Below are 115,343 nucleotides of genomic sequence, written 5' to 3'. Positions count from 1 at the left end.
TACCTACTTCTTCGGCGCGGCATCCTGGGGCTGCTGCCCACCGGCTTGCTGCACGCGCACTTGAGTCCCGGGACGGGCTTTGATGATACCTTCACTGATGATGCGCTCCCCACCCTTGAGGCCGGAACCCACCAGATATTGATCTCCCACAGCCACAGTCACAGTGATGGGAATGGCGTAGACTTTGTCGTCCTTGTCCAGCCCCATGACCACGGTACCCTTCTGGGTCACGATAACGCACTTTTGCGGAATAAGAATGGCGTTCTTGAGGATGTCGCCTTCCACAAACAGGCGCACATACTGCCCGGGCATAATCTGCCCGTCGGCATTGGGAAACACCGCGCGGGCCTTGATAACGCCCGTGGTGGGCTGCACCTGGCTATCGATAAAGGTCACTTCGCCTTCCGTGCCGTACATGGTGCCGTCCAGCAGGCGCAACCTGGCCTTGTAGCGGTTGTCCTTCGGGAACACCAGGATGCCCGAGGCTGCAAGCTGCTGGCGCAGCATGCGGTCAGGGGCGGCAATGGAAAAGTCAATGTACATGGGGTCTGTCTGGTTCACATAGGTAAGCAGCGAGTTGTTGCTCACCAGGTTACCGGGGGTGTAGTTTTCCTTGCTGCTGTAGCCGGAAACAGGAGCCACCACCTGGCAGTAATCCAGATTGATCTTGGCCTGACGCAGGGATGCCTTGGCGCTGTCATACGCGGCCAAGGCAGAATCGCGGTCTTTCTGCGAAACGGCGTTCTTTTCGTACAGAGGGCGAATGCGCTTCCATTCACGTTCCGCGTTCACGTACTGGGCCTGCGCCTGCTGTACCTGGGCTTCGTACTGGTCGCGTTCAAGCTGGAACATCTGCTGTCCGGCCTTTACGAAATCGCCTTCGTTATACAGACGCTTTTCAATAATACCCTGAACGCGGGCGCGCACTTCAACAGCGCGTGAACCTGAGGCCTGCGCCTGGAACTGGCTGGGCCAGGAGGCATCGGCAACGGTTACTTCAACAGCCGACACCGGCAAGCGCATGTCGGGCTGTCCTTTTTTGTCGCTCTCGCAGGCGACAAGGGCAAGGCAAAGCCCCAATACAACTGAAATTTTTGCAATAGATCTGATACTCATGAATAACTCCATATGGCGTGGCGCACGGCGCTCAAAACACGCACGGCGTAACGGCGGTGGCTTAATTTTCCACCGAGACGGGTCATCGCTAAACGTCGTTCCTGGGGGGGATCAGCATGAAAGATTTGGCGCGAACAAGCGCCTCATGACGCGTTGGGGGCGTCATACGGCCCCAGCCTGATAAACTCATCGACAATTGCAGTAAACCACCCCTTTAAAAAGCACAGTTCACGCCAAAAAGCAATGTATCGGGCGGGTGGGCAGCCAAATGTTGATGGTGATTATTCTTTGTAATTTCAAGTAGTTACGATATCGGGGTATTTTTTTATAACATACTGAAATTACTAGCTATTTTTTTAGAAAAATTCTCCATCAGAATCAGGGGTTTCACTCTTCTCAAAGTACTCCCTGATGTGTCTGGCATTGGCGCTTGCGCTGTCCAGAAAGACCACCCACCATACGGTATCCTTGAACAGCTCCATGCGCTTGAACTTGTGACGCTCGTCAGTCATGCGCAGCACTGTTATCTCAAGCTGCTTCTCTGCGCCATTTTCGCCCATAAAGACAATCCGCAGGCCAGCACGCAGCATGACGCGCAGGTCTGCCGGGGAATACTGGGTAAGTATTCTGCCTGCCACGTCGGTGGCCTTGAGGAAACTGGTGGCCTGGGCGGATGAAATACCCACCTTGCGCACATCGCCGTTGATCAACAGTTCCACACGCTTGATGTTGGCCAGATTGATACGGCTGCGGTTGATGACCTTGCCGTCGCGCAGCACACGGTAATAACACGCCCCGATTTCCTCAGAAACGCCCATAACAACGGTGGCGCTTACATCAGGATAAAAAACGCCAATGCTGGCCGTCATGCCGGAGGCCCTGGCAATATCGCCCTTCTCCTCTGCGATGCAGCGCAGATGGCGCGCAGTACGCATCCTGGCATTTATATAAATGCCTACAAGCAGGAGGAACAGCAGGGCGACAATTGTAAGGGTCATGCAAAGCGCCTTGGAGGGTAAGGGATGAAGTATCTGCGCACTCGGCAATCCGGCAGCAGGCAACTGCGCGGTGGAGCGGCGCACATTCGCCTTTCAGGGCCAGTTAGCACCTGAAAGACGCCAACAGAAGGCAAAAGCCTGCCTGCCCGCATTTCGCGGCAAGAATTTTCAAAAAAATTCTTGCCAAGCAGCTAACTCATTTCATTGTCAGCTGCTCTAGTCGTCAAACCGCAGGCGCATCAGGGTTCCGGCACGGGCGGCCAGCAGTTCGGCCACGATGGAAACTGCAATCTGCTGCGGGGTTTCCGCCTCTATAGAAAGGCCAATGGGGCAGCATACGGCAGCCAGTTCCGCATCCGGCACACCCTGCTTGCGCAAAGCGGCATAGACCTGTTCGCGCTTGGTTCTGCTGCCGATCATCCCCACATACTGGGCATGACTTGTCAGGGCCTGAGCCAAGGCCTCACGGTCAAAACTGTGCCCGCGCGTGATAATGGCCACAAAATGTCTGCGCCCGATGTCGCAGGTCTGCACAAGATTTTCGTAGCCCGGCAAAACCCGGCAATGGCGGGCCATGGGGAAGCGCCCCGCATTGGAAAACTCTTCGCGGTCATCGACCACATCCACCACAAAGCCGCAAGAATGGGCCAGCCGCGCAACTTCCAGCGACACGTGCCCGCCGCCGCACAGCAGGAGCACAGGTGGCGCATCCAGAGGTTCCACGTAAAAGATGCGTCCGTCCACGTCTACCAGGCCAGGGCGGCCCTTGCGCGTCTCAAGCTGGGAGTTTACCGCGTCCAGCCCCAGGGTCACGCCTTCGGGCTGAACGGCATGCTCCGGCAAGGCGTCCACAAACAGCCGCCGCTGCGGGGTTTCCGCCTCGCCATGCAGCGAAACGCCGTCCTGGCGCAGTTCAACCAGCCATGCGCCCCGACCGCCCAGCCGCAGCACCTCTGCCGCAAGGGCGAACATTTCAGCCTGACGTGGTGCGAGCACCTCGCACAGTACTTCCATACCGCCGCCGCAGATCATGTCGCTGTTGGGCGTAAAGCCGCTCATGTCGCACGAAACACGCGCAGAAAGGCCGCTTGCAAGGCTGTTGCGGGCCGCTTCCATGGCGCGGGCTTCAAGCAGGCCGCCGCCCACTGTTCCTTCAAATCCGTTGCGCGTCTGAAGGGCGCGGGTTCCGGCTTCGCGCGGGGCAGAGCCTGTGCGGCTCACCACAGTCACAAGCACCAGAGGTTCGCCCCCCGTCAGCAGGGCCGCGGCGCGGGCTTCAAGCGTGTCTTCCCACGGGGTTGTCACCAGAGATTCCGGCGTGCCCTTGGGGCCTTCGCCGTTTGAAGGCAACAGAGAGGCCTCGTTTTTCTTACCCATCTCCATCCTCCTTCACATAGCCGCACCCTTTGACAGGGCAGATGACCTTTGCGCCATCGCGGCTTTTCTTTTCAATCAGATAGGGCGAATTGCACCGTGGGCAGGGGCCGGGCACGGGTTTGTCCCACAGGGCAAAATCACACTGCGGGTACTGGTCGCATGAATAGAATATCTTGCCGCGCTTGGTGCTTTTTTCAACCAGCGAGCCCTTGCCGCAACGCGGGCAAGGCACCCCGGTGGAAAGCGGAGCCGCGTACTTGCAATCGGGATAGCCCGTGCAGGCAATGAAGCTGCTGCCCGTGCGGGACTTCTTGATCACCAGGTCTTTGCCGCACTGCGGGCAGTCCCCCACCTTTTCATACTGGGGTTTTTCCTGGGCCACGGCTTCCACGGTGCCGTCTTCCGTGCGTTCAAAATTGCTGGTGTAGCGGCATTCCGGATAGCCCGAACAGGCCAGAAAAGCCCCGGCCTTGCCAAACTTGATGAGCAGATCCTTGCCGCACTCCGGGCAGGGCAGGTTCGCGGGCATGCCCCCCTTGAGGCTCTTCATATTTTTGGACGCAGCCGCCAGCGTGGGATTGAAATCTTCCGAAAAACGCCGCAGCAGTTCGACCCACTGTTCCTGACCTTCGGCCACCTTGTCCAGGTTTTCTTCCATCTGAGCGGTGAAACCCACGTCCATGAGCTTGCCGAAATGCTCCACAAGCTGGGTGCATACCACGCGCCCAAGGTCGGTGGGCACAAAATGGCGTTCCTTCAGGCTCACGTATTCCCTGTCCTGAAGGGTGGAAATAATGGCCGCATAGGTTGAAGGACGCCCGATGCCCAGTTCTTCCAGCTCGCGCACAAGGCTTGCTTCGCTGAAGCGGGCCGGGGGCTGGGTGAACTTCTGTTCCTTGTCGAGCTTTTCGAGCGTGAGCGTCTGCCCAGCGGTCAGGGGCGGCAGCTCAGCGTCCGCCTCATCCTTGCCGCGCGGCATGGCCGCCAGAAAACCGGGGAACAACAGGCGCTCGCCCTTGGCTTTCCACTGCGTATGCGCGCAGGCAATACTGGCCGTGGTGTCGTGAAAGCGCGCCCCGGCCATCTGCGAGGCCACAAAGCGCGACCAGATGAGCCGATAAAGATTGTACTGCTCCGGCGGCAGGTGAGTTTTCACCTCATCTGGCGTGATGGCCACGTCAACAGGGCGGATGGCTTCATGCGCGTCCTGCGCGCCGCCCTTGGCCTTGTAGACCCTGGCCCGCTTGGGCAGATATTCCTTGCCAAAACTGCCTTCAATAAAGGCCTTGGCCGCATCGCGGGCTTCATCGGCAATGCGTGTGGAGTCGGTACGCATGTAAGTGATGAGGGCCGTAAGCCCCCTGTCGCCCAGTTCAACGCCTTCGTACAGACGCTGGGCAATATTCATGGTGCGCTTGGCCGTGTACGAGAGGCGCTGGTTGGCAGCCTGCTGCAAGGTTGAGGTAATGAAAGGCGGCTGCGGAGCGCGTTCGCGCTCTTTTTCTTCCACGCTTTCCACCACAAAGGGCTTGCCCGCCATGGCGTCTTCAATATCCTTGGCCTGGGCCGCATTGCTGACCACAGCCTTTTTGCCGCCCACCTTGGCAAGCTCGGCCTTGAAGGGCGGCGGAACGTCCGCAGCCAGCAGAGCCTTGAACAGCCAGTATTCTTCGGGCTTGAAGACCTCGCGGGCCTCCTCGCGCTCAACGATGAGGCGCAGGGCCACTGACTGCACACGCCCGGCAGAAATACCGCGCTTGATGGACTTCCACAGCAGGGGCGAAATTTTGTAGCCCACCAGACGGTCCAGCACACGGCGGGCCTGCTGGGCGTCAAAAAGATGCCCGTTGAGCTCGCGCGGATGCGCCAGGGCTTCTTTCACCGCCTTGGCCGTGATCTCGTTGAACTGGATACGTTTGATGTCCTTGGCTTTGTCGCGGATAAGCTCCGCTACATGCCAGGCAATGGCCTCTCCCTCACGGTCGGGGTCGGGCGCAAGATATACGGTATCGGCTTTGGAAGCGGCAGCGCGGAGTTCGCTGACCACATTCTTTTTATTGTCTATAACCTCGTAGTGCGGCGCAAAGTCGTTGGCTTCGTCCACACCAAGCGAGCTGGACGGCAGGTCGCGCACATGGCCAACACTGGCCTGCACCATGTACTGCGGCCCCAGAAACTTCTTGATGGTCTTCACCTTGGCGGGTGATTCCACAATGATAAGCTGTTTGCCCATGCTGCCCCTCGGTTATCTCGTGCTTGCCGGCAAAAGACGCGCGGCCCTGTTAACGCTCACGCCATCGCGTGGCTGCCGCCCGCACCCTGCACCGTCACTTATATGGTTGCCAGCGCGGCGTTTTCGCGCAATTTTTCTTACGTGCAATCGCAACGCAACACGCCCTCGCAACGATTATTTTTCGTTGCCAAAATCCATTGCAGCGCCATAACGCCCCGTTGGCGGCCATGCGCGACACAACCAATAGCGTCAAGTACGAAGCATTTGTCAAGTCCCGACCTGTCTCAGTGCCATGCGCCAACACCGCTTACCCTGGGGCCAACCGTGCCAAACTGGACAGCAAGGCCAATCTGCGCTATTTATGATAGTGTCGTTCAAAATTGCAAGGAAGCATATGCCAATCTGTTTTCTGCCACGTAACTTTGCCGCTGTTCTGTGCCTGCTGACCCTGCTTGCTTTTGGCGCGGGTTGCGCCACGCATCAGGAGCAGCCGGGCACCCCACCTGCCGCAGATTCCGAAGCGCAGCCAAGCAGAGATGCAGACGTTTCTGATGCGCCGCTGCAAAGTGTGCAGGTGCGCAAAGGGCAGACCGTGCACGTGACAGTGAGCGGCGGCGACGCCTCGTTTAACGCCGACTTTGAATCCATGCTCACGAGTTATTTACAGAGCGAAAAAGATCTGACCCCCGCCGATTCGGCGCAAAAGGCAGACCTGCTCATACGCGTGAAGGTGGAGGACATCTACCCTCTGGGTTCGCGCAACGCGCCTGTGAGCGCAGGACATGCCCTGGGTTCAACCGCCACCGGAGCCATGCTGGGCGTGCTGCTTGGCGGCACAACCGGCGGCAGAAGCGGGGCAGCCTGGGGGGCAGGTGCCGGAGCGGCCCTTGGCCTGGGCGTGGCCCTGCTGGACAGTTCCGGCAAAAGCAAAATATGGGGAATGAAAGCTCTTGTAGGCGTGGGCCGCAACGGACGGGAACCGTCAGATGCGGACATGCACCGCACCACGGTGCGCGCTGAAGGAGCCAACATGGGCAAGGAGGAAATCCTGCCCGCCCTAGAGGACACATTAAGCCGAAAAATTCTCGAGTCGCTGCGCTCCTGATTTCGCGCCAACGCTATCCGCATTCCGGCCCTCGCCCGGCGAGGCTGGTCGCAAATACTATCTCCCCCCCCCGAATACAACTCAGATCCGCGCCTTTTTGGCGGCGGCATCTCAAAGGAGCCGTATGTCCTTTATCCGTTATATTCTGATGCTGTGCCTGGCATTTGCCTCCCTGTGCGGGTGCGTGCGCCAACCGGCGGACGCCGCACGTGTGGAAGTGCTGCGCCAGGGCCAGATTGAGGAGCCGGAAGCCGATGTGAACATCCATCCGGCGGTTTATGTCAACGTGCGCGACAATACCAACAAGATTTTCGGCCTGCGCACCCAGGTGGAAACATGGCTGCAACGCAAGGGCTACACGGTAGTGCCAAACCCCAGCGAGGCTGGCTACATTCTTCAGATTGTAGTGCTCGCTGCCGGAACAACCGCACCGGAAACCGCCCGTCAGGTGGTGACTGCCGGGTATGACGCCCCCTCGCAACTGAGCGGCAAGGGCGGCACCGCCATGGTGGCGGATGTATTGCTGGTGCAGCGCCATGTCCCCAGCACTCAGGGTTCCCGCCGCACAAACCTCAAAAACATTGGCAAACGCAATGCCGTTGGCAGCAGCCAGATGCGCATTGCCCTGCTCGTCCATCAGGAATTCAAGACGGGCGCGGGCATGCCCCCGGTCTTTGCCGAAACCCTTGCCAAGGAACTGGCGACTTCCGTTCACCGCGCCAACACCGAAGAAGCACCAACCCAACCCGCCAAGCAGTAGCTGCTTCCGCGCGGAAGGCCCGGCCTGACTCCCACCCCATTGTCTTTCCCAAGGGCAACCGACAGAGTCGGTTGCCCTTGTTATTGACGGCGGCCCGGACTGGTTCCTGCGCCAGCGTCAGCATTCCGGCGCAGGCCCGATCCGCAAAATATAACCTGTCGTTTTACCCGCGCATATCCAGAGTTGGCACTGTACTTGCTTTTTCCTCAACGCGGAGCCTCAGCCCCGCAGGAGGAACACATGGCACTTTCCAATTTTCTGATCCGCCCCCCATCTGATGCACAAAAGGCCCAGGCGGGAGCTCCACGCCGCACTGCGCCTGCGCAGGCCGGAAACCCCGCGTCCTTTGCCAACATCATGAGCGGCCAGACCACCAATGCGGAAAACGCCAGCACTGCCGAAACGCAGCGCACAGGCATGGCCCTGGCCGGGAACATGGGGCAGCAGGGCATGGTACTGGCAGGGCGCTCGCCAAGCGATCTTGCCCGCACGCAGGTATTCAGCAAGGCAGAAACCGACATGCGGCAGACCAAGGCCATTGACAGCCTCATGCAAACAGTATCCGGCGGCAACTCCACCCTTGATCTTGCCCGCAGCATGGGTACTGCCCGGCATCTGCGCTCCATGACCAGCGCCATGGACAACCGCGTCAAGGGGCTCAGCATGGGCGATTTTGTCCATTCGCGCACCCAGCCCCAGGCTCAGGCCCGCACCAAGGCCTCGCATAAGGTCGAGGACATGGAGCTCGGTCAGCTTTCAGCCCGCTTTGAGTCTGGCAGCGACGGCATTGCCGCCGTGGGCTATGACCGCAACGGCGGCACCTCCTACGGTAAGTATCAGGTATCGTCACGCGCGGGCAGCCTGAAGGATTTTCTGGATTTTCTGGATACAGAAGCGCCTGATCTTTCCAAGCGCCTGCGTTCCTCCGGCCCCGGCAATACCGGCAGCCGCAAGGGCGCCATGCCCGACACCTGGCGCGCCATCGCCAGCGAACAGCCGCAGCGTTTTGAGGATCTTCAGGAGGCCTTTGTGCGTCAGAGCCATTACAAACCCGCACTGGATTCCATTGCGCAACGCATCGGGCTGAACCCCGACAAGGTTTCCACAGCCATGCGCGAGGTTATCTGGAGCACATCCGTGCAGCACGGCCCTGCGGGCGCGGCCCGCATTTTCGAGCGGGCGCACGCCATGAGCGGCAAACCGACCGATGCGGCCTATGAACGCAACCTCATCAACAACGTGTACAACATACGCGTGGGGCAGTTTGGATCTTCCGACAGCAATATTCAGGCAGCCGTGGCCAACCGCTTCAAGCAGGAAAAGGCCCTGGCCCTGAACCTTCTGAACGGCGGCAAAACCTCGGCGCTGGCATAAGGCGGCCAAGCAATGGAGACCACCAGCTCTGCGGCTGACCGCTCAGGCACCACACTGGTCATCAACCTGACGCGATTTGGCGACCTTCTGCAATGCCAGCCCCTCATTGAGGATCTGCATCGTCAGGGCCAGACTGTACATCTGGTGTGTCTGGACAATTTCTCCAGCGCCCAGCCCCTGCTGCGCCATGTGGAGCGCACCTGGCCCCTGCCCGGCGCGCGGCTCATGGCCGACATGGACAAGGATTGGCGCATTGCAACGGCCCTTCTGCTGGAATTTGCCCGCGCCGTCAGGAGCGAAGCCAGGCCCGGCTGCGTTGTCAACCTGACTACCACCCTGCCTGCGCGGCTGCTCACAGGCCTGCTGGCTGGCGGGCAGGCGGACGGGCAGGCCGAAATTCGCGGTTTCTGCCTTGACGCGCACGGTTTTGGGCAGAACAGGGGCATCTGGTCCACATTCCTGAACAGCGGCGCTACAAACCGTCTAAGCGCTCCCTTCAATATTGCGGATATGTTCCGCATGGTTGGCGCGCCGCACACACCAGCAGCCGCAGCCGTGCAGACTCGCCAAGGGCTGGCCGATCCGCCGCAGGATGCCCAGGATGCGGCGGATGCCCTGCTTGCCGGGGCTCCGCCAGAGACATGCGGTTTTGTGGCCATGCAGTTGGGCGCAAGTGAAGCACGGCGGCAGTGGCCCGCACATTTTTTTGCCGAGGTGGGCGACCGGCTGTGGCGCGAGCGTAAGCTCTGCCCGGTGCTGCTTGGCTCACCTGCCGAACGCCCGCTGGCCGAGGCCTATGCACAGGCTGCCCAAAGCCATTGGGTGGATGCCGTGGGCAAGACCAATCTTACCCAACTGGCGGCTTTGCTGCGCCGGTCAAAATTGTTGTTTACCAACGATACCGGCACCATGCATCTAGCTGCTGGCCTTGGGGTGCCCTGCCTGGCCATATTCCTTGCCACGGCCCAGCCCTGCGACACCGGCCCCTATCTGCCCGGATGCTGCTGCCTGGAACCTGCCCTGCCCTGCCATCCCTGCCCCTTTGGCCGCCCCTGCCCCAATAATCTGGCGTGTGTGACGCATGTCAGCCCCCGGAGCGTGGAATCCCTCGCCCTGTCGTGGCTTGACGCTGGCCGCTGGGATGCCGCCCCACTCGACCTTGTGGGGCACGAGGCCCGCGTATGGCTGACGGAGCAGGACGACAAGGGATTTATGACCGTGCGCTGCCTTACGAGGCACGCCGCCGAAGATCGCAGCCTATGGCTTGCGCAGCAGCGGATTTTCTGGCGTCAGATACTTGACGAACTGGACGATGCCGCCCGGCCCGCAGCTGTGGAGCAACAGAGCGCAGACACCTGTCTGTCTGAAGAAAATGCCCCTTCAGCATCTGCGCACGGCACAGCACATGTGGACGGCCCGGCTGCCGCGTTTTCTGCCGGATTTGCGCAACGCATGGCGGCATCGCTGGAGCAGGCCGCACAACTTTTTGAAATGCTTACGCAACAAGGGCAACTGCTGGGCAGGAGCCCCAAGGCAGGGCAATTGTTTTTGCGTAATTGCGAACGCCTGCAAACGGTTCTTGATGCCTGCCCCGAGCTGCGCTCATTGGGAGCCTTCTGGCGTGAACTGCGCCAGGAACGCGGCGACCGGCTGGACGACCTGCTGGAGCTTACTGCCCAGCTTGGCGCGCATTTCGTTATCTGGCGCCATAAATTTACCGATGGCACGTCATTTGCTTAAATATACTCAGAACACATTACGGTAAAATCTTCCCTGTGGGGAGAGGAGGGAACTGGAATGATAATCATAGACGGCTCACAAAGCGAAAAAAGTATTTCTACCTTTGCCAACCTTGAAGAACTGCTCAAGGATGTCATGCAGGAAGACCAGATGGTCAACCGCGTGGTAACGGACGTTCTGGTAAACAACGAAGCGTTTTCCGAGATCTATCCGCATCAGGCCGAAGACATCGCCTGCTCCGAAATTTCTTCCATTGAGGTGCGCTCCGTGCCCATGGCTGAAATGGCTGTGGATATGTCCGCCGAATTGGGCAAGGTTGCCCAGATGATGGCCCACGGCTCGCGCGAAGTGGCCCGGTTATTCCGCGCCGCCTCTGACACGGACGCCCTGGAACTTTTTCAGGATCTGCTGGACGTGACCCGCGACTTCATGGGCATGCTGGGCGAACTGCGCACCAACTACACGGATGGCGCTCTGCCCGATTTTGCCGAAAAAACCGAAAAATTTTCCAGCTTGCTTTCTGAAATGGGCGACGTGCTGGAAAACGAAGACTGGATTCTTCTGGCAGACCTGCTTGAATATGAATTCATCCCGCTGTGCGACGATTGGCGCGCCACCAGCGAGATTCTGCACAAGCAGGTTGCCGAACACATGGCCCAATAGGCCTCAGGAGCTTGCATGAATCAGGGAGTATGCCTTCTTGATGAAGCGCTGAACCTTGCCCGCCTGGAAATGGCGGCACTGGAGGACGGCGCATACGACAGGGCGGTCGAGCTTGCCGAAAGGCGGGGCGAAGTGACCAGCATGGCTTGGCACATGCTGGAAGACAGCCAGGCCGACCAGTACAAAACTCACCTGATTGAACTGGCCCGTGTGCAGGATCAACTGACGGAACTTGCCACCAGGGCGCACAGCGAAATCAGGTCGCAGCTGCAACGCTCACGCCTCGAAAGTCGCCGCATGCGCGGCTACCACAGGGCAGTGGGCCAGGCGCTGCAATAGCACACCATGCGTTCTGAATCATAGATGGCGGCATACGCAACAGCGTGTGCCGCCACTTTTTTTGGGGCTGGCCCGCTCCAGGTGTAGAGTGTCAACACGTTGCTCACCCTTCCCTTCACTCGGTTTGTTGTTGTCTGGTAACTCCAGCTTTACCGATTTAGGGAGGGTGAACAACGTGTTGGAACATTACATCTAGGGGCTGTTTCTAAATAAAAGATTTTGCGCCGAGGACAAGGAAAACAGTGTTTTTTACGACAGGAGTGGACTCGCTTTAGCCGTTGCGACGCAGGAAGCTACGGATAAAGACAGCAGCGCTTTTTGTCCATGACTGGAGTAAAAAATGCTGGATGACGCAGTGATCGGCCAAAAGAATTATTTAGAAACAGGCCCTACCCCACCATGCCTTCACGCATGGCCTTGCGCACATCTTCCACTCTGGTGCGTATGTCGGGCGCGCCGACCAGTTCGCTCACAAGCGAGCAGCAGCGCGCACCGTGTCGCGCGACTTCCGCAATGTTATGCCGCTTGATGCCGCCAATGGCCACAAAGGGCAAATCCCCATTGCGGGCAACCCAGTCCAGATACTCGTACCCAACGGGATCAACCACGTCTTCCTTGGTGTTGGTGGCAAAGATCGGCCCCACGCCGATGTAGTCCGCGCCAAGGCTGCGGGCTTCCCGGGCCTGTTCCGGCAGATGGGTGGAAAGGCCGACGATCATTTCCGGCCCCACAAGGCTGCGCACGTCGGGGACAGGCAAATCCTCCTGCCCCACATGCACGCCGTCGGCCTGCACCAGCATGGCGATATCCACGTGGTCGTTGACGATAAAGCAGGCTCCGGCCTCCTTGGTCAGCCGCCGCAACAGGCGGCATTCCTCCAGCATGGCACCGGATTTCAGCTTTTTTTCGCGATATTGCAAAATGCGCACACCCGCCCCCATAAGGGCGGAAACAACTTCTTCAAGCGGCCTTCCCAGTGAAAGACCGGCATCCGTGATGGCATAAATATCCGTTTCTCCAGGCAGGATTCTGGGCATATGAGGCTCCTTGGCGGCTATTTTCTGAACGCCGCAACAATGCGGCGAAAACAACTGTGTACAAAGCGGGCAGGATGAAAGGACGTGTGCGAAAGCTCCGCTGGCAACTGAAATCCTTCGGATGAAAAATCCCCGGGACTTCGCAGGGGAAAGACAGCCCGAATGCCGTCATGCCCTTCTGCCGGGGCGCTGCCCCAGGCCTGGCGGCGGCACAAGGCCGCACCCAGAGGCACATCCTGCGGCGCAAGGCCCAATACGGCATACAGCGCTTCGTCCAGCGCCACGGCTGAGGCGCTGGCCCCGACCACGCCCAGTGCATAAGGGCTGCCGTTGCTCGGCCCTGTAACGTGCATGGCCGTAACGCCGTCCGCAACTGCGGCAACAGGGGGCAAGGCCGCCCATAGCGCGGCAAGGCAGTCGGCAAAAAACAGGGGGTCGCGCCCCTCGCGGGCGTGGGCAAAAGCCTTGTGCAGGCCGCGCACGCAACCAAAACAGTTTTTGACGGAGAGCGTCACCAGCATCTGCGCATGGGCCTTGACCCGGGGAACCGACACAATAAAATCGCTCTCAAGCGCCAGACGCGCCACATGAAAGCGCGATCCGCCCGCCTGCAAACCAGCCTTTTGCGCCGCTTCTCCCTCGAGGGGCAGAGGCACCGGCTCCGCAGGGCCGATCTCTTCAACTTCAAGGCCCAGAGGGCGCAAAGCCGCCTCAAGCCCCACAGCCCGGGCCACGGAGGCCGCACGCCCAAAACCCGGCGAATCCGCCACACGCACTCGCGCCCCGTGATCCATAAGCCAGGCGCATACGGCGGCCACAACCTGCGGCGAAGCGCAAGCCAGGGGTTTTGCCAGCAAAAGGTTGGGCTTTACCAGTACGCGCGCACCGGGGCGCAAGGGGCAAAGCTCCGTCAGGCGGGCAGCGTCCATGACGCCGCCCACAGCCCTGCCCAAGCCGGGATCATGGTAATCCTCTTGCTGCAACAAGGCCACGGGCAATGAAGCCGGGGCGGCGACAGGGCTGTTTTCCAGCCCGGCAGGCGGGATATTGATGCCGTTTTCCATGCCCGGACTATGCCGCCCGTCCGGCACCTTGTAAAGACCGCGGCCTTTTCAAACGGCCTTTCTTGACGTATGGAAGGGCATCCACCTTCAGGGACAACCGACTGTAATCTGAGGATTCCATGCACGCACCCAAATTGCTGATAACCGCCCTTTTATTGACCCTGTGCTGTGCCCTGGCCTCTCCCGCCGTATTTGCGGCGGAACCGACCCCCGCCGCCAAACAGGATTCCCCCAAGGCAGACACTGCCAAGCCTGATACTGCCAAACCCGATGCCGCCAAACAGGACGCCCCCAAGGGCGACAAGGCTGACAAAGCAGACAAAGCAGACAAAGCAGACAAACCTGACAAGGCCGACAAGCCCGCCGCCAAGACTGACGCCAAAACCGATGCAAAAGCTGATGCAAAAGCAGACGCCAAGGCTGACGCAAAAGCCGATGCCAAGGCCGACGCAAAAGCCGACCCAAAGGCTGGCGACAAGGCTGAGGGCAAGGTTGACACCAACGAAGAACCCGCCATCGCCACCCTGCCCCTGCGCGATCCCTGGGAAATGGTCTGGAGCGGGCAAAAGGCCATGCTCGATGAAATCACCCAGAAGGCCACGGCCATGGGTGATACCTTTGCCCAGCGGTCAACCAATCTGAGCCAGAAGGTTCAGCCCTTTATGGAAGAAGCGCGGCGCCTGCTGGTGCTGCTCAATACGTATAAAAACTGGCCCAACCCTGTTGAAGCTGTCAGCCGTCGCATCACGGCCACGGTGCTTGATCTGCGCAAGGTGCTTGACCCTGTGCTGGCTGCGCGCACCGAAGCCCAGGCCCTGCTGGAACGCGTGGGCTATCTGGCCGACAGCATGCCTGAAGACCTGCACGATGGCAGTCTTAGCCCTGAAATGCAGGAATACGGCAAAACGTTGGCGCTCACCCGGCTGCGCCTTACAGCCGTGCTGGCGCAGTACGACTCGGCCCTTGCCCCTGCTCTGGCGCTTATCAAACGGCTGGAAAAAATGCAGGAAGAGATCAACGCCCAGATCCCCCTGCTATGGAAGAACTATTATCTGCAAAGCCCGGTGCCCTGGCTCAGCCCCGATGCATGGGCCGCCTTTGGGCGGCAGATGCACTATTCCGTTCAGGGCATGATCCTGCGTCTGCCTGTGGAAGTTCCTGTCACGCTTGAGCGCTGGGGCACGGCGGTGCTGCGCTTTATCCTCGGCCTGCTGCTTACCGGCGTGCTCACCGTGTTGCTGTACCGCCGCTGGGCCGCGCAGGACAAGGACGAAAACAGCACCCTGCGGCATGTTTTCCGCGTCAGTCTGCCCTGGCTGTGCGTGGGGCTGGCATTTCTTGGCAGTTCCATGTCCGCATCCGGCGAGTTCTTCCGACTGTTTCTGGCCCTGGGCAACTTGTGCCTCATTGTGGCCCAGATACATCTGGCATGGGACCTGCGCCTGCTGAAATACCCCGAGGTGCCGCGCCAAAAGCCGCCCTTCTGGATACTTATCCAGCCAACGCTGTGTTCATACGTACTGCTTTATCTGCCGCTGACCAAGCCTCTGGTGCTGGTTATCTGGCTGTGCATCGTCATCATTTCCATCGTGCGGCAGCACCTCAGGCCCAAGCTTGATCTTGGCCCCATGCATGTGGAAACCAGCGTGCTTGAATGCGAACCCATTGTGCTGTGGATATGCCTTGTGCTGACCCTGGCCGGGCTGCACATCTACAGCATGGTGCTGTACCTGCTCTTTGTTTCCTGCTCGCTGGCCCTGCAACTCTGCATGGGCGGCATGTCTCTTGTCAGCAGCCTCAACGACAAGCTGCCTCAGGAAGGCGTACGCGCAGCCCTTGCTCACCTTGCCGTGGCGCTCTCCGCCCCTGTGGTGCTGGTTGCGGCCTTTGTGGGGGTTTCGCAGTGGGTTGGCACATTGCCCGGCGGCATGTACCTGCTCCAGCATTATGTTCTGCGCGGCGTCAATGTGGGCGCAACGCAGTTCAATGTTGTGCACCTGTTGCTTATCATCACCATGTTCTACCTCACGCGCACGGCCGTTGCCATGGGTTCGCGCTTTCTGGCGCGACTGCCCAAACAGGGGCTGGCTATCGACGCCACGCTCATTCCTCCCATGCAGACGGCCTTTACCTATGCGCTGTGGTGCTGCTTCGGCCTGTTCGCCCTGCGCGCCGTAGGCATGGAACTGAGCAACCTTGCCATGGTAGCCGGTGGTCTTTCTGTCGGTATCGGTTTCGGCATGCAGACCATCGTCAATAACTTCCTGTCGGGTCTGATACTGATCTTCAGCCGCACCCTCCAGGCGGGCGATGTGGTGGAAGTGGGCGGCACTCAGGGCCGCGTGCGCAAAATCAGCGTGCGCGCTACCATGGTGGAAACCTTTGACAATGCCCTGATCATTGTCCCCAACTCGGAATTTGTGGCCAGCCGCCTTATCAACTGGACGCGCAACAGCCGCACCGTGCGCAGGGAAATCAAGGTCGGCGTGGCCTATGGCTCCGATGCCAATGCGGTGATGAAAATCCTGCTGGCCACGGCCAACGCCAACAGCAACGTGCTCAAATATCCCCCGCCGAGCGTGGCCTTTGCGGATTTTGGGGCCAGCACACTTGATTTCAGCCTGAAGTTCTGGGTGCGGGATTATGACGTATCTGTTTCCACAGCTTCGGACATCCGCGTGGAAATCGAACGCGAATTCCGCGAACAGAGCATTGAAATCGCCTTCCCGCAGCTTGATGTGAACATCAAGGAACTGCCGCCGCGCACAAGGGCGCTTCAACCGCCGACAAAGACGCGCGCAAGCAAAAGACGCGCGCCGCGCCGTCCGCGCAAGGTGCTACCTGCCGGTGCCAAGGGCAAGCCGGACGCCAAAAATGCGCCAGCCGCAGCCCCCGATGACGGGGACGATGACGAGAACACCAACTAAGCGCCTACCGCGCGAATGATCGCCGCAGCAATGCCCGGTTATCACGCGGGCATTGCGGGCGGACCTTGCAAAACAAGGAAACACGCTCTTGCAGCCCAGTTTTAACCGGCGCATCCGCGCCCGAACCACAGGAGAACACCATGATCAACCGCGCTGATGCTCTGGAATGCTTTGAAAAGGAACTTTTTGGCGGGCCGGGCGCCATCCACTTTACCAAGATAGTCAATGAGAACGGGCTGGCTGGCAAAGGCCGCCTCTTCAACATCGGCACTCTCAAGCCCGGCTGTGCCGTGGGCAACCACAAGCACAACGGCGAAATCGAGATATACTATATCCTTGAAGGCGAAGGCATGTACAACGACAACGGCGTTGAAGCCCCCGTCAAAGCCGGCGACGTGACCGTGTGCAACGATGGTGAAAGCCACGCCCTGCTCAATACCGGCTCCACGGATCTCAAGATGGTGGCGCTGATTCTGTTTACCAAGTAAGCAAGCCGCCCCTGATATGAAATAGACGAGGCCCCTCACTGAGGGGCCTCGTCTGTTTTAGCATGTCTGCAATTACCCGCTAATATTGAATATAGGCCACATGGGTCTGGAGGTATTCCATGAGGCCGTGCTTGCCGTCCGCGCCGCCAATGCCCGACTTGCGCCAGCCGGCGTGGAAGCCCTGCATGGCCTCGAAGTTTTCGCGGTTCACGTAGGTCTCGCCAAACTTCAGGCGGTTCACCGCTTCCATGGCCGTGGATACGTTGGTGGTGTAGATGGAGGACGTCAGGCCGTAGTCGCAGTCGTTGGCAAGGGCCAGGGCTTCATCCAGATCATGGAAGGTCATCATGGGCAGCACAGGGCCAAACACTTCGTTACGCACGATTTCCATGTCCTGGCGGCAGTTGCGCAGCAAGGTGGGCGTATAGAAGTAGCCGGAATCGCGGTCTGCGGGCGCGCCGCCGACAACGGCTTCCGCGCCGTCCGCTTCCGCGCGCTTGACCATGCCGCTGATCTTTTCAAGATGCTCGGCGCTGATCTGGCTGCACATGTCAGGTGCCGGATCGTCAAAAGGATTGCCCAGCCGCACGGCGGCAAAGGCAGCCGCCAGTTTTTCGGCGAACATGTCGGCCACGCTTTCGTGCACATAGAGGCGTTCCGCGCAGTTGCACACCTGCCCGCTGAAGACCGTGCGCGAGGCCGTAACGGCCTTGACCGCCAGATCCATATCCGCATCGGCGCAGACAATGGCCGGGGCTTTGCCGCCCAGTTCCAGCGAAACCTTGATGATGTTCTGCGCGCCAGCGGCAATGATGCGCTGTCCGGCCTCCACGCTGCCTGTCAGGCTGACCATGTCGGTCATGGAGCTGGAAGAAAGGGCCTCACCCAGGGTGCTGCCGCCGCCCGTGACAAAGTTTACCACGCCAGCGGGCAGATCCAGTTCCGTAAGCAGGCTGGCAAAATGCATGACCGTGGCCGGGGCGATACTGCTGGGTTTGATAACCGTGGTGCAGCCCACCAGCAGCGAGGGGGCGACCTTGCGCGCCATGACAAAGAAGGGGAAGTTCCACGGGCAGATGCCCACCACAACGCCAATGGGCTTGCGGTACAGTAGTATGTTTTCGCGCGGGCGGTCGCTCTGGATGATCTCGCCCTCGTAGATGCGCGCCCATCCGGCATAGTAGTCAAAATACTCGGCGGTGAGGTCGATTTCTACTTGGGCCAGGGGGTGGGTTTTGGCCTGTTCCTCGGCGAGGATGCGGCCAAGTTCCAGCCGGTGCTTGCGGATAAGATCCGCCATTTTTTTAAGGTATCCGGCGCGGGCCACCGCCGGAAGCGCCGCCCAGGCATCCTGTGCCCTGTGCGCGGCTGCAAGCGCCGCCAGCCCGTCCTCACGCCCGCCGTTGGGCGTCTGGGCCATTATTTTGCCTGTGGAGGGGTTCTCCACTTCAATCATTGCAAAGCCTGTAGGGGAAACCAATTTGCCGTTGATGAATTGTTGGTATGTACGCATGGTTGCTCCTTGGTTTGGGCAAGCATAGGCACACATGGCAGCAAAGGTAAAGATACTCCCTTTTTTACGTATTCAGCAAAGGCGCATGGCCGCAAGGCGGGGCCAGCCGTGCAACGGCTCCCTCACCCTGCGGCCATACGCAACAGACGCCACACAGGCGCTACGCTGTACGCGATCCTACATATGTGAAATCACGGCCAATGCACCGTCCATAAAGTGCTGGTCGACATCCTCGATGGCGCCCTTGTCACAGGCTTGCGCTAGGGCAGGGTCAATGGGCAGGCGGGCAAGCACCTTCAGGCCGTAACGCTGGGCCACGGCGTCAATGTGACTCTCGCCAAATATTTTGTATTCCTTGTTGTTATCCGGGCACTTGAAATACGAGTAGTTCTCCACCAGCCCAAGGATGGGAATATCCATCTGGCGCGCCATATCAATGGCTTTCTGCACGATCATGCTCACCAGTTCCTGCGGCGAGGTCACAACCACAATACCGTCCACCGGCAGGGACTGGAACACGGTCAGCGGCACATCGCCTGTTCCTGGAGGCATGTCCACAAACATGTAGTCCACATCGCGCCAGACCACGTCCGACCAGAACTGCTTGACCGCGCCGGCAATGATGGGTCCCCGCCAGAGCACGGCATCGGAATCGCCGGGCAGCAGCAGGTTCATGGACATGATGTCCACCCCACCCTTGCTGCGCTCGGGCACAAGGCCGTCGCCCTCAACATGGGCCTTGCCCGTCAGTCCAAACACGCGGGGGATGGAGGGGCCGGTGATGTCCGCATCCAGAATGGCGCAGTGTTTGCCCTGCCGGGTAAGGGCTACCGCCAGCAGGGATGTGACCAGCGACTTGCCCACGCCGCCCTTGCCGCTGACAATGCCTATAACCTTGCCAACACGGCTTTTGGGGTGCGTTTTGACGCGAAAATCCACCTGCGCCTCCTGCCCCTCGCTACGCTCGTTGCACTGCTCACCGCAGGAACCGCACTGATGATTGCAATCACTCATGGTTCATTGTCCTCTCGGAATGGTTTGCTTTCAGAAGCATTTTTTCAGGCAAATTAGCTTTGTCTGATTTTTTATTATTGACATATGTCAAAAACACACATACTTCTATTTATGACATATGTCAATAACGGCAACATTAGGAGGGTAACATGCCTCGTTTCGATCACACAGGGCCGGAGGGCAATGATTCGCGCACAGGGCGCGGTATGGGCAGATGCGGCGGCAAGGCTGCCAACGCGGCAGGTCGCGGCATGGGCGCAGTGCCTGACGCAGGTCAGACCGCAGATCAGGGAATGGATGCAAGCCAGAATATGGGCATGGGCCAAGGCCGCTGCTGCTGCCGCCACGGGCAACGACATGGCAACCGGGGCGGCAACTGCGCCGCAAACAGTCAGGAAGCTGGCCAGAGCATGGGCCGTGGCGAAGGGTGCGGTATGGGTCGCGGTAGGCAACAGGGCAACGGCCCCGCAGCAGGCCCTGCGGCAGGCAGTGACGCAGCGGGCAATAACGGCTAAAGTGCCCGCATATGAATGAGCACGACCGCCCGGCCAGTGTGCGCATCCTGTGCGCGCCATTGCCGGACGGCCCCCAAGAGGATTACATGCCAAGACCAAAAAAATGGCGCAAAGTCTGCTGCCTGCCGGAAAACCGCAACTTTGGGCCGCTGCCGGGTTTTGGGCAGAGCGCCCCGCAGGTGCAGCAGGAAGTCATCATGACCGTGGACGAATATGAGGCCGTGCGCCTCATTGATCTTGAGGGCATGAATCAGGAGGCTTGCGCTGAAAAAATGCGCATTGCCCGCACCACCGTGCAGAGCATCTATGCGGAAGCGCGCAAAAAACTGGCCGACTCGCTGGTGAACGGCAAGCTGCTGCGCATAGAAGGCGGAGATTATGAACTGTGCGACGGGCACGGCACACGCTGCGGCGTGGGCGGCTGCCACAGACGGCGCGGCGGTTTTGGGCAGTAGGGCAAAAAACCAGCTCACCGGGGCCGCTCTGACGCAACAATCCGCAGATGAACGCCCCGCCCGCAGGTACGTCAAAAATACAGCGCCCGCAGGATCACGCACGGCACCTGCCGCAACGCAGTATTATCCTACGGGCGTATCAGCAAAAAAAATCATGATTCTTCGTTCTTGCACACGTCCACCCACACGCCGCCCGTGACCCGCTCCAGTTCCGCCAGAGTGAGCCTGGCGGCATTGTTGGGCGCGCCCGCAGCCGGGTACACAGGATCGTAGCGCCTGAGGCTTTCGTCCAGATACACGGCAACGCCCTCGGGCAGGGCAAAGGGGCAGACGCCGCCCATGGGATGCCCCACCTGGGCCTCCAGATCTTCAGGCTTGATAAAACGGGCCTTGGCGTGAAAAGCGTCCTTGAACTTGCGGTTGTCCAGACGGGCCGTGCCCATGACCACCAGCACCATCGGCGCATCGTTGACGCTGATGGAAAGGCTCTTGGCAATGCGCCCCGGCTCGCAGCCGATGGCTTGAGCCGCCAGATCAACTGTGGCGCTTGAAACTTCAAACTCCCGGTATGCCTCTTCAAGACCGTGACGGGCCAAAAACTCCCGCACTGCATCAACGCGCATTTCTTTCCCTTATTTTTGCTGCAACGCCAGCCTTTTGCCGCGCGCCGCAGGCATTATCAGCGGCGCACCACAAGGGCAATGCCCGCCAGCACCAACACCAGCCCAAGCATTCTGCGCCAGTCAAAAGGAATTGTATTGAGGCCGAACCAGCCGTTGTGGTCAATAATGGCCGCCATAACAAGGTTGCCAAAAATCATGGCGACCAGCGTAGCCAGCACGCCAATACGCGGCGCGGCCATGGTTGTGCTCACAACCATGAACGCGCCCAGCACCCCTCCAGCCCACTGCCAGACAGGAGTTTCAATTACGCGGAACACATTGCCCCGCCCCATCAGCAGCACGGGGACAGCCAGAAAAACCGCGCCTATGGCAAAGGAAATAAGCCCGCTTTCCAGCAGCCCCACCGTACGGCTCAAGGCTGCGTTAATGGGCGGTTGCAGGGCCACAATGCAGCCCGCAAATACCACCAGCGCAATGTAGTACATGCCGCCTCCCTGCTCAGGCCGTTTCCTCCGCCGAAGCCGCCTCGCGCAAAAAAGGCGTGTGCGTAACAGCCATGAGTATACCCTCTGGGCTGAGGAATCTGGTGACGGTCTGCCCCCAGGGTTCTTCCTTCAGCCGGAGGAGCAGCTCATAGCCGTTCTGCTCAAGAATGCGCGTGGCAGAAACAATATCTTCCACATCAAGCTCAAGCCAGGATTGCGGCACAGGCAGGCGCTCCGGCCAGACCTCCTCGCCAAAGCAGGAGAGCGCGGCCTTTTCCAGCGGCCAGAGGGCGAAATGTTTTACGCCCTCCAGACACTGGGAATGCCAATAGCCTTCGTAACCTTCTTCATGGCGCAGGGGCAGGCCCAGCACCTTTCTGTACAGCTTGCCGCTTGCGTCAGGGTCGGCCACCACCGGGCCAAAACCAGCCACAAACAGAACCCGTATACCCTCTGGAAGCTTGTTCTGCATGGTTTACCCCCGGGGTACAGCCCGTTTAAATTGTCTGCCGCAAGGGCCGGCCTGCCGCTTAAGCCAGAATGCCTGCGGGCAGTGGGCCAAACACGGATTCATACCGCTGCCGGAAGACTTCCGGTGAATACTCGTGTTCCTGCGTGCCCATTTTTTCAAGGCAGAAGCTGGCGCTCACCGAGCCGATCTTGGCGGCTTCAGGCATGGAAAGCCCGTGCAGCAGGCCCTTGAGCAGGCCCGCGCGGTGCGCGTCGCCCGCGCCGGTGGGGTCGAGAATCTGACGGGGAGGTACAGCGGGAATGCGCGTTTCCGTGCCGTCCGCGCCGCGCACAAGCGCGCCGTCGGCGCCGAGCGTGGTCACAAGCCACAGGGTGCGGCCTACCAGTTCGTCCTCGCTCTTGCCCGTGGCCTTGCAGATCATGTTCAGTTCGTAGTCGTTGGTGATGCAGGCAAAGGAGCCTTCAATGGCCGCCAGCAGATCGTTGCCGGTAAGCACGGGCAACTGCTGGCCGGGGTCGAAAATATAGGGAACGCCCTTTTCGCGGTAAAATCCCGGCAGGCGGCGCATGTCCTCCACATTGCCGGGGGAGATAATGGCAATGTCCTTATCACCATCAATGGCGGGGAAGCTGTAATCGGCAGGGAGGCTCATGGCGCCGGGGTAAAAACCGGTGATCTGGTTGCTGTTGAGGTCGGTGGTGATGTAGCACAGGGCGGTAAAGATTTCTTCCGCCCGGCGGATACCTTCCAGAGGCAGCCCCATATTTTCCAGCACAATGGCGTAAGGGCCAAAGTCGCGCCCAGCGGCGGCAACGATGGTGGGCTTTTCGCCAAGCAGGGCCAGAGAATAGGCAATATTGCCCGCGCAACCGCCGCGCCGTTCATCCATGCCGTCCACCATGAAGCTCACGTTGATCATGTGCAGTTTGTCCATCAGGATGTGATCCTGAAAACTGCCGGGGAAGGTCATGATGCGGTCAAAAGCCAGTGATCCTGAAACATAGATGGACATAGTTTCCTCTTGATGACGTGACGGATGAAAGTTGGTCAGGCCGTGGGCGGCAGACTGTTTTCTGTAATCCAGCGCAAAAAAGGCTGATGGCCGTCTGCAATGGGCATGGCGACCACACAGGGGACTTCATAGCTGTGCAGGGCGCGCGCCTTTGCCATAAAATCCGGCAATGCGGCCTCGCTCACCTGGGCTACAAGCAGGCATTCCCCGGCTTCGTGTACCTCGCCCTTCCAGCGGTAAACCGACTGCGCGCCGGGCACCATGTTGACCCCGGCGGCCAGACGCAGACGCACCAGCTCGCGCGCGAGCGTCAGCGCCTCCTCCTGGGTGGGCGTGGTCATATAGACCAGAAAAACCTTGCTGTTTTCCTCGTGTTCCATATAGGCATGCTACACGTAGCCGAAAAAAAAACAAACCCTAGCCACGGGTGCAATATGCATCCAAACGGGGCAAGGGATTGCATCACGACGGATTGCGCCACGCACCAGTGCCCTTGCTTGCGGGCATGCGCTCCCTGTGGCATAAAGAGACATGAGCGTAAAATCATCCCCACAGGCAACGGCCCGGAACGTTCTTGCCGCCCTGCAAAAACGCTATCCACACCCGCGCACCCATCTGGACGCCCAAAATGCATGGGAACTGCTGGTAGCCACAGTGCTGGCCGCACAGTGCACAGATGCCAGGGTGAATACCGTTACGCCGGAGCTGTTCCGCCGCTGGCCCACCCCTGCCGCCCTGGCCGAGGCCCAGCTGGAAGAACTGGAAAGCGTCATCCGGCCCACAGGATTTTTTCACAGCAAGGCCAAAAACCTGCTGGGGGCAGCGCGGCGTGTGCGTGATGTTTTTGACGGGCAAATCCCCAAAAGCATTGAAGACCTCGTCACCATCCCCGGCGTTGCCCGCAAAACAGCCAATGTGGTGCTGTTTGGCGCATACGGCATCAACGAGGGGCTTGCTGTTGATACGCATGTAAAACGCATTGCCTACCGCCTGGGGCTGACGGACGAAACCGATCCCATACCTATTGAGCGCGACCTCATGAAACTTTTTCCGCGCGAGGAATGGGGCGATGTGAACCACCGCATGGTCTGGTTTGGGCGCGAAGTGTGCGATGCGCGCAAACCCCTGTGCGACACATGCGAAATGCTGAGCTTCTGCCCCCGGCGCGAACCGCCCAAGGCCGCCAAGCCCGCGAAGGGGCGCAAATAGGTTTTTGAACATAGGCCTTAAGGGAATACATATCCTGCCGATACATCTCAACAGCGGTTCCCGTAAACGGAGCACACGATATCGGTGGAAAGCCACGCCTTCCGCAGCACAGGATGGAAAGCCATGTCGCAAAACAGCTTGCTGAACGTTAGCAATAACGAACTTGAAATTATTGAATTTATCATTGATGAAAAGCAGCCGGACGGCAAGGTCTACAGCGGGCATTACGGCATCAACGTTGCCAAGGTGCTTGAAATCATCCGCCTGCCCAATATCACCAGTGTGCCCAGCAAGTGCGACCCTTCAGTACTTGGCACGTTCAATCTGCGCGGCAGGGTGCTGCCCATATTGAACCTTGCCGCATGGCTGGGCAAAGAAATGGCCACGGAAGAAAACACCAAGGTCATTGTCACCGAATTCAGCGGCGTGCAGGCGGCGTTTATGGTCTCCTCCGTCACCAGCATCCACCGCATGACCTGGGATCGCATTGAGCCGCCGAACCAGTACGTGCAGACATATTCGCGCGAAAGCATCACGGGCGTTCTGCGTATTCAGGATCGCGTACTTTTTATTCTGGACATGGAAAAAATCCTCGCCAGCCTCGACAGCACCCTGGACATGTCGCAGGTTGAGGTGGACACCTCTCCCGTGGAAGGTGCCGGTCAGTTCCACCTGCTGGTGGCTGACGATTCAAGCTCGCTGCGCAACGTCATGCAGTCATCGCTGGAAAAATCCGGTTTTCAGGTCACGGCTGTGGGCAGCGGGCGCGCCGCTTGGGATTTTTTGATGCACACCCGTGAGGAAGCCCAGGCCAAGGGCAAGGAACTTACGGATGTGGTGCATCTGGTTATTTCCGACATTGAAATGCCGGAAATGGACGGGCACATGCTCACGGCAAAAATCCGTGAAACCCCCGGCCTCAGCACACTGCCCATCATCCTGTTCTCCTCGCTCATCACCGATGCGCTGTATGAAAAGGGCGTAAAGGTTGGGGCAGACAGGCAGGTTTCCAAGCCTGACCTCCCCGGCTTGAACAAGATCATACGCGAAGTTATTTCCGAAAAACTGAACAAATAAAGGGCCGGAGCAACCTTGCTCCAATCAGCTCACGGTCAGATTTGCCAGCGCCGCAGAAACATATCCTGCGGCGCTTTTTATATAAATGATGTCTATGCCCTGTGCACCGAGGCAAAACTCCGTTCAATACCCTTGCTATAGTGGATGCTCGGATATCCAAACAGCACGACCACGCCCTCGCGGCTTTTGCAGCGGATGCCATGCCGTTTGCGAAAACGCGCAGCGCTGCCGCCCCACTGCAACAAAGGGTGGATGGAACCTATCATGCAGGTGCCAAGGCCCAGAGCCTCGCCCGCCAGCATGGCAAGGGATGCGGCCACCAGCGGATCCGCGGGGTCTGCCCAGGGCGAACCGTAAAAATACATGGTCAGGGGCGCGTCATAGGTGACGATATTTTTCCCCGCATCCATTGAAGACGTGAACGCCGCCAGCGCAGGCCGCACAAAATTGCGGAACAGCCCGTCATTGGCCTTGCCCCAGAATGGGCGCATGAGCGCAAGAAACCATGGGGCAGTGAGCCAGCCAAGGGTTTTGAGGTGTGCGCAAAAATCACTGGTGAAGGCGCGGTTTTTCTCCCTGCTGTCCAGCACAAGCACATTGACGTCTGAAGGTGGTACGCCCATGGGCGCGGTGCGAGCTGCGTCAAGGATGCGGTCAACCAGCCCGGGCTCCACCTCGGCGGGCATAAATTCGCGCACACTTCTACGCCGCCGCAACAGGGCGTAATACGCATCAAAACTCGCGGCGCTGCTCCTGGGCGGCAAGGGAAACACATCGTCCGGCCCCAACGCCCGACCCCGCACGGTTATGGCCCCGACGGGGCAAACAGCCATGCAATGACCGCAACCCACGCAGCCAAAAAGAGGTTGGGGGGCACGACTGGCCTTGCCGCCTTCAAGCCGCAGGCCAAAATCCTTGCACACGGCAACGCACTGGCCACAGCCAGTGCAGAGTGCGGTTTCAATGCAGACAGTGGCCGCGCTTTGCGTGCGCGATGTGGGAATGGCCATAATATCCCCTTGCAGCAGTGATAGTAGGTGCGTCACAGTAGTACCCAGGACAGAACGCATCAAGCAAACCATACCGGGAACCGTTCGATGCTGGTATCGTGTGACACCCATTTCAGGCTTGCCGCTCCAATCAATTCGCTCTCCTGTCCTTGGGCGTCACAAGCGTGACGAAATACTTGGCAACCTTTTTGCAAAACTTAATATATGGATGTTTATAATTACGATCCGGCCAGTGTGCTCAGCCTGCTGCTCACCATGATGCGCGTAAGTATCGTCATGTTCATGCTGCCCGTATTTTCCACCAACAACATCCCCACGCAGGTCAAGGCGGCCATAACCATTGTTTTTTGCCTGGGCGTATGGCCGCACCTCACGCTCCCAGCCGCCGCATTGCCTGCGCATCCCTTTGACGTGGCACTCATGATGCTGGGAGAGATGGTGCTGGGTCTGGTGCTTGGCATGGCCGTCAATTTTCTGTTTATGGGCATTCAGGCGGGCGGTGAGCTGCTGGGCTTTCAGATGGGCTTTACCATGATCAACTTTGCCGATCCGCTCACCGGCAACCAGACAGGCGTCACGGCATTTTTTCTGTGGATGGTGTCCCTGCTCGTTTTTCTTAGTCTTGACGGGCATCTGTATATGATCAAGGGATTTGCGGCCTCATTTGACCTGGTGCCGCCGGGAGGTTTGTTTATCGGGCCCGTGGTGCTGCGTCAGGTCCTGTATCTGGCGTCGCAGATGTTTGTGCTGGCCTTGCAGATCGCAGCCCCGGTCATGGTGGCCCTGTTCATGGTTGAAGTGTCGCTGGGCCTCATGGCCCGCACCTCGCCGCAGATACCCATTATGGAATTTGGTTTCCCCATCAAGGTGATGGTGGGCTTTTTCTTTCTGGGGCTGCTCATGGTCATCATGTCTGACCGCATCGCATCCTTTGTGCAGGGGCTGGACGGCCTGTTCATCAACCTGCTGCGGTCCATGAGTCCCTTGTACCAGTAAGTCCCTGACAAAATCCAAAACAAGTCGCCCGGCTTCTCCTGTCGCTCCTATCCCAAAACACTGCCAGTGCAGAAGGCCCCATTGACGCAGCCATCCCCCTCCAGCAGTTCAGGCGGCATGCAGGCTACTTCTGTTTTCTGAAAAGAAAGCAACCGCAGCCGTACTTCTGTTGCTGCGCTTCCGCTTCTGAGGCATGCGCAATGAATTCTCCCCTGTCGGTGACAAGGGCAAATTCCTCAAGACACAGGGAGCCAAAGGCCTCTAACACCGCGCTGTATGTGTAGATACGGTGGGCGTTGTAGTGAATTTTTGCCACCCCGCCTATGGGAACAACAAAGAGCAGACGCCCCCCCTTGCCAAGAACACGCACCAGTTCGCGCATGGCTGTAATATCCCCCTGCGGGGAAAAAGGATCGCCGTAGCGCTCAAGGCCAATATGCTCCACAACGTGCATGCACGACAGTGAATCCACACTTTCGTCAGCAAAGGGGAGGCTGGTAAGGTCGGCCCGCTTGCAGCGCAGGTTGCCAAGAGTAAGGGGGGCGGGACGATAGTCGTAAAACGTGATGGGCACAAAGGCCGACGCGATAGACACAAAATAGAGGCTCGAAGAAATGTCTATATGGCTTGCAGGCCGCGTGCGTGCAAGAACGCGTGCCGCCCATGCCGTATGGTAGATATAATGGGCGTCAAAGGGGGTTGTGCCCTGCGCATCATTCAGACAGGGGTGCAGATCTTCCTTGCGGCAGAGGAAACGCCCGTCATCTTGCAGCTGCTCCGCCACTTCCAGAAACCGCAGAAGAAACCGTTCTTTCAGCGCCATTTCTTCACTTTTCACATATCCCCCAGTATCGCTGATCGTTGCCGCAAAAAATGCAAAAAACAGGGTGCGCGCCCGTTATTCTACCGGGCACATATGCCAGCCTTCCACTCGCATGCATTCTCCCGGGATGGGGCTTTTACCGCCACGCCACTTGCTGGGCATGATGACGGTTTTATTCTCCGCCCGCTGCGAAAGCCAGGCCCCCCACCAGCTCAGCGAAGAATTTGAGATGATGAAGTGTTTACACTGCGTCATCAAAAAGAGATCCCCGGCGACATTGTCGTTGTCGTTGGCATCCACGTAAACAAAATCGTAGGGAAGACCGGCGAAGGCTTTTTTTGTCCACTCCATGCCGTTGGAGAAAACAAAAAACGTTGGCTTTGGCTGCACCGCCGCTGCCAAAATTTTGAAGGCGCGTTCAAAATACCGTGTGGTAAGCACCTCATGCATTGAGCCAATGTAGTCGCCGCGGCGTACGTGCACGGCTACCGGCATCGGCGCGGCATGTATGGTTTGCAGCATGGCCTGGTTGCTCTCTTCCACTGCCGGCGCAAACACGTAGGCCTCGCGGATTTCTTTTTCCGCACTGGTTACATACTGCGCATTGACATAATAGCCGCCGAGGTAGGTGGGCTGTTTTAAGGCAAGGATATCAGGATCAAAATTGCAAATGCTGTCGGGATAGTGATTGAGAGCTATATGAAAGAACAGGCGTTCGTTTTCAGAAGGAAAGCGCAGATTGATATTGGTAAAAACCCGGTTAAGGATAAAAAACCTGTTTTCGACCCCGCGTATATCTTTGCCGTAATGGCGAAACCAGGACAAATCGTGTTTTACCGTAAAGGAACTGTGTTTCCCCACAGCCAACGAAAGGGCGTATTGCCACATTTGACTGCCCAGGCCGCCATCCACCTTCACAAGCGCCGTACGCTGGATAGCGGCTACATCGATCGAAAAAGACATTGCGGCTCCTTTATGCGCAATCACCGTGAGTTGCAGGGATGGGCATGGATGCGGTCAAAAAAAGAGCTATTGGGCCTGCCATACCGACAGGTCGCCTTCCTCAAACGGTGCCGGTCTGCAAGCGGTTCTGCACAGGCCTACCGGTTGTCAAACTGATGCCGCTGCACGCATAGAGCCACTTCTGCAAAGGATACTGGCGTCTTGCGCTCCAGAATGACGGCGGTATCGGCCTGCTCAACCACGTCAAAATACTCAAGCAGCACATGATAATACTCACGGGGCGTAAAATCGTGCACCATGATCAGCGGTGTTTTCTCCCCGGTGCGCAGCAGTAGCTGCAAGGCGCAGGCAACCCTGAACCTTCCGTCCACAAGCACAAAATCCAGACTTGAGGCGTCAACGGCATCCCATATGACCTGATGGTAGTTAAGCCACGCCACGTCAGGCTCATGCGACAGAGGAAATCCCCATTCGCCCGTAGCCCCTATCTCTACATGAAAGGGGCACCAGCGCCGCGCCTTGGCCCATTCCCGCAGAGTGCTGTTGCCCAGCAGCATGCGGTTTATCCACTCTCTGTCAGATTCAACGCTGATCAGCTGGCGTACGCCTTTTTCTGCAAAAAAGGCCGAGCTTCCGCCGGCCCCAAATTCGAGAATGCAGCCATCCGGCGTATATTTGTCCATGAGGGCCACTTCGGCTTCGCTCATCTGGGGCTGCAAGCTTTCCTGGGGAGGAAGAGTGGTATCCATCATTACCTCATTGCGCACGGTTGCGGCAGGCGTCATGCCTTGTTCTGGCCCGTGAGGTCCATCGGTGCGGCCCTGTCATTGCTGACAATTCCACTTTTGCAGCCGCCACAGGTGGGGCTGCGCCAGATGCGGACTGCGCTGCATGGCGGCTGCAAGCCGGTCATACAACAGGGCATTGAACATATCAGGCGAAAAAAGTTTTCTGGTTGCGTTGGCCATGCGCAGGGTGACAGCCCAATCCACAAGCCCAGACATATCTTCAGCGGTTTCAACGGGGACACCGCCATGCAGATGGCGGTGATGCATCATCAGGCGGTTGCCAGGCGCAACACCCAGCGCCTGGAATACCTGCATCTGCGCCCTGAAGGCATACTGCGCCTGCTCGGTACTGCGGGCCGTGGAAATCTGCGCGTCATGCCTGCGATAAAACCCGAGCACATCATCCACATTGGCAAAAGCCATCTGCGGATGACGCAGAAATATCCTGAGGTAAAGCTCGTAATCAAGAGCGCAGACCATTTTTTCAGAATACTGTATGCCGAGGCGGGAAAAAAGATCCCCGTCAAAGGTCACAAAAGGATGCGCCATCGGCGCTTTGAAGAGCAAGTTGGCCTTGATGCTTTCTGAATCAAGAGGCAGCCTGAAAAGCCCGCCCTCACCGGATGGCAGAAAGGCCACAAAATGGCACCCACAGATACCAATATCGGGGTTTGCCTGCATGAGCTGAAGCTGCTTTTCCAGGCGCTGCGGAGCGCAGATGTCGTCCGCGTCCATGTGCGCCCAGTACCGCCCCCGGCACTGGGACATAAGCCGGTTGAGACTGCGCGCGATGCCCTGCCCCTCTGTATTGCGCAAAACCCGCACTCGCGGGTCCTGCACGCCCATCATGACGTCGTAGGTTTTGTCGGTGGAGCCGTCATCCAGCATGAGCAATTCAAAATCATCAACTGTCTGGTCGAGCATGGAGCGCATGGCCTGCTCCACATACTCCTGCACATTGCGGCCTGCCGCAAAAAAAGACACCAGCGGTCTGCTGCTATGGCTCGGGCATGGCGCGCCCGCGACATCCTCGCCCTGTAGATCCGGCATTATCCCCCCCTGAAAAGACGCAAGGCCGCAAAGGCACTCTTTTCCACCTTCCCTTGCGTGCAATCTCAATACCAGCGCGGATGCGCAAGCTTGCTGCTTCAGAAGAAGCGCACGCTTCAGGCAACCCCGGGCTCAGACGCGTCAGTGCACGGGGCGGGAAGGCAGCCTGGGGGTAACATACGCCTATTCTGCGCCACGAGGGTATCCGGCAGTAAAAATCCGGATACCCTCGCCGCTCAAATCAACTCAGGCACTCGTGGCAAAACTGCCCGTTGCGCGAGGTTTTGACTATAAAACGCCTGTTACCCCATAGCCCGTTGCAGTCGGGCAAGGGTTTCCTGCTTGCCCACAAGTATGATGCGAGGGGCGAGCCGCACATAATGCCGGGTCCCTGCGGGCAAAAAGGCTGCCCAATTCATTGGCTTGCCTTGCTCGCAAGTCATACCGCACGCGGGCGAAGTTTTTCCCGCGGCTACGAATCGCACCCTATTCCTTGATCTGCACGTGTTCTTCCCCGATGGGGCTGAACCGTTCCTTGTCATACTCCCCGGCGTAGGGGCCCTGCTTCACTTCCACGATTTCGGACTCTTCCAGCATCACAAAGCCATGTCCGCCGTGAGCCAGCAGCACTATGTCGCCGGGTAGGAGCACGTGGCTTTCAAGGTATTCTCTGGTGCTGGGTTCATACAGATCGAGCCGAACCTTGCCCGTCCTGATGATGAGCACTTCCTGCGTCCATTCAATGGTGCGCGGCACTGCGTTGTGATCGTGCGGCGGGATGACATAGCCCTTGGGCCGGTTCATGTACCCAAGCTGCTGGGAGAAGGTATCCGGCGTAAAAAAACGGATGCCCTCGTCCTTAAAGTCGGCCCGCAGGATCATGGCAAGAAGCTGCCCATTGCGCGAGATTTCGATCATGCAATTTTCCTTTGCGCGCTGTACCAGCTAACCCATAGCCCGTTGCAGTCGGGCAAGGGTTTCCTGCTTGCCCAGAAAGGCCATGATTTCATTGAGGTGCGAGCCGCCCATAAAGCCCATGAGAGCCGTGCGCAGAGGCGGGGCCACTTCCTTGAACTTCAGCCCGTTGTCGGCAACATAGGCGTTGAGCGCGGCCTCGAGAGCTCCAGCGGTAAAAGGTTCGCACGCGGCAAAAACAGCCGAGAGGGCCTGCAAGTGCGCCTTGCCCGCATCGGTAAAATGCTTGGCCTTGTCCTTTTCCACATAGCTGAGTTCTGCGGCAGGCACCACCAGCGGACGGAAGGCCTCGCCCAGCGCCTTGAGGTTGTTGGCCCGCTCGCGGAACATGACGCACAATGGCTCAAGCTTTTCTTGCGGCAATGTGCCGAGCCCGGCCTCTTCCACAAAAGGTGCAACCAGCGCCGCCAGTTCTGGCAGGGGCAGCTCACGCATGAAATGGGCGTTGCACCATTCCAGCTTGGCCGGGTCAAAGGCCGCAGCGGCAGGGTTCAGGTTGGTGCCGTCAAAATATTCGATCAACTCTTCCTTGGTGAACAGCTCCTGATTGCCGTGCGACCAGCCAAGCCGCACCAGATAGTTCACCAGAGCCTGAGGCAAGAGGCCGTCCTGCTGATACTCAATGACAGCCCGCGCGCCGTGGCGCTTGGAGAGCTTTTGCCGATCCGGGCCAAGGATCATGGGCACATGCCCAAAGCGGGGCACGGGCAGACCCAGAGCTTCATAAATAAGAATCTGGCGCGGCGTGTTGGAAACGTGGTCGTCGCCGCGAACAACATGGGTGATGCCCATTTCGTAGTCGTCCACCACCACGGCCATATTGTAGGTGGGCATGCCGTCTGCGCGGCGGATAACCATGTCGTCCAGTTCGGTGACATCCACGGCTATCTTGCCCTTCACCAGATCGTCAAAAACCACCTTGCCCGCCACAGGCGCCTTGAGGCGCACGCAGTGCCCCTCGCCGGGGCCGATGTTCCGTTCGCGGCAGCGTCCGTTATAGCGCGGCTTCAGGCCGTTCTGACGGGCTTCTTCGCGCATGGCTTCCACTTCTTCCGGCGTGCAGGAGCACCAGTAGGCGTGGCCTGTTTCCAGCAGCTTGTCCACATAGCGGTTGTACACGTCGGCCCGCTGGGTCTGGTAGGTCAGCTCGCCGTCCCAGTCCAGCCCAAGCCAGCGCATGGAGGCTAAGATGGAATCGGTATATTCCTGCTTGGAGCGCAGCAAATCAGTGTCTTCAATGCGCAGATGAAAACGTCCGCCGGAGTGGCGGGCCAGAAGCCAGCAAAAAATGGCGGTACGTGCACCGCCTATGTGCAGATGCCCTGTCGGGCTGGGTGCAAATCGGGTTACCACTTGAGTCATGTTGCTTTCCTTGAAACTGGCGTTGGGGGGAAGGTCGCGCATGGGCGGCTGAGTGTCAAGGGCCGCTGCGCAAGTGAAGGCGGCTTTGCCGCGTCCGGCAAGCCTGCTGCCGTCCGCAGAGCATCAGACATTTCTACTCTGCCGGGTTGCGGCTGAAAAGTTTGAGCGTGCGCCGAAGATCGGCAAGGTTAACGGGCTTGGTCAGGTGCGCGTCCATGCCTTCCTGCATGCTGCGTTCCGCATCGCCTCGCATGGCATAGGCCGTCATGGCGATAATGGGCACGGTTTTCGCCTCCGGCAGGTTACTGGCCCTGATGGCGCGCGTCGCGGAATAGCCGTCCATAACCGGCATCTGCACATCCATGAGGACAATATCAATCTCCGCGCTCCGCTGGTTCCAGATTTCCACGGCCTCCTGCCCGTTGACGGCAGAAATGCAGGTTATGCCCATGTCTTCCAGCAGCACTTCCATGATCTCGCGGTTAATATCGCCGTCTTCGGCCAAAAGAACCCGCAGGCCCTTAAGCGATGCGGCTTCGTCCCCGCTGCTTTCTTCTGCCTGCTCCTGCGCGCAGTCCTGGCTGCAAATGGCAAAGGGCAGTTCCACACGAAAAACGCTCCCCTGACCCGGCTCGCTCTGCACGGAAATGCTCCCGCCCATGAGGGCGATCAGGCGGCGGCATAAGGAGAGGCCAAGCCCCGTGCCGCCAAATCTGCGGGTGATGGACGTATCCGCCTGCGAAAAAGGCGTAAATGCGCGGGCCAGTTCATCGGGCGACATGCCAATGCCTTCATCGCTCACAAGAAAGGCCAGCCGCGCCTTGCCGTCACTTTGTTCCAGCAGCTCCACGGCCAGACGCACCGTGCCGCGCTCGGAAAATTTCAGGGCGTTGCCGCCCAGATTCAGCAGGATCTGCCGCAGGCGCAGGGCATCACCGGAGAGGATTTCCGGGACGCGAGGGTCCATGTGACTCTCAAGACTGAAATCCTTGAGCTTGTGCCCAACCTTGGGCCGCAGCAGGGACATGACCGACTCAAGTTCCTTGCGCGGCTCAAAAGGCAGATTTTCAAGCTCCAGATGGTTGGCCTCAATTTTTGAAAAATCCAGCAAATCGTTGATGATATCCAGCAGAGATTCACAGGTTGCATGGATTTTTTCCACATAATCCCGCTGCTGGGGATTCAGGGGGGTGTTGAGCACCAGATGCGCCATGCCCATGATGCCGTTCATGGGGGTGCGTATCTCGTGGCTCATGTTGGCCAGAAAAATGCTCTTGGCGGCATTGGCGGCTTCGGCGGCCTCCTTGGCCTCGCGCAGGATGCGCTCGTGCTGGCGCGCCTCAGTCACATCGCTGATATAACCGGCAATGCGCAGCACTCCCGGCCCGCTCACAATCTCATAGGCCAGGGCATACCAGCGCAAGCCCTTACGCGGGTGAGCAACCCGCAAATCCAGATGCTCCTGCCCGCCAGCCGTCCACCCTGCGGGGTTGCACAGTTTGCGCCACTTGGGCTGATCCTCGCTTACAATGCGCGAACCCATGATCTCAAGTCTGTCCGCCGTGTTCGAGGCCGTATTGATGCCAAACTGCTCATAAAAAACATCGTTGCCTGTGATGTCCAGACCGGAATTTTCAAGGCGCGCTATCTCAAAAACTCCAAGCCAGCCCAGGCGACAGGCCAGAGAAAGCCGCACAAGCCCCTCGCGCAGGCTCTGATGCGCCTCGTGCAGCTCCGTCATATCCTGATGATAGCCGACAACCCGCACAACATCATCATGATCGGCGCTGATGCGCCGCCCGCCGCAGCGCACAGGCACCAGCCCCCACGTGGGATGGTTGTACTGGTAGCGCACCTCATGCATGGCAGTGTCTGCAATAAATTCGTCATGGATGGCCCACAGATGGGGGCGGGAGCGGGCATCAACCCTGTCCACCCAGAAGTTGAAGCACTCTGCGGGGGTCATTTCTTCGCTTGCACCAAGCAGGCGCAGGGTCACCGGATTGGCAAGCATGGATATATGACCGGTGTTTCTGTCTATATCAATGACCCACAGCCCCACATTGGCAGCAGCCAAGGCTTCGCTGTTCCAGTCCTCATTGCGGGACGCGTCTTTTGCAGCGCTTTTTGCGGCCATAACTCCCCCGTTTTCCATTGTACCATCCATAGCTGTTTTGCCACTCCAAGACAATGCCGGGGAAGGTTGGGCTGCCAGGGGCCAACGTAATTTGCTCACGGCAACAATCAAAAATTTTACGCATCGCCACACGCTTGTCACATACGACTCTTGCAGGGCGGCGCACAGGGTGCTAGTGCTTCCAACTGTAAACCAAGTACGCAATACTGATGAAAGGCCCGCGCCTGCGCCTGAGTGCTAACGAGGCGGAGCAGCCTTTCCGGCCAGACGGCCAAAGGATCAAACAGATGAAAAACGCTACAGTCGTTATCAAATACGGCGGACACGCCATGGACAAGCCCGAACTCAGTTCGGCCTTTGCCGCAGACCTTGCGCAGCTTACCGAACAGGGCATGGGCCTTGTGGTGGTGCACGGCGGCGGCCCGCAAATTTCTGCCCTGCTCAAACGCCTGAGCATTGAAAGCCATTTTGTGGACGGCCTGCGCGTTACAGATGCCGCCACCATGGAAGCTGTTGAAATGGTGCTGTGCGGGCAGGTGAACAAGGCCGTGGTCAACGAATTTACACGTCAGGGCGTGCGCGCTGCGGGCATTTCAGGCCGCGACGGCGGGCTGCTGCGCGCAAAGGTGAAGAATCCCGCCCTCGGCTTGGTGGGTACTGTGGAAACGGTCGACCCCGCCCTGCCCCGCTGCCTGCTGAATGGAGGCTTTGTGCCCGTTGTGGCCCCTGTGGCCTCCGGACCGGACGGCGAAGCCCTGAACATCAATGCCGACACCGCCGCAGGCGCGCTGGCAGGGGCCATCGGCGCGGAATATTTTGTGCTGATCTCTGATGTTCCCGGCGTGCTGGATGCTGACGGAAGGATCATTCCCAGCCTCAACCGCACGGAAATCCAGAACCTGCGTGAGGCGGGCGTCATCACCGGGGGTATGATCCCCAAGGTGGAAGCCTGCCTTAACGCCCTGGACGCAGGCTGCCAACGCGCGCTCATTCTTGACGGGCGTTCGCCTTCAAGCCTGCGCCGCTACCTGCTTGACGATGCCCCGCTTGGCACTGTGGTCGCCTAGGGCGTTATAACTGCGGGATGTGTCGCGGGGAAAAAGCAGACTGCCAGTTAAAAGGCTGCCCTGCTCCCCAACAAAACATCAAATAAGGCCCGAGACCGGATGACGCGGCAATGCGCCGCCCGGTTTCGGGCCTTTCATACTTCTGAAAATCTGTTTTTAGCGACCTCGCCGCACCCACCATTCCCGCTCAACCTGCCCATACCACCAGCGGTTGTGATCCGCACGCAGCACAGCCTCTGCCACCTGCTGCGCCGCAGGGCTGCGCAGACGCTTTACCGCGCTTTCCAGCCACTGGGCGGCAAAGGCATTGCCCTTGTCCAACTCGGCCTTGAGGTTGCAGATAAGATCAAGCTGGTCGGCATCGTGCGCCAGAATGGCCTCACGGCTGGCTTCTTCCGCCAGCTCGTCCCAGAGGGGCAGCACGTCTCCCTCAAGCCCGGTTCCATCCACACAGTCTTCCAGCGCCTTGCGGGCCTGGCACTGCGCGTAGCGGTGGTTCACGTAGTTCAGATCGCCCGTGCGCGCCTCGTGCAAATCATGGAACAGGCAAAGATACGTCACCCGCGCCGGATCCATATCGCACATGCGAGCCAGCACATAGCCCATGACGCTCACCCGGTAGGAATGTTCGGCCACGTTCTCCTGCCCGGTGCCCAAAAAGGCGTAACCCGTGCGGGGCGTATGCCGCAGCATGCCGACTTCGTTAAAAAAATCCGCAATCCGGTCAAGCCGATCCGCGCTCACGTCCATAGCCGGGAAATCACCGTTGTTGCTCTTGGATTCACTCATGCCTGTTCAATATCGATCCCGGCGGCCTGTGGCAAGGATGCGCGGCGCAGATGGGGAATGGAAGGAAAACGCCTCCGGCGGCTCAAGGGCTGCGCCCTCAAAAATCCCGATCCACCCAATCTTGCCTGCTAATTCATGAGCTTGTCACAACACCCCGCTGCCTTTTCCGACTAAGGAAACTTCCTATCGCCTTTTACTGGCGGGAGTGTTTTACACGGCAATAACTTTTCGACTGTCTTTTGTATGTGGGGAATTTTGTGCGCTGACAAGGCCCGCAAGGAGCGATAGAGGGAGTGGACTCGCTTTAGCTGTTACGACAGGAAGCTACGGATAAAGACAGCAGAGCTTCGGTCCATGACCTATATCGCCCCCGCAGCGGAACGCCGTCAGCGCGCAAAATCCCTCCGATCACTCAAGTCCGTACTTGCGGAGCTTGTTATGCAGAGTAGCCCTTGTGATGCCCAACTGCCGGGCCGCCTCGCTCTTGTTGTCGCCTGTCTGGCGTAGCGTTTCCTCAATGGCGCGGCGCTCCACGGCATCCAGGGGCAAGCCTGCCAGGGAGGCGTCCACCTCGGGCTGGCGCTCGTCGGGCAGGGCGGGGCCTGTGACCACAGAGGGCAGTTCGCGCTCGGTGATGAGGTCGCCGTTGCAGAGAATCACGGCGCGTTCCACGGCATTTTCCAGTTCGCGCACATTGCCGGGCCAGCCGTAACGCAGCATGCAGGCCAGAGCTTGCGGCGAAAATCCGCGCACGCTTTTGCGGTTGCGGCTGGCAAAGCGTTCCAGAAAATGCGCGGCAAGCACGGGGATATCCTCGGCGCGGTCGCGCAGGGGCGGCACTTCAATACAAATAACATTGAGGCGGAAATACAGATCCTCGCGAAAGCGCTTTTGGGCCACTTCTTCGCGCAGGTCGCGGTTGGTGGCCGCCAGTATGCGCACATCCACGGTTATGGCGGCATCGGCCCCCACGCGCTGCACCTCGCCCTGCTGCAAGGCGCGCAAGAGCTTTGACTGAAGGGCAAGAGGCATCTCGCCGATTTCGTCCAAAAAAAGCGAACCGCCGTTGGCCTGGGCAAAGCGCCCCTCGCGGCGGCGATCCGCGCCGGTGAACGAGCCTTTTTCGTGCCCGAACAGCTCAGATTCCAGCAGATTTTCGGCCAGGGCCGCGCAGTTCACTGTTACCAGCGGTTTATCCGCTCTTGCGCTGGCGCAGTGCAGGGCGCGGGCCACCAGTTCCTTGCCTGTGCCGGATTCGCCGGAAATGAGCACTGTGGCCTCAGTTGGGGCAACAGTGGCGATAATCTCCTGCATGGCGCGGATGGGGGCGCTGCGACCAAGGATGCCGGGGCGCGCGGCGGCATCGCTGAGCTGACGGCGCAGCTCGCGGTTTTCCACACTGAGGCGCGAATGCTCAATGGCTTTTTCAAGCGTATGCCTGAGAGCCTCAAAATCCAGCGGCTTGACCAGATAGTCGTATGCGCCGAGGCGCAGAGCTTCCACGGCTGTTTCCACTGATGAATAGGCCGTCATGAGCACCACGGGCAGAGCCGGATTATATTCAAGAATGTTTTTGAGCGCGTGGATGCCGTCCATGCGCGCCATGCGCACGTCAGTCAGCACGGCGTCAAAGGATTTTTCGCGCACCAGCGGAATGGCCTCGTCGCCGTCCGTGGCTTCTTCCACAGCATAGCCCCAAGAGCGCAGCATGGTGCGCAGCATGCCGCGGTGTGCATCGTCATCGTCTACAACCAGTATGCAGTTGCTCACCATATCCTCACTTTATGCTTGGCATAAACCTGAAATCCCGGACCGCGCCGCAGCCGCGCAGGTTATTTTTTACGATTGCCCTGCGCCACTGCGCCTTCTGCCGCGCGGGGCAGCCAGATGCTGAACGTGGTCTCCCCACGGCGCGCAGTTTGCGCGGGGCGCGAGGTAACGCTGATTTCGCCGTCGTGGGCTTCCACAATCTTGTGCACCATGGCAAGCCCCAGCCCCGTACCCTGCCCCTTGGTGGTATAGTAGGGGTCAAAAATATGCGGCAACTGGCTGGCCTCAATACCTGTGCCGTTATCACGCACCATAAGGCACACGCGCCCCTTGCGCTCCACAATGGCAAGCGTGAGCTGCCCGCCATCGGGCATGGCGTCCAGAGCATTGAGGCAGAGGTTCAACAGGGCCTGCCCCATGCGCTCAGGGTCGGCCAGGGCCAGCGGCACCCGCCGGGGCGAACGGCAGACAATCTTGACCTTGCGCTTGTCCGCATCCTGATGGATGAGGCGAGTCACGTGATCCACCACAAGTTTGAGATCCGCCGGGTGCGGGCTCACATCACTGGGACGCGAGAGACCTATGAGATCCATAATTACGCGATTGAGTCGGTCAACCTCGTGCACCATCACATTGGCGGCTTCGCGGTCTTCGCTTCCTTCGGGAAAACGCTGGCCGAAGTAGGTGGCGTAACCCTTGATGGAGCTGAGAGGATTGCGGATTTCGTGCGCAACGCCTGCGGCCAGATTGCCCACAGCGGCCAGTTTTTCCTTGCGGCGCACTTCTTCTTCAAGCCGGCGCACCTTGCCCTCGGCCATGCGCTGCCGCTGACGCGACTCCCGCGCCCGCTCGGCATAGTACAGGGCCACCAGACAGGCCAGCCCCACCAGCAGGGTCACAGCCGCCAGCATGGCTACGTAGTCCCGGTTCTGACTGCGCGTTATTTCAAAGGGCGAAAGGTCAAGCCCGAGAAAAATCACCGGCAGGGGAAAGCCCCTCGGCAGATCGCGTATGCCCGGCGAAAATTGCCTGTACACGGCAAACACGCGCCGCCCCTCCATGCGCATGATGCCCCAGTGGGGCAGCATGTCGGGGGCAAGATCGCGCATGGAGGCCTCATCGGCTTCGTGCGAGCCCACCTGCAAAATTTCGCCAAGCCGGGCAGGATTGCTGTGCGCCACAATGGTGCCGTCGGGCATGGTCACGGCCACAAAAACAATGCCGGGGCTTTCACCCATTTCTTCCAGCAGCACCTGAAGGCGGACGCCAGCCTCGCTGCGCATGCCCGAGCGCAGGATGCTCTCAAAGGCAATGATCAGCGATGAGCCCTTTTCCGCCAGCAGGCGGGCCATGGCGGCCTCGCTGCGGTCAATGGAAATAAGGGTCAGCAGCGTCACCATGAGGGCCAGCACAACGGCGGCCCCGCCCAGCAGCAGGCCGAGCGGCGTATGCGCGCCAACAGCGGTTGCCTGCGCTGTCCGCGCCTTGTCCGTGGGACTTGCGGGATTTGTGGGGCTTGCTGGGGTTGCGCCCTGTTGCGCAGCTTCCTGCCCGTTTTTTTCAGCCGTGCTGTTTTCCATGTTCATACGGCACACTCTGTATTGCGCGCGGCACCGCCAAGGGCGCACCACGAGTAAAAAAATTTGCACGCTTTTTGCAATAAAATAATCATTCCTTGTGCCCACAAAGCCGGGAATCTTGCCACCCCGCTCAGTGATTGGTATGAGAGCGGGACGAGTTTATTCTTCAGAAGGTCTTTTATGATGAAACCCCTTCTTTCCCTTTGTGTTCTGGCCAGTCTGTGCCTCCCCCAGCCAACGGCGGCGGATCAGACCGACTATGCGGAATATACACCTTCGCCGGGAAGCCCCGCAGCCAACCACGCCGCAGATATGCGGACATGGCTGCAACAGCTTTCGCCCGCGCAACGGGCCAAAGCCCAGGCCGTCATTGACGAATACTCCCCCAAGGTGAACGATCTGCGCAAAAGCATCATGCTGAAAAAAAACGAGCTTGCCCACCTGAGCTACAACCAGACCACCTCGCCGGAAACGCTGCCCCGTCTGGGGCATGAATTACAGCAATTGCGAGATGAACTGCGCGCCCTTCTGCAACGAGCAGACCAGCGCATGGGTACTGAGGTAGGCGTTCCGCTTGGCAGCCCGCAAACGCGCGGGTGCAGCATGGAATATCCCGGTCTGTCCACTTCCGCCAGCAAATAACCGCGACAATCTGCTCGCAACAACACGCGTCCGCCCTCAAGGCGGGCGCGTTTTTTATTCAATTTTGCCCGGCGACCCCTGTAAGAAAATTATGCAGATGTACAAATTTTATACAGAGACAATGCCCGAATGTATAAAAAACATACGCTTCTCTGCCCGCAGGCGCAACGGCCGCAGCGGACAACACATTAACATTCTAATTTTATTAAATAAAATATAGTTGGCACACGCATTGCTATATAGCAAGCAAACGTTGCAGGAACAACGAAACCATATACGAGAAAAAAGACTACGAGGTAGCCTTCCATGAAATCCAAAAACATCGCCATCGCAGCCATACTTGCAGCAACCCTGATGGGTGGCGCCATAACTGCCTACAGCCAGCCTGGCCCCGCAGGCGACATGCCCGAAGGCATGCGGGAAATGGGCGGCTGCATGGGTGAAATGCCCTGCCCCGGAATGCAGGGACACGGCATGATGGGACGTGGGGCCTACACCCCCGAACAGCAGCAGAAGTATGATGCCATTGTGACTGAGTTCGTCAAACAGATGGAACCCGTAAAGGACCAGATGTTCATCAAGAGACAGGAGTTGCGCGCCCTGCAAAATGCCTCCAACCCCGACATTGCGGCTGTGCGCGCCACTGCCACCGAATTGCTGCAACTCAGAAAGCAGCTCGGTCAGATGCACGAAACCATGACCCAGCGTCTTGAAAAGGAAGTGGGCAAGCCTGCCGCTGCCCCCATGCCCAAAAAGGACGCACCCGCTGCGGCGAAACATCAGCACGGCGCGGCCCAGTAACCACAACTTAACCCAAATTGCCGCTCCCAACTCGTCCGCCCAAGGCGGTTGACATATACAGAATCACAGAGAACAAATTTCCGTCCTGCCCCCTACCCCCAAGGGGGGCATTACGGAGCCTCCAAGAACCTCCTCCTTTGAACAGAACCTTATAACCATCAACACCCTCCCTCCCTTCTCGGCCGCCGGTTCCCCCCCGGCGGCCGCCTCCTTTTCCAGAGCTGACAACAAACGCACAGAACCTGCTTTACGGCGGGTTCTGTGCGTTTTGCCCTGCGCGGTGTCACTCTGCCCCGCGCTCGAATTTTAGTAACTGGGCGTGAGAAAAAACCTTTTTACAAAAGGCGTCACCCTGCAAAACATTTCGCTTCCAACCAGACCTAGATGAAAACAAGCTGCGGCGAGATTTTATCGTCAAAAAATACCGTGCGCAGCCCCAGCGCAGCCCATCTGGCGCGCAGTTCACCCTTCGCGCCCCAAAAGAACCCCTGGGCGGCCCGGGGCAGCAGCAAATCAAACTGCGCAGCTGGTGTTGCCGCACCCTCGCCAAGCACTTCCCTTACCGCCAACAGCAATGCACGGCCCTTGACCCTGCCGCCAAGTTCCCTGTCCACAGGCCCGGCAAGAACGGCACTCTCCAGCCCCGGCTCCGGGGCAAGCCCCATGCGGATCACGGGCACATTGGCCCGCGCTGCCATGAGCCAGCCGTGGGCAAGGCTTTCAAGCGTATCCTCCAGCGGCCAGGGTTTGTAGCTCCCCTCGCGCCACATGGCGGCAAGACCGGTGTCTTCAAGCACAAGGCAGGGATAAAACCGCAGCATCTGCGCGCCCGCAGCAAGGGCCGTTGGCACATCGTCCCTAAAAAACTGCGCGCTATGCCCCGGCATGCCGGGCAAGAGCTGCACCACCAGCTTGAGATTCGCAGCCCGCACAAGGGCGCAGGCCGCCTGGGCAGTGCCGCCGGTATAGCCCCGGCGGGAGGCGGCAAGGGCACTGTCGGCAAAACTCTGCACGCCCAGCTCCACCACACCGCAGCCTGCAGCGCGCAACCTCTCCAGTATTGGGGCATCGACCCTGTCCGGACGGGTTGAACAGCGGAAGGAACTTATCCAGCCTTTTTCCTGCGCCTCACAGGCCAGATCAAGGCAGGCGGACAGATCTTCCTCGGGCAATGCGGTGAACGTGCCGCCGTAAAATGCCAGTTCCGCCGCAGCCTGCCCGCTTTCATGGCGCAGACGAAGATTCTCCCGTGCGGCGAGCAGCAGACCCTCCACACTTGCGGCGCGCGAACTTTCCGCCCTGTCCGGATTTTGGCAACCGCCAATACCCGTCTGCACATCCTGCGCGCAAAAAACACAGCGCACAGGGCAGCCCCTGAATGGTAAAAAAACTGGCACAACTGCCTGCCTTTGTGCCGCACTGCGTCGCAGCCATGCAAAATCCAGCGACACTACGCGCCCTTTGCCCCCAGTTTGCGATGAACGTTGCGCAATATTCTGAGTCATATCCATATCAGCCCCCCAATATGTGGTTCGGCGGCTGCTTCACAGCAGGTATTCTCGGAATGAGATTGCCTATAAAAGGGTGAAGAAATGCCCATAAAGATCATGGACAAAAACTTTTTTTGGGGGGGCATAGGTGGCTCGCTGACTGTGAAACGGTATGTAGAGCGCATTGGACGGAAAATAACATGCAGGCGATTTTTTTAAAAAAATCTTGCTCTGTCTGTAAGTTGCGTGTATTTTACACAAAAGTTCCGTTTGTGTGAAGCTGACAAACATTGCTGCGGGGCATTAGGGACACTGAGTTCCACTCAGCCATACCAGCGCACTGCGCCGGAGAGCACTATGAAAAAAACACTGACCAAAGCGGACATCGTGGAGGCCATCTACGAAGAAACGGACAAAAACCGCGTAGATGTCAAGAACGTGGTAGAAAAACTGCTGGAGATCATGAAGGTCGCCATCAAAAAAGACCGGGCCCTGCTTATCAGCGGCTTCGGCAAGTTTGAGTGTTATGACAAGGCCTCCCGCAAGGGCCGCAACCCTAAGACAGATGAAACCATCACCCTGCCGCCGCGCAAGGTTATGGTGTTTCGCCTCTCGCGCAAGCTTCGCGCAGAGCTGAACCCCTAGGCAAGCTCGGAGCCTCGGCAGCCTTGGCATGCCGGAGGGGGCGCGTGTGACGCGTTTCTTGTCGTGCGCGCTTTTTCTTTGCCATTTGGCCTACAAAAAATGCACAGCCCGGCACGGCAGACATGCATGCCGGGCTTGAGCAACCGCCTTGCCCTGCTGTGCGGAACGCAAGGCGGCACTGGGGATCAAAGCAGGGTGCCCGGCATTTCGGCGGCTCAGCCGCAGAGTGCGGAGCACCCCACACCGCAAACTCGGAAGAATCCAGGCTGACGCCAGCGCGGCGGGCATGTCCACGCCGTCCAACGGGAGTCGCACATGCTTTTCAACTCGTACACATTCCTTTTCGCCTTTCTACCCCTGCTGCTGGTATGCTGGCGGCTGACCCAGGGCTACGGCCCCACGGGTCTTGCCCTGGTGCTGCTGGCTTTTTCCGTAGTATTTTACGGTTTGTGGGGTTTGCCCTTCCTGATTCTGCTGGCTGTGATTCTGGGCATGAACTATGCCTTTGCCCTTGCCCTGGCAGCGCCAGAGCCAGAGCAAAAACAGGATGCAGCCCTCGCTGAAAACGCGGAAGGTGATGCCGAAAAGGCCTGCCTGTGCGGTTCGCGCAAGCAGGCTGGCTGCCGGTTCCACTTGAGCCGCAAGGGTCTGCTTATCCTTGCCCTGGTGCTCAACCTGCTGCCCCTGCTGTGGTTCAAATATTCCGCCTTTCTGGCCCAGAATCTTGGGGCGCTGCTGCATGCGCAGTGGCATTTCACCCCGCCCGGGCTGCCCTTGGGTATTTCTTTTTATACCTTCATCCAGATCGCCTGGCTTGTCAGCGTATACCGTGGGCAGGTAACCCCTCAGGGCTTTACGCGGCATGCACTGTTCTCCGCATGTTTCCCCTATGTGATTTCCGGGCCAATCGTGCGTTATGAGCAGATAGGCCCGCAGTTTGATACCCTTGCCCCCACCAATGCTGAGAATCTGGCTCAGGGCTTTACGCTTTTTACCTTCGGCATGATCAAAAAGGTTCTGCTGGCCGACAGCATTGCCATGTACGCCGACTCTGTCTTCAATGCGGCGGAAAAGGCCTTTCCGCTCAGCGGGGCCGAGGCGTGGCTGGGTTCGCTGTGCTATACCTTCCAGCTGTATTTCGACTTTTCTGGCTACACGGACATGGCCATTGGCCTTGCCCTCATGCTGGGCCTCAAACTGCCGGAAAACTTTGATTCGCCCTATAAATCCACCGGCATTGTGGACTTCTGGCGACGCTGGCACATCACGCTCAGTTCGTGGCTGCGCGATTTTCTGTACATCCCCCTTGGCGGCAACCGCAAAGGGCGGCTCATGCAGTACCGCAACCTGTTTCTGACCATGCTGATCGGCGGCGCGTGGCACGGCGCTGGCTGGACCTTTATTGTCTGGGGCGCGCTGCACGGTTCCATGCTGGGCATCAACCACTTTTTCCGTGCCTGCATCAAGGGCAAAACGCTGGAGCGCGTATTGGCCCTTGCGCCGTTGCGCATCTGCTCCATCCTGTTTACATTTTTCTGCATCAATCTGTGCTGGGTTGTGTTCCGCGCGCTGACAATTGAAGGCGCGGGCCGCATGTTCAAAGCCATGTTCACAGGGCCGTTTACGCGTGAAGCGGCGGGCCTGAGCGCAACAACCGACGGGCTTACGGGCTTTGCCGCCCTGGTGGCCCGCTGGCTGCCCAACAACTACATTCAGGGATGGGTTCCCTTTGCCCTGCTGCTGGTGAGCTTTCTGGTGGTCTGGGCGTTGCCCAACAGCCGCGAGATTCTGCACGGCAGACGCGATGGAAGCCGCCCGCGCCTGAGCTGGCGGCCCACAGCCGCCTGGGCTACGGGGCTGGCCGTTATGGCCTTCCTCACCCTGATTCTGGTTTCGCGCAAGGCGACCTTCCTGTACTTCCAATTTTAACCACGCGTGAACGCCATGAACAACACAGAAACCGCCTTTTTGAAGCGTTATTTTCTCGTGCTGCTGGGCCTTGTCCTGGCGGGATGCCTGCTGGCCGTTCCCTATACCGCGTGGTGGCTGCACAGCAGCGGCGACGTAGCCGTGGAACGGGCCGTCAACGAACAGTCCAAGGGGAATTTTGCCGTGTTTGGATCCGGCGTTTCCCAGGATTTTGTGGACTACAAACTGCAACTCTATGCCAAGGTGAAGCCTGAAATCGCCGTCGTGGGTTCCTCGCGGGTCATGCAGTTCCGGGGCGCATACTTCCGCAAGCCCTTCCTCAATGTGGGCGGCACGGCGGGCAATCTGCCCGTGTTGCGCTCAACCATTGACGCCATGCTGCGCATCCACAAGCCAGATGCCATCATCATCGGGCTGGACTTCTGGTGGTTCATGCCGCAGTGGAATGCCGATCCTTTCAAGGAAGAACCGCCCACCAGCGGATCGTACAACTACGGTTTCGACAGCCTCAAGAAACCTTGGACATGGCTGCTTGAAGGCAAAATTTCGTTCAGGGACTTTATCGCCCCCATGTTGCCGCAGTCCATGGGCGGATTCCGCAACGTCCGTTACGGCATCATGGCCCAGCAGTACAACGACGGCTTTGGCTCTGATGGCTCCTGGTATTATACAGGTGAAAGCACCGGACAAAAGCGGCCCTTTGACTACCAGTTCGAGGACACCCTCAAGCAGGTACGCTACGGTACCAAGGCCTTTTTCCACGCCAAGCCGCTGGCTGACAGCCGCGACCCCGGCGGCATCAGCAGCGCCCATCTGGATGCCTTTGCAGAAATTTACTGCCGGCTCAAGGCCAGGGGCATTGCCACCTTTGTTTTCATTTCGCCCCTTTCTGTCCGTGTGCTTGACGCCATGCGCGAACGCGAGGCCGATTATCCGCACCTCTTCAAGCTGCGCGACGCCCTGCTTGCCCGTGGCATTGATGTTATGGAATTTACCGACCCGCGCACCTTTGCCTCTGGCGACTGCGAGTTCTTTGACGGTTTCCACGGCGGGGAAGTCACCTACGCGCGCATGCTGCGTGATATGGCCGACCGCTGGCCCGCCTTGCTGGCTTACGTGAATATGGATAGAATCAATGCCACCTTGCGCGACTGGCGCGGCTATGCTCTGGTGCCTGACGAGCGTCTCACAAGCCGCCCGGAAGTGGACTTTATGAATTTTAACTGCCCCAAACGTAAACCGTAAGGAACACCCGCATGTTTCTTCGATGGGGCGCGGTTTACAGCCGCGCCCATCTTATTTCAGCCATTCGGGCCGTACTCGTGTACAGCCTGTGCGTGTCCCTGGCTCTGTCGGGCGGCGCGGCCTTTGCCGCGTCAGACTCCGTTTTTGTTCAGGGTACTGGCGCGCCCACCGCTCCCATGGGCGGAAGCAATGCACCCAGCCCCAACGGCATGGGTGGGCAACCCTTCGGGGGTGGCACTTCGCCCACGCTCTCGCAGCCAATGCCAGCGGCACCAATGCAGACGCCTACGGTTCAGGTGCCTACTGTACAGACACCCACGGTGCAAACCCCCACGGTGCAAACCCCAACCGTCGCAAGGCCCTCCGTGCCCACGCCGCAGCAGGTCAACCCACTGACCACACCGGGAGCGCCCGCCCCTGCTCAGGCCCAGCAACCGCAGGTTCCTGCGGCACAGGGCGCATCTGCCCCAGCAGCTCCTGCCCAGCCTGCAAGCCCTGCCCTTGAAGCACCCAAAAAGCCAGAAGCTCCTGTGAAGGAAAAGGGCTCAAAAAACCGCAGGGATAAAAAATCAAAAAAGGGCAAGAAGGAAGAGGCCGCCGAGCAGGAAAAAGCCGCTCCCGCAATGGAAAGCGCGCCCACCAAAGCGCCGGTGCCTGTTCCGCAAAGGACCTCGCCGCCCACACAGGCGGAAGAGGCCGCAGCAGCATACGCCAAGGGCGATTATGCCACAGCGGAGAGCATCTGGAGCAAACAGGCCGAAGCTGGGGATGGACAGGCCATGAACAACCTTGGCGTGCTCTACGACCTCGGGCAGGGGGTGGAGCCTGACCTGGGCCGCGCCCTGCACTGGTTTGCGGAGTCAGCCAAGACAGGGCACCCCTCGGGCATGAGCAATTACGGGCGCATGCTGGAACAGGGACGCGGCATAGAGCCCAACCCCGCAGAAGCAGCACGCTGGTTTGATCTGGCTGCGCGGCAAGGCCAGCCCGAGGCCCAGTATAATCTGGGCATGCTCTATGAGCTGGGGCGCGGGGTGCAGCAGGATTTCACAGCGGCGGCGGCGTGGTACAGCCGCGCTGCGGCGCAGCAGCAAACCGAGGCCTTGTTCCGCCTTGGGCATTTTTATCGCGTCGGCCAAGGGGTTACCAAGAACCCATCACGGGCGGTGCTGCTGCTCTATGCGGCTGCCATGAACGGCGATGCCAACGCCATGAAGGAACTGGAAGATATGGCCCGCGCCGAGCCTTCCCGCCCCGAGGCCGTTCTGTTTGGTCAGCGGCTCGACAACACCGACAGAAATTCCATGCGCACGGCCCTGCGACAGTACGGAGCAACCATTATCCGCGAGGATGACGCCTATATCTGCGATCTGTACGATGCGGCCAAGGTTGCCCCCGGCGCGCGCCAGATGGCGATCTGCTACGGCCCCGGAAACCCCGGCTCACTGGGATTTCTTGAGCTGGATTACACCGCGCCGAACAATACGGTGGAGGGCATGATACTCAAGATGGTCACTGACCGTTTTGGCAAGGCCTCCGCCGGAGAAGGCGATGACGCCCACCTCTGGAATCTGGGCTCTGTGGTGGTTGCCACGCGCTATGAGCCTACGCGCGGGCAGTTGAGCCTCATGTACATGGTTCCCCGCGTGTATCACCTGACGCGCCAGCGTTAGCCCACATAGGGCGGTCTTTGCGCAGTGCTATCTGTTGAGCGGCGACCACGCCCGGCAAAAGCGGATAAACGTGTCCATGCCCGCAGAGTGGTATTTTGACTCATGCCAGCAAAGGGAAAACGTGCGTGAAAACGTCTGTGTCAGCCGGATTATTGAAAAACGGCTGCTGAAACCTGGCAGCTCGGCCATGAGCCGCGAAGCAAAGGTGATGCCCAGCCCCTGTTCCACCATGCCCAGCACCGCCTCGGTGGAGCTGAGGCTCAGGGCCACGGTATAGGGCGCAATGAGTGTGCCTAGGGTGTGCGCAAAAAACGCCCTTGTGCCGGAATCCGGCTCCCTCAGAATCCAGCGCTGGCCTGCCAGCTCTTCCGGCGCATGGGCCTTGCCGTCCGCCAGAGCATGCCCCTTGCACGCCACCACCGCCATTTCATCCTTCAGCCATTCTTCCGCCACCATGTCGGGCCGATGCTGCTCGCCCTCCAGCAGCACCACATCCAGGACATAACCTTCCACCAGTTCAAGCAGGCGGTTGGTGTTGGCTATCTGCGCCTTGGGCAGCCATCCGTGATCCTTTTCAAAATCGTGCATCAGTTGCGGCAGCAGATAGTTGCCAATGGTCTTGCTGGCCCCAATGCTCAAGAAGCAGGCCCCGCCAGCCTGAAATGTCCGCTCGATGGCCTCGGCCCTTTGCATCATTTCGTCCGCCAGCGGCCACAGGCGCGCCCCCTCATGATTCAGCCGCAAATGCGGGTGCACCCTGTCAAACAGACGCACGCCGAGGTGCCGCTCCAGTTCCTGCAAGGCCTGGGAAACCGCACCCTTGGTCAGAAACACAGCCTCTGCGGCCTGTGTGAGGTTCTGAAACCGCGCCACAGCCAGAAAAACCTGCAATTGCTTGAGTGTCATATCTGCGTTTAATTTTTTTATACGTTACGTTAAATTCATTTCGATTTTCTTAATGCACGATCCGTGGCAAACACGCAAGCAGACCACAACCGAGGATAATTCCAGGTTGCAGAGTGTTCGCAATTTCTTTCGCGCTGTTCCCACGCCCCTTGCGGGGTTGGCCCTTGGCATTGCCAGTCTGGGCATCGGGCTTGAAAAAAGCCTGCCCCTCCACAATTTTGCGCAGGTGTTTGGCGCGCTGACATCCATGGCGCTGATCCTGCTCCTGGCAGGCAAATTTGCCATGAACCCAAGGCTGTTGCTCGAAGAACTGCGCCACCCTGTACTTGGAAGTATTTTACCTACGACCTCAATGGCCCTGATGCTGCAATCCAAGAGCCTGAGCATTCTGGACGCGCGGGCGGCCCAGTGGCTCTGGCTGTTTGCCGTGGCCCTGCATCTCTGCCTTTTGCTGGCCTTTGTGGCCTTCAGGGCACGGCAGTTCAGCCTGCACCACATGCTGCCAAGCTGGTTTGTCCCCTTTGTTGGCATCAGCGTGGCGGCCATGACGGTTCCCGGCCCGGCCTACTACCAGCTCGCCTATGGCCTGATGGTTTTTGGCATGGTCAATTACGCGGCCCTGCTGCCGGTCATGTTGTACCGGCTCATATTTTCCCGAGAAATCGAAGACGCATCCAAGCCAACCATAGCTGTGCTTGCCGCTCCGGCCAGCCTTTCTCTGGTGGCCTATCTGAGCCTTGAGCCCACCCCCTCCCTGCTCCTGTGCAGCCTGTTGCTCGGGGTGGCGGTGTTGATGACCAGCATCATCTATGTTGCCTTTTTCAAGTTGCTGCGTTTGCCCTTCAGCCCTGGCTTTGCGGCCTACACCTTCCCCATGGCGGTTGGGGCAACAGCTTTGTACAAGGTCTCTGAACTGCTGGCCGCCTATCCCGCAACGCTGGAGTACGCCCTGCAACTCAAGGTGCTGGCAGTGCTGGAAATGATTGTCGCCACTCTGGTTGTAGCCTATGTGTGCTGGCGCTACCTGATCTTTTACGTTCGGGCGTGGGATACGCTGCTGCGCGCGCAAAGGGCGGCGCACGTCTGACCCGCCGGGCGGGGAAAAATACCCTTGCGCCCCACACGCGGTAGAGCTAGCCTGCCAGAACTGCGTGGCAATTTCTGCCGCTGCATGTAATTGCTCAATTTTACGCCGCCTGTGGAGGCGGCCTGCGCAGCAGGTGATCTATGCTTATTTTTGCCGCCATGCTTTTGTTGGGGATATTGCTGGGCTTTGTGGGCGCTGGCGGCGCTGGCGTTATGATCACCATGCTTAGCGTGGGCTTTGACATCCCCATGCAGGTTGCCCTTGGCACTTCTCTTGCGGCCATGACGTTTACGTCCCTCTCCGGCTCCGTCAGCCACTTTCGCGAGGGCAACGTCAACCGCAGGCTGGGCTTGCTGCTGGGCGCGTTCGGCGCCGCCGGGGCCTTCTGCGGCGCACATATCTCGTCCGGGCTTGCCTCCGCCACGCTCAAGCCGTTGACTGGCGTGGTGCTTATGTTCTCTGCCTTCCTCATTTATCTGCGGGTTTTTCACCCGGCCAATCCGCTGTTCAGCTTTCGTTTCACCAGTACCCGAGGCGTGAAGTTCTGGCTGCTGACAGGCATGGTGGGTGTGTTCAACGGTCTGGTTTCCGGGGCCTGCGGCGTGGGGGCAACCCCCTTTATCCAGATGACCCTGCTGATCATCTTCAATGTGCCGCTCTATCAGACCGTAGGCACAACCATGCTGGTCATTCTGCCCATTGCAGCCTTTGGCAGCCTGGGTTTTCTCGCCGCCGGGCATCTGGATCTTGTGCTGTTCCTGCAGGTTCTGGCTGGTCAGGTCATCGGCGCATATGTGGGCGCAAAGTTTACCCGCATGGCTCCGCAATTGCTGCTCAAAGGCTGCATGGTCGCGCTGCCGGGGCTGGGCGGTCTGATCCTGCTGCTTGCCCGCTAAAAAGCCCCCGGCGGAATCCGACGGAGGCTCAATGTCGATGTCTGTCGGCGGCCCCCATGCGCAGGGCGGATGCCGAGCCTTGACCGATTACTTCACTAAATAAGACAGCATCTTGGCCACAATGGGCGAGAGCAGCACAATGGCATAGATGCGCACCAGATGGTACACCATCACCATGGGGGCTTCCGCCCCTGTGCCGCCGGAAAGCGCCACCACCGCGTTGAATCCGCCTGGGCTGGTCGCCAGATATGCCCCGCCTACAGAGAGTCCGCCCCAGCGCACGGCAATCCATGTGCACAAAAGCCCCGCCATCAGAATAATGCCTGTTGAAAGCAGCATCATGGGCCAGGTGTCGCGCACGGCATCGAGCATGCCGGGATTATACATGTTGCCCACAAGCACGCCCACGCACCCGTAGACAATAAAGCGCACCCAGTGCGCCATGTCGGGTGAGGTAATGGAGCCGCAGCTTTTGAAAATCACCACGGCGATCATGGCCCCTGTCATGGCCCCGCCGGGCAGGTGAAAACGGTCAAAAACAAAACTTCCTGCAAGCCCCACGGCAAACAGCATTATTGTTGTACCCATATTGTGTCCTTCGCGCCGCGTAGAGCGCGGCTGCCTGCTGATCTGTAGCCGCACCTGCGCGGCGTCAGACCTGCTTACGCCCTTTTTTGTCACCCCTCAATGAGGCTTGCCCGGCATGGCCCGCCCGGTTTTAAGCAAAATCCACACCTGATTATCACCTGCTGGCAGGGATGCAGCATCGGTTTGACGTGCCGCTCCCCCGCCGCTAGTCTGCTGCAAGGCCACGGATTATCCACTGCATGCCATTGGGGTCTTCACAGATTTGCGCCCTGCTGGCGGCACCCATGCGACACCTAGCCACCCCAACAGGAAGCGCCATGAACTTTGCATCCAGCCCCTATGCGAAAACAGAATCCCAGCGTTTTGACCCCATGACCACACGGGGCATGGTCACATCGCCGCACTACCTTGCCACACAGGCAGGCGTGGATATTCTGCGCAAGGGCGGCACCGCCCTTGACGCCGCCGTGGCCGTGGCAGCAGTGCTGGCCGTTGTGTACCCGCAGATGTGCAGCATCGGGGGCGACAACTTCTGGCTGGCGCACGAAGCGGCAACTGGCGCACTGCACGGCATCAACGCCTGTGGGCGCTCTGGTGAAAATGTCACGCGGGATTTATTTGCGCAAAAGGGCCTTGTGTCCATTCCTCTGCGCGGGCCGCTGGCTGCCTGCACTGTGCCCGGTGTGGTTTCTGGTTGGGATGCCGCCCACACGCTCAGCCGCTCCTGGGGCAGCTCTCTTGCTTTGGGCGACCTGTTGCAAGAGGCCATCAGCCTCGCGGCAGAAGGTTTTGCCGTAACTCCATCCCTGGCCCACTGGCTGCAGGAGGACTGCAAGCCTGACCCCACGGGCTATCGGCAATTGCAGAGGTTTCCCGGCTTTGCGCGCACATTTTTACCCAACGGCACGCCCCCGCAAACAGGGGCAGTGCTGCGTCTGCCCGACCTTGCCGCGACCCTTGACCTTATCGCCCGCGAGGGCGCGCGCGTATTTTATGAAGGCGAACTGGCCGACCGCCTGACCGGCTGGCTTGCAAGCAACGGGGGTCTGCTCACAGCGCGGGATTTCGCCGCACATCAGGCAGAAATCGTCACGCCTCTGCGTGTGCGCTACCGGGGCCTTGAGTGCTGCAACCTGCCACCCAATACCCAGGGGCTGGCTTCGCTCTCCATACTCAACATCCTTGAACATCTGGATATCCGAGGCATGGGCGAGGGCAGCGCCGAATATCTGCACGCCATAGTCGAGGCGACCAAGCTGGCTTTTGCCGACCGCGACGCCCACGTGACTGACCCGGACTTTGCCGACATTCCTGTAGATTATCTACTGTCTCCGGGGCATGGGCGCGAGCTTGCCAACCGCATTGACCCTGTCCGCGCGCTCAGCCCCGCCGCCCCGCTGGAACCCAAGGGTGACACCTGCTGGTTCGGCGTGGTGGACGCTCAGGGTAACGCCGTTTCTGCCATCCAGAGCATTTTTCACGACTTTGGCTCGGGCCTTGTGGCAGGCGACTCGGGAATCCTGCTGCAAAACCGTGGCAGCTTTTTTTCGCTCGATCCCACCCATATCAACAGGCTCGAACCTCGCAAACGCACCATGCACACGCTCAATCCGCCCATGCTGCGCAAAAACGGCAAGCCCTGGCTGGTTTACGGCACCATGGGCGGCGAGGGGCAACCTCAGACGCAGGCGGCCATAGTCACCCGAATGGTAGATTTTGGCCTGAGCCCGCACGATGCCGTGACCGCACCGCGCTGGCTTTATGGCCGAAGCTGGGGTCTGCCGGTAAACAACCTCCGGCTCGAAGGCCGCTTCAGCCCGCAGGTGGCCCAAGCCCTGACCAAACAGGGTCATTCGGTCGAACGCATTGCAGACTTTAGCGATCTGATGGGCCATGCCGGAGCCATTCTTTGTGATCAGGAGACTGGTGTACTGTTTGGAGCAACCGACCCGCGCAGCGACGGTCTGGCTGCTGGCTATTGACCCAGGCAATGCCGTTAATCTTTTTCTGTGGCTTTTACAGCTGAATCGTGCTTATATACCGCATGGATTCAGGTCTGCCGTGCTGCACAGGCTGGCCTGAATCCATGCGAAAACGGCGCTGGAAGAAAAACCAGCGGCAGGGCTTAAAACAGGGGTTTCCCAGATTCAGCCAACGGCGCGAACCCAAGGACTACCAGTCCGTAGAATATCATAATATACTGAAATTATTTTAGATTTTTTTATTTTTCAGGCATAATACGAGTAATGGGGTCAAAACGTTCCAGCTAAATCGACAAAAAAGTATTTTCTACACCAAAAACAAATTCACCAACGACAACAACAAGTTAAGCATTCAAGCCACATTCCTTGCTTGCCGCAAAACTGGTGCCTACAGCCAGAATCTGTACTGACCGGAATTGCATTCAAACGATCAACTTCAAAAAAGTTTATTTAATCCAGCATATTACTAAAATATCACGTAAGCACACCTAACAGCCTCCTCCGACACGGTATCGTATTTGACTTGCGATACCACATATGCGACAAGGTTCATGCTCGTGCTATCGTTTTATTTTTTCACTGTTTTGTAGTGGTTACGCACAAAAAACTACCAAAACGTATTTTTTGTGTAGATAAATTTTATAAATTATGTTCTTTTCCAGCAACTTAGCAAAACGGAATATTTTTTGCTTTGTTCAGCCTTACCGTCTTTTTGGTACACCCCTGTAACTGCACATAAAACTCGGGAGGCCTTCATGAATTTGCTGAAAGTAGCGTCAGTTTGCGCCCTGTCTCTCTTTGTGGGGCAAGCGGCCATGGCCGCAGAAGCTCCGATCAAAATCGGGTTCCCCATCCCGCTTACTGGTGAAATCCCCAAGGTGGGCGAAGGTTCCAAGTATGCGGCTGAAATGCTGAAGGAAGAGATCAACGCCAAGGGCGGGCTGAAAGTGGGCGACAAGATGTACCCGCTTGAATTCATTTATGAAGACAATGAATCCAAACCCGAGTCTGCCGTCAACGTGACCCTGAAGCTCATTGAGCGCGACAAGGTCATGGCCATCGTTGGTCCCCAGTCTTCGCGTCAGGCCGTGCCTGCGGGCGCAGTTGCCAATGACGAACAGGTGCCCATGATCACCCCCTGGTCCACCAACCCCGACGCCACCAAGGACCGCCCCTGGGTGTTCCGCGGCGCCTTCCTTGATCCTTTCCAGGCTCCTGTGGCCGTGGACTTCACCACCAAGAAGTTCAACGCCAAAAAAGCCGCTGTTCTGTTTGAAGTATCCAACGACTACTCCAAGGGGCTTGCCGACAACTTCAAGGAAGCCTTTGAAAAGACCCACGGCAAGGGTTCTGTGGTGGCCATGGAATCGCACGGCCCCAAAGATCAGGATTTCTCTGCCCAGCTGACCAAGATCATCGCCGCCAAGCCCGATTTCATCTTTGTGCCTGAAAACTACAGCTTTGCGGCCCTTATTGTGCCCCAGGCCCGCGACCTCGGCTACAAGGGCCCCTTCATGGGTTCCGATGCCTGGGGTTCCGCCGAGCTTTTCAACCTTTGCGGCAAGGACTGTGTGGACCAGTTTTTCTCCACCCACTACACCGCCGAGGGCGCGACTGGCAAAACCAAGGAATTCATCGACAAGTACAAGGCCAAGTACGGCTATGTGCCTGACGACGTTGCCGCTCTGACCTGGGACTCCATCAACATCGTGCTTCAGGCCATTCAGAAGAACGGCAAGATTGATCCGGACCTCAAGAAAGAACGCAAGATCATTCGTGACAACATGGCTGGCATGGCCAACTTTGACGGCATCACCGGCAGCATGAAGTTTGACGAAAACCGCGACCCCATCAAGTGTGCTGTTATCGTGCGCGTGACGGAAACCGGCGCGTTCGCCTTTGTGGAATCTGTCTGCCCCAAATAGCAGGCATCAGCAGGTAATTGGCACTGCCGCGCGGCCCAACCCACAGGGGGCCGCGCGGCGGCAAAACGCTCCAATACGAATGGGAAACTGCGCCTCCGAACGGATCAATATTTTTTTGCCTCCGGCAACGTCCCATTGCGAATCAGGAATGGTTTTTTGCGTTTTTTTGGCATAAAAGCATGTAGAGGCAAGGCCTGTTTTGCGACCTGGCACATGCCACCCGCAAATCACCCTTGGGACAACAGTTTTTTCGCCTGAGCTGGCGGTTCAGGGGCCGCATATGCGCACTGCCGCTCTGCATTCGGGTTTTGACCATGAATTGAAAAACTGCGCCACAGGATTTGCACACTGTAACCGTCAGCATTTTTGGGTAGCCTATGGACTTTCTGCTGCAACAGACCCTCAACGCCTTGCAATGGGGCAGCTTTTACGCCCTCATCGCCTTGGGCTACACCTTGGTTTACGGGGTGCTGCGCCTCATCAACTTCGCCCACGGCGATATTTTTATGGTTGGGGCCTACATTTCATTTTTTGTGGCCACATATCTGGTTTCTTCCGATGGGCTAGCCCTTTCAAAGCCGATGACGCTGTGGCTGACCATTGTGCTGACAATGGGCCTCACAGCCCTTGTGGGCGTTACGCTTGAGCGCATTGCCTATCGGCCCCTGCGCCGCAAGGGCGCGCACAGGCTCTATGTGGTCATAACCGCACTGATGTGCGGCCTTATTCTTGAAAACGGCAACCTTGCACTGCTTGGGGCAACCAAGCGCAAGCTGCCCGAGCTAATTGACAAGGCCGTATATTCCATCGGGCCGCTGGTCATCACCAACCTGAAAGTATGGGTTATTGTGGCTGCGGTGCTGGTGTTTCTGTTCTTGCAGACCATTGTCACGCGCACCAAGGTGGGCATGGCCATGCGTGCGGTTTCCTGGGACCGCTTTGCCCTGCCGCTCATGGGCATACCGCTCGACAGCGTCATTGTGGTCACCTTTGTGCTCGGTTCGGGTATTGCCGGACTTGGCGGCATGCTGTTTGCCATGTGCTACCCCAACCTTGAGCCTTATATGGGCGCCATGATCGGCTGGAAGGCCTTTATCGCGGCGGTTGTAGGCGGCATTGGCGACATACGCGGCGCATTTGTGGGCGGCTTTATGCTGGCATTTGTAGAAATCATGGTGGTGGCCTTTTTGCCGTCCACCTACATGGATCTGTTTTCCTTCACCATCCTGCTGCTCATCCTGTGGGTGCGGCCCACGGGCATTTTCGGCATGCCGCAAACGACCAAAATCTAGCCGGAGTGTCTGAATGCTGCCTCTTTTTGTACAAACGGTTCTTGTAATACTGGGCGTGCTCTGCTTCGGCTATGCCATCAAACGGGCTGTCAAACAGAAGAAGCTAGACTGTCTTCTGTTCCTGATCGGCGGGCTGGTGCTTGTTTTTGCCGAATACTTTTCATGGATTGACGGCTACTGGCTTTCGGTCATCAAGTTCATGGGCCTCAACGTTATTTTTGCCACCAGCCTGAACCTTGTGAACGGCTACATGGGCGAATTTTCCTGTGGTCACGCGGGCTTTATGTGCGTGGGGGCCTATGTGGGCGGGCTTATCTCCATCATTCTGTTCACCAAGAACAAAATGCTGGGCGCTCCCCTGCTGCCGCCAGAACTTGCGCCCCTGCTCTTTCCCCTGGTGCTTGCCGCAGCGGGCGGCGTGGCGGCCCTCTTTGGCCTGCTGGTGGCCCTGCCATCATTCAAAACCCGTGACGACTATCTGGCAATCATCACCATTGCCGCCAACTACATCATCATTTCGCTCATCATCAATATCGACTTTGTGGGCGGCCCGCGCGGCCTTACAGGCATGCGCGGCGTGGTGCGCGCCATGGAGAACGTGGCCGACATCCCCTGGATGATGATCTGGATGCTGCTTGGCGTGATGATCACCACCATGATGCTGTACCGTCTGGTAAACAGCACTCTGGGCAAGGGCATACCTGCGGTATGCCAGAACGAAGTCGCCGCGGAGATCATGAGCGTCAACACCAAGCGGGTGAAGCTCGTGGCCTTTATGGTATCTGCGGGCATTGCCGGGGTGGCGGGCGCGCTTTACGCACACATGTTCAGCTCCATCTACGCCAACAGCTTTGGCATCATGAAGTCCACCGAGGCCATGGTCATGGTGTATCTGGGCGGCATGGGTTCGCTTTCCGGCTCTGTGCTGGCCGCCGTGATGTTTACACTGCTGATCGAGCTTTTGCGCTTTGCCCTGCCTGCCATGAGCGATCTGGCCCACATGCTGCCCTTTGTGCCCAATTCGTTCAATATCAGCCAGGAATGGAAGTGGGTCATCATCCCGCTGATTCTCATTCTGCTCATGCAGTTCAGGCCCGAGGGCCTCTTGGGCAACAGGGAACTGACCGATGTGTTCCCCAAACTGAAACGGCTGGTAAGCTTCGGCAAACGCGACTAAAGCAATTGCCGGCCCCAGGGCGGCGCGTCCTGAAAGCGCCATTGATACAGATACAACCAGAACGAGTGGGGGCTGACCTTGGCACTGCTTGAAATGAAAGAAGTCACGCAACGCTTCGGCGGGCTGATTGCGTTAACGGATTTTTCCATCGCCGTGGAAGACCACAGCCTTGTGGGCCTTATCGGCCCCAACGGCGCTGGCAAAACAACGGTGTTCAATCTGGCCTCCGGCTTTTATCACGCCACCGAGGGGCAGATTGTCTTTAACGGCCATACATACGATACACGCCTTGAACCGCATCAGGTTACGGCCATGGGCATGGCCCGCACCTTTCAGAACATCCGCCTGTGGAACGACATGACGGTGCTCGACAACATCTGCGTGTCGCAATACCATCGGCTGGGATACGGGCTGCTTGACGTGTGGCTCTGCAACGAGCGTTACAGCCGCGAAGAAAAACGCGTACGGCAAAAGGCCTCAAAGATTCTTGAAATCATGGAACTGGCCGATGTGGCCAATGAATTTCCCAAAAACCTGCCCTACGGCCTGCAGCGCCGGGTGGAGCTGGCCCGCGCCCTTTCCACAGACCCCAAGCTGCTGCTGCTTGATGAACCCGCCGCTGGCCTGAACTCCTCGGACGTGGACGGCCTCATCAAGCACATCCGCTGGATCTTTGACGAATTCAAAATCGCCATCTGGATGATTGAGCATCAGATGAAGGTTGTCATGTCGCTGTGTCAGCACATTACCGTGGTGGAATTCGGCAAGACCATTGCCAAGGGCACGCCGCAGGAAATTCAGTCCAACCCCGATGTCATCAAGGCCTACTTGGGCGACGAGAACGTGTGATGCTACTGGAAGTTGAAAATCTCTACGCCGGCTATGGCAAGATTGAAGCCCTTCACGGCATTTCATTTCACGTGAACAAGGGCGAAATAGTCACCCTCATCGGGGCCAACGGCGCTGGCAAATCCACCACGCTCAAGGCCGTCATGCGCCTCACGCCGCCGGAATCGCCCACGGTCATCAGCGGCGACATCCGCTTTAACGGCGAATCCATATTAAAAACAGAGCCGCACCATGTGGTTGCCCGCCTCAAGATGGATCTTGTGCCAGAAGGCCGCCATATTTTCGGCAACCTCACGGTGAATGAAAATCTCAAGCTGGCTACCTGGACGCGCAAGGACAACAACATCCAGCGGGATGTGGACAAGGTTTTTGAGCTTTTTCCGCGCCTTAAAGAACGCATGCACCAGCGCAGCGACACGCTCTCTGGCGGCGAACAGCAAATGCTGGCCGTGGGCCGCGCGCTTATGACCAACTGCTCGGTGCTGCTGCTGGACGAACCCTCCATGGGCCTTTCGCCCCTGCTGATGTACGACATGTTCCGCACCTTCAAACAACTCAACAGCGAAGGTCTGACCGTTGTGGTTGTGGAGCAGAACGCCCGTCTGGCGCTTCAAGTGGCAGATCGCGGCTATGTACTCGACACGGGCAGTATCGTGGCGGAAGGTTCCGCCGCCCATCTGGCCGACACGCCGGAAATCAAGGCAGCCTATCTGGGTGCATAATCCCCTCTGGCGCAACTTTCAGTAATGACAAAGCCCCCGTTGAAAAACGGGGGCTTTGCATTTTGCCGTGGGCAGTCCGAAGGCTATCTGGCAGCTGCAACCATTGCAGCGCCTATGCGGCGGGCCTGCTCCAGATCTTGCGGAAAATGCGCGTCGCGATAAGCGGCTTTTTCCGGCTCGGAGAACCGTTCGCACTTGTACTTGCTATAGTCGTCAAACTGGTAGGTATTGTGCACATGCTGCACTTGCGGTTCGCCAAAAAGACGGCCCACAAAAGTTTCCATCCCCTTGAGGTTCTGGAGGTAACCGTACTGCTCCATTTCTTCGCTGCTTACGTTCATGGCGTAAATAAAGGCCGTGGGCATGCGCTTGGGAGCAAGCGAACTGTAGTCCTTGTCATACACGAAAAAGGGAAACATCAGGCGCTCAAGAAAGCTGCGCATCATGCCCGTGACATTGCCAAAATAAATGGGGCTGCCAAATATAAGCCCGTCCGCCTGCGAGAGCTTTTCCAGCACCGGGGCCAGATCATCCTTGACTGCGCAATGCCCGTAGCTCTTGCCGCCCACCCTTTTGCACGAAAAACAGCTCACGCAACCTTTGTAGTTGAGATCATGCAGGTGGATCATCTCGGTTTCTACGGTTTCGCTACAGGGTGCGGCGGCCGCGCCGTCCAGAGCCGCCTGAAGCAGCTTGGCGGTATTGAACTTCTTTCGAGGGCCACCGTTTATGGCGTAAATTTTCATTATATCCTCCTGTGGGAATTGGTTGATGGCATGAGACTTCTTGACCACCATGTATACCTGCTCTAAAACTATTTTCGCAAGTACGCATTTTTTTCTTCCCTACTTTTAGCGAGCATACCATGACAAAATCTCCTTCACGCGCCGCCAGCGGCCTGTATGATGACAAGACTGAATGCCCCATCCTGCACGTTTTCAGGTGCATTGGCGGCAAGTGGAAGTTGCCCGTTCTGTGGCACCTGGCCGAAAAAGACACCATGCGCTACAACGAACTGAAACGCAGCGTGCGGGGCGTCACCAACATGATGCTGACCAAATGCCTGCGCGAGCTGGAAGATTTTGGCCTTGTACATCGCAGGCAGTACAACGAAATTCCGCCGAAGGTGGAATATTCGCTCACAGAGCGCGGCAAAAAACTGCTCCCGGCGCTAGAGGCGCTGTACGCCTGGGGCCGGGAGCATCTGGACTTTGCCGTAAAATCGAGAAAGGCGGAAACAGAAGATTGCGGCTGTCAGCTCCCCGCCCGCCCGGATAGTTTGGCGGACGGTTCGGCGGCTGTTTCTAAGGGCGGCTCAGCGGCCTGAGCACATCCGGCTCCGCTGCGGCAGTTTTCCACCACAATGCCGGTGATAATCAGCGCACCGCCCAGCAGAGTCGCCAGCGTCATCTGTTCACCCAGCATGGCCGCGCCAAGCAGCACCGCCGCCAAAGGATTGAGCGCAATAAATACGCCAGCGCGCGCAACGCCAATTTTCTGAATGCCGTCATAATACCAGATATAGGCCACGGCGGAGCCAACTATTCCCAGATAGAGCAGGCTGAGCATCTCACCGGTGCTAAAACGCACCACAGCGGCAAAATCCAGCGCGCCAGTGCAGACGGTATAGGCCGCAAGCATGAGGGTTCCGGCATAGATGGAATACGTAACCGTGTGCAACGGCCCAAGCTGCCGCACCACTGATTTGCAAAACACGCTGTAGGCGCTCCAGCTCAGCACGCAGCCGCCTATAAGCGCCTCGCCCAGCCAGCCGCTGCCGCCAGCCCCTGCCCGCTGGGGATCACCGCCGCCGACCACCAGAGCCACACCGCCGAAGCACAGGGCAATGCCAAGCATTTTCAGCGCGCTCACTCGCTCACGATAAAAAAGGTAGGCGATAAGGGCCATGACCGCCGGGTTCAAGGCCACAATCAGCGCCGCGCGCGAAGCGCTGATGTGCTGCAAGCCGCTGAAAAAGAAAAAGCTGTACGAAAATATGCCGCAAAATCCCAGCAGGATCACCACCAGAGCCTGCCCCGCCGTCACCCGGCGAAAACCCTTGCCGGAAACCACAAGAAACAGACTCAGCGCCGCCGAGGCCAGCAAAAACCGCAGGCTGGCCGAGAACATTGGCGCAATGCCAGCCAGGCTTCTGCCCGCAATGAAGGTTCCCCCCCAGGCCACGGCCACAAGTGCCAACCGCACGTACACGGCAGCGTCCCCCGCGCGTTCTTTTGCAACACTCATTTCAATCCCTGACTTTACTGAAATTCTGCGGCCAAAGGCCTTGCACAGGCCGCACCCATTGCAGCCGCAAGCTGAATTGCATACATTTACGTGCATGTTTATTCATAGAAAAATGAGCAATAACTCATGGTAAATCACAATGACGCTGACCCAGCTTGAAATATTTTCCACCGTGGCCGCGCGCCGGGGCTTCACTGCCGCAGCCCTGCAACTGGGGATTTCGCAATCGGGTGTATCCCACGCCATTGAAGCGCTTGAGCAGGAATTTGGCGTGGCCCTGCTGCGGCGCGGCAAAAATCTGGAGCTTACAGATGTGGGGGCTCGCCTGCTGCGGCAGGCTCAGGCAATGCTTGGGCTGGCGGAATCCATGCGGCAGGAGGCCTCGGACGCGCGCGGTATGAAGCGCGGCACCCTGCGCATCGGTTCCTTTGGCCCCACGGCCTCGCTGCGCCTGCTGCCCCCGGTGCTTGAAAAATACCGCGCGGTTTACCCCGGCATTGAAATCCACGTGGATGAAGGCCCGGACGGCGAGGTGGCCCAATGGCTCACAGACCACCGCGTGGATATTGGTTTTGTGACCCTGCCGGATGACCGGTTTGACACCTTTCCCCTCATGGAAGACCAGCTGGTGGCCTTGCTGCCGCTGGAGCACCCGCTGGCGAAAAAAAACGCCGTCACCCTTGAGGAACTCTGCGCCAGCCCCTTTGCCATGACCAGAGCCGGGTCTGAAGACATTATCGGGGGTCTGTTCCGCGCGTTGCGCCTGCAACCCACTATCCGTTGGCGCTCGTTGCAGCTTGTGAGCACCATTGCCGCTGTGGCACGGGGCGAGGCCGTGAGCATTGTGGCGGAATCCGCCCTGCCGCCAGATAAAACACAGGACTACGTCAAAAAGCCCCTCCGTCCTGCCGCCCGGCGACAGGTAGCCCTGGCGGTGCCGGACGCACGCCGCATGTCGCCCGCAGCGCGGGAGTTCATCCGCATGGCGCAGGAGGTTTTTCCGCAACCTGTCCAGTCCGCCGCAAGGCCGACAAAACGATAAAATTGCCTGTTCCCCGGCAAAAGGTATAGACTGCATCAAACGCACGGCTTCGCACAACAGGGGGGTTCACCATGCATGTTCTCATTCTGGGCGGCACAGGCTTTGTGGGGCGATACATGGCAACGGCGCTCATGCGCCAGGGCCTTACCGTAAGCGTGGTTTCACGCAGGGCGGGCAAGGACGGCAACGGACCGCGGCGCGTGGTCTGGAACGGCTGGGATGGAGCTGCCCTTGCCGGATTGCTGGACGGCATCGACGCCATCATCAATCTCCAGGGCGAAAATATCGGGGGAGGCCGCTGGACGCCGGAGCGCAAGCAGGCCATTGTGAACAGCCGGGTAGAAACCGGGCAAGCCTTGTGCGTTGCCCTGCGCCTGCGCAAGGAACAATCCCAGCAAGCGCCCGCAACGCTCCTGCAGGCCTCGGCCAGTGGATACTATGGCCTGTGGCAAAACAGCGCGCCGCCCTGCGATGAAGGTGCGCCTTCCGGCACGGGATTTCTGGCCGAAACATGCCGCCAGTGGGAGCAGAGCACCGTGCCCGTTGAAGCGTTGGGCATCCGCCGTTGCGTATTGCGCTTTGCCCCGGTGCTGGGCAAAAAGGCGGATGGAACCCCCGGCGGATTTCTGGAGCGCATGCTGCCGCCCTTCCGCATGTTTGTGGGCGGGCCGCTGGGCTCAGGCAAACAGCCCTTCTGCTGGACGCACCTTGAAGACGTAGCCGGAGCCGCATCTATGCTGCTGCAAAGGCCCGACCTTGCGGGCACGTTCAATATCTGCGCGCCGCGCACCCCCAGTATGAACGAATTTACCCACGCCCTTGGCAAGGCCTGCGGCAGACCCTCGTGGCTGCCCGTGCCAGCGTTGGTACTGCGCCTGATGTTGGGGCAGATGGCCGATGAGCTGCTGCTCGCAGGGCAGAATCCTGTTCCGGCGCGCTTGCAGGCTGCTGGCTATGCCTTTCGCCAGCCGGATCTCGAATCGGCCCTGCGGAGTGTGCTCCGCTAACCGAAAACCTCCAGCTTCAAGGCTGGGAGGACGAACCGTGTTGGCACTCTAACTAGACGGATAGCAGTGACAAAGGTTTAAGGCCTTCAATAACTCAATTGTGGAACGAACATATTAACAACAACCATTGGAGTTAATTATGGATTCTATCACAAGCGCTAGCAATAATTCCGTACAGCCTTCTAACATATCAGCAACAACAAATGGAACGAATGTGTCAAAAAAGAACGATTCTTCTGAACAACAGCAGGGAGACACTGTCACAATCTCAGAAGAAGGGAAAAAACTGTCAAAAAGTGTTGATAAAAACAATGAAAATGAGCCGTCTACCGATAGCGATTCAGGGCTTACTGTAAGCAATATGAAAATATCACAGCAGCTACAGGACGCGAAAGATAAACAAAAACAGCTTACAGCAAAGATTGCGGAAGAAAAAGCCCAAGGGAATGATGTAAGTGCGCTGAACGCCCAGTTATCAGACGCCCAACAAAATGTGAAAAAATTTCAGAACAAGGCTGACCAGTAGCTAGTTTTTATGGATACTCTCCGAGCAAATACTTGGGTAACTGCTCCGGATTTTTAAAATCCGGAGCAAGACAATATTTTGTATCAACGGGGAGTGAGGGTGAACAACGTGTTGGCGCGCTGAACCTGAAGCTTTCCCACTGGCAATCTGCGCCTAGAAAGCCACCTGTTTTTGCGCGTTCCAGAGCGTTCTGTAGCCGAAATAGAGCGAGCAAAAACAGCACAGGCACACGCAGGCGCAAATAGCCACCATGATGGTTATCTGGTACAGGATGGCAGTGGTGGGCGCGGTGCCGGAAAGAATCTGGCCTGTCATCATGCCTGGCAGCACCACGATGCCCATGCCCAGCATGGAGTTGAGCGTGGGCACGAGCGCGGTTTCCAGCGCCTGGCACACAAAGGGAAAGAGCACCTTTTCCGGCGTGGCCCCAATGTTCAGCAGCGCCTCCACACGCGCCCGCTGCCCCTCAAGGCCGTTCCAGAACGACTTGAGCCCCAGTGAAACGCCCGTGAGCGCATTACCCATGAGCATGCCGCTGATGGGGATGAGGTATTGCGGATCAAACACGCTCTGCCCCACAATACAGGTCACGAAAAATATGATGATGCCCAGCCCGCAACTGGCAATGGAAACAGACACTATTACCCGAAAGCGCGGGTTGAGCCTTTTGTTGCGGGAAAGCACCAGATAGATGGTAAAAAACACCAGTATGAGCAGATAGCCCATGGTGAGCAGCGGGTGCGGATGCTCGAAAAGAAAGGTCAGCGCGTAGCCTGCGGCAATGAGCTGCAAGGTCATGCGCGCGCTTGCCAGCACCAACAGTTTGGTCTGGCTGATGCGGCATTTTTTCATAACCGCCAGCACTACCAGCAAGAGCACATAGACGAGCAAAAACGAGCCTAACTGAATCTGGGCAACGCCGTTCATGGTTATTCCGCCTCTGCCCGCAGGCTGATGATGTTTTCCGCATGCCGCTCTGTCAGGGCGGGATCATGGCTCACGGCTACCACGGTCATGGCGCGCTCGCGGCAAAAGGCCAGCACCTGCGCCATAAAGCGCTCTGCCGTTTCCTGATCCAGGGCTGAGGTGGGTTCATCCAGCATCAGCACCTTGGGCAGGAATGAAAGACAGATGGCCAGAAACACGCGCTGGCGTTCACCGCCGGAAAGATGCACGCAAGGCGCATCCAGCGGAAAATTGGCGCAACACAGGCGCAAAAATTTCTGTTTGTCTTCCGCCGCAAGGTTGGCGGATTCCCTGGCTTCGCAAAAGGCGTCAAAATTTTCGCCCACCGTGCCCTCAAAAAGAAACACGGATTGCCCTGCCAGCAAAACCTCGCGCCGCAGGGCAATGCTGTCAATGTCGGCCATGTCCTGCCCCTGGTACAGCACAGAGCCTGCCGTAGGGGCCAGAGTTTTGTTGAACAGCCGCAGCAGCGTACTTTTGCCGCAGCCGCTGGGGCCGCTGATAAATGTGGCCTTGCCCTCTTCTATGTCCAGATCTTTGTAGGATATCTGGCCGTAGGCAAGACCGCGTGTCTGTATACAGGACATGGTATCTCCTGATGGCTGACGTGGTGCAGGACTATCCCGGCGTAGGCCATCCTACAGAGGAGCGCGGCAAGGTCAACAGCCTGCAAACGTTTTGTGCCGTGCAGCAGAAATTTTTTACATCTGCGCCAGAATCGTCATCCCTTGCACTGGGCGGCTTCTGGGCGGTTTTTTTCAGTCAGGCCGCCGTCTGCCGCAATCTGGGGCTGATGGGGCATTGTGCATTGGCGTGTATGAGGCTATGGTACGCTACCAAGTAATTTTTTATGTACAGGAACAGCATGTCCCCATCGTTCGAAGATTTTCATTTGTCCCCGGAATTGTTGCAGGCCGTCAAGGATATGGGTTTTGAAGAACCCTCTCCTATTCAGGTGCTTGCCGTACCCTTTCTGCTGACTGGCCGCGACGCGGTAGGTCAGGCCCAGACCGGCACCGGCAAAACAGCGGCCTTTGGCATGCCCATTCTGGAAAAGCTCACCCCCGCAAGAGCGGTGCAGTCGCTGGTGCTTTGCCCCACGCGCGAGCTTGCCATTCAGGTTGCCGAAGAACTCAGCAAACTGGCCGCCCGCATGCGCGGTGTTGCCATTTTGCCCATATACGGCGGTCAGGCCATTGAACGCCAGCTCCGCGCCCTCGAACGCGGCGTGCAGGTGGTGGTCGGCACACCTGGCCGCGTCATGGATCACCTTCAGCGCGGCACCCTCCGCCTGGGCGGCGCAACCACTGTTGTGCTTGATGAAGCTGACGAAATGCTCGATATGGGCTTTCGCGAAGATATAGAAGCCATTTTGGAACGGGTGCCCGCTGAATGCCAGCGCGTGCTTTTTTCGGCCACCATGCCCCCGGCTATTTTGCAGTTGAGCAAGCGCTTTCTGCGTGAGCCGGAAATGCTGGCCATTGCCCAGAAGACTCTGACCGTGCCCGCCATTGAACAGGTCTACTACGAAGTGCGCCCCCATCTGAAGATGGACGCGCTGTGCCGGGTGCTGGACGCACAGGGATTCCGCAAGGCCCTTGTGTTCTGCTCCACCAAGCGCAGCGTGGACGAAGTGACGGCCCACCTGCAGCAGCGCGGCTATCAGAGCGATGGCCTGCACGGCGACCTTGCCCAGTCGCAGCGCGACAGGGTCATGCAGCGTTTTCGCGGTGAAGGGCTGGACATTCTGATCGCCACAGACGTTGCCGCGCGCGGCATTGACGTGGACGATGTGGATGCCGTGGTCAACTACGACATTCCCCATGACGCAGAGCGCTACGTGCACCGCATTGGCCGCACCGGGCGCGCTGGCCGCGTGGGCAAGGCCTTTACCTTTGTGACCCTGCGCGAGCAGCACAAACTGCGCGATATTATCCGGCATACCAAGGCCCGCATCCAGCAGGAACGCCTGCCCTCGTTGCGCGACGTTGCCAACATCCGCACATCGCGGCTGCTGGATGAAGTACGCGCCACGCTGACTGCCGGGGCGCTGGAAAGCTGCATGCAGATGGTGGAAGACTTTTTGTCCGAACAGTTTGCCGATGATGTCATCACCAGCCGCGATGTGGCCGCAGCCCTGCTCAAGCTGCTGATGCAGCGCGATTTTGGCGATGCCACCAACGTGCCCGAAGAAGATCCGCTGTCCGAAGCGCCCCGCCGCTTTGGCCGTGATGGTCGTGATGGTCGCGATGGCCGTGACGGGTTCCGTCAGGGCGACCGCGATGGTGCCCGCCCGCGCCGTAACGATGCGCCCATGACCCGCCTGCACATCAGCGTGGGCCATGCCCACAAGGTTTCGCCCGGCGAAATGGTGGGTGCCATCACCGGTGAATGCGGCATTGCTGGCCGCAGCATCGGTGCCATCAGCATTCAGAAGCATTTCAGCCTTGTTGAAGTGCAGAGCGAGTTTGCCGATGACGTGCTGGCCGTTCTCAACCGGGGCGTATTCATTGCTGGTACGCGCGTGACCGCCAAGCTGGACGCTGGCGGCGGCTCGTTCCAGCGCAAGAGCTTCGGCCCCGGCCCCCGCGCACCGCGTGGCCCCCGGCCAGGATACCCTGCCCGCAATCCGCGTGATGGTGGCGGTAACGGTGGCGGCGGCAAGCGTTTTACACACCCCGACAAATGGGGCAGAAAACCGCGCGGCGCAGAAGACGAAAAGGATTAAGCTTTGTTGCTAGCACAACGGCCCGTTGGCTCTTAGAGTCAACGGGCCGTTTTTATTTCATCTACGTGCCACCCGTCTGATTGCCTGAGAATGGAAACTGCCCCCCCACATCCGCCATCAAGACCACGCAGACCAGCACGGGAGGCTCCTTCCCTCTTATATTGGGTGACGCCTCAATCTCAGATGCGCTTATTCCTTTATATACCCAAAGAAAAAAGGGCTTACGGCGATTAGCCATAAGCCCTTGAAATGTATGGTGGGTCGTGCGGGGATCGAACCTGCGACTCTCTGCTTAAAAGGCAGATACTCTACCTACTGAGTTAACGACCCGTAGAGACGCGGAATATAGCGACAGCCTTAGCAACTGTCAAGCGCGTCTTGCAACAAAATGCCGATCAAACCCATATTTGCTCAAAAATCCGCTATGCGCCCTTCTTTTCCAGCTTGGCCCATGTGTCGCGCAGCGTGGTTGTGCGGTTGAACACGGGCTTGGCATCGGTGCTGTCCTTGTCCTTGCAGTAGTAGCCAAGGCGCTCGAACTGCATCTTGTCTCCTGCCTTGAAAGTAGCCAGGGCCGGTTCCAGCAGCGCCTCCACCTTTGTAAGCGATTCGGGATTAAGGTTATCCAGAAACGTCTTGCCCTCGGGCGCGGCATTGGGGTTTTCCACCGCGAAAAGCTGGTCGTACAGGCGCACTTCTGCGGGGATGGCGTGTGCCGCCGACACCCAATGGATGGTTCCCTTCACCTTGCGGCCATCGGGGCTTTGCCCGCCCTTGCTTTCCGGGTCGTACACGCAGCGCAGTTCAACCACATTGCCCGCATCGTCCAGCACGGCCTCGCGGCAGGTGATAAAGTAGGCGTAGCGCAGGCGCACTTCCGCACCCGGGGCCAGCCGGTGGAACTTCTTGGGCGGCTCAAGGCGGAAGTCGTCCCGCTCAATATACAGCTCACGCGAGAACGGCACCTTGCGGCTGCCATAGGAGGCATCTTCCGGGTGGTAGGGCATGTCAAACTCTTCCACCTGGCCTACGGGATAGTTCTCAATAACCACCTTCACCGGGTCGAGAACGGCCATAACGCGCGGGGTATGCTCATTGAGATATTCGCGCACGCAGAACTCGAGCATGGAGTATTCCACGGTGGAATCGGCGCGGGCCAGACCGATACGGGAGCAGAATTCGCGCAGGGCCTCGGGCGGGATGCCCCGGCGGCGCATACCGCTCAGGGTGGGCATGCGGGGATCATCCCAGCCTGTAACGTGTCCTTCCTTCACAAGCTGAATGAGCTTGCGCTTGGAGAGTACCGTATAGGTGACATTGAGCCGCGCAAATTCGATCTGCTGCGGACGGTATGCACCGAGGGTTTTGAGCACCCAGTCGTACAGTTCGCGGTTATTGATGAATTCCAGCGTGCAGAGCGAGTGGGTAATGCCCTCGATGGAGTCGGACAGGCAATGGGTATAGTCGTACATGGGGTAGATGCACCACTTGTTACCCGTGCGATGGTGTTCCGCATGGCGGATGCGGTACAGCGTGGGATCGCGCATGACCACGTTGGGCGAGGTCATGTCGATCTTGGCGCGCAGCACCTTTTGACCATCGCCAAATTCGCCCGCGCGCATGCGGCGGAACAGATCAAGATTTTCGTCCACGCCCCGGTTGCGCCAGGGGCTTTCGCGCCCGGGCTCGGTCAGCGTGCCGCGATATTCGCGGATTTCTTCCGCCGAGAGGTCGTCCACATAGGCCTTGCCCATCTTGATGAGCTGTTCGGCATAGTCATAGAGCTTCTCGAAGTAGTCGGAAGCGTAAAATTCGCGGTCGTCCCACACGCCGCCAAGCCAGCGCACATCCTCACGGATGGAATCAACGTATTCCGTTTCTTCCTTGGTGGGGTTTGTGTCGTCAAAGCGCAGGTTGCACAGCCCGCCAAACTCTTTGGCAACGCCAAAGTTAAGGCAGATGGACTTGGCATGCCCCAGATGCAGATACCCGTTCGGCTCTGGAGGAAAACGCGTATGTACGCGATTGCCGAATCGGCCCGAAGCGTTGTCTTCAGTTATACGGGTGCGGATGAAATCCAGGCCGACTTTTGCGGCATCGCCAGTGGCGGTGCCTTCAGCAACAGTGGCGGGTGTCGTATCATTTTCGGGGGCCATAATGCGCTCCAATAGTTCCATTTAATGAGAAGTCCATAAAATTACGCCAAGCTGCGCCCCCGGTCAATGTGTGGCTGTGTCAGCCGCACGGTCCGCTTGTGATGCCCTTTTATTCATAGATGGCAGAACATTCTTGACAGGTGCCGCCGTCTAGGCTAGCTTGCTTTTCTGCATTCCGGTTCGCTTAATTGCTGACCTGATGCATGCGGAGAGGTGTCCGAGCCGGCCGAAGGAGCTCGCCTGCTAAGCGAGTATACGGGCTTAAACCTGTATCGAGAGTTCAAATCTCTCCCTCTCCGCCACATACGCAAGTAAAACGGCGAGTTACTGTAAAAGGTAACTCGCCGTTTTTGCGTTCTAGCGGGGGTGAAATTCGGGTCGGCGCGGGGTGGCGTGCATACCGGCGTACATACTTTTGGAAGAACTGTCGGGAATTTTGATCAAGTCAACGGCGGGCATTGCCAACAGATTTTTAAGCTGCCGCGCAGCAACAGCAATGAGCATGCAGCCAGCAAACGTAATCGCGCGGGAGCAAGAAAACTCTATGTTATCCACATCAACTGTTGAACTAGTTTCAGCGCAGCTTCAGACAACGTTCCGCCCCACCTAAACCAAGCTCTGGGGTCATCCGGTCGAAATAAAGGCAACGCCATACAGCTCCGTTGACATCTTTGTTCTTGGCATATAGTGATTTTCGCCAATATACCAGGAGGCAACCTTGAACTTTCGCGCAATCAAAGAATGGATTCCATTCTTTTTCCTGGTATCTCTCACCGCAGGCATAAGTACTTTTTGCCAAATCTGGAGCATCCACCCATCTGCCCCGATCATAGGCATTAACTTTCTGGCAAGCCTTGCTGTTCTTTCTTTTGCAAATAAAAAAACTTGTGTGATTATTTTTTTATTGCAGTGCATATCGAGCATCATACTAACTTCTGCTGCTTCAGCCCTAAAAGAGCCGCTTACACTAACGGCCATTCTGAATGGCATGGACTATGCCCTTGATTTTGGATCGTCTATTTACATTTATATTCACGTACATATGGCATTATTTTTTGTAATATGCCTAATTCTTCAACTAATTTGTGTTTATAAGATCAACCTGAACGTTAAAAGAACGAAAATTGGCATCATTTCTCTAATTGCACTGCTTTCAGTTTATGCCATAAGTTTTATTTCCCTGCCGCTGTCTGCATTCTGGCCAAATGAAAAAATTCAGCCTGGCGAAGTTGTAAACTGGAACCCACCGGAAAGACGATCTTTACACAAACGTGGCTATCTAGCCACATATCTTATAGAACTCTTCACAGGATATACCTCAAGGGTCATGCAACTTCAGCCAGTTATGGATACACCCACCGGCATTGAAGAGATACCTGCCTTAAAAGCAACAGGGAAGATTATCTTTATCCAAGTTGAAAGTCTTGACTACGATCTGCTCAACACTACCGTTGGGGATGAATATGTAATGCCTTTTTTGCACGACCTGCAAAAAGCCGCGATAATTATTCCCATTGACGGTGCAAAAAAGCTTGGATCTGCAAATTCTGACTTTGAAATTTTCACAGGAAATATTGCATCATCGAATTATATACATTATACATTCACCAAAACATTCCCAAACTCCCTTTTGTCAGAGATATCAAAGAAAATTTCACCCTCATTTGCTTTTCATGGAATGCCCTATTTTTATATGAACCAGGGGCCAGCATATACGGCCCAAGGCGTTGAGCACGTCTTATGCCTTGAAGAAATGCAGAGCGAAGGAATCACGCCGCGCCACATGTGGGGAGACGGCGTAATTGCCGATCAAGACATGTTTCCGCTCGCTTTAAGCAAAATTCCTCAAAGTGGAAACTTCTTTCAGTTTATAATTACAATGAATATGCACACCTTTGAAAATCCGCGCGACGTGTGCCCACAAATGCATTTTACTACCGGAGATGATCACGGTTTTTATTCGTGCAGCAGATCGACAGATGATGCCATACGAGACTATATCACACAGGTTCCTGCTGGCACTTTAGTGGCAATATGGGGGGATCATCGTTCGTACTCCAGAGATGGCTCTGGAAAAATTCCATTCATTGCCTTCATCAAAGGCGAAGAACACCCCTTTGACGGCTTTCATCTTCAGGGTCTGACGCGCAGTAAAATGCATTTCTACCTTGAAAAAATCATTCGGCCTATTCTATAGTCAAAAACAAGACGGATTAAATACAGGTTTTAATCTTATGAAAAACTTTATTGAATTAGTACGCCGGCGGCTTATCTCCGCTACAAAATATTCTATCGACGGTTTTACTGACGCCTTTCGCCATGAGGAAGCCTTTCGGCTAGAGCTTCTTGTTTTTATTGTTTTGATAGTTGTTCTTTTTTTTGTTCCATGGCCGTTATGGAAGAAAATTTTACTGCCAACAGGATTTACACTCGTGCTTTTGGCTGAATTACTAAATTCAGCCATAGAAAATATTTGCGATATAATTCATCCACAGGAATCAAAGCTTGTAAAAGCCGCAAAAGACAAAGGTTCCATGGCGGTATTGATTGCTTTGATTGCAAATCTTTTCCTCCTTCTTGCTTTGATAATTGCTTAGTTGCCATATTCCTATTGATGGGCATTATTGCAAATGAAACGGCTGGCCAATTCAATCATCAATAGCCTTTGACAGATGAAAAGTAATGAGGGAACGGATCAATCCTCTCTCACCGCCACACTAGCGAATAAAACGGCGAGTCACCGTTAAGGCAACCCGCCGTTTTTGCGTCTGAAAGAGATGGAATGCGGCGCGGCTATATACTGTTGCAATATCCCCCCAGCTGAACAAAAATCAGGCAACTTATTCCCCCGCAACAGCACTGCCTGCCCCCCCTCTTGGAAAGACAGCCTCAGCGGCGTTGTGTGGAAATGATGCCTGCCTCCCATTATCCATGCTGCCACGTTAGTTAGCTGTAGTCTCAACCCCGGTTAAAAAAGCGAAGTATTTGCCGTCTTCCTTAACCATGTGGTTCAGCACGAGGTCGTGTATTATGCATTGCAGCATTTGCACAGGGGACACCGGGTTTTCCCCATCCTGTTTGAGCAGACCAGCGCACTTTTGCAGCAATTCTTTGTGCCGGGCCGCATGCTCGTCAACCTCCGGGTACCCACTGCTGCGCAGCACGGCTTCTTCGTCATTAAAATGTTTTTCTACAATATGGTACACATCGTTAAACCGGGAAGTGAGGTCAAGAGCATCTCCCTCTGCGAGTACGCGCTCAAGCAGGCTGTTCACAATGGAAACCAGCTCCATGTGTTGCCCGTCCAGCTCCGCATTGCCAGAAGCATACGCGCTGTTCCATAGCACTTTCAGCCCCAAGCTGTTCCCGTTGTGCATCTGGGCATACATCCCGTCCTCATCTGACCGGAATTTAACGCAGTTACGCCCTTCATGCTTTGCCACATAAAGCTGTTCATCCGCGCGTTGCACAATCAGCTCTGGAGTCGTGGATTCCTGACAGGTGCAGGACACGACCCCAACACTGACCGTCACCACCCTGGCTACCTGCGACGCCGCATGGGGAATCCCGCTCTGCATGACAGCCTTGCGTATGCGTTCGGCCAGGCTCACTGCGCCAAGAATGTCGGTTTCGGGCAACAGACAGACAAATTCCTCTCCACCATACCGCGCGGCCATATCTGTGGGACGGTTAAGGCATTCCGCTACGGTCTGAGCAACGGCTTGAAGGCATTCATCACCCTTCACATGGCCGTATGTGTCATTGTAATTCTTGAAAAAATCTATGTCCAACATGATAAGCGAAAGCCTTGCCCCGGAGCGGATGTGGCGATTTCGCTCATAAGCGAGCATGGCGTCGAAATGCCGCCTGTTGGAAATTTTTGTCAGGCCATCCTCGTTGGTCATGAGTTCGAGCTTGCGGTTGGATTCCGCGAGGGCGATTTCTGCAAGCTTTCGCTCTGTAATGTCTTCGTGCGCCACCACAACCATGCGCGGGCCGTCTCCGCAGAAAGGGTTGACCCTGCCCAAAAACCAGCGCTTTTGCTCTGGCGAATGGCAGCCATATTCCATGGAGAACGTTTCAAGCTTACATTCAAGAACATCCCGTATGCCCTGAGCAAATGAATTGGCTTCCAGGGCATTATCAACACACACGCCTTCGCAGACGCGCAGATAATTTACCCCTTCGGAAACAAACTCCTGCGACATGCCATTTGCAACAGCAAAGTTGCGCCAGGCCTGATTGACCAGCACAATCTCACCTTCGGCGTTGATGAGGGCGATATTGGCGGAAAGGCCGTCGAGCGTGGACTCCAGAAACTGCTTGGAAGCACGCAACTGGTCGGACAACTTCTGGCTCACCAGCATAATGAGCCCTATTGTCCAAAAGGTGCTGGTGGTCATAAGGAGAAAATACGTTGCAGCCAGAGGGGATGGGCTTGTGAACAAGGGCATCCCCGGCCCTCCCCACCAGGGAAGAACCGCGAAAATAAAAAGCCACAGCGTATTGAAAATAAACACATACTTTAAAAATTTGGCAGGCAGCGTATGCTTACAGTTGCCGCCAGCAACTGTTACGGCTGAAAACAGAGAGAGAATGGAACAGGAGAAAGAAAGGAGTGTTCGCCGTAAAAATATGCTGCCTTCAATAAACGCCAAATAGCTCAGCACAATCAGCGACACAATCACTATAATCAGCACAGGCCGCAGCAGTTTTTTATTTTCCACAAATTCGGCAAGGCCAATATATATACACAAAAAGCAAAGCAAAAAAGAAGCTGTATAAATAAATATTGCAATGCTGGCTACTAACTCGACGTCTCTGAACGAATTCATGAAAAATCCAAAAACCATCAGCACGCTGCCCAATACCCACCACTGAATTCCCTGCCCGCCCTTGTTGATCCTGTATTGGAGTATAAAGGCGACAAGCTGGGTACAACAACACAAACCATAGCAAACAGCTAAAGTTTTTATATCAATAAAATCAGTCATCTTGCTGATACTCGCGTTTGAGGGATCAACCAGTTCGGCTTGCTTACATCAACACAGGGCTGACTGATTGTAAACAGCATTATGCGACGCGCGGGTGTAACACCAACGGCATGGAGCTTCACTAACCGAGTGCGGCTGGATGAATGGGATGACAGGACCGGCTGTCAAACGCGCATGCGGGATTGACCAGCGCGGTATGGGGGCATGGGCTTGTCTGTGGGACACACCTCAACGGCTACCAGCCCTTGTACGCCTCGGCACACTTTCGCATAGTGACTTTCAGGCGTCTTCATGTTTCTGTGAAGTGAGTTCACCGTTATAGTCAGCAGCAGGCCGCCCCCCGTATCGTTTATTTTTCAGACAGTATGGGCGGGTTTTGTTGATATTCAATGAACAGCAATGGCAAAATATGACAAAAGCTATCGCGTTCTATCTGCCGCAGTTTCATGTTATTCCAGAAAATGGCATCTACGGCAAAAATTTTACGGAATGGTGCAACGTTCGAGGGGCCGTTCCTCTGTATGATGGGCATGCCCAGCCGCATATTCCTCACGATATTCTGGGCTACTATGATCTTACAGACGAAAAGATCCTGACAAAGCAGCATCACATCGCCTGGGATAACAACGTTACGGCATTCTGCTATTATTACTACAATATGGCTGGCCGCGCACTTTTGGATGCGCCCCTGCACATCATCAACAAAAGCCGCCTGATACGGAACGAATTTTGCCTCTGCTGGGCGCACGAATCATGGTACGACAATACCCAGCCCCAAAGGATAAAACCGTTCATCGCGCAGGAATATTCACCGGAAAATGCCAGAAAGATTATCCGTGATCTGGCGCAGTATTTTGACAACCCGCGCCATATCAGAATAGACGGCAAACCCCTGCTGCTGGTCTTTGCACCGGAGCGCAATCCCCTGATGTCCGTGTATAGCCAGATATGGCGCGAAGAAGCGTGGGCCATGGGGCACACTGAACTTTGTCTGGCTGGCGTGGAATGTCACGTAGGGCAGCATCCCGCCAATCTGGGGTTTGACGTGATGGTGGAATTTGCCCCAAACCTGAACCCCATGAACATGCTCTCCACGGCAGGAGAAGAACCCCGCCGTTTTGATTATGCTGCCACCGTGCAAGACATGCTGTTGAAAGCCCCCCCCGCCTACACGCGGCTACGCTGCGTCTTCCCCGGCTGGGACAACACACCCCGGCGCGGCAGACACGGACTATCTTTTGAGCACACCTCAGTGGATGTATTCATCGCTGCCCTGCGCGCCATGGCGCAGCATACCCGCGCGTATCTGCCGGAGAACTTGCAATATGTTTTTATCAACGCATGGAATGAATGGGGCGAGGGTTGCCATCTGGAGCCGGATCAAAAAGACGGCTTTGCGTATCTGCACGCAGTGCGCATGATCATGAACGAATTCAGCACCTAGACTGCGTCCCCATTGGGGAGGTGTTTTACGACAGCAAAAGATCTAGTGGGCAAGCAAAAGGGCGAAGTACCGCGATGCAACCCGCCCTTTCTATTGCAACGCAAGCATCACTTCCGCTCTGCCCCATACCTGTGTAATGAAAATCCCAAATGGCGCGTGAATCGCCTTTTTTCAGACAATTCTCTCACTTATGAGCCGATGCGAAATCATATTTATCAGAACCATACTTTACAAATATTCGTGCGCTGGGCAAACTAAAGCCTGTCAACACGCCCAATCATTCGTTATAGCCGGGACACACCATGAATACTCACGCGCCGCTACGTTACGCCGCGGCTATTTCAATTTTACTTGTTGTTCTCGCGTTACAAGGATGCGGCGTCAGATCCATTTCTGATTCCGGCTATCAGGCGGAGGCGGGCAGATTGCGGCAAGCAGGCCATTCTCTTTACAAAGGAGAGTTGACCGAATTTGAAGTGTTGGGGGTCAATCCTACCGCTTCAGTCTCGCAGGAAGAAATCCAGAGCGCGCTGGAAAACAGGCAACAGTTTTCCCTGCCGAAAGGCTCCTCTGTCATGCTTATCCAGTCAGGAGCCATCATGCCGGATGACAGCATGATCCAGGCATTGGAAGCGCATTATCGGGTTGCGGCATTTTCCGGCATTCCCGCGGGCCAGGGCGACAACAGTCATGCAGCAGCTTTACGGTTGGCTGCGGCAAAGGGCAATTGCACAAAAATACTGGTCTATTGGGGGGTTCTGGAAACAGCGCAAAAAGATATGAGCACAAAAGCGGTTTCCTGGGTTCCCATAGTTGGCGGCATTATTCCAGATGAATCGCAGGAGATGCGAATCCGCCTGAAAATGGCTCTTATTGATGTTGCAACTGGCCAGTGGGAAGCTTTTTCACCCAAGCCGATTCAGGATACATCGGCCAGTGCACGCTACACACGCGCGTCTTCAGATCAGCAACAAGTGGCTGTTCTTAAAGCCCAGGCATATGCGGAACTGGCTCACGCCATCGTAAAAAAATACGCTGAATAGCCTGAGTGCAATACAGAGCCGAGCGCGCCGTCACAGTGGACGGGTTCTGCCAGCTAACTGACCGACTCCGGCCTGTATTGTTCCCTGATGTTCTGCTGGCACTGCAACACAATAGCGTTTATTTCATCCTTGTGCCCTTCTATGGCATCAAACATTTGATCGGAAATCTTTGCAGAGATACTTTTTCTGATTATCTCAAAGGCCGTATCAATAGGCAGACTTTTGCGATATGGGCGATCTTCCATCAAGGCCGCAATCACATCTGAAAACGCCAGTATTTTTGAACCCACATCCAGATTCTCATCTTGCAGGGAATACGGATACCCAGATCCATCGACCTTTTCGTGATGGTTCTTGGCCCAGAGCACAATTTCATAAAACCACTCAGAAATGCTGAGGCTGCTCAGTATCTGCCCCGTATAATACGTATGCAGCTTGACCTGATCAAATTCATCATCAGTGAGCGGGCCTCCCTTTTCAATAAGGCCGGGGTCGATCCCGATTTTACCTATATCGTGCAGGTAGCCGCTGATCTTCAGCTTCAGGCAGCGTTCGCGGGAAAAACCAAATATTTTGCCGAGTTCGCAGGCAAGATTGGCTACCGTGTAGGAATGTGAGGCTGTAAAATGACTACGGAAGTCAATGATGCGCGAAATGGTCAAGGCAAAATCGAGAACATTTTCAAGTGTAAGATCAAAATTCATCGACGAATCGACCAGCCTGAAAAGCTGATCAAGCTCGAGATTATTGATTTCAATCCAGAAGATATCCGGGGCTGATGCCTGCACAAAGGCAGCAAAGACATCAGGATGAAACGTGGTCGAAACGTTGTCCCTGATTTTTTCTATGACCGAGGCTTTTTGCTTGAGCACAAAAACATCTGGATTGATCAGCACGTCAACACGATCCGCAAGGTGAAGTATGTGGCTGTCCAGCAGCACCTCGCCTTCTTCCATATTCTGCGATGCATCATAGTGGATATGATGATGCCTGATGATCCTGGCAACGTCCTTGAACGGGCCGAATGACGAAAGCATTCTGTATCCCATTTCACAGTGAGGCCTTGGATTATGCACATCTGCCTGAATGAGCGCATTACGCTCCTGAACAGACAAGGCTCCAACGTCATGAACTGCAGCTGCTATGATCAACCTGAAGAGCTGATCACAGTCAAGATTCATTTTTTTGCCAATATGGTAGGCGATGATGGCTGTACGCCTATGGTGCGACTTTAACAGATAATTGCAGCTATCGATGGATTTGATGATAGGGACAGCCAATTCTTTCAGAGAGATAGCTTCCATGACAGGCACCCTTGCGTTAGAGTAAGGCAAAGATAACTTTTTTTACTAAACCATGCAGCGCATAGCAAGAGGTTTACCAGTAAACGCAAAAACAATCCAATTCAACACTACAGTTAGACATTTTTTATGACAAGAACATGGTCAACAAGCAAGAATACTATTTAGGAGCATTCAATCAATACGATAACAGTAATAAGTTATCCTTATCGATAATAACAACAATCGATAGCCATGCAATAAACTGTCGGGCAAATCTTTCCAACGATCGCAGAAGTCATAAAACCCTGGTTTGACAGGGCGTTGGCATTGATAATGTCGTACGCATGGCATACATATCGGATCCCCCCCCCAAAGAATCCACGCGCCGCTGCATTGCGTCGCAGCTAGTGCCTGCTTGCCTTTTGGCCTTTCCATTCCCCATATACCGCTTCAGGAGACGCCATGTTCCGCTATGTGCACACAAATATCATTGCAAGGGATGCCGCCAGACTCATTGCCTTTTACAAGCAGACGCTGCATTGCTCGAGCATAGGGCAAACGCGTGATCTGCGAGGGCCGTGGCTTGACCGGCTCACCGGTTTGCCCAAGCCCCACATTACTGGCGAGCATCTGTTGCTGCCCGGCTATGACGACAGCCACCCAACGCTTGAAATTTTTTCATACGACAAACTGCGCGACACCCTGCCGCCGGAGGTCAACCGCCCCGGCTTTGCGCACATTGCATTTGAAGTGGATGACGTGGAAACAACCCTGGCAGAGATTGTTGCCGCAGGTGGTGGGCAGGTTGGCGAGGTTGTCACAGCCGCCTACCCCAACGACATGGAAGCGGTTTTTGTGTACGCGCGCGACCCCGAGGGCAACATTATTGAGCTGCAAAGCTGGCGCAAGATGGAGACAACTTCATAATCAGCTTTTCCACTGCTCTTCCAGACAGGCAAAAGCCCCTGCGGCCCGGCAATTGCGGGCAGCAGGGGCTCAAAACACGGTAGCCGATGCTAACTGGAGCGCAAGGCCGCTATAAGCTGTTCAAGCTTTTTGGTCTGAGCCACGAGGGCTTCAACCGCCTCGGTTGACTGAGCCATTGCATTATCCGTTTCAGAAGCGATAACGCTGATGGAACTGACCGCACGGTTTATCTCTTCAGATGTGGCAGACTGCTGCTCGGCGGCAGTAGCAATGGAACGCACCTGGTCCCCCGCAGATTCAACCATCTCAACGATTTCAGCCAGGGCCTCGCCAGAGCGTTGGGCCAGCCCTGTGGCCTGGGTTACGCGCTCCACGGCGGCATCCATCTGTGCTGCAGCGGTATTGGTGCCGCTTTGTATGCCACCAATGGCCGTGCGCACCTCGGTAGTAGCGTGGGCGGTTTTTTCCGCCAGCTTGCGCACTTCGTCAGCCACTACGGCGAAACCACGTCCGGCCTCGCCAGCGCGCGCCGCCTCAATGGCTGCATTAAGCGCCAGAAGGTTGGTCTGATCGGCGATGTCTGAAATAACGCCCATGATGGCTCCAATGCCTTGCGCCTGCTCGCCCAGGCTGCGCATGCTGTCGGTCATCTGCCCTGCTTCATTGCGGATGCTCAGCACTGCGGCGCTGACTTCCTCCACCAGCCGGGCGCCGTCCTGCGCCTTCAGCTTGGCTTTTTCGGCATTCTCCGATGTGGCCGAAGCGCTTCTGGCTACCTCAAGAATTGTGGCGTTCATCTCTTCCACGGCATTGGCGGTGTCGCTCACGCGACCACTCTGCTCGCGCGCGCCCGCGCTCGAATGCGCGATCTGCTGCGAAAGCTGCTGTGAGGCTGTAGCGATATTTTCCGCCACTTGCGAAACCTCAACGGCAGTCTGGGCAATGGCCGTATTCTGCGCTTCAATGCGCGTTTTCTGACCGTAGATTTCCGTCAGATCCGTCCAGAATGTAATGGAACCCAGCATGCCGCCGTCCAGATCAAAAAATGGCGTTGTCTGCACGGAAACCCGCAATTGCTTTCCAGACTGCGCCGTATAGTCAAACTCACGGCTCAGAGCCTTGCGTTCCTTGATGGCCCGGTCAGACAGCGTCTCATGATTGGCATCCCCCCACGTGAAAAGCCCCGAGCGCTGCCCCAGATATGTATCCTTGGGATCTGCCTTGCCCAGCAAGCTGCACACCTGCTCATTCAGCCAGGTCACCTTGAAATCGCTGCCCACGATATAGCATGGCGTAGGTATGCCGTGCAGCACCCCCTGCGCAAAACCAAGGCGTTTTTTCAGCTCGTCCACCATGGTGCAGAGGTGCCCGGCAAAGCGTTTCATCTCTGCACGGTATTTGCCTGCGAGCACGGCCTTGAAATCGCCCTGCGCCACGGCTTCTGTAAAATCTGTGAGCTGTTGCAGGGGAGCGAACACAAGCTTGCGGTTCACAACGCGTATCACCAGAGTCAGCAGAACAACCGCGCCCAGGCCCACCATGTACAGCACAGACCGCTGATCCGCCGCTGGCGCTGTAAGCTCGGAATCATAGGCGCTCATGCACACAAGCCACCCTGTAGCCGGAATTTTGGCCACAGACATGAACTTGTCCTCACCTTTCCATTCATAGCTGAAGGTTCCGCTGCCCTTTGCGAGCGCATCCTGAATGAATTTTTCCTTGGAATAATCCTGAAGCAGCAGCTTTTTGTCCATGCTGTGGGAAATGAAACGGCCACTCTGGTCGATGGTAAAGCCGTATCCGCGCCGCCCCAGCCGGATAGGATCAATGGTTTTTTCCGTAAAATCCGTCCAGCGGGGGCACACGGCCACAGCGCCGAGCAACGAGCCATCCTTGCCGCGCACTGCTTTGGCCGCCACGTAGATCAGCACGTCCCCCGATGTGGCTTTCATGACGCTTCCGCTCAGGGCTACATCTTTGCCGCTGAATATCTGGCGGGCATAATCCCGATCAGCCCTGTTGCCCCCGGTCAGGTCGCCCATATCAGAATTGACCCCGGCAACAATACGCCCCTTGAGGTCAAAAAGCAGAAATGACCAATACCCCGGCAAGGATTTGACATAGCTTGTCAACAATTCCTGTGCTTCCTGGGGCTGACCGGCAAATGCCCTCAGCACAGGCTCCTGCCGGGAAAGGATGGTGGCCACATCCACAGATTGCTGGATGTATATTTCAGCCGAACGCGCCACAGTTTTGCTGGCTTCGTTCAAGGCCTCGGTCTGCACTCCGGCAACCATGTGGTAGGACGAGGTGGACACGTAAATGACTAGCACGGTAATCACGGCAACAACCGCTGCCGTTACGGACAATGTGCAGATAGTATTGATGCTGATCTGGCGCATGGAAAACTCCGAAAAGCAGAGGTGGCCGTGGTTGGCTAGGGGGTACGGGGCTGAAGGCTGAGAGACATTTTCTCATTAATTTCTACCAGTATTGCTTCTTAACGACAATACCTGTCAAAACATTAGAACAACAGCCTGCTTCCTGGCATCAGCAGCCCCCCCCTTGGGCTGCATATAAACACATTGACATCGAAAGATATTTACTAATAGATACCTGCTACAGAAACGCATCTCGGGCTTTCAGCCCTTTTCCCTGACAGCATGGGCCAGGACTTTTATGAAATGCAACACACTGAATTAAATTCTGCCGCACAGGCGGCTCAAAAATCCACACACTTACGTCGCAATCGCCTTATTTTCACAGGCCTGCTCATTATAACCATCATGTCATGGTTCTGCGCCATGACGCCGTGGGTCAGCGATGATTATGCCTTTTCGAGCATTTATCCTGGCTGCACCGGCCTGTGGGACATGCAGGTGCTCGAATACCACGAATGGAGTGGGAAATTTATCGGGCATTTCATGTCTCGCGTGCTGCTGCGCGGGCCTGCCTGGCTGCACCCCCTGCTCACTCCAGCCATGTTTCTGCTGCTCGTTGCCAGCGGCTCGCTGCTGGCCTTGGGCGCACAGTGGCGTGAGCGCCTGAGCGCCTGGCACCTCGCTGTCATGGCCGGGCTTGTGTGGATTGCCCTGCCCGCCTTTGGAACCGTTTTTTTCTGGCGCACTGGCACGGGTGATTACGGATACAGCCTCGTGTGGGGCGTTCTTTTTTTGGTGCCGTACCGCATCTGGGCCGACAAAGCAGACTTCCGCATGCCGGGCGGCCTGCTTTATGTGCTTGTGGGTGTTCTTGCAGGCTGGAGCAACGAAAATGTCGGCATGCTGGTTCTGCTTGCAGCTCTGGGCGTGACGCTGTTCCGCTGGCGCACATCTCGCAGCGTGCCTGCGTGGGCACTCTCGGGCATTGTGGGGGCAGCCTTTGGCTGGGGCATGATGATGGCCGCGCCGGGCAATGCCGTGCGCCTCGCAGCCGTTGGCGGCGCGGAAAAAATCCCACTGTTGTCCCTGCCTGCTTTTTTGCGCTTTTTGGAGTTCTGGGGCACGCAACAAATTGAAATGCTGCCTTATTTTCTTGCAGCCCTGGCGCTTGCGTGGCTGTTGCACCGCCGGGGGCTTTTAAAGCCTGCCGCGTGGATACCCGCAGTAATTTTCTTTCTCATGGCCCAGGCCAGTCTGGCTGCCTTTATCGCCAGCCCCTCAACGCCTTACAGGGCCATGAGCGCAACATTCTTTTTCACTGCGCTCTGCCCTTTTTCACTACTTGCAGCCCTGAACGCCACAAGCATCAAGGCTAAGGCTCTTTTTATCATATTCTGCACCCTGCTGCTCTCAAGCGTACTGATTGAGGCGCGAGTTTTCCTTATGGCGCAGCCGGTCATTGCCACGCACCACCAAAATACCCTGCGCTGCCGGGACTACCCGGAAACAGACAAGTATTTCTTTCCCGGCTACGACATCCGCGAGGTAAACCTTTTCTCAACGGCTTGGCGTGGTCTTGTACCCTGGAACGAGTCGCAAACATTGCGCGTCTTTGAAGCGCCCGATGCCCGCGCGCAGGTTGCATGCAACATTGCATTCTTCGACAACCTGCCCCAGGGCAAAGTCCATGTGGCAGCCAGGATACGCGCAACCACCACTGCAAGCCTGTTGCAACAGGCAGCAAGGGCCTTGTTTGAAAGCCCCGACGAAGGACTTATTTCAGCCAGAACAGCTGCTCTGCGGTATTTTCCGGCCTCCGCCACTGTTACGGACGATGGCAAGGCAGCGGTGTTTATTCCCGGCATCAAATCTGTGGACGACATCGCCTATATCGCTGTAGAACAGCCTGGCGCGCCCCTTGTGTGGCGCAGAGCAAGTGCGTCTCACTAGCAAAACTGATCGCACACAACATACTCTCCGCATGGAGGAATAAGCCTTGTCCCGCACCGCCCCATTGTTGGCACTGGTTGTACCCTGCTATAATGAAGAGGAAACTCTGCCCCGCACCCTGAATGCCCTGGCCGATTTGTTGGCCGATCTCAAAAAACAGGGGCGTGTGCATGCGGAGAGTTTTGCCCTCTATGTAAACGATGGCAGCCGTGACCGCACTTGGGAGCTGCTTGAAGAACGGCACGCAATTGATCCCTTTTGCCGGGCTGCAAGCTTTGCCGCCAATGCAGGCCACCAGAACGCCGTTTGGGCGGGCATGGTCACGGCGCGCGACATGAGCGTGGACTGCATCATCAGCCTTGATGCCGACTTGCAGGATGACATTGCCGCCATCCCTGAAATGATTGACCGCTATATGGAAGGCAACGATATCGTCTATGGCGTGCGTAACGACCGCAGCACTGATACGCCTTTCAAACGGCGCACTGCGCACATGTTTTACGGATTCATGCGCTGGCTCAAGGTGCCGTTGATCCCCGACCATGCCGACTACCGCCTTGTGGCCCGCCCCGTGCTGGAAGCGCTGGACGAAATTCACGAGCATTCACTTTTTCTGCGCGGAATTTTTCCGGCTCTCGGCTTTAAAAGCGCGCAGGTCTTCTACATGCGCCAATGCCGCATGGCCGGTGAAAGCAAGTATCCTTTCTGGAAGATGGTGTCTTTTGCCTGGAAGGGCATTACGGCATGCAGCGTTGCGCCCCTGCGCATTGCGGGCCTTATGAGCATGCTCTGCATGCTGGCGGCACTGGCCTTCAGCGGTGTTTCCCTGCTCAAATACGCTCTGGGTGAAACCATTCAGGGCTGGACATCACTGATTATTGTAGTCTTGCTGTTGGGCTCCGTGCAGCTTTTCTGCATGGCGCTGGTTGGTGAATACCTTGCCAAAATATTCACCGAAGTGCGCCACAGACCCCGCTACATCATTGCCAAAAAGCTGTAGGCGAGCTGTGGCGAGATGCGCGCGTCTCTCCCGCAAGAGATTTGAGGAAGCTGCCTAGCCGTCGGCGCGAAACTGAGCTGCCGAACTGCCATGAGCACTCTGGCAAGGCAACATCTGCAACAAGCCCACATCTGGTATAAAAACAGCCCAATGCTGATGCATTGGGCTGTTTTTATTTCCGCATAGCCAAAGCCGCGTCAGGAATAATATTTGCCAGTGATTTCCTGAATCTTAATCTCAACCACTGCCGTCATTTTAAGCATATTTTCAGGGTAAGTCACACCTGTGTGCTGGGGCGTGTGCTTGGCCACAATGGCGTCAAGGGCGGCGATTTTTACGGCCCGGTCATTCACCACAGCGGCGTTGCCTGTAATGATCACGCTCTGATAAGCGGTATTGGTGTCGCAGGGGACATCTGCCTGAATAAATGAATGCCTACCTTCAACTTCAAAACAGACTCTGGAGTCGGCGCGCAGATTTTTCAGCTTTTGCCCCGCTGCCAACCCGTGAAAGTAGACATGCCCGTTCATAAACACAAAATGTACTGGTGTTACGTAGGGGAAACCATTTTCGCCCAGAGTGGCCAGATGCCCAACCTGAATAGAGCCTAACAGGGAATCTATCTGTTCAGTGGTCAAGGGGTGTTCTTTCATACGTGCCTGCATGGTTCCTCCAAGGTAAACAGATACAGAAAGCGCAGTGTGAGAGACCTTGCCTGCATCGTGCTGCGCGTGCTGAAAATATGCACTTGCTCGGTGCAGAATCAAAAAACTTTTCGCACACTCGCTCTCTCCAAAGAATCACTATATTTCAGTTCTGTTGCATTTCAAAGTGAAATACTGCGCACCGGGCAAGTATATTTATTCACGCACAGGATTATCACAGGCAAAATCATGAAAGTGCGCTGCCAGCACAATACGCATCGGGCTGTCGCGCTGCCGCAGAGTTACACGCCGTATTCCCGCAGCTTCCGCCACAGGGATGATCGGCTGATGCCCAACATGTCGGCGGCCAGAGTACGGTTGTCGCCCGCCAGTTCAAGTGCGTGCAGGATATGCTGCTTTTCCATTTCGGCCAGCGGAACAAGGGGGGTCGCTGCGCTTGGTGCTGGCGCGGCTGGCACCGATGCACATGGCGTTGTTGCTTGGGGGCAAACCGGGGTTGCAGCGGCGGCATCCTCTTGCCGGACGGCGACAGAAGAAGAACCGGGATTGCGGACGGACAGATGGGCGGCCGCTTCGGAGACTTCCGGAGGCAAATGCGCCAGCCCTATGCTGCCGCCCGGCGGGCAAAACACCGCCGCCCGCTCAAGAATATTGGCCAGCTCTCGCACGTTGCCGGGGAAGGGATACTGCCGCAGCGCATCAAGGGCGTTATCTTCAATCTCCAGCGGCACTGCCCCGCCCTGCTCCGCCAGCCGCGCAAGAAAAAACCGCGCCAGCAGGGGAATGTCCTCAGCTCTGCTGCGCAGGGGCGGCAATTCCTGCGTTACCACAGCCACGCGGTAATACAGATCGCGCCGGAAGCGCCCGGCCTCCACCTCTTCCTTAAGGTTGCGGTTGGTGGCGGCGATAATGCGCACGTCCACGGGTATGTCCACGGTGCCGCCCACACGGCGCAGGTTCTGCTCCTGCAAGACGCGCAACAGCTTGACCTGCATGCCCGCCGACATTTCACCCATCTCGTCCAGAAACAGCGTGCCGCCGCTGGCGGCCTCAAACAGACCTTCCTTGCGCCGCACCGCGCCGGAAAACGCCCCCTGCTCATGCCCGAAAAGCTCACTTTCGAGCAACTCCGGCGAGAGCGCGCCACAGTTGATCGCCAGAAAGCGCCGACGCGCCCGCTGGCTCTGGGCATGCATGGTGCGGGCCGCCAGTTCCTTGCCGGTGCCTGTTTCACCTTGCAGCAGCACGGCCACATCTGTGGGGGCCAGCCGCATGAGCGCCTGCCGCAGGCCGCACATGGCTGGCGACATGCCCACCATTTCCGGCACGGATCCGCTGGCCTCAAGCTGGGCGCGCATCTGGACGACCTGTTGACGCAGGCGGCGCTTCTCCAGCGCCCGCGCCACGAGCATGCGCGCTTCTTCCAGCGAATAGGGTTTTGCCAGATAATGAAAGGCCCCCAGCCGCATGGCCTCCACGGCGCTTTCAATCATAGGGTAGCCCGTGACCATGATGACTTCCACATCCGGTTTGCTGGAGCGTACCGCCTTGAGCACTTCCATACCGTTCATGCCCGCCATGGCGATATCGGTGATGACCACGTCAAAATCCTGCTCGGCCAGCAGTTTCAGGCCTTCTTCGCCGCTGCCCGCCTGAACCGATTCATGCCCGCCGCGCTCCAGGGCGCGCGCAAGGTTGGCGCGGGCCATGCGCTCATCGTCAATGATCAGCAACCGACCACCGCCCCCAGCCCGCTGCGCGGCGTCAAGCCCGTGCCCGTGCCGAGCTTCGCCGGAGTTTACCTGTGCGGGTGATTGCTCCGAAAGCCGGAACCGTTCCGTAGTCATGCCTCTGCTCCTGAACCGTCTGCGTCATGCCGTTCCGCAAGAGGCAGCCGCACGGTAAAACACGCCCCTTGCCCCGGTTGGCTCTGCACTTCGAGCGTTCCCTTGTGCTTGCCCACAATGCCAAAGGCTATGGACAAACCAAGGCCCGTTCCCTCGCCCACTGGCTTGAGGCTGAAAAAAGGATCAAACACCCGGCCAAGATTCTCGGGTTCAATACCTTGGCCAGAGTCGCGCACGCGCAGCTCCGCCATACCCGCCAGTTCGTCCACAGAGGCGGTGATATGCACTTCGCCCTTGCCGTTCATGGCCTGTGCCGCGTTGAGCAGCAGGTTGATAAGCACTTCCTGCATGCGCTGGGCGTCTACGGGCAGTTGCAGCCCTTCAGGCACGTCTACCGTTATGCGCACGGCCGCGCCCATGTCGTGCCGCACAAGGCCCACAGCCCTGCGCACAAGGCCGGAAAGATCATGCAGGGCAACGGTAAAGGGCCGGTCACGGGCAAAATCCAGCAGGCCGCGCACAATATCGCGGGCGCGCACAACCTCGGCCTGAATTTCATCCAGCTGCGCCGTCACGTCTTCCGCCGTGGGCATGGGGCGCAGACCCTGCCGGGCATCGTTGACATCCTCGCCGAGCAGCTGGCAGCCAACGGAAATATTGTTGAGGGGATTGTTCAGCTGGTGGGCCACGCCGGAGGTCAGCACACCGAGAGAAGCCAGCTTTTTTTCCTGCAACAGCAGGGCGTGGCGCTTTTCCAGTTCCGCCGCCATACCGTCAAGCGTCTGGAGCACATGGCGCGCTTCTTCCTCAAGCTGCGGCGGGGGCGGCGGCAGAGGCATGCCCGCGCCAACACTGCGCGCGGCGCTTTCAATGGCCCCAAGGGCGCGCATGATATGCCTACCTATGAGCCAGGCAAAGGCCACCCCGCAGGCCAGCAGGGCCGCAATGGCCCCCAGCAGCTGAGTGCGCAGATCTCCCACGGCGGTAAAAATGCCCTGACGCATGCGGCGCACCGCCGAATCAGCCAGCTCGCTCAGGCGCTGTCCCTGATCGGTGAGCGCAGCGCCGTCTGTGGGCTGATCCTCCAGCAGGGCCTCATAGGTACCGATGCCTTCCAGCAGCAGGTCGAGATTATGGTGCGCGCCGTCGCCCACCCGGCGGCCCATGGCTGCGTTATAATCCTGCCCCACGGATGTGGCCCGCTCCCGCGCCAGTTCCACAAAACTGCGCAGGGCAAGCAGGTCGCCCTTTCTGCCGGGAAAAAGTTGCAGATTTTTTTCGTACCTGCGCATCTCGAGCACATCGCTGCGCAGGTCGTCCACCATATCGATCAGGCGGGCTGCCCTGTCGATGCGCCCCAGATCATAACAGGCAATGCCGCCCAAAAGCAGCAGCATGACCAGAAACAGGCCCGTGCCCACGGCAATCTTGCCGCGAATGGTATGCCATATGGAAAAATGCGGAAGCATGCCTCACCCCCGCAGGCGCAAGAGTTTACACCCGCGCCCGACGCTGTTTCAATTTGCAACAGCGTATAAAAATAAAACAAAACTGACAAGCCTTGGCCTGCAACAAATTGCAGCCCTTTCCTGTTTGAGCATGTCAGAATGAAACAGTCCCTGGGTAGCGTACCGCACAGCACAAAATAAATAAATCCATATAAATACAGCATGTTAATGATTGAACTTTTTGGCACAATAGTTGTAACTGCCAGCACAGGAGGCCGACATGAACACCCTGCAAAAAACGATGGAAAACTGGTTTACCGCTGTGGCATATGCCGATGCCGGGCAATCCGGCTGGACAGACGATTTGTGGAATCTGAACGGCAAGCGCGAAAACACGGTGCTGAAGCAGACCCTGCTTTATGGCGCGGGCAGCATCCTCATTTACGTACTGGCTTTTAGCAATGCCGATGCCTTTGCCGCCCTGTGCGCAAAGGGCGGTCTGTGGACAGCCCTGCCCATCGCCTCGGTGCTGCTGCTCTCATACGTGCACGGTCACTTTGCCGGTGCGCTCTGGGAATTATGCGGTATTACCGGCATGCAAAAGAACAGCACACCAGCCACCGCAAAGCCTGTGACCCGGCAGAGCGCCGCACCTGCCCCCCGGCTGGACACCACTGCCGTGGTTCACGGTTAACCGACCGTTTTTCACAGGTCCGGGCCGCGCCGCCCGGCTCAATTTTTTTGTTCAGCGACGGCATGCCTGGCCTTGCGCCAGCGCACAACAGTACGCCCAGGCAGCCTGCCAGCCGGAGGTAACATGGATCTGCTCAGTCTTGACCCGTCCCAGTTCATCACACTCACGCCCGTTTCCGTGGCCTTTCTGCTGGCCGTGGGATTTGTGGGCGGGCTTGTAAGCGGTTTTATCGGTTCCGGCGGGGCCTTTATTCTCACGCCGGGCATGATGGGCCTGGGTGTGCCCGGTGCCGTGGCTGTTGCCAGCAACATGTGCCACAAGTTCCCCAAGGCCATGGTGGGCGCCATCAAGCGCTACCGCTTCGGTCAGGTGGATGTAAAATTGGGCATGGTTATCGCCGCCACAGCGGGCATAGGCGTACAGATTGGCATCCGCATTCAGCGTTTTATTCTGGAAAAATGGGGCCAGGCTGGGTCTGATCTTTACGTCAGCGTTTCCTTTGTGGTGGTTCTCGTTGTGGTGGGCAGCTACATTCTCAAGGATGCCCTGCGCTCCAGCCATTCTGGCAAGGAGGATGACGAAAGCACGCCGCCCCTTGCCCAAAAGTTGCAGGCCATCAACCTGCCGCCCATGATGTCCTTTCCCAAATCCGGCTTGCGTATTTCGCTGTGGTTTACCCTGCCCGTGGGCATAGCCACAGGTATGCTGGCCGCCACCATTGCCGTGGGCGGATTCGTGGGCGTGCCGGGGCTTATCTATGTGATCGGCGTACCCGGACTCATTGCATCCGGCACGGAACTTGTCACAGCCTTTGTCATGGGCCTGTGCGGCTCGGTCAACTGGGCCATGCACGGCATGATAGACATCCGCCTCGTCTTTATCATCCTGGCGGGCTCCCTGCTTGGCGTGCAGCTTGGGGCCATCGGCACCACCTACGTCAAACCCATCATGATCAAGTACGTCATGGCCGCCATCATGCTCATTGTTGCCGCAAGCCGTATTGTCGCCCTGCCGGGCTACCTCAGCGCGCTGGGGCTTATCCAGATGGGACCGGGGATTCTCTATCTGCTCAAGGTCGTGAGCTTCATAACCATGTGCGCCGGATTACTCGTTGGCGCGGGCATGATCCTTGGCGGCATGTGGCGCGGGCAAAAGCGCAACCGCAAAGAAGCGGCGCTGGGCAGCGCGGCCTGAAGCATCTCTCATAAAAAAACCAATAATATCTTCTCCTCAAACCCTATAGCAAAAGGGGGGTGCATTGCGTCTGCACCCCCCTTTTATTTTCCTGACAAAGGCAGTGCGCGGACAGTTAGACCCATTGCCTATTTCCTGATTTTCTGTATGGTTTCAAAATCACCAGCATACTTTACCAGCTTTTCTGCCATCCCTTCGCAGGAGGAGCCATGCGCATATTCACGCGCAGCCTCAAGGCGCAGTTTATTGAGGCATTCACGCTGCTTATCCTGCTGTCATCATGCTTTCTTGCGGCCATAACCGGGCGCGAAGCCAGCAGCGAGGCCCGCTACGAACGCGGCCTGCTGCTGACCAACCGTGTGCAATCCCTTGCCAAGGCCCTTGATCAGTCCATGTGGTTCTGGATCAAGGAGGTGGGCACTCTGCGCCACACGGTTGGGCTAATCGGCGGCGATATGAAAAAACTATCCATCGCCGTGAACCGGTTGCAGGACACCATGCCCGCCTTTGCCTGGATCGGCCTCATGAATCCCCAGGGCAAGGTTCTGGTCGCCACCGATGGAGTGCTGGAAGGAGCAGATCTTTCCATCTGCGCCATCTTCCGCCAGGGCAAAAACGGCCTCTTTGTGGGCGACGTGCGCAAGGCCACCCTGCTTGCCCAGCTGCTGCCCCACCCAGAAAACTCCCCGATGAAATTTGTGGACATCAGCATGCCCATTGGCGAGGGCGATCTGAAAGACTGGGTGCTGGTAGCCCATCTGAGCTGGGCGTGGGCCAGAGAGGTGGAGGAATTCATCCTTTCGGGCGAAGGATCGGATACGAACACCAAGATCATGGTTCTAGGTGCAGACGGTAGCGTCATTCTGGGCGGCGACACTGAAAAGCCCCTGGCCCTGCCCCTGCTGCAAGAACTTGAGCGCTCCACTTCGGCCTGGGCCGTAGAAACATGGCCCGATGGCATTGCCTACCTCACCGCGGCAGTAAGCTGCACGGGATTCAAAGACTACGATGGCTTGCAGTGGAGCGTGGTTGCGCGGCAATCGCTGGATGCCGCCTACGAACCCGTGCGTCGCCTTGTGGCGCGCATTCTTGTGGCTGGCCTCTTACTGGCGGTGCTGTTCGCACTGGTTGCCGGATACATCGCCCAGCGCACCATTGCCCCCCTCAAGGCGCTTACCGCAGCTGCAGACAGGCTCAGCCGGGGCGAACGCGTCACCATTCCGCGCAATCGGGGCATACGCGAAATTGAAGTACTTTCAGCCTCCTTGTCCACACTGGTCGAAAACCTCACGCGCACAGAAAGAGACCGGAACCGCATCCAGCATACTGCAGAGCGCGATGCCCTCACAGGCCTGCTGAACAGGCACGGTCTGGCTGCGCGCATTGAAGAGGCCATGCCCAGCCTGACGCAAAGCCAGGGGCTGGTCGAACTGCTGTATATGGATCTGGACGGCTTCAAACCAGTCAACGATGCGCACGGGCACCACGTGGGCGATGCCGTGCTGACCATTCTGGGGCAGCGCCTCACCCGGTGCCTGCGTAAGGATGACGTACTGGTGCGACTGGGAGGCGATGAATTTCTGGCCCTGCTCGGCCATACCAGGGGCACACCAGACATACTGCGCACAATTAACCGCATCCGCGAGGATGTGGGAGCGCCCATTTCCATCGACGGCCTCATGCTGCGCATCGGCATCAGCATAGGGCACGCCACATGGCACTGCGCGAACGAGTCTGTTGAAGATGCGCTCAAAAGGGCCGACAGCGAACTTTACATGGTCAAACGGATGTCAAAATCCTCGCAGGAAATGCTGTAGCAGAACGCCGCAGTATTAGCCCACATTTTCCTCGCAGACAGTCACCACCGGCTATTTTTTTTGCACTCGGCTTACAAGAGCGATACGCCGTCAGGCCGATTGACAGGCCCAGACCTGCTCCTGCAAATGCCGCAGACACTTGCCCGCTGTGGCAAAATCCTTGCGCAGATCTGCATAGTCCGGCACCGTGCGCGCGCCGCCCCGGTCATAGAGCACAAGCCCGCCCGCAAAGGTATCCACATCGTCAGGGTCGTGACTGATAATCACGGCAGGGATGGTCAGGTCATCCATCAGTTCGAGCAGTTCTTCGCGCAGGCGTTCACGCAGCAGGGGATCAAGGGCGGAAAAAGGCTCATCAAGCAGCAGAAGCAAGGGGTCTGCATTGAGCGCCCGCGCCAGAGCCGCGCGTTGCCGCTGCCCGCCAGATATCTGCGAGGGTAGGTGGGCCGCCAGATGCCCGATGCCCAAGCGTTCCAGCATGGCCTGCGCCTTGTCGCGCTCCTCGCCGCGCACCTTCCAGGGCCAGCAGCCCGTGCGCGGATAGGCCACGTTCTGCAACAGGCTCAGGTGCGGAAACAGGGCGTAATCCTGAAACATGTAGCCGATGCGCCGCTTCTGCACAGAAACAAACACGCCCTGCGCGGCATCGTACAACGTACAGTCGCCAATGCGGATGTGGCCTGCGTCGGGCTTTGTCAGCCCCGCCAGACACTGCATGGTCAGCGACTTGCCGGAACCGGAAGGGCCAAAAAGCACGGCGCACTTGTGCTCGTCGCCGATATCGTAGCGCACATCCAGGTTGAAGGGCGTAACCCCGTTCCTGAAACTTTTTACCAGCCGCAACGAAATCATCTGCGCCGCCTCTTGAGTTTCACAAGCAGTTCCGCCGCCATCAGCAGGGCCACGCACACGGCGGAGGTAATGAACACAAGCCATGAGGCCTGGAGGTCATTACCCGCCTGAAAGGCATCGTAGATGGCGAGGGCCAGGGTCTGGGTCTTGCCGGGGATATTGCCCGCAATCATCAGGGTTGCGCCAAATTCGCCCATGCCGCGCGCAAAGGCCAGCATGATGCCCGCAAAAATACCCTTCCAGGCCAAGGGTAGAGACACGCTGACAAACACCCGCCATTCCGAGGCCCCAAGCGTGCGGGCCGCGTCTTCCAGATGTTTGTCCACCTGCTCCAGCGCTGCGCGGGCCGACTTGTAGATAAGCGGAAAAACCACAACAGTAGCTGCAACCACAGCCCCCTGCCAGGAAAAAATCAGATTGATGCCCAGTTCTGCCAGCCCATGCCCAAAAACGCCGCGCCGCCCCACCAGCAAGATAAGATAGTAGCCAAGCACTGTGGGGGGCAGCACCAGCGGCAACGAGCACAGGGCGTCCAGCAGGGCGGGCATGGGGCCTTTTTTGCGGGCCAGCCGCCAGGCCGCCAGCGTTGCCACAACAAAGGAAACAGCCGTAGCCGCTCCTGCCACGCGCAACGAAAGCTCCAGCGGGCTCCAGATAAACGCCAGGTCAAAATCCATTTCCAACTCTGCCCCCTGCCACTGAACTGATCCGTTGATACGTAAAAAATACTGAAGGCGGTTGCCGCTTCTGCCAAAACGGCAACCGCCAGTAAGCACAATCCATCATTGCAGGCCGGTGCGCAAGAGCACGGGCCGCGCCTTCATGCACTACGGCTTGGAGAAACCGTACTTGGCGAGCACTGCCTGCCCTTCAGGCGAAAGCACAAAGTTCAGAAATTCCTGGCCCATCTTGGCATCCTTGCCAGTGGTGGCAACGGCAATGGGATAGCTCACGGGATCGTGACCTTCCACAATCATGACCACTTCAACCTTGTCCGCAAGCAGCTTGGCATCTGTACGGTAAACAAAACCGGCATCAACCTCGCCACGGGCCACATAGTCCAGCACCTGACGCACGCTGTTGCCCAGGATAAGCTGGGGCTGCACGGCTTCCCACAGTTTGGCGGTGTTCAGCGCGTCCTTGGTGTAACGTCCGGCGGGCACCGAATCGGGATTGCCGATGGCAACACGCTTGAATGCCTTGATGTCTTCAAGCTTGGCGGGCTTTTTGGAGCCAGCGGGCACGATAAGCACGAGGTCGTTGAGCGCAAAATCCTTGCGCGTGGCGGGGTCAACAACCTTGGCGGCCACGGCCTTGTCCATGGTGCCCTGGTCGGCAGAGGCAAAAACGTCTACGGGCGCGCCTTCCTGAATCTGTTTGAGCAGCGGATTGGAGGCAGCATAGTTGGTGTGCACCTGCAAGCCGGTGTGCTTCTTTTCAAACACGCCTTTGATTTCGTTAAAGGCATTGGTAAGGCTGGCAGCGGCAGAAACGGTTATTTCCGCAGCCTGAACGGGAAGGCTGAGCAAGGCTACGCAACCCAGCGCCAAAGCTATGCGGCAAAAGGCCCCACGAGCGTATGCAGTCTTTTTCATGAAATTCCTCCGTGCGCCAGAAGCGCGGTTTGTACGCCAACAGTACAGAACCCTTGAAGGCGAGCAATACAGTCACGTTTTTTGATGAAAGCGTGAACACTGTACAACAAAAGGGTTTTACTTGTATAAGGCAGGAAAACTGACGGGAATCAGCATGGAAAAAAACAAAAACCGTGAGGAAATGGCCGCGCTTTTGCGCTCTCTCTCTTCCGCAGACAGGGCATGGCTGCGCCAGCGCCTTATGCGGCGCGACTCCGCCGCCCTGCTGCAGGATACAGGGCGCATCAGCCCGCGCGAGCTTCTGGCCGTGGAAACATGGTTGTGGGAACGGGCCAGCGCCGCCCGAGGCCCGCGCGAAAAACGCCCCCGCCTGCGCATGTGGCTGATTTTCATGCTGCTGCGTTATGCGGCCCTGCGGCTTGTGGAAATTTTTGAGATCATGCCCGTGCATCTTGATTTTCAGGACGGCGTTATCCATGTGCCGGGCAGCAATGATGGCCCTGGGCGCGAGGTTCCCCTGCCGCTTACCATCAGCCGCCGCCTCAAGCGCGTGCTGGAAGACCCGGCGCTGTTTCCTGAAACACGCGAGCTCATGCGCTGCGACGCCAGTTACGTGCGCCGCTGCCTGCAACAGTGCGGCGCTGCCTGCGGCCTGCCCAAGGGCCTTTTGAGCGCCCGCGCCCTGCGCCATACCCGCGCCCTTGAGCTGGGCAGACAAGGCCTGCCCCTGCCCGTTGTGGATATTTTTCTTGGCCGGCGATCCGCGCCCGGCCAGAGCGGCATTGTCCGCTGCGACCCGCAGGAGGCCAAACGCCTGCTGCGCGAACAACTGCAAAGGGAGCGACCCATGAAAACCAGTGCGCGCAACGTCTTTCAGGGGCGCATAACCTCATTGCGCCAGAGCGGGCTGCTGGTCGAAGTGGTGCTGCGCACCGCAGGCGGCCTGCGTGTGGCCTCGCTCATTACGGACGAAAGCGCCAAGACCCTGGCCCTCAATGAAGGCAAGCTGGTCAATGCCAGCATCAAGGCCCCCTGGGTGCTGGTGCAGGGGGGCGAACTCTCGCCCAAAAGTTCCCCTCCGGCGGAAAACTGTTTTACCGGCGTGGTGGAAAGGGTGCGGGAAGATGAAATGGTGGCCGAAATTCTGGTGGCACTCGGCGAAGGCAGTCAGGTCTGCGCCCTGCGCAACCGTGGGCCGGAAAACCCCATCAATCTCGTGGCCGGGCAGACCGTAACGGTATTTTTCAAGGCTTTTTCCGTCATTCTCACCGTAGATTAGCCAGCAAACTCGCAAATAAAGCCGCGCCAACAGTCGTTATGACCATCGGCGCGGCTTTATCATTTTTTTATTGCAGCGACAGTTTACTGGCAGGCATTACTTCCACAGGGCGCGGTTTTCTTCCATAAAGCGCTCAAAGGCCTCAATGGCTCGCGCCATATCCTGACGCCCCACGCCATTGTAAGTTGTCAGCCGCAGATGATTCTTGCCCATGCCCTTAGCCAGCAGCCCCAGAGGCGCAAGCTTTTGCTCGAACCATTCTGAAGACCTGCCGGAAGCGCTTATATCCAGCATCACAATATTGCTCTGCACAGGCGTGAGCACAAACTCGTCATAGGCCGCCAAGGCCGCGCCGAGATGGCGGGCGTTTTCGTGGTCTTCCGCAAGGCGCTCAATGCCCGTGCGCAAGGCCACCAGCCCGGCAGCGGCCATAATGCCCGCCTGCCGCATGCCGCCGCCAAGCAATTTGCGCGTCTGCCGCGCCTGGGCAACGAACTCGCGCGTTCCGCACAGCACGGAACCGAACGGAGCGCCCAGCCCCTTGGAAAGGCAGAACATCACGCTGTCCGCGCAGGCGGCCAGATGCGCGGCGTCCACCCCGAGGGCCACGGCGGCGTTGAACAGCCTTGCGCCGTCCATGTGCACGGGGACAGCCGCCTTGCGGGCCGTAGCGGCCAGCGCCTGCTGCCGCGCCAGCGACACGCAGATGCCGCCGCCGAAGTTGTGGCTGTTTTCCACACAGGCCAGCTTGAGGCCCGGCGTCGCGCAAGCGGACGCAAAGGACGCGACTTCGGGCATGCCCTCCGCATCACGCGCATAAAACACCGGCTTAACACCCAGGAATTTTTCCATGAAGGGCGACTTTTCGGTGCGGAACACATGCAGGTCCGGCTCCAGAGCCGCAGCATCCCCACGCTCGCACCAGGTTGCCAGCGCGACGAGATTGGCCATGGTTCCCGACGGGCAAAAAAGCGCGGCTTCCTTGCCCAGCAGTTCGGCGGCATGATCTTCCAGCCGATTGACTGTGGGGTCGCCGCCGCGCCCTTCCGCATCAACACGGCCATCATCGCCCACTTCGGCCTCGCGCATGGCGGCACGCATGGCCTCGGTGGGAATGGTCAGGGTATCACTGCGCAGATCGACTACAGGCATGAATTTCACCTTTTAGACTTCGGCGGTTTCTTCCGTCGGTTCATAGGCTATGCCCGCCCAGCGCATGACAAGCTTCACCGCGACGGTGTTGCTGACCACGTTGACGGCTGTACGGCCCATGTCCAGGAAAGCGTCCACACCCGCGATAATGGCCAGAGCCTCCACAGGAATGCCAATGGTGGTCAGCACCATGGCAATGGCCACAAGGCCGCCTGAGGGCACGTTGGCGCTGCCCTTGCTGGCAAGCGTGGTCACCACGATGATGGAAAGCAGGGTGCTGGGATCCAGCGGAATGTTATAGGCATCCGCCAGAAAGCCCACGGCCAGCGCAAAATACATGATGGAGCCGTCGCGGTTGAAGGCATAGCCCAGAGGCAGCACCACAGAGGCTACGGCCTTGGGAACGCCCATTTCCACCAGTTTTTCCATGTGCAGGGGCAGTGTCGCCTCTGACGAGCGCGTGGCAAAGGCCAGAATCACAGGTTCGCTCACGGCCTTGGCGGTCTTGAGGGGGTGTTCGCCGATGCAGAGCATCAAAATGGCGAACAGCACCAGCAGCACGCCAAGCCCCAGATACATGACCAGAACCAGCTTGAGCAGGGCCAGAATGGTGTGCATGCCCTGCGTGGAAAACAGCCAGGCAATGATGGCAAAAATGGCGATGGGCGACAGGGCGATGATCCAGCCCGTGAGCTTGAAAACAGCGCCCATCAGAGCGTCCAGCACGTCAACGAGGGGCTTTGCCCTGCTGCCGGTGGAGGCCAACGCAAGGCCCAGCAGCACAGCGAACACCAGCACGGGCAGGAGGTTGGTGCCCGACATGGCCGCGAACACGTTGGAGGGGATCATGTCGAGAAAAAACTTTGTCCAGTTGACCGTGGTATTGATGTTCTTGGGCAGTTCAGCCGTGTGCGACAGGTTGACGCCCACGCCGGGGTGGAAAATGCCGTTGAGGGCCAGGCCAATGATGATCGCCACCACCGTGGCAATGAAAAAATAGAGCAGGCTGATAACGGAAACCTTGCCCAACTGCTTGGCGCTGTTGCCCATCTGGTAGATGCCAAGGGTGATGGCCGTGAACACCAGCGGCACCACGATCATCTTGATGGCCTGCACAAAGGCCGTACCCACCGGGGCCAGAGCCTGGGAAAAGTGCGGCGCAATAAAGCCGAACACAATGCCCAGAACAAGGCCGAGCACCATCTGAATTGGCAGCGGAATGGGCCGCTTTTTGCTGGTTTTTGTCATTTCCATCGCCTCTCTTCCCCCTCTGTTCCTTGCACGTAAAACGCCTTGTGATGCTCAGCGGCCAGGTTTAGTCGAGAACTGCAAGCAGTGAGCGCAGTTTCGTTTCCATGGCCTTTTGCAGATGATCCCAGACAAGCTGGTGAGCCAGGGTTTGATTGCGATCCAGAATAGCGTTGCCAATGGCGATGTGTTCCTTGATCACCACGCGTGTCCGTTCTGCATCGTAATTTTTGACGCGCTGCATGGCCAAGGAGTTCTGCACGCGCACGTCTGCATAGAGTTTTGCCAGCCGCGTGTTGCCAGCGGCCTGAAATATAGTTTTGTGGAAATCCCAGCCGATGCGCTGCGCTTCAAAGGTATCAAGCTCCGGCCCGTTGGGCAGGGCCTGAAGTTCGGCAAGACAAGCCCGCAGCTCAGGGCTGCCGCCTTTTTCTGCCGCCAGCTTGGCGGCCATGCCTTCGAGCGCCAGACGCACCTCGTGAATTTCTTTCAGGTCTTCCACAGACAGGCGCTGCACAAAGGTGCCCCGCAGGGGCACGCTCATGAGAACGCCCTCCCTGCACAGATCCTTGATGGCCTCGCGCACTGGCGTGCGCCCAAGCTGCAGGCTTTCAGCCAGGCTGCGTTCCGACAGTTCTTCGCCGGGGCTGAGCTGCCCCTGCGCGATCATGGAACGGATGGCCTCATACGCTGTGGAAGATGCCTTGGTGTTTGTCTGCTTCATGTCTGGTATACCAGCATAAAGCCAAATAAATGTCCATATGCCGCAGGACAACTTCAGCATGGTAACCTTATAATATTACAGAGGGGTGGAGTTTTTTGACCGAGAATAAACGAGTTGATTTGCGGCAACACCAAGTGAAACCAACAGGAATTCTTATGAAACCAGCTGAGCAAAGCCGTTAATGACGCAACCAGCCCCCCAGAGCCAACGATTGTGTCCGGCAAAGATTTTTGGGCGCTGGCAAGGAAGTAGTTATTTTTGCGAGAGGAGTGTACTCTCACGGTACTCGGCCTGAGCAAAAATCATCCCTGACGCAGAAGACACATCAACCCAGCAGACATGGTGTCCGGCGAGGATTTTTGGGCGCTGGCAAGGAAGTGTGGCTTTTTGTGAGGGGAGTGTACTCCAATGGTACTCGACCCGATCAAAAATCCACACTGACGCCGCCAGCGCTCAAAAAGACCGCCGGACACACCTCGGGGGAGTCGCAGAACTTGCCTTGCCATATATCCCTCGCCCCCAGCGCCCGCCGCAAATCTCCCAGCAGGCCGCGCTTGTCCGTGCCCCAGGCGGGAGCCAGCAGTTCTCCGGGGGCGGGGTCGCTCTGGAGGCGGTGCATGACGATGTGCGAAGGGATGCGCGGCAGGGCGGCGCAGAGGAGGTCGACGTATTCATCGCGCCAGAGGGGGTGATACTGGCCTGCGGTGTACTGGCGGGCAAGTTCCGTCCCCTTGGGCACGTAGACGTTGTGCAGTTTGAGACCGCTTATCGGCAGGGAGAGCGCCCAGTCGAGGCTTTGCAGAAAATGGCCTTCGTCTTCACCGGGCAGACCGGCCATGAGGTGAGCGCATACGGCAATATCGCGCGCGGCGGCCGTGCGCAGGGCATTTTCAGCGCTGGCTGCGGTATGGCCCCGGTTAATGCGGGCCAGGGTTTGGTCATGGGCCGTCTGCAGGCCCAGTTCCAGCCAGAGGTCGCAATCAAGGCCCGCGAGCATGTCGAGCTTTTCGTCATCAAGGCAGTCGGGGCGGGTTCCTACGGCAATTCCAAAACAGCCGGGCAGTTGGCGAACCGTTTGGAGCAGTTGTTGCAAGCGTTCTGATGGCCCATACGTGTTAGAGAAGGATTGCAGGTATGCAATAAAGCGCGTATTGGGGTCGTCCCGCAGGTATATGGAACGCCAGAAATTCCACTGTTGCAGTAGGGAATTGCCCTGTTTTGCGCGGCCCGAGCCGGACCCATTGGCATTGCAAAACGTGCAGCCGGAAAACGAAAGCGTACCGTCGCGGTTGGGGCAGGAGGCCCCGGCGTCAAGTGGAATTTTTTGCACCCGGCTGCCGTAGCGTCGATTATAATAAGCGGCCAGAGTATGCCAGCGCTGCATGTTTGCGTCCCTTGAAGGCTTATTTCCGCGCCTTCCGGCGGGACAAATATTTTAACCCTGCGTCCACCGTCTTGACTTCATGCCAGTTTTAGCAGAACAGTTTTCAGCCTGACGTTACCAATTCCAACAGCGCCCCCACTCCAGGCCTCTTCGCCTCGCCGGGTGCGGGAGTTGTTTCAACATGACGGTAAGGTAGCACACCAGCACAGCGAGGCAAGTTAGAGTAATGTCCAAAATTCTGGATTTCGCACTAGGATTGTTTTCCAATGACCTGGCCATTGACCTTGGCACAGCCAACACCTGCGTTTATGTCAAGGGGCAGGGAATTGTGTTGCGCGAGCCCTCGGTGGTCGCGGTCAAGAAAGACCCGCGCGGCAACAATGTAGTTCTTGCCGTTGGGCACGATGCCAAGCGCATGCTGGGCAGAACCCCTGGCAACATCTGGGCTATCCGCCCCATGAAAGACGGCGTTATCGCCGACTTTGAAGTTACCGAGGCCATGCTGCGCCATTTTATCGCCAAGGTTCATAATTCGCGGCGTCTTGTACGCCCGCGCATCATGATCTGCGTACCTACGGGCATCACCCAGGTGGAAAAGCGCGCCGTGAAAGAGTCGGCCCAGTCCGCTGGCGCACGAGAAGTGTACCTCATCGAGGAACCCATGGCAGCGGCCATCGGCGCGGATCTGCCCATTCAGGAACCCACCTCCAACATGGTGGTGGATATCGGCGGCGGCACCACTGAAGTGGCGGTCATCTCCCTTTCGGGCATTGTGTACTCGCGCTCAGTGCGCGTGGGCGGCGACAAGATGGACGAAGCCATCATGACCCACGTCAAGCGCAAGTATAATATGCTCATCGGCGAATCTTCCGCTGAAGAAATCAAGATCAAGATCGCATCCGCCTACCCCCTTGATCCGGAACAACAGATCGAAGTCAAGGGCCGCGACCTTGTGACGGGTATTCCGCAAAATATTATCATCACCTCTGAAGAAGTGCGCAAAGCCATTTCTGAACAGGTGGACAGCATCGTTCAGGCTGTGCGCATCGCCCTGGAACAGACCCCGCCTGAACTGGCGGCGGATATTGTGGACAGGGGCATTGTGCTCACGGGCGGCGGCGCGCTGCTCAAGGGCCTTGACCAGCTGCTGCGCGAAGAAACCTCATTGCCCATTACGGTTGTGGACGATCCCTTGTCCACCGTTGTGGTGGGTACCGGCAAAGCGCTGGACAACCTGCACATTCTCAAAGAAGTGTGCATCGACTAGAACCGACCTTGTCCTCGCGCCCCTGTGCGGCTGACGCAATGCCGGAACACAAGCTTCCGGTTCTGCGTCTCCGGCACAGGGGCGCGGTTTATTCCGCACCGGCTTTCAGGAGCTTCCGCCTGTGACACTGCGGCGTCTTCTCCTCCTCGCGGGCATTTTGCTCATCCTGTTTCTGGGCATGTATTCCTGGAATCAGCGCACGCGCGTTCTGGACGACCTGGCCGCGAAACTGGGGCTTGAAATCACCGGCGCGGTGCTCACGCCTGTTCGTTCCGCGCAGGACGCTGCGGAAAACATGTGGGATCGCTATTTTGACCTTGTGGGCGTGCGCGAAGAAAACGAAGCCCTCAAGCAAAAGGTGGACGAGCTTGAAGCGCGCCTGCTTGCCAATGGTGAAGACCTGGCCGAGCTCAAGCGCCTGCGCGCCCTGGTGCAACTGCCAGTAGACCAGACATGGCGCCCCCTTGGCGCCCGCGTTCTTTCCGGCCGCATGGGCCCCAACGCCGTTCTTGACAGCATCACCATCAGCCGGGGCTACAGCACGGGCGGACGCCCGGGCACGCCGCTGGTCACGCACCTTGGGCTGGTTGGCCGCGTTCTCAAGGCCAGCGCCCACAGTTCCATTGTGCTGCTGCTCACCGATCCCAGCAGCCGCATAGCCGTTTTTTCGCAGGAAAGCCGGGCTCCCGGCATCCTCATGGGCATGGGCACAGGCCAGAAGCTTGAAGTCAACTTTGTGCAGCGCGACGCCAAGGTCAAGCCCGGCGAAATAATCATCACCTCCGGCCTCGACGGCAAGTACCCCAAGGGCATCCCTGTGGCGCGCGTACTGCGCGTGGCTCCTTCGGACTACACCCAGTTCATGGCCATCAAGGCTGAACCGCTGGTTGACCTGCAACACCTTGAAGAAGTGCTGCTGCTCGAAGCCACCGGCGCGCCCCGCCCGCTGGAACCCAGCGAAGCTCCCAAAGAATTCGTGGGCCCGCCCGCGCCCAAAAGCGCCACGCCATGAGAACGCTCCGCAGCATTGCATGGTGGGCCTTTTTCATGGCCTGCGCCATTGTTTTGCAGGCGGCGGTACCGGGGCTTGATGTGCTCACGGTAGGGCTGATCATCCTGTTGCAGGAACGGGATTATAAAAATATGCTCTGGCTGCTGCCCGTGTTCATCCTGTTGCAGGAAGGCATGGGTACGCGCCCCTTCGGGGCCGTCATTGTCTGGTATGCCGCTGTCATTTTGCTGTTCAAAATGGGCCGCTGGCTGTTTGAAGTGGAAAATTTCATTTTTGTCTTTTTGCTGTCAGCCTGCCTGGGCGCCGCATACTACGCCATTGCGTGGCTCATGGCCCCTTTGCAGAACCTGCCTTTCGATGTGCAGGGAACCCTGGACACAAGCCTGATTCAGGCCATCTTTGTGCCCTTCGCCTGGCGGCTGTTGGTGGCCACCCGCCACTGGAACCCCAATGATCAGGAAAACTGACAATACCTCGCTGCTGGCGCACAAAGACAAGGCGCAGCATAAGGGCATCCGCTCCTGGCTCAAGATTCAGGTCGAGAGCGAGGGCTATCAGCCGCCGCGAGCTGGCGCAATCCTGCTTCAGGTTCTGGTTGGTATGATGTTTTTTGTGCTTGTGGTGCGCTTCTGGTATTTGCAGGTGCACAGAGGCGAAGAATTTGCGCGTCAGGCGCAGGACAACCGCCTGCGTATCGAGCGCATCTTTGCGCCGCGCGGGCGCATCATGGACGACAAGGGAAAGGTGCTGGCCGACAACCGCACCGCATACGGCCTTTCCATCGTGCGCGAAGACTGCCACGACATCCCCGCCACCCTGGCCCAGATAAGCGAATGGTCGGGCATTCCCCTCCAGCAGGTCTGGGACAAGTTCCGTCAGGACCGCTTCAAGGTCAAACCCTTTGAGCCTCTGCTGCTTATCACAGACATCGACTTTGACCTTGTGGCCCGCATTGAATCCGAGATTCACGAATGGCCGGGGCTTGAAATTGTGGTGCGCACCAAGCGCAGCTACCCCGAGAAGGAGCTTTTCGCCCATATTCTTGGCTACGTGGCAGAAGCCAACGAGCAGGAAATGGCCGCGGACAGCGCCCTTGCCATGGGCGATCTGGTGGGCAAGCAGGGGCTGGAACTGGAGCTGGAAAAGCAGTTGCGGGGCCGCAAGGGCCTGTACGATGTCGAGGTTGACGCCCACGCCCGCGTGCTTGGCAAAACTCTGCGCGATGAACCGCGCGGCGGGCACGAAATACATCTTTCGCTCGATGCGGGCCTGCAAAAGGCCGCCTGGGACGCCCTCGGCGGCGAGGCTGGCTGCATCGTGGTCATGGAGCCGGACAGCGGCAAGCTGCGCGCGCTGGTGACATCCCCGGCCTACGACAACAACCTTTTTGCTGCGGGCATTTCGCAACGCGACTGGGACGCCCTGCGCACCAATAACCGCTTTCCCTTGCAGAACCGCGTTATCCAGAGCGTGTACCCTCCAGGTTCCGTATGGAAGCTGATTATGGCCACCATGTTGCTTGAAAAGGGCGTTAATCCGCGTGAAAGCGTGTTCTGCCCCGGTCAGGTCAAACTGGGCAACCAGATTTTCCGCTGCTGGAAGCGCGGCGGGCATGGCTCGGAAGACCTCGTGCACGCGCTCATCGACTCCTGCGACGTCTACTTCTATCTTATGGGCGACCGTCTGGGCATTGACAAGTTGGAAGAATTCGCCAAGGCTTGTGGATTCGGGCGGCCTACAGGCATTGACCTGCCGCACGAAAAATCGGGCCTTGTGCCTTCGCGCGACTGGAAACGGCGGCGTTTTGGCCGTCCGTGGACACGCGGCGAAACCTACAACGTGTCCATTGGCCAGGGCTACACTCTGGTGACGCCGGTGCAGGTGGCCGTATTTGTTTCGGCGCTGCTCAACGGCGGCGATCTGCTCAAGCCCCAGCTTGTGGATGACGCCACCCGCGAAGTGCGCGGGCGCGTGCCCGCCAAGCCTGAAACACTCAAGTTTGTGGTGGAGGCCATGCGCCGCACTGCCAACGGCGGCACAGCCAAGGTTGTGGGCCGCAAGGATGCCGACATGGGCGGCAAAACAGGCACGGCACAGGTGGTCAAGCTCAAGATGGCTGCGGGCGACCGCCGCCTGAAAATGTCGGAAATGGAATATGCCCAGCGTGACCACGCATGGATTGCCACCTGGGGTGTTAAAGACGGCAAAACCTATGTGGTTATTGTCATGGTGGAACACGGCGGCGGCGGTTCAAGCGTGGCTGGCCCTGTGGCCCGCAAGGTTTACGACTATCTTTTCGGGCCTGACCCCAACGCGCCCATGATCGTGTTGCCCGCCCCAACCGCAGCCGTAGAGCCCACGGACTAGGCACCATGTGCAAAGAGCCGGCACCGCGCACGGGCGCAAACAACGTTTGCCCCAATGGCGACAGCGCAGCCAACAATCGCAGCAAGGCCCGCCACGGCCAAAGAGTGTTGTGGTGCGGTGCGGCGGCCTATGGGCAAGCCTTTTCACACCACCCTGCAACCACGCATTCCTGACAAGCGGACAAGCGGCATGGATAATCGCCTTTTCAGCTACATCAACTGGGGCCTTCTGGCCTGTATGCTGCTGCTCTATCTTGTGGGCGTGGGCAACCTGTATTCCGCCAGCGGTACGCGCGTGGAATCTGGCCTGGCATTCAATTCCTTTTATCAGCGCCAGCTGATCTGGGGCCTGTGCGGCGTGGTATGCATGCTGCTGGCAATGGTTTTTGACTACCGCCAGTTGCGCAACCTTGCATGGCCCTTCTTTCTCATAACTGTCTTTCTTCTGCTGCTGGTGCCCATTGCAGGCAAAACAGTCTACGGTGCCAAGCGCTGGATTTCGCTGGGTTTCATGAGTTTGCAGCCTTCAGAAATGGCCAAGCTTTCAGTGCTGGTTCTTGTGGCGCGCCTGCTGGCGCGCGACAGCCGCCCCCTGGGCTGGAAAAATTTTTGCAGCGTGCTTTGCGTGGGCCTTGTTCCTTGCGGGCTTATTATCGTTCAGCCCGATCTGGGCACTACCCTGCTGATATTGCTGATCATGGGCGGCATGATCCTGTTCCACGGGCTTAGGGGCTATGTTCTCAAAACGTGCCTGCTGGTCGCCCCAGCCGCGGTGGCCTTTATGTGGTTTGTGGGCATGCACGATTATCAGCGCCAACGCATCCTGACGTTTCTGGACCCCGGCAACGACCCGCGCGGCACCGGGTATCACATCATCCAGTCTCGCATTGCCATTGGCTCGGGCGAATTGTGGGGCAAGGGCTTTCGCGAAGGCACACAGAGCCAGTTGCGCTTTTTGCCCGAACGCCACTCCGACTTTGCCGTGGCTGTTTTTGGCGAGGAATGGGGCTTTGTGGGCTGCGTGGCTCTGGTCACGCTGTTCTGCCTGTTTTTGCTTTCCATCTTCTCAACCGCAGTTCAGGCCAAGGATCGCTTTGGCAGTACCCTCGTGGTTGGGGTGTTTTTTTACTTTTTCTGGCAGATTTTTATCAACATGGGCATGGTCATAGGCCTCATGCCGGTGGTGGGCATTCCCTTGCCCTTCATCAGCTACGGCGGCAGCGCCACAGTGGTCAACTTCACACTGCTTGGCATTGTGCTCAACGTGTCCATGCGACGTTTCATGTTTAAAAGCTAACTGTTAAGCCAAAGGGGATAAACGTGGCAAAGGACGAAATAGCGTACCTCGGCTCCGATACCGTCTATGAAGGCAAGCTCAACTTCAAGGGCACTGTGCGCATTGAAGGCCGCTATACTGGCGAAATTGTCAGTGACGGTACGCTCAACGTGGGCAAGGATGCTCAGGTGCAGGGCACCCTCGATGTGGGCGAACTGCTGCTTTCCGGCCACTTCACCGGCGATGTGACGGCAAAACGCCGCATCGTGGTTTACAGTTCCGGGGTGCTTGAAGGCCAGGTTGTCACTCCCAATCTGCTCACAGAAGAAGGCGGCATCATTGAAGGTCAGATCAGCATGAAGGCCCCGGTCAAGCCCAAGGCTTAAGGGCCCAAGGCTTAAGCGCGCAAGGCAAGAGCGCCTGAGGGCGCGCCAGCGGCGTTTTCACAATGTTCGCACTTCCCTGTGCAGATTGATCCATGAAACTCTGCGGCGGTTCTGTTGCGGTGCCGGATTCCGCGCATGCAGCATAACTTCTGACAATGCAATGATCCGGGCCAGCAGCCCGCTGAAATCGCTTTACATTGGTGCTCTCTTGCCTGTTTGCGACGCATTCGCCGGGCCATGCCAGACCGCATTTGCCTGATGCAGAAAAATAGCGCATAGTTGGAACTGGAAAACGTGTTACAAACCAGATCAACAATTCATGCGCGGCAGGCTTTAATGCCTGTCGAAACGCTTTCCTCAGGAGGCACCATGGCACACGATTATTTCCGTGCGCTCAGGGATGTGGCGCTGGTTATCAACTCCAGCCTTGAGCCCCGCGAAGTTCTGCACAAAATCACCGAGCAAACCGCCGTAACCATGGGCTGCAAAGCAAGCACCATCCGTCTGCTGGACAGCACCGGACGCTTCTTGCTGCCCAGCGCCGCCCACGGCCTTTCCTCCACCTACATGCGCAAAGGCCCGGTGGAAGTGAAACGCAGCGGCCTTGACGGCGAAGTGCTTTCCGGCAAGACCATCCACCTCAAGGACGCCACCGCCGACGGGCGCTTCCAGTACCCGGAATCGGCCAAGGCCGAAGGCCTTGTTTCCGTGCTGTCCTCTCCCCTCATGGCTGACGGCAAAGCCATTGGCCTCATCCGCGTGTATTCCGACGTGGAGCGCGAATTCAGTGCCGACGAGGAAACCTTCATGGAAGCCGTGGCTGCCATTTCGGCGCTGGCCATTGAAAACTCCCGTCTGCACGAGGCCTTGCGCAACAATTACGAGCTGATGGCCAAACACGCCTACTCTCTCTACGAAGACTAGGCCGCGCACAGGCGATTTTTCCCGGCTGCAGCGGCAGGATTCGACTGCTCGTGCAGCAAAGGCACTGCCGAAAAATGGCAGGGTTTTCTTTCGGGGACCAGAACCGCCGTGGCGCTGTGCATGCGCTTTTGCAAATTTGAGCCGTTGAATTCCGGCGGCAGCGCACGATAACGATTTTCCCTCAACGCTATGAGGAACTTGTATATGAGCAAAATCAAAGTAGGCATCAACGGCTTTGGCCGTATTGGGCGGCAGGTTTTCCGCGCCCTGCACCAAAGCTACCGCGACCAAGTGGAAGTGGTTGCCATCAACGACCTGTTTGACGCGGAATCCAATTTCCACCTGCTGGAATACGATTCCGTCTATGGACGAGCCAACCTTGACGCCAAGGTCAATGGACAGGACGCCACTGTGGGCGACTGGAACATCCACTGCTTTGCAGAACGCGACCCCAAGCAACTTGCCTGGGGCGCGCATGATGTTGACATCGTGGTGGAAAGCACCGGTATTTTCCGCTCTGCCACCCAGGCGGCCGTGCACATTGAAAACGGCGCCAAAAAGGTCATCATCACCGCCCCCGCCAAGGATGAAGACATCACCATCGTCATGGGCGTGAACCACGAGCAGTACGACCCGGCCAAACACCACGTTGTGTCCAACGCCTCGTGCACTACCAACTGCCTTGCCCCGGTGGCTCTTGTGCTGCAACGCAAGTTCGGCATCCAGATGGGCAACATGACCACCATCCACTCCTACACCAACGATCAGCGCATCCTCGACATGGCCCACAAGGATCCGCGCCGCGCCCGCGCTGCCGCCTGCAACATCATCCCCACCTCCACCGGTGCGGCTCAGGCCGTGGCCAAGGTCATTCCCGAACTCAAGGGCAAGTTCACGGGCTATTCGCTGCGTGTTCCCACGCCCACGGTTTCCGTTGTGGACTTTTCGGGCATTCTGGAAAAATCCACGGATACCGAAAGCCTGCTCGGCGAACTCAAGGAAGCTTCGGAAACCTACCTCAAGGGCATTCTGGCTTACAACGAAAAGCCCCTGGTTTCCATGGACTTCAAGGGCGACCCGCATTCTTCCATTCTTGAAGCCCCCTACACCACCGTGCAGGAAGGCCGCCTGGTCAAGATTGTGGCCTGGTACGACAACGAATGGGGCTATTCCAACCGCGTGTGCGACCTCGCCTGCCTCATGGGGGCCAAGGGCTTCTAGCACAGCACCGTATAACGGCACAGAACGGCCCCCGGTCAGCCGCTCCGCGAGGAACGGGCCGGGGGCCGTTGTTCGTGCAGGGAGGAGCGCGCCGTGGACAGTACAGCACAAAAAGAACCGTCTGTTCTTGATCTTCCTGTGGGCATAGACGCCGCTGGAGAACGCGAAGAGTTTGACAGCATGGGGCAGGTCATGGTGCCTGCCAACCGTTACTGGGGTGCGCAGACGCAGCGCTCGCTCGAACATTTTTCCATTGGCGACGACAAAATGCCGCTGGAAATCTGCCGCGCCCTCTGCCTGATCAAAAAGGCCAGCGCACAGGTCAACGCCCGCATGGGGCGGCTGCCCGGCTGGAAGGCACAGGCCATTGACCGCGCCGCGCAGGAAGGCATGGACGGCCTGCTGGACGAACATTTTCCCCTCTATGTGTGGCAGACTGGCTCCGGCACCCAGACCAACATGAATGTGAACGAGGTGCTGTCCAACCGCGCCATCCAGTTGCTCGGCGGCGTCATGGGCAGTCAGAAGCCCGTTGGCCCCAATGACGATGTGAACATGAGCCAGTCGTCCAACGATGCCTTTCCCACGGCCATGCATCTGGCCGCCGTGCAGAGCTGCGATGCACGCCTGCTGCCGGAGGTGGAAGCCCTGGCTGAAGCAGTGGAACGCAAGGCTGTGCAGTGGATGGACGTGGTCAAGATTGGCCGCACCCACTTGCAGGATGCCGTGCCCCTCAGCGTGGGGCAGGAATGGTCAGGCTATGCCGCCCAACTGCGGGCCTGCGTTGAGGATATTCAGGCCGCCCGCGAGGGGCTCTACCCTCTGGCTCTGGGCGGCACCGCCGTGGGCACCGGGCTGAACGCGCCAAAGGGCTTCAGCATGGCTGTGGCGGAAGAACTGGCAAGCATCACGGGCAAGCCCTTTGTCACCGCCCCCAACAAGTTCATGGCCCTTGCCTCCCAGGATGCCATAGTGCGCTTCAGTGCCGCCCTGCGCGGCCTCGCCGTGGCCCTTGTCAAAATAGCCAACGACATGCGCTGGCTGGCGGCTGGCCCGCGCTGCGGGCTGGGAGAACTGCAACTTCCAGAGAACGAACCCGGCTCATCCATCATGCCCGGCAAGATTAACCCCACCCAGTGCGAAGCCCTGATCATGATCGCCATACAGGTCATGGGCAACGACAGTGCCGTGGCCCTTGCGGGCAGCCAGGGCAATTTTGAACTCAATGTCATGCGCCCCGTAGCCATCAAGAACGTGCTGCAATCCGTCAATATTCTGGGTGATGGCTGCCGTAAATTCAGAGAGCATTCCGTTGAAGGCACAACGCTCAACCGGGCAAAAATAGATTCGTTCGTCAATAATTCCCTGATGCTGGTCACGGCGCTTGCGCCCGTCATCGGCTACCAGCAGGCGGCAAAAATCGCGGAAAAAGCCTCGGCGGAAGGGCTCACCCTCAGACAGGCGGCGCTTGCGCTGGGGAGCGTAACCGAAGAACAGTTCGACAACATTGTACGGCCCGAAACCATGATTGGTAATGGCCTGGCTGGCGCATAGGCTCTGCGGCCTGCACGTGCCCTGAAAATCAAACATCCGGCAGGGAATCCCCTGCCGGATGTTTTTTATTTTGCAAAAGCGCCCCGCACAGGCGGGCCGCATGCTATGCGAAGTTGTAGCCCTGCTCCAGCGCCTTGGCGTTGGCGGAGATCAGTTTGGCATAGTGCGCGCTGACCACGCGATTCAGCGCTTCCTGCACCACATTGAGCGGCAACGCGCCTGTTGCCTTGAGCCATGCGCCCAAGGCCACCATGTTGGCCATTTTCACATTGCCCAGTTCGTGGGCCATGTCGTTCACGGGAATGTAGACCGTGCGCTTTGCGGCATCGAGCAGGTTCTGCGCCACCAGCGAGGCATTGACGATCTGCACGCCGCCCGCGCCCAGCCGCGGCTGGAACTTGGAAAGCGAAGGTTCGTTAAGAATGATGGTGGACATGGGCTCGCGCACCAGGGGCGAACCGATGGGATGCTCATCAAGCACCACCGTGCAATTGGCCGTGCCGCCGCGCATTTCAGCCCCGTAAACCGGGATAAAGCTCACTTCAAGCCCGTGTTCCATGCCGGCCTGCGCCAGCAGGTTGCCGATGAGCATGACGCCTTGACCGCCAAAACCGGCAATAATGACATCCTGATATGCATTAGACATGATCCGCCTCCACACTGGCCGTCACATCCTTGTACACCCCAAGGGGGAATACGGGCATCATGGCCTCGGCAATCCGCTTGTTGGCGGCAATGGGATCCAGATGCCAGTTGGTGGGGCAGCCGGAAAGCAGTTCGATGAAGCCAAAGCCAAGGCCCTGCAACTGCACTTCAAAGGCTTTACGCATGGCCTTTTTGGATTCGCGCACGTGCTTGACCGAATCCAGCGAGCAGCGGGCGGAATAGGCCACGCCGTCCAGCTGGGCCATGATTTCGGCCATGCGGATGGGGCCGCCCTCGTTGCTGATGGAGCGCCCCTGCCGCGAGGTGGTGGTCTTTTGTCCCACCAGGGTGGTGGGGGCCATCTGCCCGCCGGTCATGCCGTACACCGTGTTGTTGATGAAGATGCCGGTGATCTTTTCGCCACGGTTGGCGGCGTGCATGGATTCGGCCATGCCGATGGCGGCCATGTCGCCGTCGCCCTGATAGGTGAACACCACAGCATCCGGGCGGGCGCGGCGTACGCCTGTGGCCACGGCGCAGGCGCGGCCATGCGGAGCCTCAAGGCCGTCCACGTTAAAGTAATCGTAAGTGAATGTGGCGCAGCCCACCGAGGCCACCAGAATGGTGCGTTCGGCCACACCCAGTTCGTGCAGCACCTCGCTCACCAGCCTGTGGGCAATGCCGTGGTGGCAGCCGGGGCAATAGTGGGTGGGGCGCTCGTTGAGCACGGGATTGGTATCAAAAACCAGGCTTTCGCCCTCGGCGGGACGCAATGCGTCCAGTTCCTGAGCTTGCATGATTAGTTCTCCTTGAGGGCCTGAAGCATGGGTTCGCGCAGGGCATCGGCGCCGATGAACAGCCCCGGCATGACGCCGTGCCACAGCACGGATGCGGGCGCAACGCCCGGCTGGCCAAAGAGGGCCAGGCGGACATCTTCCACCATCTGCCCCGTGTTCTGCTCCATAACCAGAAAACGCCGACCGGGCGCAAGAGCGCGCAGGGCTTCATCCGGGAAGGGAAACAGGGTAATGGGCCGGAACAGGCCGATTTTATGCCCCTGGGCGCGCAACTGGCGGATTGCGCTGCGGGCAATGCGGGCAATGGAGCCAAAGGCCACCACAATCAGTTCCGCATCATCAGTATCAACGCATTCAAAGGCGCAGTCGGCCTTCATGGATTCGTATTTGCTCATGAGCAGGCGGTTGCGCTCGGCCAGGGCCCCTTCGGCCAGATAGACCGACTTGAGCAGGCGCGGCTGCGCGCCGGGGCCACGGCGACCATAACCTTCCATGCGCCAGGGCGCGGCAAGGGCGGCAAGGTCCTCGGCGGGCACGGCGTCCTTGGGCGGCACGCGGCGCACGGGTTCCTTGATCTGGCCCACAATGGCGTCGCCCAGCACCATGACCGGGTTGGAGTATTTGAATGCCAGGGCAAAAGCCCTGAACATAAAATCATAGCATTCCTGAGCAGTGGAGGGGGCCAGCACCAGATTGCGGTGATCGCCGTGTCCGCCGCCTTTGACGGCCTGAAAATAATCGCCCTGCGAGGGGCCTATATCGCCTAGGCCGGGGCCACCGCGCTGCATGTTGACGATCACGCCGGGGATCTGGCTGCCCGCCATGTAGGAAATGCCTTCCTGCATGAGCGAAATACCGCAGCTGGAGGAAGACGTAAGCGCAGGAATACCGCTGGCTGCCGCACCCAGCACCATGTTGATGGCGCCGACTTCGCTTTCGGCCTGCACAAACTGCCCGCCGACTTCGGGCAACAGGCTGGAGAGGGATTCCGGCACTTCATTCTGCGGGGTGATGGGGTAGCCAAAATAGCAGCGGCAGCCCGCATCTATAGCGCCAAAGGCCACGGCCTCGTTGCCCTTGATGAGCACACGTTCGGTTGCAGCGCTCATGCCTTGCCCCCCTTGGTTTTCGCGCTTTTGAACACGCGTATGGCCACATCGGGACACATGACCGCACACGAGGCACAGCCCGTGCATTGGCCTTCCATTTCCATCACTTCATAACCGTGGCGGTTAAAACGGCCCGAAGGCCTGAGGATGTGCACCGGGCAGACTTCCACACACAGGCGGCAGCCCTTGCAGCGCTCTTCCATGAATACAACTCTTGACATTTCAGCTCCTTGGGATTCCACACCCGCTTCTTGAAACAATCAGCGAATAAGCATGGCATCGCCATATGAGAAGAACCGATACCCCCTGCTCACAGCCTCGGCATAAGCGGCAAGCACGCGCTCGCGCCCGGCCAGGGCAGAAACCAGCATGATCAGGGAGGACTCAGGCAGATGAAAGTTTGTCAGCAGGCCATCAACCACACGGAAGGGCCTGCCG

Annotated in this window: 104 protein-coding genes and 2 tRNA genes (1 of these 106 only partly in view); 55 read left to right on the top strand and 51 right to left on the bottom strand. The window is 57.8% G+C overall.

Translation table 11 applies throughout. The features are described from left to right. Positions 1-3: 3 nt before the first annotated feature. The 4 genes from RDK48_RS07540 to topA all read right to left on the bottom strand — a co-directional run bounded on the left by RDK48_RS07540 (position 4) and on the right by topA (position 5,724). Positions 4-1,116, bottom strand: a complete 1,113-nt coding sequence (locus RDK48_RS07540; RefSeq protein WP_298995209.1) for an efflux RND transporter periplasmic adaptor subunit — start codon at positions 1,114-1,116, stop codon at positions 4-6. A 356-nt stretch (positions 1,117-1,472) separates the two neighbouring features. Further along, complete coding sequence (locus RDK48_RS07535) at positions 1,473-2,114, bottom strand: thioredoxin (protein ID WP_298995212.1); 642 nt, start codon at positions 2,112-2,114, stop codon at positions 1,473-1,475. A 216-nt stretch (positions 2,115-2,330) separates the two neighbouring features. Further along, positions 2,331-3,491, bottom strand: coding sequence for an XdhC family protein (locus tag RDK48_RS07530; protein WP_298995215.1), 1,161 nt, complete (start codon positions 3,489-3,491; stop codon positions 2,331-2,333). Continuing rightward, a complete protein-coding gene (gene topA / locus RDK48_RS07525; RefSeq protein WP_298995218.1) occupies positions 3,484-5,724 on the bottom strand; it encodes a type I DNA topoisomerase in 2,241 nt (746 codons plus the stop codon). Before topA ends, RDK48_RS07530 begins: the two co-directional genes overlap by 8 nt. 394 nt (positions 5,725-6,118) lie before the next feature. Here topA and RDK48_RS07520 point away from each other — a divergent pair, with 394 nt between their 5' ends. From RDK48_RS07520 to RDK48_RS07495, 6 genes are all read left to right on the top strand, one after another. Next, the gene (locus RDK48_RS07520) at positions 6,119-6,829 is read left to right on the top strand and encodes a hypothetical protein (RefSeq protein ID WP_298995220.1); all 711 of its coding nucleotides are present in this window, start codon (positions 6,119-6,121) and stop codon (positions 6,827-6,829) included. Positions 6,830-6,953: 124 nt separating this feature from the next. Next, positions 6,954-7,589 (top strand): complement resistance protein TraT, encoded by a 636-nt coding sequence (gene traT, locus RDK48_RS07515; RefSeq protein ID WP_298995223.1) that lies wholly within the window; start codon positions 6,954-6,956, stop codon positions 7,587-7,589. Between the two features lie 240 nt (positions 7,590-7,829). Next, on the top strand, positions 7,830-8,963 hold the full coding sequence (locus RDK48_RS07510; RefSeq protein ID WP_298995226.1) for a hypothetical protein: 1,134 nt from the start codon (positions 7,830-7,832) through the stop codon (positions 8,961-8,963). A gap of 12 nt (positions 8,964-8,975) precedes the next feature. Next, a complete protein-coding gene (locus RDK48_RS07505; RefSeq protein WP_298995229.1) occupies positions 8,976-10,703 on the top strand; it encodes a glycosyltransferase family 9 protein in 1,728 nt (575 codons plus the stop codon). 57 nt (positions 10,704-10,760) lie between these two features. Next, the gene (locus RDK48_RS07500; protein ID WP_298995231.1) at positions 10,761-11,366 is read left to right on the top strand and encodes a hypothetical protein; all 606 of its coding nucleotides are present in this window, start codon (positions 10,761-10,763) and stop codon (positions 11,364-11,366) included. 15 nt (positions 11,367-11,381) lie between these two features. After that, entirely contained in the window at positions 11,382-11,705 is a 324-nt protein-coding gene (locus RDK48_RS07495; RefSeq protein ID WP_298995235.1) for a hypothetical protein, read from the top strand. Positions 11,706-12,094: 389 nt separating this feature from the next. On the opposite strand, the gene thiE is transcribed toward RDK48_RS07495, so the two are convergent. Together thiE and RDK48_RS07485 are read right to left on the bottom strand one after the other, a co-directional pair. Further along, positions 12,095-12,742 (bottom strand): thiamine phosphate synthase, encoded by a 648-nt coding sequence (thiE, locus tag RDK48_RS07490; protein WP_298995239.1) that lies wholly within the window; start codon positions 12,740-12,742, stop codon positions 12,095-12,097. Between the two features lie 17 nt (positions 12,743-12,759). After that, complete coding sequence (locus RDK48_RS07485) at positions 12,760-13,806, bottom strand: DUF362 domain-containing protein (protein ID WP_298995242.1); 1,047 nt, start codon at positions 13,804-13,806, stop codon at positions 12,760-12,762. 119 nt (positions 13,807-13,925) lie between these two features. Between RDK48_RS07485 and RDK48_RS07480 the strand changes: the two genes are divergently transcribed. Beyond that, on the top strand, positions 13,926-16,733 hold the full coding sequence (locus RDK48_RS07480; RefSeq protein WP_308587861.1) for a mechanosensitive ion channel domain-containing protein: 2,808 nt from the start codon (positions 13,926-13,928) through the stop codon (positions 16,731-16,733). Positions 16,734-16,873: 140 nt separating this feature from the next. Beyond that, positions 16,874-17,221: a cupin domain-containing protein gene (locus RDK48_RS07475; RefSeq protein ID WP_298995248.1), complete on the top strand. Its 348-nt coding sequence runs from the start codon at positions 16,874-16,876 to the stop codon at positions 17,219-17,221. A 79-nt stretch (positions 17,222-17,300) separates the two neighbouring features. On the opposite strand, the gene aldA is transcribed toward RDK48_RS07475, so the two are convergent. Both aldA and RDK48_RS07465 read right to left on the bottom strand, forming a co-directional pair. Further along, a complete protein-coding gene (aldA, locus tag RDK48_RS07470; RefSeq protein WP_298995251.1) occupies positions 17,301-18,734 on the bottom strand; it encodes an aldehyde dehydrogenase in 1,434 nt (477 codons plus the stop codon). Between the two features lie 177 nt (positions 18,735-18,911). Beyond that, positions 18,912-19,748, bottom strand: coding sequence for an Mrp/NBP35 family ATP-binding protein (locus RDK48_RS07465; RefSeq protein ID WP_298995254.1), 837 nt, complete (start codon positions 19,746-19,748; stop codon positions 18,912-18,914). Between the two features lie 149 nt (positions 19,749-19,897). Here RDK48_RS07465 and RDK48_RS07460 point away from each other — a divergent pair, with 149 nt between their 5' ends. Together RDK48_RS07460 and RDK48_RS07455 are read left to right on the top strand one after the other, a co-directional pair. Next, positions 19,898-20,263 carry a DUF5320 domain-containing protein gene (locus RDK48_RS07460; protein WP_298995259.1) on the top strand — a complete coding sequence of 122 codons (366 nt, stop codon included), beginning with the start codon at positions 19,898-19,900 and terminating at the stop codon, positions 20,261-20,263. Positions 20,264-20,349: 86 nt separating this feature from the next. After that, positions 20,350-20,718, top strand: coding sequence for a DUF134 domain-containing protein (locus RDK48_RS07455; RefSeq protein WP_308587860.1), 369 nt, complete (start codon positions 20,350-20,352; stop codon positions 20,716-20,718). A gap of 152 nt (positions 20,719-20,870) precedes the next feature. On the opposite strand, the gene RDK48_RS07450 is transcribed toward RDK48_RS07455, so the two are convergent. From RDK48_RS07450 to cutA, 5 genes are read right to left on the bottom strand one after another with little or no spacing between them, the layout of a single operon-like run. Next, positions 20,871-21,341 carry a YbaK/EbsC family protein gene (locus tag RDK48_RS07450; RefSeq protein ID WP_298995265.1) on the bottom strand — a complete coding sequence of 157 codons (471 nt, stop codon included), beginning with the start codon at positions 21,339-21,341 and terminating at the stop codon, positions 20,871-20,873. 56 nt (positions 21,342-21,397) lie between these two features. Then, positions 21,398-21,826: a DMT family transporter gene (locus tag RDK48_RS07445; protein WP_298995268.1), complete on the bottom strand. Its 429-nt coding sequence runs from the start codon at positions 21,824-21,826 to the stop codon at positions 21,398-21,400. Positions 21,827-21,839: 13 nt separating this feature from the next. Then, positions 21,840-22,298 carry a VOC family protein gene (locus RDK48_RS07440; RefSeq protein ID WP_298995271.1) on the bottom strand — a complete coding sequence of 153 codons (459 nt, stop codon included), beginning with the start codon at positions 22,296-22,298 and terminating at the stop codon, positions 21,840-21,842. Positions 22,299-22,356: 58 nt separating this feature from the next. Then, the gene (locus tag RDK48_RS07435) at positions 22,357-23,310 is read right to left on the bottom strand and encodes a carbohydrate kinase family protein (protein WP_298995274.1); all 954 of its coding nucleotides are present in this window, start codon (positions 23,308-23,310) and stop codon (positions 22,357-22,359) included. Between the two features lie 35 nt (positions 23,311-23,345). After that, positions 23,346-23,690 carry a divalent-cation tolerance protein CutA gene (gene cutA, locus RDK48_RS07430; protein WP_298995277.1) on the bottom strand — a complete coding sequence of 115 codons (345 nt, stop codon included), beginning with the start codon at positions 23,688-23,690 and terminating at the stop codon, positions 23,346-23,348. 151 nt (positions 23,691-23,841) lie between these two features. Here cutA and nth point away from each other — a divergent pair, with 151 nt between their 5' ends. Then, on the top strand, positions 23,842-24,519 hold the full coding sequence (nth, locus tag RDK48_RS07425; RefSeq protein ID WP_298995280.1) for an endonuclease III: 678 nt from the start codon (positions 23,842-23,844) through the stop codon (positions 24,517-24,519). 123 nt (positions 24,520-24,642) lie between these two features. Then, positions 24,643-25,596 carry a chemotaxis protein gene (locus RDK48_RS07420; RefSeq protein ID WP_298995283.1) on the top strand — a complete coding sequence of 318 codons (954 nt, stop codon included), beginning with the start codon at positions 24,643-24,645 and terminating at the stop codon, positions 25,594-25,596. A 92-nt stretch (positions 25,597-25,688) separates the two neighbouring features. Here RDK48_RS07420 and RDK48_RS07415 read toward each other — a convergent pair whose 3' ends face one another. After that, a complete protein-coding gene (locus RDK48_RS07415) occupies positions 25,689-26,606 on the bottom strand; it encodes a nitroreductase family protein (RefSeq protein WP_308587859.1) in 918 nt (305 codons plus the stop codon). Positions 26,607-26,810: 204 nt separating this feature from the next. Between RDK48_RS07415 and fliR the strand changes: the two genes are divergently transcribed. Further along, entirely contained in the window at positions 26,811-27,602 is a 792-nt protein-coding gene (gene fliR / locus RDK48_RS07410) for a flagellar biosynthetic protein FliR (protein WP_298998526.1), read from the top strand. Between the two features lie 124 nt (positions 27,603-27,726). Here fliR and RDK48_RS07405 read toward each other — a convergent pair whose 3' ends face one another. The 7 genes from RDK48_RS07405 to RDK48_RS07375 form a co-directional block, all read right to left on the bottom strand. Continuing rightward, positions 27,727-28,440: a DUF268 domain-containing protein gene (locus RDK48_RS07405; protein ID WP_298998524.1), complete on the bottom strand. Its 714-nt coding sequence runs from the start codon at positions 28,438-28,440 to the stop codon at positions 27,727-27,729. Between the two features lie 60 nt (positions 28,441-28,500). Then, positions 28,501-29,412: an alpha-1,2-fucosyltransferase gene (locus RDK48_RS07400; RefSeq protein WP_298998522.1), complete on the bottom strand. Its 912-nt coding sequence runs from the start codon at positions 29,410-29,412 to the stop codon at positions 28,501-28,503. A 113-nt stretch (positions 29,413-29,525) separates the two neighbouring features. Beyond that, a complete protein-coding gene (locus tag RDK48_RS07395) occupies positions 29,526-30,137 on the bottom strand; it encodes a hypothetical protein (RefSeq protein WP_298998520.1) in 612 nt (203 codons plus the stop codon). 75 nt (positions 30,138-30,212) lie between these two features. Next, positions 30,213-31,226 (bottom strand): glycosyltransferase family 2 protein, encoded by a 1,014-nt coding sequence (locus RDK48_RS07390; RefSeq protein ID WP_298998518.1) that lies wholly within the window; start codon positions 31,224-31,226, stop codon positions 30,213-30,215. A gap of 486 nt (positions 31,227-31,712) precedes the next feature. Further along, complete coding sequence (locus RDK48_RS07385; protein ID WP_298998516.1) at positions 31,713-32,144, bottom strand: hypothetical protein; 432 nt, start codon at positions 32,142-32,144, stop codon at positions 31,713-31,715. 27 nt (positions 32,145-32,171) lie between these two features. Further along, the gene (gltX, locus tag RDK48_RS07380; RefSeq protein ID WP_298998513.1) at positions 32,172-33,563 is read right to left on the bottom strand and encodes a glutamate--tRNA ligase; all 1,392 of its coding nucleotides are present in this window, start codon (positions 33,561-33,563) and stop codon (positions 32,172-32,174) included. Positions 33,564-33,696: 133 nt separating this feature from the next. Further along, positions 33,697-35,718: an ATP-binding protein gene (locus tag RDK48_RS07375; RefSeq protein WP_298998511.1), complete on the bottom strand. Its 2,022-nt coding sequence runs from the start codon at positions 35,716-35,718 to the stop codon at positions 33,697-33,699. 269 nt (positions 35,719-35,987) lie between these two features. On the opposite strand from RDK48_RS07375, the gene argB reads away from it, so the two are divergent. Beyond that, positions 35,988-36,767 carry an acetylglutamate kinase gene (gene argB, locus RDK48_RS07370; protein ID WP_298998509.1) on the top strand — a complete coding sequence of 260 codons (780 nt, stop codon included), beginning with the start codon at positions 35,988-35,990 and terminating at the stop codon, positions 36,765-36,767. Between the two features lie 156 nt (positions 36,768-36,923). Here the strand turns inward: argB and RDK48_RS07365 are convergent, their stop codons facing one another. The 3 genes from RDK48_RS07365 to zraS all read right to left on the bottom strand — a co-directional run bounded on the left by RDK48_RS07365 (position 36,924) and on the right by zraS (position 40,912). Continuing rightward, a complete protein-coding gene (locus RDK48_RS07365) occupies positions 36,924-37,556 on the bottom strand; it encodes an HD family hydrolase (protein ID WP_298998507.1) in 633 nt (210 codons plus the stop codon). A gap of 408 nt (positions 37,557-37,964) precedes the next feature. After that, positions 37,965-39,329 (bottom strand): sigma-54 dependent transcriptional regulator, encoded by a 1,365-nt coding sequence (locus RDK48_RS07360; protein ID WP_209818577.1) that lies wholly within the window; start codon positions 39,327-39,329, stop codon positions 37,965-37,967. Between the two features lie 59 nt (positions 39,330-39,388). Continuing rightward, entirely contained in the window at positions 39,389-40,912 is a 1,524-nt protein-coding gene (zraS, locus tag RDK48_RS07355) for a two-component system sensor histidine kinase ZraS (protein ID WP_298998500.1), read from the bottom strand. A 174-nt stretch (positions 40,913-41,086) separates the two neighbouring features. On the opposite strand from zraS, the gene RDK48_RS07350 reads away from it, so the two are divergent. Together RDK48_RS07350 and RDK48_RS07345 are read left to right on the top strand one after the other, a co-directional pair. Continuing rightward, positions 41,087-41,548 (top strand): periplasmic heavy metal sensor, encoded by a 462-nt coding sequence (locus RDK48_RS07350; protein WP_209818576.1) that lies wholly within the window; start codon positions 41,087-41,089, stop codon positions 41,546-41,548. Positions 41,549-41,854: 306 nt separating this feature from the next. Then, entirely contained in the window at positions 41,855-42,349 is a 495-nt protein-coding gene (locus RDK48_RS07345) for a Spy/CpxP family protein refolding chaperone (RefSeq protein ID WP_298998495.1), read from the top strand. Positions 42,350-42,729: 380 nt separating this feature from the next. Here RDK48_RS07345 and RDK48_RS07340 read toward each other — a convergent pair whose 3' ends face one another. Then, the gene (locus RDK48_RS07340; RefSeq protein WP_374042252.1) at positions 42,730-43,854 is read right to left on the bottom strand and encodes a radical SAM protein; all 1,125 of its coding nucleotides are present in this window, start codon (positions 43,852-43,854) and stop codon (positions 42,730-42,732) included. 342 nt (positions 43,855-44,196) lie between these two features. Here RDK48_RS07340 and RDK48_RS07335 point away from each other — a divergent pair, with 342 nt between their 5' ends. The 4 genes from RDK48_RS07335 (at position 44,197) to RDK48_RS07320 (ending at position 49,331) form a co-directional block, all read left to right on the top strand. Further along, positions 44,197-44,484 carry an integration host factor subunit alpha gene (locus tag RDK48_RS07335; RefSeq protein WP_022657574.1) on the top strand — a complete coding sequence of 96 codons (288 nt, stop codon included), beginning with the start codon at positions 44,197-44,199 and terminating at the stop codon, positions 44,482-44,484. Between the two features lie 315 nt (positions 44,485-44,799). Then, the gene (locus RDK48_RS07330; RefSeq protein WP_298998492.1) at positions 44,800-46,413 is read left to right on the top strand and encodes an MBOAT family protein; all 1,614 of its coding nucleotides are present in this window, start codon (positions 44,800-44,802) and stop codon (positions 46,411-46,413) included. A gap of 15 nt (positions 46,414-46,428) precedes the next feature. Further along, positions 46,429-47,658 carry a hypothetical protein gene (locus RDK48_RS07325; RefSeq protein ID WP_027180612.1) on the top strand — a complete coding sequence of 410 codons (1,230 nt, stop codon included), beginning with the start codon at positions 46,429-46,431 and terminating at the stop codon, positions 47,656-47,658. Positions 47,659-47,669: 11 nt separating this feature from the next. Continuing rightward, positions 47,670-49,331, top strand: coding sequence for a tetratricopeptide repeat protein (locus RDK48_RS07320; protein ID WP_298998490.1), 1,662 nt, complete (start codon positions 47,670-47,672; stop codon positions 49,329-49,331). Between the two features lie 27 nt (positions 49,332-49,358). Here the strand turns inward: RDK48_RS07320 and RDK48_RS07315 are convergent, their stop codons facing one another. Then, a complete protein-coding gene (locus RDK48_RS07315; protein WP_298998489.1) occupies positions 49,359-50,237 on the bottom strand; it encodes a LysR substrate-binding domain-containing protein in 879 nt (292 codons plus the stop codon). Positions 50,238-50,289: 52 nt separating this feature from the next. Here RDK48_RS07315 and RDK48_RS07310 point away from each other — a divergent pair, with 52 nt between their 5' ends. After that, positions 50,290-51,324, top strand: coding sequence for a TDT family transporter (locus tag RDK48_RS07310; RefSeq protein WP_298998487.1), 1,035 nt, complete (start codon positions 50,290-50,292; stop codon positions 51,322-51,324). Positions 51,325-51,464: 140 nt separating this feature from the next. Continuing rightward, positions 51,465-52,220: a sulfite exporter TauE/SafE family protein gene (locus RDK48_RS07305; RefSeq protein WP_298998485.1), complete on the top strand. Its 756-nt coding sequence runs from the start codon at positions 51,465-51,467 to the stop codon at positions 52,218-52,220. An 87-nt stretch (positions 52,221-52,307) separates the two neighbouring features. Here the strand turns inward: RDK48_RS07305 and RDK48_RS07300 are convergent, their stop codons facing one another. Further along, on the bottom strand, positions 52,308-52,808 hold the full coding sequence (locus tag RDK48_RS07300; RefSeq protein ID WP_192112144.1) for an AbrB family transcriptional regulator: 501 nt from the start codon (positions 52,806-52,808) through the stop codon (positions 52,308-52,310). A 317-nt stretch (positions 52,809-53,125) separates the two neighbouring features. On the opposite strand from RDK48_RS07300, the gene ggt reads away from it, so the two are divergent. The 6 genes from ggt to RDK48_RS07270 all read left to right on the top strand — a co-directional run bounded on the left by ggt (position 53,126) and on the right by RDK48_RS07270 (position 60,755). Next, on the top strand, positions 53,126-54,790 hold the full coding sequence (gene ggt / locus RDK48_RS07295) for a gamma-glutamyltransferase (RefSeq protein WP_298998483.1): 1,665 nt from the start codon (positions 53,126-53,128) through the stop codon (positions 54,788-54,790). 755 nt (positions 54,791-55,545) lie between these two features. Continuing rightward, the gene (locus tag RDK48_RS07290) at positions 55,546-56,715 is read left to right on the top strand and encodes an ABC transporter substrate-binding protein (RefSeq protein ID WP_298998481.1); all 1,170 of its coding nucleotides are present in this window, start codon (positions 55,546-55,548) and stop codon (positions 56,713-56,715) included. 377 nt (positions 56,716-57,092) lie between these two features. Beyond that, entirely contained in the window at positions 57,093-58,007 is a 915-nt protein-coding gene (locus RDK48_RS07285; RefSeq protein WP_298998477.1) for a branched-chain amino acid ABC transporter permease, read from the top strand. Positions 58,008-58,020: 13 nt separating this feature from the next. Beyond that, positions 58,021-59,184, top strand: a complete 1,164-nt coding sequence (locus RDK48_RS07280; RefSeq protein WP_298998475.1) for a branched-chain amino acid ABC transporter permease — start codon at positions 58,021-58,023, stop codon at positions 59,182-59,184. Between the two features lie 78 nt (positions 59,185-59,262). Continuing rightward, positions 59,263-60,033 (top strand): ABC transporter ATP-binding protein, encoded by a 771-nt coding sequence (locus tag RDK48_RS07275; protein WP_022657562.1) that lies wholly within the window; start codon positions 59,263-59,265, stop codon positions 60,031-60,033. Beyond that, positions 60,033-60,755, top strand: coding sequence for an ABC transporter ATP-binding protein (locus RDK48_RS07270; protein WP_209819340.1), 723 nt, complete (start codon positions 60,033-60,035; stop codon positions 60,753-60,755). Before RDK48_RS07275 ends, RDK48_RS07270 begins: the two co-directional genes overlap by 1 nt. Before the next feature lie 83 nt (positions 60,756-60,838). Here RDK48_RS07270 and RDK48_RS07265 read toward each other — a convergent pair whose 3' ends face one another. Further along, entirely contained in the window at positions 60,839-61,501 is a 663-nt protein-coding gene (locus RDK48_RS07265) for a flavodoxin family protein (RefSeq protein WP_022657560.1), read from the bottom strand. Between the two features lie 119 nt (positions 61,502-61,620). On the opposite strand from RDK48_RS07265, the gene RDK48_RS07260 reads away from it, so the two are divergent. Then, a complete protein-coding gene (locus RDK48_RS07260; protein WP_298998469.1) occupies positions 61,621-62,082 on the top strand; it encodes a helix-turn-helix domain-containing protein in 462 nt (153 codons plus the stop codon). On the opposite strand, the gene RDK48_RS07255 is transcribed toward RDK48_RS07260, so the two are convergent. After that, on the bottom strand, positions 62,010-63,002 hold the full coding sequence (locus RDK48_RS07255; protein WP_298998467.1) for a DMT family transporter: 993 nt from the start codon (positions 63,000-63,002) through the stop codon (positions 62,010-62,012). The two genes, RDK48_RS07260 and RDK48_RS07255, sit on opposite strands and share 73 nt — an antisense overlap. A 139-nt stretch (positions 63,003-63,141) precedes the next feature. Between RDK48_RS07255 and RDK48_RS07250 the strand changes: the two genes are divergently transcribed. The 3 genes from RDK48_RS07250 (at position 63,142) to RDK48_RS07240 (ending at position 65,577) form a co-directional block, all read left to right on the top strand. After that, positions 63,142-64,044, top strand: a complete 903-nt coding sequence (locus RDK48_RS07250) for a LysR family transcriptional regulator (RefSeq protein WP_298998465.1) — start codon at positions 63,142-63,144, stop codon at positions 64,042-64,044. Positions 64,045-64,115: 71 nt separating this feature from the next. Beyond that, on the top strand, positions 64,116-65,051 hold the full coding sequence (locus RDK48_RS07245) for a TIGR01777 family oxidoreductase (protein WP_298998463.1): 936 nt from the start codon (positions 64,116-64,118) through the stop codon (positions 65,049-65,051). Between the two features lie 139 nt (positions 65,052-65,190). Continuing rightward, on the top strand, positions 65,191-65,577 hold the full coding sequence (locus RDK48_RS07240) for a hypothetical protein (RefSeq protein WP_298998461.1): 387 nt from the start codon (positions 65,191-65,193) through the stop codon (positions 65,575-65,577). A 153-nt stretch (positions 65,578-65,730) separates the two neighbouring features. Here RDK48_RS07240 and RDK48_RS07235 read toward each other — a convergent pair whose 3' ends face one another. Next, positions 65,731-66,504, bottom strand: a complete 774-nt coding sequence (locus RDK48_RS07235) for an ABC transporter permease (protein WP_298998460.1) — start codon at positions 66,502-66,504, stop codon at positions 65,731-65,733. Positions 66,505-66,506: 2 nt separating this feature from the next. After that, entirely contained in the window at positions 66,507-67,130 is a 624-nt protein-coding gene (locus RDK48_RS07230; RefSeq protein WP_298998458.1) for an ABC transporter ATP-binding protein, read from the bottom strand. 11 nt (positions 67,131-67,141) lie between these two features. Between RDK48_RS07230 and RDK48_RS07225 the strand changes: the two genes are divergently transcribed. Both RDK48_RS07225 and RDK48_RS07220 read left to right on the top strand, forming a co-directional pair. Further along, positions 67,142-67,387 carry a hypothetical protein gene (locus RDK48_RS07225; protein WP_298998455.1) on the top strand — a complete coding sequence of 82 codons (246 nt, stop codon included), beginning with the start codon at positions 67,142-67,144 and terminating at the stop codon, positions 67,385-67,387. 21 nt (positions 67,388-67,408) lie between these two features. Further along, entirely contained in the window at positions 67,409-69,271 is a 1,863-nt protein-coding gene (locus RDK48_RS07220; RefSeq protein ID WP_298998453.1) for a DEAD/DEAH box helicase, read from the top strand. Between the two features lie 254 nt (positions 69,272-69,525). Here RDK48_RS07220 and RDK48_RS07215 read toward each other — a convergent pair. Further along, positions 69,526-69,601, bottom strand: a tRNA-Lys gene (locus RDK48_RS07215). A gap of 92 nt (positions 69,602-69,693) precedes the next feature. Continuing rightward, a complete protein-coding gene (locus RDK48_RS07210; protein ID WP_298998451.1) occupies positions 69,694-71,427 on the bottom strand; it encodes a glutamine--tRNA ligase/YqeY domain fusion protein in 1,734 nt (577 codons plus the stop codon). A gap of 207 nt (positions 71,428-71,634) precedes the next feature. Here RDK48_RS07210 and RDK48_RS07205 point away from each other — a divergent pair. From RDK48_RS07205 to RDK48_RS07195, 3 genes are all read left to right on the top strand, one after another. Continuing rightward, positions 71,635-71,729: transfer RNA gene (locus tag RDK48_RS07205), tRNA-Ser, on the top strand. 416 nt (positions 71,730-72,145) lie between these two features. After that, positions 72,146-73,624, top strand: a complete 1,479-nt coding sequence (locus tag RDK48_RS07200; protein WP_298998449.1) for a sulfatase-like hydrolase/transferase — start codon at positions 72,146-72,148, stop codon at positions 73,622-73,624. 37 nt (positions 73,625-73,661) lie between these two features. After that, positions 73,662-74,024 (top strand): diacylglycerol kinase, encoded by a 363-nt coding sequence (locus tag RDK48_RS07195; RefSeq protein WP_298998447.1) that lies wholly within the window; start codon positions 73,662-73,664, stop codon positions 74,022-74,024. A gap of 345 nt (positions 74,025-74,369) precedes the next feature. On the opposite strand, the gene RDK48_RS07190 is transcribed toward RDK48_RS07195, so the two are convergent. Further along, entirely contained in the window at positions 74,370-75,881 is a 1,512-nt protein-coding gene (locus RDK48_RS07190) for a diguanylate cyclase (RefSeq protein ID WP_298998445.1), read from the bottom strand. A 949-nt stretch (positions 75,882-76,830) separates the two neighbouring features. Here RDK48_RS07190 and RDK48_RS07185 point away from each other — a divergent pair. Then, complete coding sequence (locus tag RDK48_RS07185; protein ID WP_298998442.1) at positions 76,831-77,865, top strand: glycoside hydrolase family 99-like domain-containing protein; 1,035 nt, start codon at positions 76,831-76,833, stop codon at positions 77,863-77,865. Positions 77,866-78,167: 302 nt separating this feature from the next. Further along, positions 78,168-78,908: a hypothetical protein gene (locus tag RDK48_RS07180; RefSeq protein ID WP_298998440.1), complete on the top strand. Its 741-nt coding sequence runs from the start codon at positions 78,168-78,170 to the stop codon at positions 78,906-78,908. A gap of 53 nt (positions 78,909-78,961) precedes the next feature. On the opposite strand, the gene RDK48_RS07175 is transcribed toward RDK48_RS07180, so the two are convergent. Beyond that, positions 78,962-80,212 (bottom strand): HD-GYP domain-containing protein, encoded by a 1,251-nt coding sequence (locus tag RDK48_RS07175; RefSeq protein WP_298998438.1) that lies wholly within the window; start codon positions 80,210-80,212, stop codon positions 78,962-78,964. Positions 80,213-80,653: 441 nt separating this feature from the next. Between RDK48_RS07175 and RDK48_RS07170 the strand changes: the two genes are divergently transcribed. Then, on the top strand, positions 80,654-81,118 hold the full coding sequence (locus RDK48_RS07170) for a VOC family protein (RefSeq protein WP_298998436.1): 465 nt from the start codon (positions 80,654-80,656) through the stop codon (positions 81,116-81,118). Between the two features lie 89 nt (positions 81,119-81,207). Here the strand turns inward: RDK48_RS07170 and RDK48_RS07165 are convergent, their stop codons facing one another. Further along, complete coding sequence (locus tag RDK48_RS07165; protein WP_298998434.1) at positions 81,208-83,520, bottom strand: methyl-accepting chemotaxis protein; 2,313 nt, start codon at positions 83,518-83,520, stop codon at positions 81,208-81,210. 282 nt (positions 83,521-83,802) lie between these two features. On the opposite strand from RDK48_RS07165, the gene RDK48_RS07160 reads away from it, so the two are divergent. Beyond that, positions 83,803-85,449 carry a DUF6056 family protein gene (locus RDK48_RS07160; RefSeq protein ID WP_298998432.1) on the top strand — a complete coding sequence of 549 codons (1,647 nt, stop codon included), beginning with the start codon at positions 83,803-83,805 and terminating at the stop codon, positions 85,447-85,449. A gap of 46 nt (positions 85,450-85,495) precedes the next feature. Beyond that, the gene (locus RDK48_RS07155) at positions 85,496-86,449 is read left to right on the top strand and encodes a glycosyltransferase family 2 protein (protein ID WP_298998430.1); all 954 of its coding nucleotides are present in this window, start codon (positions 85,496-85,498) and stop codon (positions 86,447-86,449) included. Between the two features lie 197 nt (positions 86,450-86,646). Here RDK48_RS07155 and RDK48_RS07150 read toward each other — a convergent pair whose 3' ends face one another. The 3 genes from RDK48_RS07150 to RDK48_RS07140 form a co-directional block, all read right to left on the bottom strand. After that, entirely contained in the window at positions 86,647-87,114 is a 468-nt protein-coding gene (locus RDK48_RS07150) for a pyridoxamine 5'-phosphate oxidase family protein (RefSeq protein WP_298998428.1), read from the bottom strand. Positions 87,115-87,395: 281 nt separating this feature from the next. Further along, positions 87,396-88,961: a sigma-54 dependent transcriptional regulator gene (locus tag RDK48_RS07145; RefSeq protein WP_298998426.1), complete on the bottom strand. Its 1,566-nt coding sequence runs from the start codon at positions 88,959-88,961 to the stop codon at positions 87,396-87,398. Further along, entirely contained in the window at positions 88,958-90,430 is a 1,473-nt protein-coding gene (locus RDK48_RS07140; RefSeq protein WP_298998424.1) for a sensor histidine kinase, read from the bottom strand. The genes RDK48_RS07145 and RDK48_RS07140 overlap by 4 nt, the downstream gene beginning before the upstream one ends. 259 nt (positions 90,431-90,689) lie before the next feature. Between RDK48_RS07140 and RDK48_RS07135 the strand changes: the two genes are divergently transcribed. The 3 genes from RDK48_RS07135 to RDK48_RS07125 all read left to right on the top strand — a co-directional run bounded on the left by RDK48_RS07135 (position 90,690) and on the right by RDK48_RS07125 (position 94,114). Further along, positions 90,690-91,103, top strand: coding sequence for a hypothetical protein (locus RDK48_RS07135; RefSeq protein WP_298998422.1), 414 nt, complete (start codon positions 90,690-90,692; stop codon positions 91,101-91,103). 123 nt (positions 91,104-91,226) lie between these two features. Continuing rightward, positions 91,227-92,297 carry a sulfite exporter TauE/SafE family protein gene (locus RDK48_RS07130; RefSeq protein WP_298998420.1) on the top strand — a complete coding sequence of 357 codons (1,071 nt, stop codon included), beginning with the start codon at positions 91,227-91,229 and terminating at the stop codon, positions 92,295-92,297. Positions 92,298-92,506: 209 nt separating this feature from the next. Continuing rightward, positions 92,507-94,114 carry a GGDEF domain-containing protein gene (locus RDK48_RS07125; protein ID WP_298998418.1) on the top strand — a complete coding sequence of 536 codons (1,608 nt, stop codon included), beginning with the start codon at positions 92,507-92,509 and terminating at the stop codon, positions 94,112-94,114. Positions 94,115-94,204: 90 nt separating this feature from the next. On the opposite strand, the gene RDK48_RS07120 is transcribed toward RDK48_RS07125, so the two are convergent. The 3 genes from RDK48_RS07120 to modA form a co-directional block, all read right to left on the bottom strand. After that, positions 94,205-94,966: an ATP-binding cassette domain-containing protein gene (locus tag RDK48_RS07120; RefSeq protein WP_298998416.1), complete on the bottom strand. Its 762-nt coding sequence runs from the start codon at positions 94,964-94,966 to the stop codon at positions 94,205-94,207. Beyond that, positions 94,963-95,643, bottom strand: coding sequence for a molybdate ABC transporter permease subunit (gene modB / locus RDK48_RS07115; RefSeq protein ID WP_298998414.1), 681 nt, complete (start codon positions 95,641-95,643; stop codon positions 94,963-94,965). The genes RDK48_RS07120 and modB overlap by 4 nt, the downstream gene beginning before the upstream one ends. Positions 95,644-95,793: 150 nt before the next feature. Continuing rightward, a complete protein-coding gene (gene modA, locus RDK48_RS07110; RefSeq protein WP_298998412.1) occupies positions 95,794-96,561 on the bottom strand; it encodes a molybdate ABC transporter substrate-binding protein in 768 nt (255 codons plus the stop codon). 154 nt (positions 96,562-96,715) lie between these two features. Between modA and RDK48_RS07105 the strand changes: the two genes are divergently transcribed. Next, entirely contained in the window at positions 96,716-97,840 is a 1,125-nt protein-coding gene (locus RDK48_RS07105) for a TOBE domain-containing protein (protein ID WP_298998410.1), read from the top strand. Positions 97,841-97,936: 96 nt separating this feature from the next. On the opposite strand, the gene RDK48_RS07100 is transcribed toward RDK48_RS07105, so the two are convergent. The 4 genes from RDK48_RS07100 to RDK48_RS07085 all read right to left on the bottom strand — a co-directional run bounded on the left by RDK48_RS07100 (position 97,937) and on the right by RDK48_RS07085 (position 102,348). Continuing rightward, the gene (locus tag RDK48_RS07100) at positions 97,937-98,992 is read right to left on the bottom strand and encodes a GntG family PLP-dependent aldolase (RefSeq protein WP_298998408.1); all 1,056 of its coding nucleotides are present in this window, start codon (positions 98,990-98,992) and stop codon (positions 97,937-97,939) included. 12 nt (positions 98,993-99,004) lie between these two features. Beyond that, positions 99,005-100,240 (bottom strand): dicarboxylate/amino acid:cation symporter, encoded by a 1,236-nt coding sequence (locus RDK48_RS07095; protein ID WP_298998406.1) that lies wholly within the window; start codon positions 100,238-100,240, stop codon positions 99,005-99,007. A 67-nt stretch (positions 100,241-100,307) separates the two neighbouring features. Beyond that, positions 100,308-100,964: a GntR family transcriptional regulator gene (locus tag RDK48_RS07090; protein ID WP_298998404.1), complete on the bottom strand. Its 657-nt coding sequence runs from the start codon at positions 100,962-100,964 to the stop codon at positions 100,308-100,310. A gap of 424 nt (positions 100,965-101,388) precedes the next feature. Beyond that, a complete protein-coding gene (locus tag RDK48_RS07085) occupies positions 101,389-102,348 on the bottom strand; it encodes a TIGR01212 family radical SAM protein (protein WP_298998402.1) in 960 nt (319 codons plus the stop codon). Positions 102,349-102,574: 226 nt separating this feature from the next. On the opposite strand from RDK48_RS07085, the gene RDK48_RS07080 reads away from it, so the two are divergent. From RDK48_RS07080 to fumC, 9 genes are all read left to right on the top strand, one after another. After that, complete coding sequence (locus tag RDK48_RS07080) at positions 102,575-103,615, top strand: rod shape-determining protein (protein WP_022659878.1); 1,041 nt, start codon at positions 102,575-102,577, stop codon at positions 103,613-103,615. A 121-nt stretch (positions 103,616-103,736) separates the two neighbouring features. Next, positions 103,737-104,627: a rod shape-determining protein MreC gene (gene mreC, locus RDK48_RS07075; protein WP_298998399.1), complete on the top strand. Its 891-nt coding sequence runs from the start codon at positions 103,737-103,739 to the stop codon at positions 104,625-104,627. Then, positions 104,624-105,094: a hypothetical protein gene (locus RDK48_RS07070; RefSeq protein ID WP_022659880.1), complete on the top strand. Its 471-nt coding sequence runs from the start codon at positions 104,624-104,626 to the stop codon at positions 105,092-105,094. Before mreC ends, RDK48_RS07070 begins: the two co-directional genes overlap by 4 nt. Continuing rightward, a complete protein-coding gene (gene mrdA, locus RDK48_RS07065) occupies positions 105,078-106,994 on the top strand; it encodes a penicillin-binding protein 2 (protein ID WP_298998397.1) in 1,917 nt (638 codons plus the stop codon). Before RDK48_RS07070 ends, mrdA begins: the two co-directional genes overlap by 17 nt. 189 nt (positions 106,995-107,183) lie before the next feature. Beyond that, positions 107,184-108,290 carry a rod shape-determining protein RodA gene (gene rodA, locus RDK48_RS07060; protein WP_298998538.1) on the top strand — a complete coding sequence of 369 codons (1,107 nt, stop codon included), beginning with the start codon at positions 107,184-107,186 and terminating at the stop codon, positions 108,288-108,290. Positions 108,291-108,313: 23 nt separating this feature from the next. Beyond that, on the top strand, positions 108,314-108,655 hold the full coding sequence (locus RDK48_RS07055) for a polymer-forming cytoskeletal protein (RefSeq protein ID WP_192113538.1): 342 nt from the start codon (positions 108,314-108,316) through the stop codon (positions 108,653-108,655). 369 nt (positions 108,656-109,024) lie between these two features. Continuing rightward, positions 109,025-109,579, top strand: coding sequence for a GAF domain-containing protein (locus RDK48_RS07050; RefSeq protein ID WP_022659885.1), 555 nt, complete (start codon positions 109,025-109,027; stop codon positions 109,577-109,579). Positions 109,580-109,783: 204 nt separating this feature from the next. Further along, positions 109,784-110,800, top strand: coding sequence for a type I glyceraldehyde-3-phosphate dehydrogenase (gene gap / locus RDK48_RS07045; RefSeq protein ID WP_298998394.1), 1,017 nt, complete (start codon positions 109,784-109,786; stop codon positions 110,798-110,800). A 93-nt stretch (positions 110,801-110,893) separates the two neighbouring features. After that, positions 110,894-112,354 (top strand): class II fumarate hydratase, encoded by a 1,461-nt coding sequence (fumC, locus tag RDK48_RS07040; RefSeq protein WP_374042251.1) that lies wholly within the window; start codon positions 110,894-110,896, stop codon positions 112,352-112,354. Positions 112,355-112,457: 103 nt separating this feature from the next. Here fumC and RDK48_RS07035 read toward each other — a convergent pair whose 3' ends face one another. The 5 genes in view from RDK48_RS07035 to queA are tightly spaced (at most 39 nt apart) and all read right to left on the bottom strand, a layout consistent with a single transcriptional unit that may run on beyond the window. After that, entirely contained in the window at positions 112,458-113,000 is a 543-nt protein-coding gene (locus RDK48_RS07035; protein WP_298998391.1) for a 2-oxoacid:acceptor oxidoreductase family protein, read from the bottom strand. Next, complete coding sequence (locus RDK48_RS07030) at positions 112,993-113,796, bottom strand: thiamine pyrophosphate-dependent enzyme (RefSeq protein WP_022659889.1); 804 nt, start codon at positions 113,794-113,796, stop codon at positions 112,993-112,995. The genes RDK48_RS07035 and RDK48_RS07030 overlap by 8 nt, the downstream gene beginning before the upstream one ends. A 2-nt stretch (positions 113,797-113,798) precedes the next feature. Continuing rightward, the gene (vorB, locus tag RDK48_RS07025) at positions 113,799-114,905 is read right to left on the bottom strand and encodes a 3-methyl-2-oxobutanoate dehydrogenase subunit VorB (RefSeq protein WP_298998388.1); all 1,107 of its coding nucleotides are present in this window, start codon (positions 114,903-114,905) and stop codon (positions 113,799-113,801) included. Beyond that, positions 114,902-115,126: a ferredoxin family protein gene (locus tag RDK48_RS07020; RefSeq protein WP_192113534.1), complete on the bottom strand. Its 225-nt coding sequence runs from the start codon at positions 115,124-115,126 to the stop codon at positions 114,902-114,904. Before RDK48_RS07020 ends, vorB begins: the two co-directional genes overlap by 4 nt. A 39-nt stretch (positions 115,127-115,165) precedes the next feature. Then, positions 115,166-115,343: the 3' end of a tRNA preQ1(34) S-adenosylmethionine ribosyltransferase-isomerase QueA gene (gene queA / locus RDK48_RS07015; protein WP_298998386.1), read on the bottom strand. 920 nt of this gene lie beyond the right edge of the window; only the last 178 of its 1,098 coding nucleotides appear in the window; its start codon lies beyond the right edge, outside the window — the gene reads right to left on this strand; its stop codon occupies positions 115,166-115,168.

Origin of the sequence: uncultured Desulfovibrio sp. (genome assembly GCF_902477725.1) — a bacterium.
GTDB lineage: Bacteria > Desulfobacterota > Desulfovibrionia > Desulfovibrionales > Desulfovibrionaceae > Desulfovibrio.
Note: the sequence above shows the minus strand (reverse complement) of the source record. Positions and strands in the feature narration are given on the sequence as shown.

Bases quoted from the DNA above. Each gene is read 5' to 3' on its own strand.
- RDK48_RS07540 (WP_298995209.1), bottom strand. From the start codon at position 1,116: ATGAGTATCAGATCTATTGCAAAAATTTCAGTTGTATTGGGGCTTTGC.
- RDK48_RS07535 (WP_298995212.1), bottom strand. From the start codon at position 2,114: ATGACCCTTACAATTGTCGCCCTGCTGTTCCTCCTGCTTGTAGGCATT.
- RDK48_RS07530 (WP_298995215.1), bottom strand. From the start codon at position 3,491: ATGGGTAAGAAAAACGAGGCCTCTCTGTTGCCTTCAAACGGCGAAGGC.
- topA (WP_298995218.1), bottom strand. From the start codon at position 5,724: ATGGGCAAACAGCTTATCATTGTGGAATCACCCGCCAAGGTGAAGACC.
- RDK48_RS07520 (WP_298995220.1), top strand. From the start codon at position 6,119: ATGCCAATCTGTTTTCTGCCACGTAACTTTGCCGCTGTTCTGTGCCTG.
- traT (WP_298995223.1), top strand. From the start codon at position 6,954: ATGTCCTTTATCCGTTATATTCTGATGCTGTGCCTGGCATTTGCCTCC.
- RDK48_RS07510 (WP_298995226.1), top strand. From the start codon at position 7,830: ATGGCACTTTCCAATTTTCTGATCCGCCCCCCATCTGATGCACAAAAG.
- RDK48_RS07505 (WP_298995229.1), top strand. From the start codon at position 8,976: ATGGAGACCACCAGCTCTGCGGCTGACCGCTCAGGCACCACACTGGTC.
- RDK48_RS07500 (WP_298995231.1), top strand. From the start codon at position 10,761: ATGATAATCATAGACGGCTCACAAAGCGAAAAAAGTATTTCTACCTTT.
- RDK48_RS07495 (WP_298995235.1), top strand. From the start codon at position 11,382: ATGAATCAGGGAGTATGCCTTCTTGATGAAGCGCTGAACCTTGCCCGC.
- thiE (WP_298995239.1), bottom strand. From the start codon at position 12,742: ATGCCCAGAATCCTGCCTGGAGAAACGGATATTTATGCCATCACGGAT.
- RDK48_RS07485 (WP_298995242.1), bottom strand. From the start codon at position 13,806: ATGGAAAACGGCATCAATATCCCGCCTGCCGGGCTGGAAAACAGCCCT.
- RDK48_RS07480 (WP_308587861.1), top strand. From the start codon at position 13,926: ATGCACGCACCCAAATTGCTGATAACCGCCCTTTTATTGACCCTGTGC.
- RDK48_RS07475 (WP_298995248.1), top strand. From the start codon at position 16,874: ATGATCAACCGCGCTGATGCTCTGGAATGCTTTGAAAAGGAACTTTTT.
- aldA (WP_298995251.1), bottom strand. From the start codon at position 18,734: ATGCGTACATACCAACAATTCATCAACGGCAAATTGGTTTCCCCTACA.
- RDK48_RS07465 (WP_298995254.1), bottom strand. From the start codon at position 19,748: ATGAGTGATTGCAATCATCAGTGCGGTTCCTGCGGTGAGCAGTGCAAC.
- RDK48_RS07460 (WP_298995259.1), top strand. From the start codon at position 19,898: ATGCCTCGTTTCGATCACACAGGGCCGGAGGGCAATGATTCGCGCACA.
- RDK48_RS07455 (WP_308587860.1), top strand. From the start codon at position 20,350: ATGCCAAGACCAAAAAAATGGCGCAAAGTCTGCTGCCTGCCGGAAAAC.
- RDK48_RS07450 (WP_298995265.1), bottom strand. From the start codon at position 21,341: ATGCGCGTTGATGCAGTGCGGGAGTTTTTGGCCCGTCACGGTCTTGAA.
- RDK48_RS07445 (WP_298995268.1), bottom strand. From the start codon at position 21,826: ATGTACTACATTGCGCTGGTGGTATTTGCGGGCTGCATTGTGGCCCTG.
- RDK48_RS07440 (WP_298995271.1), bottom strand. From the start codon at position 22,298: ATGCAGAACAAGCTTCCAGAGGGTATACGGGTTCTGTTTGTGGCTGGT.
- RDK48_RS07435 (WP_298995274.1), bottom strand. From the start codon at position 23,310: ATGTCCATCTATGTTTCAGGATCACTGGCTTTTGACCGCATCATGACC.
- cutA (WP_298995277.1), bottom strand. From the start codon at position 23,690: ATGGAACACGAGGAAAACAGCAAGGTTTTTCTGGTCTATATGACCACG.
- nth (WP_298995280.1), top strand. From the start codon at position 23,842: ATGAGCGTAAAATCATCCCCACAGGCAACGGCCCGGAACGTTCTTGCC.
- RDK48_RS07420 (WP_298995283.1), top strand. From the start codon at position 24,643: ATGTCGCAAAACAGCTTGCTGAACGTTAGCAATAACGAACTTGAAATT.
- RDK48_RS07415 (WP_308587859.1), bottom strand. From the start codon at position 26,606: ATGGCCATTCCCACATCGCGCACGCAAAGCGCGGCCACTGTCTGCATT.
- fliR (WP_298998526.1), top strand. From the start codon at position 26,811: ATGGATGTTTATAATTACGATCCGGCCAGTGTGCTCAGCCTGCTGCTC.
- RDK48_RS07395 (WP_298998520.1), bottom strand. From the start codon at position 30,137: ATGGATACCACTCTTCCTCCCCAGGAAAGCTTGCAGCCCCAGATGAGC.
- RDK48_RS07390 (WP_298998518.1), bottom strand. From the start codon at position 31,226: ATGCCGGATCTACAGGGCGAGGATGTCGCGGGCGCGCCATGCCCGAGC.
- RDK48_RS07385 (WP_298998516.1), bottom strand. From the start codon at position 32,144: ATGATCGAAATCTCGCGCAATGGGCAGCTTCTTGCCATGATCCTGCGG.
- gltX (WP_298998513.1), bottom strand. From the start codon at position 33,563: ATGACTCAAGTGGTAACCCGATTTGCACCCAGCCCGACAGGGCATCTG.
- RDK48_RS07375 (WP_298998511.1), bottom strand. From the start codon at position 35,718: ATGGAAAACGGGGGAGTTATGGCCGCAAAAAGCGCTGCAAAAGACGCG.
- argB (WP_298998509.1), top strand. From the start codon at position 35,988: ATGAAAAACGCTACAGTCGTTATCAAATACGGCGGACACGCCATGGAC.
- RDK48_RS07365 (WP_298998507.1), bottom strand. From the start codon at position 37,556: ATGAGTGAATCCAAGAGCAACAACGGTGATTTCCCGGCTATGGACGTG.
- RDK48_RS07360 (WP_209818577.1), bottom strand. From the start codon at position 39,329: ATGGTGAGCAACTGCATACTGGTTGTAGACGATGACGATGCACACCGC.
- zraS (WP_298998500.1), bottom strand. From the start codon at position 40,912: ATGAACATGGAAAACAGCACGGCTGAAAAAAACGGGCAGGAAGCTGCG.
- RDK48_RS07350 (WP_209818576.1), top strand. From the start codon at position 41,087: ATGATGAAACCCCTTCTTTCCCTTTGTGTTCTGGCCAGTCTGTGCCTC.
- RDK48_RS07345 (WP_298998495.1), top strand. From the start codon at position 41,855: ATGAAATCCAAAAACATCGCCATCGCAGCCATACTTGCAGCAACCCTG.
- RDK48_RS07340 (WP_374042252.1), bottom strand. From the start codon at position 43,854: ATGACTCAGAATATTGCGCAACGTTCATCGCAAACTGGGGGCAAAGGG.
- RDK48_RS07335 (WP_022657574.1), top strand. From the start codon at position 44,197: ATGAAAAAAACACTGACCAAAGCGGACATCGTGGAGGCCATCTACGAA.
- RDK48_RS07330 (WP_298998492.1), top strand. From the start codon at position 44,800: ATGCTTTTCAACTCGTACACATTCCTTTTCGCCTTTCTACCCCTGCTG.
- RDK48_RS07325 (WP_027180612.1), top strand. From the start codon at position 46,429: ATGAACAACACAGAAACCGCCTTTTTGAAGCGTTATTTTCTCGTGCTG.
- RDK48_RS07320 (WP_298998490.1), top strand. From the start codon at position 47,670: ATGTTTCTTCGATGGGGCGCGGTTTACAGCCGCGCCCATCTTATTTCA.
- RDK48_RS07315 (WP_298998489.1), bottom strand. From the start codon at position 50,237: ATGACACTCAAGCAATTGCAGGTTTTTCTGGCTGTGGCGCGGTTTCAG.
- RDK48_RS07310 (WP_298998487.1), top strand. From the start codon at position 50,290: ATGCACGATCCGTGGCAAACACGCAAGCAGACCACAACCGAGGATAAT.
- RDK48_RS07305 (WP_298998485.1), top strand. From the start codon at position 51,465: ATGCTTATTTTTGCCGCCATGCTTTTGTTGGGGATATTGCTGGGCTTT.
- RDK48_RS07300 (WP_192112144.1), bottom strand. From the start codon at position 52,808: ATGGGTACAACAATAATGCTGTTTGCCGTGGGGCTTGCAGGAAGTTTT.
- ggt (WP_298998483.1), top strand. From the start codon at position 53,126: ATGAACTTTGCATCCAGCCCCTATGCGAAAACAGAATCCCAGCGTTTT.
- RDK48_RS07290 (WP_298998481.1), top strand. From the start codon at position 55,546: ATGAATTTGCTGAAAGTAGCGTCAGTTTGCGCCCTGTCTCTCTTTGTG.
- RDK48_RS07285 (WP_298998477.1), top strand. From the start codon at position 57,093: ATGGACTTTCTGCTGCAACAGACCCTCAACGCCTTGCAATGGGGCAGC.
- RDK48_RS07280 (WP_298998475.1), top strand. From the start codon at position 58,021: ATGCTGCCTCTTTTTGTACAAACGGTTCTTGTAATACTGGGCGTGCTC.
- RDK48_RS07270 (WP_209819340.1), top strand. From the start codon at position 60,033: ATGCTACTGGAAGTTGAAAATCTCTACGCCGGCTATGGCAAGATTGAA.
- RDK48_RS07265 (WP_022657560.1), bottom strand. From the start codon at position 61,501: ATGAAAATTTACGCCATAAACGGTGGCCCTCGAAAGAAGTTCAATACC.
- RDK48_RS07260 (WP_298998469.1), top strand. From the start codon at position 61,621: ATGACAAAATCTCCTTCACGCGCCGCCAGCGGCCTGTATGATGACAAG.
- RDK48_RS07255 (WP_298998467.1), bottom strand. From the start codon at position 63,002: ATGAGTGTTGCAAAAGAACGCGCGGGGGACGCTGCCGTGTACGTGCGG.
- RDK48_RS07250 (WP_298998465.1), top strand. From the start codon at position 63,142: ATGACGCTGACCCAGCTTGAAATATTTTCCACCGTGGCCGCGCGCCGG.
- RDK48_RS07245 (WP_298998463.1), top strand. From the start codon at position 64,116: ATGCATGTTCTCATTCTGGGCGGCACAGGCTTTGTGGGGCGATACATG.
- RDK48_RS07240 (WP_298998461.1), top strand. From the start codon at position 65,191: ATGGATTCTATCACAAGCGCTAGCAATAATTCCGTACAGCCTTCTAAC.
- RDK48_RS07235 (WP_298998460.1), bottom strand. From the start codon at position 66,504: ATGAACGGCGTTGCCCAGATTCAGTTAGGCTCGTTTTTGCTCGTCTAT.
- RDK48_RS07230 (WP_298998458.1), bottom strand. From the start codon at position 67,130: ATGTCCTGTATACAGACACGCGGTCTTGCCTACGGCCAGATATCCTAC.
- RDK48_RS07225 (WP_298998455.1), top strand. From the start codon at position 67,142: ATGGCTGACGTGGTGCAGGACTATCCCGGCGTAGGCCATCCTACAGAG.
- RDK48_RS07220 (WP_298998453.1), top strand. From the start codon at position 67,409: ATGTCCCCATCGTTCGAAGATTTTCATTTGTCCCCGGAATTGTTGCAG.
- RDK48_RS07210 (WP_298998451.1), bottom strand. From the start codon at position 71,427: ATGGCCCCCGAAAATGATACGACACCCGCCACTGTTGCTGAAGGCACC.
- RDK48_RS07195 (WP_298998447.1), top strand. From the start codon at position 73,662: ATGAAAAACTTTATTGAATTAGTACGCCGGCGGCTTATCTCCGCTACA.
- RDK48_RS07190 (WP_298998445.1), bottom strand. From the start codon at position 75,881: ATGCCCTTGTTCACAAGCCCATCCCCTCTGGCTGCAACGTATTTTCTC.
- RDK48_RS07185 (WP_298998442.1), top strand. From the start codon at position 76,831: ATGACAAAAGCTATCGCGTTCTATCTGCCGCAGTTTCATGTTATTCCA.
- RDK48_RS07180 (WP_298998440.1), top strand. From the start codon at position 78,168: ATGAATACTCACGCGCCGCTACGTTACGCCGCGGCTATTTCAATTTTA.
- RDK48_RS07175 (WP_298998438.1), bottom strand. From the start codon at position 80,212: ATGGAAGCTATCTCTCTGAAAGAATTGGCTGTCCCTATCATCAAATCC.
- RDK48_RS07170 (WP_298998436.1), top strand. From the start codon at position 80,654: ATGTTCCGCTATGTGCACACAAATATCATTGCAAGGGATGCCGCCAGA.
- RDK48_RS07165 (WP_298998434.1), bottom strand. From the start codon at position 83,520: ATGCGCCAGATCAGCATCAATACTATCTGCACATTGTCCGTAACGGCA.
- RDK48_RS07160 (WP_298998432.1), top strand. From the start codon at position 83,803: ATGCAACACACTGAATTAAATTCTGCCGCACAGGCGGCTCAAAAATCC.
- RDK48_RS07150 (WP_298998428.1), bottom strand. From the start codon at position 87,114: ATGCAGGCACGTATGAAAGAACACCCCTTGACCACTGAACAGATAGAT.
- RDK48_RS07145 (WP_298998426.1), bottom strand. From the start codon at position 88,961: ATGACTACGGAACGGTTCCGGCTTTCGGAGCAATCACCCGCACAGGTA.
- RDK48_RS07140 (WP_298998424.1), bottom strand. From the start codon at position 90,430: ATGCTTCCGCATTTTTCCATATGGCATACCATTCGCGGCAAGATTGCC.
- RDK48_RS07135 (WP_298998422.1), top strand. From the start codon at position 90,690: ATGAACACCCTGCAAAAAACGATGGAAAACTGGTTTACCGCTGTGGCA.
- RDK48_RS07130 (WP_298998420.1), top strand. From the start codon at position 91,227: ATGGATCTGCTCAGTCTTGACCCGTCCCAGTTCATCACACTCACGCCC.
- RDK48_RS07125 (WP_298998418.1), top strand. From the start codon at position 92,507: ATGCGCATATTCACGCGCAGCCTCAAGGCGCAGTTTATTGAGGCATTC.
- RDK48_RS07120 (WP_298998416.1), bottom strand. From the start codon at position 94,966: ATGATTTCGTTGCGGCTGGTAAAAAGTTTCAGGAACGGGGTTACGCCC.
- modB (WP_298998414.1), bottom strand. From the start codon at position 95,643: ATGGATTTTGACCTGGCGTTTATCTGGAGCCCGCTGGAGCTTTCGTTG.
- modA (WP_298998412.1), bottom strand. From the start codon at position 96,561: ATGAAAAAGACTGCATACGCTCGTGGGGCCTTTTGCCGCATAGCTTTG.
- RDK48_RS07105 (WP_298998410.1), top strand. From the start codon at position 96,716: ATGGAAAAAAACAAAAACCGTGAGGAAATGGCCGCGCTTTTGCGCTCT.
- RDK48_RS07100 (WP_298998408.1), bottom strand. From the start codon at position 98,992: ATGCCTGTAGTCGATCTGCGCAGTGATACCCTGACCATTCCCACCGAG.
- RDK48_RS07095 (WP_298998406.1), bottom strand. From the start codon at position 100,240: ATGACAAAAACCAGCAAAAAGCGGCCCATTCCGCTGCCAATTCAGATG.
- RDK48_RS07090 (WP_298998404.1), bottom strand. From the start codon at position 100,964: ATGAAGCAGACAAACACCAAGGCATCTTCCACAGCGTATGAGGCCATC.
- RDK48_RS07085 (WP_298998402.1), bottom strand. From the start codon at position 102,348: ATGCAGCGCTGGCATACTCTGGCCGCTTATTATAATCGACGCTACGGC.
- RDK48_RS07080 (WP_022659878.1), top strand. From the start codon at position 102,575: ATGTCCAAAATTCTGGATTTCGCACTAGGATTGTTTTCCAATGACCTG.
- RDK48_RS07070 (WP_022659880.1), top strand. From the start codon at position 104,624: ATGAGAACGCTCCGCAGCATTGCATGGTGGGCCTTTTTCATGGCCTGC.
- mrdA (WP_298998397.1), top strand. From the start codon at position 105,078: ATGATCAGGAAAACTGACAATACCTCGCTGCTGGCGCACAAAGACAAG.
- rodA (WP_298998538.1), top strand. From the start codon at position 107,184: ATGGATAATCGCCTTTTCAGCTACATCAACTGGGGCCTTCTGGCCTGT.
- RDK48_RS07050 (WP_022659885.1), top strand. From the start codon at position 109,025: ATGGCACACGATTATTTCCGTGCGCTCAGGGATGTGGCGCTGGTTATC.
- gap (WP_298998394.1), top strand. From the start codon at position 109,784: ATGAGCAAAATCAAAGTAGGCATCAACGGCTTTGGCCGTATTGGGCGG.
- RDK48_RS07035 (WP_298998391.1), bottom strand. From the start codon at position 113,000: ATGTCTAATGCATATCAGGATGTCATTATTGCCGGTTTTGGCGGTCAA.
- RDK48_RS07030 (WP_022659889.1), bottom strand. From the start codon at position 113,796: ATGCAAGCTCAGGAACTGGACGCATTGCGTCCCGCCGAGGGCGAAAGC.
- vorB (WP_298998388.1), bottom strand. From the start codon at position 114,905: ATGAGCGCTGCAACCGAACGTGTGCTCATCAAGGGCAACGAGGCCGTG.
- RDK48_RS07020 (WP_192113534.1), bottom strand. From the start codon at position 115,126: ATGTCAAGAGTTGTATTCATGGAAGAGCGCTGCAAGGGCTGCCGCCTG.